This window comes from Tenacibaculum sp. 1B UA (assembly GCF_033978845.1).
Classification (GTDB): domain Bacteria; phylum Bacteroidota; class Bacteroidia; order Flavobacteriales; family Flavobacteriaceae; genus Polaribacter.
The window spans coordinates 115,343-230,685 of the sequence record NZ_JAKVUA010000001.1 but is presented as its reverse complement, the minus strand read 5'-3'; the positions used below and the strand labels follow the sequence as shown (position 1 = coordinate 230,685).

119 protein-coding genes and 5 tRNA genes (2 of these 124 running past the window's edge) are annotated in these 115,343 nt (G+C 32.2%); 67 read left to right on the top strand and 57 right to left on the bottom strand.

Annotation, left to right across the window (positions count from 1 at the left end):
* From MK851_RS01145 to MK851_RS01080, 14 genes are all read left to right on the top strand, one after another.
* Positions 1-948, top strand: partial view of a DUF4837 family protein gene (locus MK851_RS01145; RefSeq protein WP_303505981.1) — the 3' portion only. Its footprint begins 45 nt before the window's first position; 948 of the gene's 993 nt are visible here — the last part of the coding sequence; its start codon lies off the left edge, out of view; it ends in the stop codon at positions 946-948.
* A 114-nt stretch (positions 949-1,062) separates the two neighbouring features.
* A complete protein-coding gene (locus MK851_RS01140) occupies positions 1,063-2,535 on the top strand; it encodes a DUF5687 family protein (protein ID WP_320240752.1) in 1,473 nt (490 codons plus the stop codon).
* A gap of 21 nt (positions 2,536-2,556) precedes the next feature.
* Positions 2,557-3,252 carry an ABC transporter ATP-binding protein gene (locus tag MK851_RS01135; RefSeq protein WP_320240750.1) on the top strand — a complete coding sequence of 232 codons (696 nt, stop codon included), beginning with the start codon at positions 2,557-2,559 and terminating at the stop codon, positions 3,250-3,252.
* Between the two features lie 94 nt (positions 3,253-3,346).
* Positions 3,347-5,578 (top strand): tetratricopeptide repeat protein, encoded by a 2,232-nt coding sequence (locus MK851_RS01130; protein WP_320240748.1) that lies wholly within the window; start codon positions 3,347-3,349, stop codon positions 5,576-5,578.
* Between the two features lie 24 nt (positions 5,579-5,602).
* Positions 5,603-6,010 carry a bactofilin family protein gene (locus MK851_RS01125; protein WP_303505972.1) on the top strand — a complete coding sequence of 136 codons (408 nt, stop codon included), beginning with the start codon at positions 5,603-5,605 and terminating at the stop codon, positions 6,008-6,010.
* The gene (locus tag MK851_RS01120; RefSeq protein WP_303505970.1) at positions 5,979-6,209 is read left to right on the top strand and encodes an AtpZ/AtpI family protein; all 231 of its coding nucleotides are present in this window, start codon (positions 5,979-5,981) and stop codon (positions 6,207-6,209) included. Before MK851_RS01125 ends, MK851_RS01120 begins: the two co-directional genes overlap by 32 nt.
* Positions 6,202-6,582 (top strand): DUF6168 family protein, encoded by a 381-nt coding sequence (locus MK851_RS01115; protein WP_303505968.1) that lies wholly within the window; start codon positions 6,202-6,204, stop codon positions 6,580-6,582. Before MK851_RS01120 ends, MK851_RS01115 begins: the two co-directional genes overlap by 8 nt.
* A gap of 124 nt (positions 6,583-6,706) precedes the next feature.
* Positions 6,707-7,834, top strand: coding sequence for a F0F1 ATP synthase subunit A (atpB, locus tag MK851_RS01110; protein WP_303505966.1), 1,128 nt, complete (start codon positions 6,707-6,709; stop codon positions 7,832-7,834).
* Between the two features lie 48 nt (positions 7,835-7,882).
* Positions 7,883-8,071: an ATP synthase F0 subunit C gene (gene atpE / locus MK851_RS01105; protein WP_303505964.1), complete on the top strand. Its 189-nt coding sequence runs from the start codon at positions 7,883-7,885 to the stop codon at positions 8,069-8,071.
* A gap of 94 nt (positions 8,072-8,165) precedes the next feature.
* Positions 8,166-8,663 (top strand): F0F1 ATP synthase subunit B, encoded by a 498-nt coding sequence (locus tag MK851_RS01100; protein ID WP_303505962.1) that lies wholly within the window; start codon positions 8,166-8,168, stop codon positions 8,661-8,663.
* A gap of 7 nt (positions 8,664-8,670) precedes the next feature.
* Positions 8,671-9,228 (top strand): ATP synthase F1 subunit delta, encoded by a 558-nt coding sequence (gene atpH / locus MK851_RS01095; RefSeq protein WP_303505960.1) that lies wholly within the window; start codon positions 8,671-8,673, stop codon positions 9,226-9,228.
* Between the two features lie 21 nt (positions 9,229-9,249).
* Positions 9,250-10,830, top strand: a complete 1,581-nt coding sequence (atpA, locus tag MK851_RS01090; RefSeq protein WP_303505957.1) for a F0F1 ATP synthase subunit alpha — start codon at positions 9,250-9,252, stop codon at positions 10,828-10,830.
* Between the two features lie 73 nt (positions 10,831-10,903).
* Complete coding sequence (atpG, locus tag MK851_RS01085) at positions 10,904-11,764, top strand: ATP synthase F1 subunit gamma (protein WP_320240742.1); 861 nt, start codon at positions 10,904-10,906, stop codon at positions 11,762-11,764.
* 110 nt (positions 11,765-11,874) lie between these two features.
* Positions 11,875-12,633: a hypothetical protein gene (locus MK851_RS01080; protein WP_320240740.1), complete on the top strand. Its 759-nt coding sequence runs from the start codon at positions 11,875-11,877 to the stop codon at positions 12,631-12,633.
* A 45-nt stretch (positions 12,634-12,678) separates the two neighbouring features.
* On the opposite strand, the gene dxs is transcribed toward MK851_RS01080, so the two are convergent.
* On the bottom strand, positions 12,679-14,448 hold the full coding sequence (gene dxs, locus MK851_RS01075; RefSeq protein ID WP_320240738.1) for a 1-deoxy-D-xylulose-5-phosphate synthase: 1,770 nt from the start codon (positions 14,446-14,448) through the stop codon (positions 12,679-12,681).
* A 38-nt stretch (positions 14,449-14,486) separates the two neighbouring features.
* On the opposite strand from dxs, the gene rsmI reads away from it, so the two are divergent.
* Positions 14,487-15,158, top strand: coding sequence for a 16S rRNA (cytidine(1402)-2'-O)-methyltransferase (gene rsmI / locus MK851_RS01070; protein ID WP_320240736.1), 672 nt, complete (start codon positions 14,487-14,489; stop codon positions 15,156-15,158).
* A gap of 1 nt (position 15,159) precedes the next feature.
* Here the strand turns inward: rsmI and MK851_RS01065 are convergent, their stop codons facing one another.
* Genes MK851_RS01065 through MK851_RS01050 form a run of 4 tightly spaced genes read right to left on the bottom strand, consistent with a single transcriptional unit; the run spans position 15,160 to position 16,882 of the window.
* Positions 15,160-15,681 (bottom strand): hypothetical protein, encoded by a 522-nt coding sequence (locus tag MK851_RS01065; protein WP_320240734.1) that lies wholly within the window; start codon positions 15,679-15,681, stop codon positions 15,160-15,162.
* Positions 15,682-15,740: 59 nt separating this feature from the next.
* Positions 15,741-15,863 carry a hypothetical protein gene (locus MK851_RS01060; protein WP_320240732.1) on the bottom strand — a complete coding sequence of 41 codons (123 nt, stop codon included), beginning with the start codon at positions 15,861-15,863 and terminating at the stop codon, positions 15,741-15,743.
* Between the two features lie 2 nt (positions 15,864-15,865).
* On the bottom strand, positions 15,866-16,531 hold the full coding sequence (locus tag MK851_RS01055; protein WP_320240730.1) for a hypothetical protein: 666 nt from the start codon (positions 16,529-16,531) through the stop codon (positions 15,866-15,868).
* 12 nt (positions 16,532-16,543) lie between these two features.
* Positions 16,544-16,882: a PadR family transcriptional regulator gene (locus MK851_RS01050; RefSeq protein WP_115899529.1), complete on the bottom strand. Its 339-nt coding sequence runs from the start codon at positions 16,880-16,882 to the stop codon at positions 16,544-16,546.
* Positions 16,883-17,034: 152 nt separating this feature from the next.
* On the opposite strand from MK851_RS01050, the gene MK851_RS01045 reads away from it, so the two are divergent.
* Both MK851_RS01045 and MK851_RS01040 read left to right on the top strand, forming a co-directional pair.
* Entirely contained in the window at positions 17,035-18,084 is a 1,050-nt protein-coding gene (locus MK851_RS01045; RefSeq protein ID WP_320240726.1) for a ferredoxin--NADP reductase, read from the top strand.
* 21 nt (positions 18,085-18,105) lie between these two features.
* A complete protein-coding gene (locus MK851_RS01040; RefSeq protein ID WP_303505940.1) occupies positions 18,106-18,783 on the top strand; it encodes a LysE family translocator in 678 nt (225 codons plus the stop codon).
* Here the strand turns inward: MK851_RS01040 and mgtE are convergent.
* From mgtE to MK851_RS01015, 5 genes are all read right to left on the bottom strand, one after another.
* Positions 18,780-20,129, bottom strand: coding sequence for a magnesium transporter (mgtE, locus tag MK851_RS01035; RefSeq protein ID WP_320240722.1), 1,350 nt, complete (start codon positions 20,127-20,129; stop codon positions 18,780-18,782). The genes MK851_RS01040 and mgtE overlap by 4 nt on opposite strands.
* A gap of 89 nt (positions 20,130-20,218) precedes the next feature.
* Positions 20,219-21,019, bottom strand: a complete 801-nt coding sequence (gene rsmA / locus MK851_RS01030) for a 16S rRNA (adenine(1518)-N(6)/adenine(1519)-N(6))-dimethyltransferase RsmA (RefSeq protein WP_320240720.1) — start codon at positions 21,017-21,019, stop codon at positions 20,219-20,221.
* A gap of 10 nt (positions 21,020-21,029) precedes the next feature.
* Positions 21,030-21,218 carry a hypothetical protein gene (locus MK851_RS01025; RefSeq protein WP_303505934.1) on the bottom strand — a complete coding sequence of 63 codons (189 nt, stop codon included), beginning with the start codon at positions 21,216-21,218 and terminating at the stop codon, positions 21,030-21,032.
* 2 nt (positions 21,219-21,220) lie between these two features.
* On the bottom strand, positions 21,221-21,550 hold the full coding sequence (locus tag MK851_RS01020; RefSeq protein ID WP_303505932.1) for a DUF4286 family protein: 330 nt from the start codon (positions 21,548-21,550) through the stop codon (positions 21,221-21,223).
* A gap of 58 nt (positions 21,551-21,608) precedes the next feature.
* Positions 21,609-23,384, bottom strand: coding sequence for a tetratricopeptide repeat protein (locus tag MK851_RS01015; protein WP_320240717.1), 1,776 nt, complete (start codon positions 23,382-23,384; stop codon positions 21,609-21,611).
* A 178-nt stretch (positions 23,385-23,562) separates the two neighbouring features.
* Between MK851_RS01015 and MK851_RS01010 the strand changes: the two genes are divergently transcribed.
* A complete protein-coding gene (locus MK851_RS01010; protein WP_320240715.1) occupies positions 23,563-23,706 on the top strand; it encodes a hypothetical protein in 144 nt (47 codons plus the stop codon).
* A 92-nt stretch (positions 23,707-23,798) separates the two neighbouring features.
* Here the strand turns inward: MK851_RS01010 and serS are convergent, their stop codons facing one another.
* The 3 genes from serS to MK851_RS00995 form a co-directional block, all read right to left on the bottom strand.
* Positions 23,799-25,073, bottom strand: a complete 1,275-nt coding sequence (gene serS / locus MK851_RS01005; protein ID WP_303505928.1) for a serine--tRNA ligase — start codon at positions 25,071-25,073, stop codon at positions 23,799-23,801.
* Between the two features lie 66 nt (positions 25,074-25,139).
* Positions 25,140-25,367, bottom strand: a complete 228-nt coding sequence (locus MK851_RS01000; protein WP_303505926.1) for a helix-turn-helix domain-containing protein — start codon at positions 25,365-25,367, stop codon at positions 25,140-25,142.
* A 157-nt stretch (positions 25,368-25,524) separates the two neighbouring features.
* The gene (locus MK851_RS00995; protein WP_303505924.1) at positions 25,525-26,463 is read right to left on the bottom strand and encodes a bifunctional riboflavin kinase/FAD synthetase; all 939 of its coding nucleotides are present in this window, start codon (positions 26,461-26,463) and stop codon (positions 25,525-25,527) included.
* Between the two features lie 193 nt (positions 26,464-26,656).
* Here MK851_RS00995 and MK851_RS00990 point away from each other — a divergent pair, with 193 nt between their 5' ends.
* The gene (locus MK851_RS00990; RefSeq protein WP_303505922.1) at positions 26,657-29,347 is read left to right on the top strand and encodes a TonB-dependent receptor; all 2,691 of its coding nucleotides are present in this window, start codon (positions 26,657-26,659) and stop codon (positions 29,345-29,347) included.
* A gap of 10 nt (positions 29,348-29,357) precedes the next feature.
* Positions 29,358-31,016, top strand: a complete 1,659-nt coding sequence (locus MK851_RS00985) for an SGNH/GDSL hydrolase family protein (RefSeq protein ID WP_303505920.1) — start codon at positions 29,358-29,360, stop codon at positions 31,014-31,016.
* A gap of 29 nt (positions 31,017-31,045) precedes the next feature.
* On the opposite strand, the gene MK851_RS00980 is transcribed toward MK851_RS00985, so the two are convergent.
* The 5 genes from MK851_RS00980 to MK851_RS00960 all read right to left on the bottom strand — a co-directional run bounded on the left by MK851_RS00980 (position 31,046) and on the right by MK851_RS00960 (position 35,501).
* Positions 31,046-31,273 (bottom strand): hypothetical protein, encoded by a 228-nt coding sequence (locus MK851_RS00980; RefSeq protein WP_320240711.1) that lies wholly within the window; start codon positions 31,271-31,273, stop codon positions 31,046-31,048.
* A gap of 136 nt (positions 31,274-31,409) precedes the next feature.
* Positions 31,410-32,957, bottom strand: coding sequence for a glycine--tRNA ligase (locus MK851_RS00975; RefSeq protein WP_320240709.1), 1,548 nt, complete (start codon positions 32,955-32,957; stop codon positions 31,410-31,412).
* A gap of 109 nt (positions 32,958-33,066) precedes the next feature.
* Positions 33,067-33,945: a hypothetical protein gene (locus tag MK851_RS00970; protein ID WP_303505914.1), complete on the bottom strand. Its 879-nt coding sequence runs from the start codon at positions 33,943-33,945 to the stop codon at positions 33,067-33,069.
* A gap of 47 nt (positions 33,946-33,992) precedes the next feature.
* Positions 33,993-34,895, bottom strand: coding sequence for a hypothetical protein (locus MK851_RS00965; protein WP_320240705.1), 903 nt, complete (start codon positions 34,893-34,895; stop codon positions 33,993-33,995).
* Between the two features lie 45 nt (positions 34,896-34,940).
* A complete protein-coding gene (locus MK851_RS00960; protein ID WP_115899512.1) occupies positions 34,941-35,501 on the bottom strand; it encodes a class I SAM-dependent methyltransferase in 561 nt (186 codons plus the stop codon).
* A 205-nt stretch (positions 35,502-35,706) separates the two neighbouring features.
* Here MK851_RS00960 and MK851_RS00955 point away from each other — a divergent pair, with 205 nt between their 5' ends.
* Complete coding sequence (locus MK851_RS00955) at positions 35,707-36,246, top strand: ComF family protein (RefSeq protein WP_320240702.1); 540 nt, start codon at positions 35,707-35,709, stop codon at positions 36,244-36,246.
* Positions 36,247-36,300: 54 nt separating this feature from the next.
* Positions 36,301-37,896 (top strand): Ig-like domain-containing protein, encoded by a 1,596-nt coding sequence (locus tag MK851_RS00950; RefSeq protein ID WP_320240700.1) that lies wholly within the window; start codon positions 36,301-36,303, stop codon positions 37,894-37,896.
* Positions 37,897-38,006: 110 nt separating this feature from the next.
* Here the strand turns inward: MK851_RS00950 and MK851_RS00945 are convergent, their stop codons facing one another.
* Both MK851_RS00945 and MK851_RS00940 read right to left on the bottom strand, forming a co-directional pair.
* Positions 38,007-38,225 (bottom strand): hypothetical protein, encoded by a 219-nt coding sequence (locus MK851_RS00945; RefSeq protein WP_320240698.1) that lies wholly within the window; start codon positions 38,223-38,225, stop codon positions 38,007-38,009.
* Positions 38,226-38,241: 16 nt separating this feature from the next.
* Complete coding sequence (locus tag MK851_RS00940) at positions 38,242-38,733, bottom strand: DinB family protein (protein WP_320240696.1); 492 nt, start codon at positions 38,731-38,733, stop codon at positions 38,242-38,244.
* A gap of 212 nt (positions 38,734-38,945) precedes the next feature.
* On the opposite strand from MK851_RS00940, the gene MK851_RS00935 reads away from it, so the two are divergent.
* Complete coding sequence (locus MK851_RS00935; protein WP_320240694.1) at positions 38,946-39,902, top strand: YafY family protein; 957 nt, start codon at positions 38,946-38,948, stop codon at positions 39,900-39,902.
* Here MK851_RS00935 and polA read toward each other — a convergent pair.
* Entirely contained in the window at positions 39,899-42,721 is a 2,823-nt protein-coding gene (polA, locus tag MK851_RS00930) for a DNA polymerase I (protein WP_320240692.1), read from the bottom strand. The two genes, MK851_RS00935 and polA, sit on opposite strands and share 4 nt — an antisense overlap.
* Positions 42,722-42,893: 172 nt before the next feature.
* Between polA and MK851_RS00925 the strand changes: the two genes are divergently transcribed.
* Positions 42,894-44,117, top strand: a complete 1,224-nt coding sequence (locus MK851_RS00925; RefSeq protein WP_320240690.1) for a metallophosphoesterase — start codon at positions 42,894-42,896, stop codon at positions 44,115-44,117.
* Between the two features lie 87 nt (positions 44,118-44,204).
* Positions 44,205-44,498 (top strand): thioredoxin family protein, encoded by a 294-nt coding sequence (locus MK851_RS00920; protein WP_099215056.1) that lies wholly within the window; start codon positions 44,205-44,207, stop codon positions 44,496-44,498.
* On the opposite strand, the gene MK851_RS00915 is transcribed toward MK851_RS00920, so the two are convergent.
* Both MK851_RS00915 and MK851_RS00910 read right to left on the bottom strand, forming a co-directional pair.
* Positions 44,495-45,124, bottom strand: a complete 630-nt coding sequence (locus tag MK851_RS00915) for a polysaccharide deacetylase family protein (protein ID WP_320240684.1) — start codon at positions 45,122-45,124, stop codon at positions 44,495-44,497. The genes MK851_RS00920 and MK851_RS00915 overlap by 4 nt on opposite strands.
* 5 nt (positions 45,125-45,129) lie before the next feature.
* Positions 45,130-48,243, bottom strand: coding sequence for a DUF2723 domain-containing protein (locus tag MK851_RS00910; protein ID WP_320240682.1), 3,114 nt, complete (start codon positions 48,241-48,243; stop codon positions 45,130-45,132).
* Between the two features lie 216 nt (positions 48,244-48,459).
* Here MK851_RS00910 and MK851_RS00905 point away from each other — a divergent pair.
* The 5 genes from MK851_RS00905 to MK851_RS00885 all read left to right on the top strand — a co-directional run bounded on the left by MK851_RS00905 (position 48,460) and on the right by MK851_RS00885 (position 50,734).
* A tRNA-Gln gene (locus MK851_RS00905) sits at positions 48,460-48,530 on the top strand.
* Positions 48,531-48,625: 95 nt separating this feature from the next.
* Positions 48,626-48,696 (top strand) — tRNA-Gln (locus MK851_RS00900).
* A gap of 282 nt (positions 48,697-48,978) precedes the next feature.
* Entirely contained in the window at positions 48,979-49,533 is a 555-nt protein-coding gene (locus tag MK851_RS00895; protein WP_320240681.1) for a Panacea domain-containing protein, read from the top strand.
* Between the two features lie 3 nt (positions 49,534-49,536).
* Positions 49,537-50,001, top strand: coding sequence for a hypothetical protein (locus MK851_RS00890; RefSeq protein WP_320240679.1), 465 nt, complete (start codon positions 49,537-49,539; stop codon positions 49,999-50,001).
* 250 nt (positions 50,002-50,251) lie between these two features.
* Positions 50,252-50,734, top strand: coding sequence for a DUF4252 domain-containing protein (locus MK851_RS00885; RefSeq protein WP_320240677.1), 483 nt, complete (start codon positions 50,252-50,254; stop codon positions 50,732-50,734).
* Between the two features lie 90 nt (positions 50,735-50,824).
* Here the strand turns inward: MK851_RS00885 and MK851_RS00880 are convergent, their stop codons facing one another.
* Entirely contained in the window at positions 50,825-51,172 is a 348-nt protein-coding gene (locus tag MK851_RS00880; RefSeq protein WP_320240675.1) for an arsenate reductase family protein, read from the bottom strand.
* A gap of 142 nt (positions 51,173-51,314) precedes the next feature.
* Here MK851_RS00880 and MK851_RS00875 point away from each other — a divergent pair, with 142 nt between their 5' ends.
* Both MK851_RS00875 and MK851_RS00870 read left to right on the top strand, forming a co-directional pair.
* A complete protein-coding gene (locus MK851_RS00875; protein WP_320240673.1) occupies positions 51,315-51,770 on the top strand; it encodes a DinB family protein in 456 nt (151 codons plus the stop codon).
* Between the two features lie 50 nt (positions 51,771-51,820).
* Positions 51,821-52,969 carry a cystathionine gamma-synthase gene (locus tag MK851_RS00870; protein WP_320240671.1) on the top strand — a complete coding sequence of 383 codons (1,149 nt, stop codon included), beginning with the start codon at positions 51,821-51,823 and terminating at the stop codon, positions 52,967-52,969.
* A 55-nt stretch (positions 52,970-53,024) separates the two neighbouring features.
* Here MK851_RS00870 and MK851_RS00865 read toward each other — a convergent pair whose 3' ends face one another.
* Both MK851_RS00865 and fbp read right to left on the bottom strand, forming a co-directional pair.
* On the bottom strand, positions 53,025-53,633 hold the full coding sequence (locus tag MK851_RS00865; protein WP_115899490.1) for a superoxide dismutase: 609 nt from the start codon (positions 53,631-53,633) through the stop codon (positions 53,025-53,027).
* A 124-nt stretch (positions 53,634-53,757) separates the two neighbouring features.
* Complete coding sequence (gene fbp / locus MK851_RS00860) at positions 53,758-54,792, bottom strand: class 1 fructose-bisphosphatase (protein WP_320240668.1); 1,035 nt, start codon at positions 54,790-54,792, stop codon at positions 53,758-53,760.
* A gap of 145 nt (positions 54,793-54,937) precedes the next feature.
* Here fbp and MK851_RS00855 point away from each other — a divergent pair, with 145 nt between their 5' ends.
* From MK851_RS00855 to MK851_RS00845, 3 genes are read left to right on the top strand one after another with little or no spacing between them, the layout of a single operon-like run.
* Positions 54,938-55,420 carry a GNAT family N-acetyltransferase gene (locus tag MK851_RS00855; protein ID WP_320240667.1) on the top strand — a complete coding sequence of 161 codons (483 nt, stop codon included), beginning with the start codon at positions 54,938-54,940 and terminating at the stop codon, positions 55,418-55,420.
* On the top strand, positions 55,407-56,660 hold the full coding sequence (locus MK851_RS00850; RefSeq protein WP_320240666.1) for an aspartate kinase: 1,254 nt from the start codon (positions 55,407-55,409) through the stop codon (positions 56,658-56,660). Before MK851_RS00855 ends, MK851_RS00850 begins: the two co-directional genes overlap by 14 nt.
* 51 nt (positions 56,661-56,711) lie before the next feature.
* On the top strand, positions 56,712-58,520 hold the full coding sequence (locus MK851_RS00845; protein ID WP_303505866.1) for a lysophospholipid acyltransferase family protein: 1,809 nt from the start codon (positions 56,712-56,714) through the stop codon (positions 58,518-58,520).
* A gap of 89 nt (positions 58,521-58,609) precedes the next feature.
* Here MK851_RS00845 and rseP read toward each other — a convergent pair whose 3' ends face one another.
* Positions 58,610-59,968, bottom strand: a complete 1,359-nt coding sequence (rseP, locus tag MK851_RS00840; RefSeq protein ID WP_320241264.1) for an RIP metalloprotease RseP — start codon at positions 59,966-59,968, stop codon at positions 58,610-58,612.
* 159 nt (positions 59,969-60,127) lie between these two features.
* Here rseP and MK851_RS00835 point away from each other — a divergent pair, with 159 nt between their 5' ends.
* On the top strand, positions 60,128-60,805 hold the full coding sequence (locus MK851_RS00835) for an SCO family protein (RefSeq protein ID WP_303505861.1): 678 nt from the start codon (positions 60,128-60,130) through the stop codon (positions 60,803-60,805).
* A 104-nt stretch (positions 60,806-60,909) separates the two neighbouring features.
* Here the strand turns inward: MK851_RS00835 and MK851_RS00830 are convergent, their stop codons facing one another.
* The gene (locus tag MK851_RS00830; protein ID WP_303505859.1) at positions 60,910-61,251 is read right to left on the bottom strand and encodes an SdpI family protein; all 342 of its coding nucleotides are present in this window, start codon (positions 61,249-61,251) and stop codon (positions 60,910-60,912) included.
* Positions 61,252-61,254: 3 nt separating this feature from the next.
* Positions 61,255-62,580 carry a serine hydrolase gene (locus MK851_RS00825; protein WP_320240662.1) on the bottom strand — a complete coding sequence of 442 codons (1,326 nt, stop codon included), beginning with the start codon at positions 62,578-62,580 and terminating at the stop codon, positions 61,255-61,257.
* 92 nt (positions 62,581-62,672) lie between these two features.
* Between MK851_RS00825 and MK851_RS00820 the strand changes: the two genes are divergently transcribed.
* Positions 62,673-63,884 carry a cysteine desulfurase gene (locus tag MK851_RS00820; RefSeq protein WP_320240660.1) on the top strand — a complete coding sequence of 404 codons (1,212 nt, stop codon included), beginning with the start codon at positions 62,673-62,675 and terminating at the stop codon, positions 63,882-63,884.
* 69 nt (positions 63,885-63,953) lie between these two features.
* Here MK851_RS00820 and MK851_RS00815 read toward each other — a convergent pair whose 3' ends face one another.
* Positions 63,954-64,655, bottom strand: a complete 702-nt coding sequence (locus MK851_RS00815; protein ID WP_303505853.1) for a Bax inhibitor-1 family protein — start codon at positions 64,653-64,655, stop codon at positions 63,954-63,956.
* 112 nt (positions 64,656-64,767) lie between these two features.
* On the opposite strand from MK851_RS00815, the gene MK851_RS00810 reads away from it, so the two are divergent.
* The 6 genes from MK851_RS00810 (at position 64,768) to gwsS (ending at position 69,991) form a co-directional block, all read left to right on the top strand.
* The gene (locus MK851_RS00810; RefSeq protein WP_320240657.1) at positions 64,768-66,261 is read left to right on the top strand and encodes a YfcC family protein; all 1,494 of its coding nucleotides are present in this window, start codon (positions 64,768-64,770) and stop codon (positions 66,259-66,261) included.
* A 3-nt stretch (positions 66,262-66,264) separates the two neighbouring features.
* A complete protein-coding gene (gene glpQ / locus MK851_RS00805; protein WP_320240655.1) occupies positions 66,265-67,239 on the top strand; it encodes a glycerophosphodiester phosphodiesterase in 975 nt (324 codons plus the stop codon).
* A 358-nt stretch (positions 67,240-67,597) separates the two neighbouring features.
* On the top strand, positions 67,598-67,789 hold the full coding sequence (locus MK851_RS00800; protein WP_320240653.1) for a hypothetical protein: 192 nt from the start codon (positions 67,598-67,600) through the stop codon (positions 67,787-67,789).
* A 64-nt stretch (positions 67,790-67,853) separates the two neighbouring features.
* A complete protein-coding gene (gene gwsG / locus MK851_RS00795) occupies positions 67,854-68,831 on the top strand; it encodes a grasp-with-spasm system ATP-grasp peptide maturase (RefSeq protein ID WP_303505843.1) in 978 nt (325 codons plus the stop codon).
* Positions 68,794-69,015 carry a hypothetical protein gene (locus MK851_RS00790; RefSeq protein WP_320240651.1) on the top strand — a complete coding sequence of 74 codons (222 nt, stop codon included), beginning with the start codon at positions 68,794-68,796 and terminating at the stop codon, positions 69,013-69,015. Before gwsG ends, MK851_RS00790 begins: the two co-directional genes overlap by 38 nt.
* Entirely contained in the window at positions 69,008-69,991 is a 984-nt protein-coding gene (gwsS, locus tag MK851_RS00785) for a grasp-with-spasm system SPASM domain peptide maturase (RefSeq protein ID WP_320240649.1), read from the top strand. The genes MK851_RS00790 and gwsS overlap by 8 nt, the downstream gene beginning before the upstream one ends.
* A 12-nt stretch (positions 69,992-70,003) precedes the next feature.
* Here gwsS and MK851_RS00780 read toward each other — a convergent pair whose 3' ends face one another.
* The 3 genes from MK851_RS00780 to aspS form a co-directional block, all read right to left on the bottom strand.
* A complete protein-coding gene (locus MK851_RS00780; protein ID WP_320240647.1) occupies positions 70,004-71,776 on the bottom strand; it encodes a chloride channel protein in 1,773 nt (590 codons plus the stop codon).
* A 91-nt stretch (positions 71,777-71,867) separates the two neighbouring features.
* Positions 71,868-73,631: an APC family permease gene (locus MK851_RS00775; RefSeq protein WP_320240645.1), complete on the bottom strand. Its 1,764-nt coding sequence runs from the start codon at positions 73,629-73,631 to the stop codon at positions 71,868-71,870.
* Between the two features lie 96 nt (positions 73,632-73,727).
* On the bottom strand, positions 73,728-75,482 hold the full coding sequence (gene aspS, locus MK851_RS00770) for an aspartate--tRNA ligase (RefSeq protein ID WP_320240644.1): 1,755 nt from the start codon (positions 75,480-75,482) through the stop codon (positions 73,728-73,730).
* 115 nt (positions 75,483-75,597) lie between these two features.
* Here aspS and MK851_RS00765 point away from each other — a divergent pair, with 115 nt between their 5' ends.
* The 3 genes from MK851_RS00765 to MK851_RS00755 all read left to right on the top strand — a co-directional run bounded on the left by MK851_RS00765 (position 75,598) and on the right by MK851_RS00755 (position 78,115).
* Complete coding sequence (locus tag MK851_RS00765; protein WP_320240642.1) at positions 75,598-75,942, top strand: HopJ type III effector protein; 345 nt, start codon at positions 75,598-75,600, stop codon at positions 75,940-75,942.
* A gap of 146 nt (positions 75,943-76,088) precedes the next feature.
* Positions 76,089-76,310, top strand: a complete 222-nt coding sequence (locus tag MK851_RS00760) for a hypothetical protein (RefSeq protein ID WP_320240640.1) — start codon at positions 76,089-76,091, stop codon at positions 76,308-76,310.
* A 44-nt stretch (positions 76,311-76,354) separates the two neighbouring features.
* Positions 76,355-78,115, top strand: coding sequence for a M28 family peptidase (locus MK851_RS00755; RefSeq protein WP_320240638.1), 1,761 nt, complete (start codon positions 76,355-76,357; stop codon positions 78,113-78,115).
* Here the strand turns inward: MK851_RS00755 and MK851_RS00750 are convergent.
* The 3 genes from MK851_RS00750 to pheS form a co-directional block, all read right to left on the bottom strand.
* Positions 78,075-79,439, bottom strand: a complete 1,365-nt coding sequence (locus MK851_RS00750; RefSeq protein ID WP_320240637.1) for an alanine/glycine:cation symporter family protein — start codon at positions 79,437-79,439, stop codon at positions 78,075-78,077. The genes MK851_RS00755 and MK851_RS00750 overlap by 41 nt on opposite strands.
* Positions 79,440-79,543: 104 nt before the next feature.
* A complete protein-coding gene (locus MK851_RS00745; RefSeq protein ID WP_320240634.1) occupies positions 79,544-79,939 on the bottom strand; it encodes a hypothetical protein in 396 nt (131 codons plus the stop codon).
* A 73-nt stretch (positions 79,940-80,012) separates the two neighbouring features.
* A complete protein-coding gene (gene pheS / locus MK851_RS00740) occupies positions 80,013-81,032 on the bottom strand; it encodes a phenylalanine--tRNA ligase subunit alpha (RefSeq protein ID WP_303505822.1) in 1,020 nt (339 codons plus the stop codon).
* Positions 81,033-81,223: 191 nt separating this feature from the next.
* Between pheS and gdhA the strand changes: the two genes are divergently transcribed.
* The gene (gene gdhA, locus MK851_RS00735; RefSeq protein WP_320240632.1) at positions 81,224-82,567 is read left to right on the top strand and encodes an NADP-specific glutamate dehydrogenase; all 1,344 of its coding nucleotides are present in this window, start codon (positions 81,224-81,226) and stop codon (positions 82,565-82,567) included.
* Positions 82,568-82,644: 77 nt separating this feature from the next.
* On the opposite strand, the gene MK851_RS00730 is transcribed toward gdhA, so the two are convergent.
* Positions 82,645-82,977, bottom strand: coding sequence for a hypothetical protein (locus MK851_RS00730; protein WP_320240630.1), 333 nt, complete (start codon positions 82,975-82,977; stop codon positions 82,645-82,647).
* A gap of 335 nt (positions 82,978-83,312) precedes the next feature.
* Between MK851_RS00730 and MK851_RS00725 the strand changes: the two genes are divergently transcribed.
* Positions 83,313-84,272 (top strand): endonuclease/exonuclease/phosphatase family protein, encoded by a 960-nt coding sequence (locus tag MK851_RS00725; RefSeq protein WP_303505816.1) that lies wholly within the window; start codon positions 83,313-83,315, stop codon positions 84,270-84,272.
* A 50-nt stretch (positions 84,273-84,322) separates the two neighbouring features.
* Here MK851_RS00725 and glmS read toward each other — a convergent pair whose 3' ends face one another.
* The 3 genes from glmS to MK851_RS00710 are packed head-to-tail and all read right to left on the bottom strand — an operon-like array spanning position 84,323 to position 88,548.
* Positions 84,323-86,179 carry a glutamine--fructose-6-phosphate transaminase (isomerizing) gene (gene glmS, locus MK851_RS00720; protein ID WP_320240627.1) on the bottom strand — a complete coding sequence of 619 codons (1,857 nt, stop codon included), beginning with the start codon at positions 86,177-86,179 and terminating at the stop codon, positions 84,323-84,325.
* Between the two features lie 6 nt (positions 86,180-86,185).
* Positions 86,186-87,733 carry a DUF4270 family protein gene (locus MK851_RS00715; RefSeq protein ID WP_320240625.1) on the bottom strand — a complete coding sequence of 516 codons (1,548 nt, stop codon included), beginning with the start codon at positions 87,731-87,733 and terminating at the stop codon, positions 86,186-86,188.
* Positions 87,733-88,548 carry a glycogen/starch synthase gene (locus tag MK851_RS00710; protein ID WP_320240623.1) on the bottom strand — a complete coding sequence of 272 codons (816 nt, stop codon included), beginning with the start codon at positions 88,546-88,548 and terminating at the stop codon, positions 87,733-87,735. Before MK851_RS00710 ends, MK851_RS00715 begins: the two co-directional genes overlap by 1 nt.
* Positions 88,549-88,644: 96 nt before the next feature.
* On the opposite strand from MK851_RS00710, the gene panC reads away from it, so the two are divergent.
* The 5 genes from panC (at position 88,645) to MK851_RS00685 (ending at position 92,960) form a co-directional block, all read left to right on the top strand.
* Complete coding sequence (panC, locus tag MK851_RS00705) at positions 88,645-89,496, top strand: pantoate--beta-alanine ligase (protein ID WP_320240621.1); 852 nt, start codon at positions 88,645-88,647, stop codon at positions 89,494-89,496.
* Between the two features lie 92 nt (positions 89,497-89,588).
* Positions 89,589-89,939, top strand: a complete 351-nt coding sequence (panD, locus tag MK851_RS00700) for an aspartate 1-decarboxylase (RefSeq protein ID WP_115899453.1) — start codon at positions 89,589-89,591, stop codon at positions 89,937-89,939.
* A gap of 1 nt (position 89,940) precedes the next feature.
* Positions 89,941-90,894: a lysylphosphatidylglycerol synthase transmembrane domain-containing protein gene (locus MK851_RS00695; protein ID WP_303505797.1), complete on the top strand. Its 954-nt coding sequence runs from the start codon at positions 89,941-89,943 to the stop codon at positions 90,892-90,894.
* A 159-nt stretch (positions 90,895-91,053) separates the two neighbouring features.
* A complete protein-coding gene (gene radA / locus MK851_RS00690; protein ID WP_320240615.1) occupies positions 91,054-92,415 on the top strand; it encodes a DNA repair protein RadA in 1,362 nt (453 codons plus the stop codon).
* A gap of 32 nt (positions 92,416-92,447) precedes the next feature.
* Positions 92,448-92,960 carry a hypothetical protein gene (locus MK851_RS00685; protein ID WP_320240612.1) on the top strand — a complete coding sequence of 171 codons (513 nt, stop codon included), beginning with the start codon at positions 92,448-92,450 and terminating at the stop codon, positions 92,958-92,960.
* A gap of 83 nt (positions 92,961-93,043) precedes the next feature.
* Here the strand turns inward: MK851_RS00685 and MK851_RS00680 are convergent, their stop codons facing one another.
* The 12 genes from MK851_RS00680 to MK851_RS00625 all read right to left on the bottom strand — a co-directional run bounded on the left by MK851_RS00680 (position 93,044) and on the right by MK851_RS00625 (position 102,416).
* Positions 93,044-95,227 (bottom strand): transglycosylase domain-containing protein, encoded by a 2,184-nt coding sequence (locus MK851_RS00680; protein WP_320240610.1) that lies wholly within the window; start codon positions 95,225-95,227, stop codon positions 93,044-93,046.
* A gap of 70 nt (positions 95,228-95,297) precedes the next feature.
* Positions 95,298-96,314 (bottom strand): leucine-rich repeat domain-containing protein, encoded by a 1,017-nt coding sequence (locus MK851_RS00675; protein ID WP_320240608.1) that lies wholly within the window; start codon positions 96,312-96,314, stop codon positions 95,298-95,300.
* Positions 96,315-96,358: 44 nt separating this feature from the next.
* Complete coding sequence (gene arsM, locus MK851_RS00670; protein ID WP_320240606.1) at positions 96,359-97,327, bottom strand: arsenosugar biosynthesis arsenite methyltransferase ArsM; 969 nt, start codon at positions 97,325-97,327, stop codon at positions 96,359-96,361.
* Positions 97,328-97,413: 86 nt separating this feature from the next.
* On the bottom strand, positions 97,414-98,232 hold the full coding sequence (locus MK851_RS00665) for a purine-nucleoside phosphorylase (protein WP_320240604.1): 819 nt from the start codon (positions 98,230-98,232) through the stop codon (positions 97,414-97,416).
* Positions 98,233-98,351: 119 nt separating this feature from the next.
* Positions 98,352-98,987, bottom strand: coding sequence for a TIGR04282 family arsenosugar biosynthesis glycosyltransferase (locus MK851_RS00660; protein WP_320240602.1), 636 nt, complete (start codon positions 98,985-98,987; stop codon positions 98,352-98,354).
* A complete protein-coding gene (locus MK851_RS00655; RefSeq protein WP_320240600.1) occupies positions 98,980-99,495 on the bottom strand; it encodes a rhodanese-like domain-containing protein in 516 nt (171 codons plus the stop codon). Before MK851_RS00655 ends, MK851_RS00660 begins: the two co-directional genes overlap by 8 nt.
* Before the next feature lie 147 nt (positions 99,496-99,642).
* Entirely contained in the window at positions 99,643-100,698 is a 1,056-nt protein-coding gene (arsS, locus tag MK851_RS00650) for an arsenosugar biosynthesis radical SAM (seleno)protein ArsS (RefSeq protein ID WP_320241262.1), read from the bottom strand.
* Between the two features lie 162 nt (positions 100,699-100,860).
* Complete coding sequence (locus MK851_RS00645; protein WP_086029663.1) at positions 100,861-101,196, bottom strand: arsenosugar biosynthesis-associated peroxidase-like protein; 336 nt, start codon at positions 101,194-101,196, stop codon at positions 100,861-100,863.
* Between the two features lie 72 nt (positions 101,197-101,268).
* Complete coding sequence (locus MK851_RS00640; protein WP_320240595.1) at positions 101,269-101,976, bottom strand: DUF547 domain-containing protein; 708 nt, start codon at positions 101,974-101,976, stop codon at positions 101,269-101,271.
* Between the two features lie 109 nt (positions 101,977-102,085).
* Positions 102,086-102,171: transfer RNA gene (locus MK851_RS00635), tRNA-Leu, on the bottom strand.
* A gap of 61 nt (positions 102,172-102,232) precedes the next feature.
* Positions 102,233-102,321, bottom strand: a tRNA-Leu gene (locus tag MK851_RS00630).
* Between the two features lie 23 nt (positions 102,322-102,344).
* Positions 102,345-102,416 (bottom strand) — tRNA-Gly (locus MK851_RS00625).
* A gap of 172 nt (positions 102,417-102,588) precedes the next feature.
* Here MK851_RS00625 and cyoE point away from each other — a divergent pair.
* The 10 genes from cyoE (at position 102,589) to tsaB (ending at position 109,874) form a co-directional block, all read left to right on the top strand.
* Positions 102,589-103,491 (top strand): heme o synthase, encoded by a 903-nt coding sequence (gene cyoE, locus MK851_RS00620; protein ID WP_303506046.1) that lies wholly within the window; start codon positions 102,589-102,591, stop codon positions 103,489-103,491.
* Positions 103,491-104,075, top strand: coding sequence for a heme-copper oxidase subunit III (locus MK851_RS00615; protein WP_115899441.1), 585 nt, complete (start codon positions 103,491-103,493; stop codon positions 104,073-104,075). The genes cyoE and MK851_RS00615 overlap by 1 nt, the downstream gene beginning before the upstream one ends.
* Positions 104,076-104,131: 56 nt before the next feature.
* Positions 104,132-105,115 (top strand): cytochrome c oxidase subunit 3, encoded by a 984-nt coding sequence (locus tag MK851_RS00610; protein ID WP_303505773.1) that lies wholly within the window; start codon positions 104,132-104,134, stop codon positions 105,113-105,115.
* An 18-nt stretch (positions 105,116-105,133) separates the two neighbouring features.
* Positions 105,134-105,472 carry a cytochrome C oxidase subunit IV family protein gene (locus tag MK851_RS00605; protein ID WP_115899439.1) on the top strand — a complete coding sequence of 113 codons (339 nt, stop codon included), beginning with the start codon at positions 105,134-105,136 and terminating at the stop codon, positions 105,470-105,472.
* A gap of 63 nt (positions 105,473-105,535) precedes the next feature.
* On the top strand, positions 105,536-106,183 hold the full coding sequence (locus tag MK851_RS00600; protein WP_320240590.1) for a hypothetical protein: 648 nt from the start codon (positions 105,536-105,538) through the stop codon (positions 106,181-106,183).
* 11 nt (positions 106,184-106,194) lie between these two features.
* The gene (locus tag MK851_RS00595; protein WP_320240588.1) at positions 106,195-106,842 is read left to right on the top strand and encodes an SCO family protein; all 648 of its coding nucleotides are present in this window, start codon (positions 106,195-106,197) and stop codon (positions 106,840-106,842) included.
* Between the two features lies 1 nt (position 106,843).
* Positions 106,844-107,368, top strand: coding sequence for a DUF420 domain-containing protein (locus tag MK851_RS00590; protein WP_320240586.1), 525 nt, complete (start codon positions 106,844-106,846; stop codon positions 107,366-107,368).
* Between the two features lie 16 nt (positions 107,369-107,384).
* The gene (locus tag MK851_RS00585) at positions 107,385-107,573 is read left to right on the top strand and encodes a hypothetical protein (protein ID WP_303505767.1); all 189 of its coding nucleotides are present in this window, start codon (positions 107,385-107,387) and stop codon (positions 107,571-107,573) included.
* Positions 107,574-107,769: 196 nt separating this feature from the next.
* The gene (locus MK851_RS00580) at positions 107,770-109,101 is read left to right on the top strand and encodes a TolC family protein (protein WP_320240584.1); all 1,332 of its coding nucleotides are present in this window, start codon (positions 107,770-107,772) and stop codon (positions 109,099-109,101) included.
* Positions 109,102-109,199: 98 nt separating this feature from the next.
* Positions 109,200-109,874, top strand: a complete 675-nt coding sequence (gene tsaB, locus MK851_RS00575) for a tRNA (adenosine(37)-N6)-threonylcarbamoyltransferase complex dimerization subunit type 1 TsaB (protein WP_320240582.1) — start codon at positions 109,200-109,202, stop codon at positions 109,872-109,874.
* Here tsaB and MK851_RS00570 read toward each other — a convergent pair.
* From MK851_RS00570 to MK851_RS00560, 3 genes are all read right to left on the bottom strand, one after another.
* Positions 109,871-110,677, bottom strand: a complete 807-nt coding sequence (locus tag MK851_RS00570) for a mechanosensitive ion channel family protein (protein WP_320240580.1) — start codon at positions 110,675-110,677, stop codon at positions 109,871-109,873. The genes tsaB and MK851_RS00570 overlap by 4 nt on opposite strands.
* Before the next feature lie 56 nt (positions 110,678-110,733).
* Positions 110,734-111,087, bottom strand: coding sequence for a DUF1304 domain-containing protein (locus tag MK851_RS00565; RefSeq protein ID WP_320240578.1), 354 nt, complete (start codon positions 111,085-111,087; stop codon positions 110,734-110,736).
* 73 nt (positions 111,088-111,160) lie between these two features.
* The gene (locus MK851_RS00560) at positions 111,161-111,361 is read right to left on the bottom strand and encodes a dodecin family protein (RefSeq protein WP_303505762.1); all 201 of its coding nucleotides are present in this window, start codon (positions 111,359-111,361) and stop codon (positions 111,161-111,163) included.
* A gap of 173 nt (positions 111,362-111,534) precedes the next feature.
* Here MK851_RS00560 and MK851_RS00555 point away from each other — a divergent pair, with 173 nt between their 5' ends.
* Positions 111,535-111,882, top strand: coding sequence for a toxin-antitoxin system YwqK family antitoxin (locus MK851_RS00555; RefSeq protein WP_303505761.1), 348 nt, complete (start codon positions 111,535-111,537; stop codon positions 111,880-111,882).
* A gap of 55 nt (positions 111,883-111,937) precedes the next feature.
* On the opposite strand, the gene MK851_RS00550 is transcribed toward MK851_RS00555, so the two are convergent.
* Both MK851_RS00550 and MK851_RS00545 read right to left on the bottom strand, forming a co-directional pair.
* Positions 111,938-112,576 carry a ribonuclease H family protein gene (locus MK851_RS00550; protein ID WP_303505760.1) on the bottom strand — a complete coding sequence of 213 codons (639 nt, stop codon included), beginning with the start codon at positions 112,574-112,576 and terminating at the stop codon, positions 111,938-111,940.
* A complete protein-coding gene (locus tag MK851_RS00545; protein WP_320240574.1) occupies positions 112,569-113,138 on the bottom strand; it encodes a phosphoribosylglycinamide formyltransferase in 570 nt (189 codons plus the stop codon). The genes MK851_RS00550 and MK851_RS00545 overlap by 8 nt, the downstream gene beginning before the upstream one ends.
* Positions 113,139-113,318: 180 nt before the next feature.
* Between MK851_RS00545 and MK851_RS00540 the strand changes: the two genes are divergently transcribed.
* The 3 genes in view from MK851_RS00540 to rnc are tightly spaced (at most 6 nt apart) and all read left to right on the top strand, a layout consistent with a single transcriptional unit that may run on beyond the window.
* Positions 113,319-113,555 carry an acyl carrier protein gene (locus MK851_RS00540; protein ID WP_093871978.1) on the top strand — a complete coding sequence of 79 codons (237 nt, stop codon included), beginning with the start codon at positions 113,319-113,321 and terminating at the stop codon, positions 113,553-113,555.
* Between the two features lie 6 nt (positions 113,556-113,561).
* Positions 113,562-114,812 (top strand): beta-ketoacyl-ACP synthase II, encoded by a 1,251-nt coding sequence (gene fabF, locus MK851_RS00535; RefSeq protein WP_320240569.1) that lies wholly within the window; start codon positions 113,562-113,564, stop codon positions 114,810-114,812.
* A gap of 6 nt (positions 114,813-114,818) precedes the next feature.
* Positions 114,819-115,343, top strand: partial view of a ribonuclease III gene (rnc, locus tag MK851_RS00530; protein WP_115899425.1) — the 5' portion only. 213 nt of this gene lie beyond the right edge of the window; only the first 525 of its 738 coding nucleotides appear in the window; the start codon lies at positions 114,819-114,821; the stop codon falls past the right edge of the window.

Genomic DNA, 115,343 nt, shown 5'->3' with positions numbered 1-115,343 from the left:
TCGTGTAAAAATAAAGGAGAGAAAAGTGACTATGTCTTACCAACATCAAATGGAAATACTAATAAAATATTAGTAGTAATTAAAGGAAATGATTGGGAGGGTAAAATTGGTGATGAAATTCGCTCTGTTTTTGGAGAGCATCAGGTAGGATTACCACAGCCTGAAACATTACTTTCAGTAGGACAAATAGATCCTATAGGATTTAAAGGTTTTATAAGGAATGCAAGAGCTGTTTTAATTCTTAGAGAAGGAGAAAAAGAAAAAATAGCAGTAGAAAAAAACAAATATGCTGAACCTCAAATTTTAGTTTATGCAACAGCTAAAAGTAAAGGAGCTTTGGTTGACTTGATTCGCAACAGAGGAAAAGAGATTATTAAATTATTTAAAGATGAAGATGTAAAGTTTACTCAAAGAATCTTTAACAAAGAAAAACTTGACGAAACTCAATTTAAAACAATTAAAAACTTAGGAGTTACATTAACCATTCCTGAAAGGTTTAAACTTGTTGAAGATACAGGAGACTTTTTATGGTTACGTCAACACTTAAAAAGCGGAATAGCAAGAGGAGATGGAACCAACAATATTTTAGTGTATAGCTATCCTTTGGAAGATGAAAGTAAAGTGGCAGACAACATTACAAGAATGAGAGATACAATTGGTAAAAAATATATTCCTGGAACTAAAGAAGGGATGCACATGATTACCGAACAAGCATACACTCCATTTACTTTTGATGCAGAAATTGATGGTAAAAAAGCCTATGAAACTAGAGGTAAATGGGAAGTAAAAAATGATTTCATGGCAGGGCCATTTATTAACTATACAATAATTGATAAAGAAAACAAACGTGTCATTGTTTTTGAAGGATTTACTTATGCTCCATCAGTAAACAAACGAGATTTCATCTTTGAATTAGAAGCGATAGCAAAGTCTTTAAAAATAAAATAAAAGATAAATCATAATAACGGTAGAAAAGCATCAATTTTTAAATTGATGCTTTTTTTATGTAACAAAAAGTTGTAGAAAAAGACAAATAAGGTAATCAACCAAATACAAAACCAAATGATTGTACATTTTTTAAAGTTAGAATGGAAGCAGTTTTTTCGCTCTTCTTATTTCGGAAAAAGCATTGCATTAAAAATAATCATGAGCTTTTTTGCATTATGGATGCTAGTTTCATTTTTAATGATAGGAATAGGAGGGTATTTTTTCATTAAAAAAGAATACCCAAATACAGATCCACTTTTTTTTGTTAATGGATTTCTTGTTTTTTTATTAATTGGAGATTTAATTTTTCGCTATTTAATGCAAAAATTACCAGTATTAAACATCAAGCCGTTTCTAAACTTACCTGTAAAAAAAGAAAAACTTGTTCATTTTGTATTAGGAAAATCAGCTTTGTCATTCTTCAACATAATGCCGCTGTTTTTTTACGTGCCTTTTTCAATAGTATTAATAGGTCAAGGATACAATGTCATGGGAGTTTTAGGCTGGTTGTTTTTAATGATTATGCTAGTATTAAGTGCGAACTATGTAAACTTTCTAATCAATAAAAATAATTATGCATTAGGAATAATGGTAGCTGTATTGGCAGCATTATTTTTTACAAATAAATATCAGTTATTTAACGTAAATGATGTATTTGCGCCTATCTTTCAATCAGTATATAACTTTCCTGCTTTGTCAGTAATAGGAGTGGTCTTGTTAGTAGGACTATACTATGTAAATTTTAAATTATTAAGAGAAAAAGTATATTTAGATGATGCTATAAAAAGTAAAGAAGAAGTAGCCAATGAATCAGACTTATCTTTTGTTGATAGATTGGGAGATGTAGCGCCATTTATTAAAAATGATATTCGTCAAATTTGGAGGAATAAACGAACTAAAACAGTGTTTTTTATGTCGTTTTTATTTCTTTTCTACGGAGCTATTTTCTTTGGACAAGAAATGTATCGAGAACAAATGCCTGCCTTTTTAGTCTTTGCTGCAGTTTTTGTTACAGGAGGGTTTACGCTAAACTATGGGCAGTTCATCCCTGCATGGGATAGTGAGTATTACAAAATGCTTATGAGTCAAAATATTCGTTATCGAAAGTTTTTAGAAAGTAAATGGTATTTAATGGTTGTAGTATCAGGAGCATTGTACCTGTTAAGTATCCCTTATGTTTATTTCTACGGATTAGATATTTTTTTAATGATAACCGCTGGGGCAATTTTTAATATAGGGTTTAATTCTCTCTTTTTACTGTTTGCAGGTTCTTTTAACCGAAAGCGTATAGACTTAAATAAAAGTGGATTTTCAAACTACCAAGGTACTAGTGCAACACAATTTTTAATAATAATTCCAATAATGGGAATTCCTATGCTCCTCTTTTGGGTTTTCAACAAGTTTGTTAGCTTTAATGCAGGTGTTTTAGCAATTGCAATTGCTGGAACATTAGCTCTTGCATTTAAAAATTACTTTATGGGTTTTATAGAAAAAAGATACATTAAAAGTAAGTACGCAGTAATACATGCATTTAGCCAAAAATCATAACCAACCAAAAAACTAAACAAAATGATATCTATACATAATATTTCAAAAACATACGGAACCACACAAGTTTTAAACCTAGAAGAGTTGAAGATTCCTAGCGGACAATCTTTTGGGTTAGTAGGGAATAATGGAGCAGGAAAAACAACTTTGTTTAACCTGTTATTAGATTTAATTAGACCAACAACAGGAGAAATTATAAATAATGAAGTTACTGTAAACAAAAGTGAGAACTGGAAAACATTTACAGGGTCGTTTATAGATGAAACTTTTTTAATAGGATACCTAACGCCTGAAGAATATTTTGATTTTGTTGGAGATTTACGTGGAATGAATAAGGCAGATGTAAAAGGGTTCTTAGCTCAATTTGATGAGTTTTTTAATGATGAAATTTTAGGAAAGAAAAAGTATTTACGAAGTTTAAGTAAAGGAAATCAAAAGAAAGTTGGTGTTGTAGCAGCAATGATGGGAAATCCACAAGTAGTAATCTTAGACGAACCTTTTGCAAACTTAGACCCTACAACGCAAATTAGACTAAAAAAAATAATTAAAAAACTAACAGAGAATAATGATGTAACTGTGTTAGTTTCAAGCCATGATTTAAGCCATGTAACTGAGGTTTGCGAACGTATCGTAGTTTTAGATAAAGGGAACGTTGTAAAAGATATAAATACATCGCAAGAAACCCTGCAAGAATTAGAAAGCTATTTTTCTGCATAAAACAAGGTGAAAATCATCTTATAATTATTATTTTTACCTCTTTACGTACAAAAAACATAATTATTACGTTGTTGTACTGTAAAAGCAATAGTATATGAAAAAAGGGGTAAAGATAATAGTATTCAGTGTTTTAGCGGCTGTCGCGTATTCGTGTAGTGTTAAAAAGGATGCTTTTTTAAATAGAAGTTATCACGCTGTTACCACTAAATACAATGTGCTTTTTAATGGAGAGCAAGCGTATTTAAAAGGACTTGAAGAAATTCAAGAAAAACATGAAGATAATTTCTGGAAGCGTTTACAATTAGAGCCTATAACTTTTGATGAAAGTAAGCTAACAACAAAAGTACTTACTCCCGGTACAGGATTTAATACTGAAGAAGAGGAAGAAAACAAAAACCTAACCCCTTTTGAAAAAGCGGAAGAAAAAGCTATAAAAGCTGTTCAAACCCATTCGATGAATATTAATGGGTACGAAAAGAATAGCCAAATAGATGACGCTTATTTACTGTTAGGAAAGTCTAGATACTATACACAACGTTTCATTCCTGCATTAGAAGCCTTTAATTATGTGATAGTTAATTACCCTAAAGCCGATTTAAACTACGAAACAAAAATTTGGAGAGCTAAAACAAATATTCGTTTAGGTAACGAAAAAAGAGCTATAGAAACATTATCGTTATTATTAGACGTTTTAGATGAGAAAGAAAAAATAAATAAATCTGTAAAAGAGCAAGCTTATACAGCCATGGCAATGGCCTATGAACAAACAGATACTATTCAAAAAATGGTTGATTATCTAAAGTTAGCAACTACAACACATTACAACAAAGAACAATCAGCTCGAAACATGTTTGTTTTAGGACAAATTTATAGCGAACTAGATAGAAAAGATTCGGCAAGAATGGTGTTTCGAAAACTAGCAGACCATAAAAGAGCACCAGATAGGTTTCGCATTAGAGCAGATATTGAACTTGCTAAGAATACTCCGAATGACTCAACATCAATATTGATGCTAGCTAGGTTAAGAAAATTAATTAAAAATTCAGATAACCGAAAGTTCTTAAACGAATTATACTACCAGGCAGGAGTTATTCAAGAAGGAAGAAATAACCCAGAAGCAGCAGCAGAATATTACAAAAAATCTTTAGAAGCAAAACATAATAACAATTATCAAAAAACCTATGCGTATGAACGTTTAGCAAATATGGCCTTTGAAAAAGAGAATTACCTGCTAGCGGGTTTGTATTATGATAGTGTAATGCAAGTAGTTTCTAAAGAGTTTGATCAAGAAAAAAGAATCCGTAGAATTCGTAGAAAAAATAAAGGACTAACAACCTTAAGAAAATACGAAGAAACAGTAAAAAATAACGATAGTATTCTTGGTTTGGGGGCAATGACACTAGATGAAAGAACTTCTTTTTTTGAAGCATATATTGAAAAAATAAAAAAAGAAGATGAAGAAAAAAGACAACAATTACTAAATGCTCAAAACTTCGGAAACGGCTTTGGAGGTGGAGCTTCTATAAACAATAATGCAAATAAAGGAAAATGGTATTTTTACAACACGCAAGCATTAGGGTTTGGAAGGGCAGAATTTCAAAAAATATGGGGAACACGTCCTTTAGAAGATAACTGGCGATTATCAGACAAATCCATTAGCGTTGCAGATAATGTGTCAGAAGATGATAATGAAACAAAAATAAACAAGAGATATGAACTTTCAACATACCTTGATGCAGTACCTACAGATGAAAAAGTAATTAGTAGCCTTGTACAAGAGCGAAATGATGCATTATATCAATTAGGGCTAATTTATAAAGAGCAGTTTACAAATGCTAGACTAGCAATTAAAAACTTAGAACGCTTAAGAGAAGTTAGTACAGATGATAAGTTGGAGTTACCAATAAGTTACCATTTGTATCAAATATATAAAAAGGAAGGTGATGTAGCTAAAGAAAATGAGTATAAGGATGTTATCTTACAGAAATACCCAAAAACAAGTTTTGCTCAAATAATTTTAAACCCTGATAAAAAACTTGTAGAAGAAAAAAAAGAAGATGAGGTTTTAAATAAATACAAAGAAATATACTATTTATATAAAGAGAATAAGTTTGATGAAACTGTTAAAGAGATAGATAATTTTTTAACTACAATAAAAAAATCAAATTTAATCCCTAAATTCGCACTCCTAAAAGCCTTGGCTATAGGGAAATATCAAGACAAAGAGACCTATAAAAAAGCGTTAGAGTTTGTTGCGGTTAGTTATGCAACTACTCAAGAAGGTAAAAAAGCAAAAGAAATAATAGAACAATTAAATAAAGCATAAACCCACCCCTTAAATTCCCCGAATATGTTTGGTAAAGAGAGTAAAAAAACAACCGAAAACAAAGTTGCAGAAAGAAACATTATTGGAAAAAACACCAAAATAACCGGTGAAATTATCTCTGAAGGAGACTTTAGAATCGATGGTACTTTAGAAGGAACTATAGAAACTAATGGCAGAGTAATAATTGGTAGTACTGGTCTGATTAAAGGAAAAGTTGAGTGTACTAATGCAGATGTAGAAGGAGATTTTTCAGGAGAGTTATTTGTATCAAACACACTTACAGTGAAATCTTCAGCAAACATTACCGGAGATGTTATTATAGGGAAACTATCTGTGGAGCCAGGAGCCGAGTTCAATGCTACTTGTGCAATGAAAGGAGCGGTAAAAGAATTAAATAAAAATGAGCAAGGACTCAAAGAAAAAACCGCTTAATAAATACATACGATTCACAGGAATCGCACTTCAAATGGGGCTAACTATTTACTTAGGAAGTTTACTAGGTGAATGGTTAGACCAAAAATACCCGAACGATAACCAACTTTACGTAAAAATTTGTACACTTGTGGCAGTTTTCATATCAATGTATTCTGTAATTAGAGAGGTAACAAAACTAACGAACAAAGATGATTAAACGAATTATAATTTTCACCTTGGTTGTGCTAACTTTGAGTGCTTTAGGTTTTTTTTTAAATGATTTTTTTGTAGAAAAAAATGATATTAGTCTTACGTTTTCATTGTTGTCAATATACATATTCAATGCAATAGCTTCATTGGTGATTTATATATCAGTTGAAGTCGTGGTAAATTACTTGCCTAATGAAACAGGTTATTTATATCTTGGTTTAATGTTGGTAAAGTTTGGAGTATTTATATTACTATATCAGGACTCGATATTTTCTGAAACAGGTTTAACTAAGCCAGAAAAAATATCGATACTAGTTCCGATTCTTACTTTTTTATTCGTTGAAGCGGCTGGTGTTTCAAAGTTGTTGAATAATAGGTAGTTCACTGTTTTTGTAAGCCGTTAAAAGACTCAAGAAAACTAAATAAAAAAACCGTTTGTAGTTTTAATTTATTGTGTACCTTTGCACGGAAATTTAGAGACCATAATTCTATATTTAGCAAGGTATGATGATAGCAAAAAAACCTGTCTATTTTTTAACGGTACTAGCAATAGTATTTAGTTCATTTACAGCGTTCGCTGGAGGAGGGGATACAACTTCAAAATCAAAAGATGGAGGAAGAGTTAATACTAAAAGTGAAATTGATGGATACATTAAACATCACTTAGCAGATTCGCATGACTTTACACTGTTTTCGTATACAAACGATGCAGGTGAGCGTAAACATATTGGGTTTTCATTGCCAGTAATTGTTTGGACAAGTCAAGGGTTAAAAACTTTTATGTCTTCTGAATTTCACCACAACGATGACGGTCATGTTGTTGTAGAAAAAGGTGGAGTGAAGCTTGCTAAAATTCATAGTAAAATATATGAGTTAAATCGAGAGGAAACTGCGGTTGCTTTCGATGAAACTCATCACGCTACCAATGCACATAAAGTATTAGATTTTTCTATTACTAAAAGTGTGTTTGGAATGTTGTTAGTAGGTTTGTTAATGTTTTTTGGATTTAGAGGTTTGGCAAGCGGATATAAAAAGGGGCCTGTACCAACAGGTTTTGCACGTGTTCTTGAACCATTAGTGTTATACGTTAGAGACGAGATTGCACGTCCAAACATTGGAGAGAAACATTACCGAAAGTTTATGGGGTTTTTGTTAACAGTGTTTTTCTTTATCTGGGCTTTAAATTTATTAGGGTTAACCCCATTAGGGTTTAACGTAACAGGGCAAATAGCAGTTACTGTTTGTTTAGCAATGTTTACATTCTTTATCGTTCAGTTTTCAGGAAACAAAGATTATTGGAAACATATTTTTTGGATGCCAGGAGTTCCTGTTTTAATGAAAATAGTATTAGCACCTATTGAAGTATTAGGGATGTTAACAAAGCCATTCTCATTATTTGTGCGTTTATTTGCAAATATTACTGCAGGTCACTCTGTAGTAATGGGTATTGCGGCGTTAATGATATTGTTGAAAGCAAAGTTTGGAACTGCAGGAGCAACGAGTATTTCATTTTTATTAACCTTGTTTTTAACGTTGATAGAAGTTCTAGTAGCATTTTTACAAGCATATATTTTCACGATGTTATCATCGTTATTTATAGGGATGGCAGTTGAAGAACATGATCATCACTAAATAAATTAGAATTAAAATTTTGTTTAATTATATATAAATCAATTTATTATGACACTTAATTTAGTTGGAGCAGGTTTAATCGTAATCGGAGCAGGATTAGGATTAGGTAAAATCGGAGGAAGTGCAATGGAAGCTATCGCACGTCAACCAGAAGCAGCTGGTAAAATCCAAACTGCAATGATTATTATTGGAGCATTATTAGAAGGTTTAGCATTCGGTGCTTTACTTTTAGGATAGTACAAGAAAATCAAAAAAAATAATTCTTTAGCGGTTGGCTAAAGAATTATTTTTAAAAAAATTAAACAAAAACAAAAAGAATACAATAGAAACAATGGGTATATTTAATGATTTTTCAGTAGGGTTGTTTTTTATGCAGCTAGTCATTTTAGCAGTGTTAATATTTTTATTAGCAAAATTTGCTTGGAAGCCTATATTAAGCGCATTAAATGAGCGTGAAGAAGGAATCCAAAAAGCATTAGATCAAGCTGAAAATGCTCGTAAAGAAATGCAAAACTTACAAGCAGATAATGAGCGCTTATTAAAAGAAGCAAGAGCTGAGAGAGATACAATGATGAAAGAGGCTCGTGAGATTAAAGATAAAATTATTGCTGATGCAAAGCAAGAAGCTGAGGAGCAAACTTCTACTATGGTAGAGAATGCTAAGGCTACCATTAAGCAAGAGCAACAAGCAGCAATTGCTGAGTTAAAGAAAAAAGTAGGTGATTTATCTATCGAGATAGCTCAAAAGGTTGTAAGAAAAGAATTAGCTTCACAAGATGATCAATTAAAGCTTGTGGAAGGAATGTTAGAAGAGGTTATTTTAAACTAATCAGCAGATGAAAGAAGCAAGAGCAGCATTACGTTACGCAAAGGCAGTTTTAAACTTAGCTAAAGATTCAGGAAATGAAACTTTAGTAAACGATAACATGAAGTTAATCGTTGATACAATTGCTGAAAGCGCTGATTTAGATCTTATGCTTAAAAGTCCTGTAATTAAAGCTGCAGATAAACGTAAAGTTTTAAATGCACTTTTTGGTGATAAAGTAGATAATATAGTAAAAGGATTATTTAACTTATTAGAGGAAAATAAGCGTATGGTAATGTTAGAGCCTATTGCTAAGCAGTACGCTGTTATATACGATTACCACAAAAACATTAACGTTGCTAGAGTTACTACAGCAGTAGCTTTAACAAAAGCATTAGAAGATAAAATACAAGCTAAAATTGTAGCCCTTACAGGAAACAATGCGAGTATTGAAAATATAGTAAATCCTGATATTTTAGGAGGATTTATCTTACGTGTTGGAGATGTGCAGTACGATGCAAGTATTTCTAACCAATTTAATGAGTTAAGGAGAGAGTTTGACAACAGTCATTACATTCCAAAAATTTAATTATACATCAAAAGAAATAAGATGGCAGCAATTAAACCAGCTGAAGTATCAGCAATTTTAAAGGAACAATTAACAAATTTTGAGTCTAAGGCTTCATTAAACGAAGTAGGGACTGTATTACAAGTAGGTGATGGTATTGCACGTGTTTATGGGTTATCTAACGTACAATACGGAGAATTAGTAGAGTTCGATAACGGGTTAGAAGGTATCGTATTAAACTTAGAAGAAGATAATGCAGGTGTTGTATTATTAGGAGCTTCTACTTCAGTAAGAGAAGGATCTACTGTAAAGCGTACAGAAAGAATTGCTTCTTTAAAAGCTGGAGAAGGAATTGTAGGACGTGTTGTAAATACATTAGGACAACCAATTGATGGTAAAGGACCAATTCAAGGTGAAACTTTTGAAATGCCATTAGAGCGTAAAGCACCAGGAGTTATTTTCCGTGAGCCTGTAACAGAGCCAATGCAAACAGGTATCAAATCTATCGATGCAATGATTCCAGTAGGACGTGGTCAACGTGAGTTAATCATTGGAGACCGTCAAACAGGTAAATCAACTGTTGCTATTGATACTATCTTAAATCAAAAAGAATTTTATGATGCAGGACAACCAGTGTACTGTATCTACGTAGCTATCGGTCAAAAAGCTTCAACAGTAGCAGCAATTGCTAACATGTTAGAAGAAAAAGGAGCGTTAGCTTATACAACTATTGTTGCTGCAAATGCATCTGACCCTGCGCCAATGCAGGTATATGCACCATTTGCAGGAGCTGCAATTGGAGAATATTTCCGTGATACTGGTAGACCAGCTTTAATTGTTTATGATGATTTATCAAAACAAGCAGTAGCGTATCGTGAGGTATCATTATTATTAAGAAGACCACCAGGACGTGAGGCTTACCCAGGGGATGTATTCTACTTACACTCAAGATTATTAGAGCGTGCTGCAAAAGTTATTAATGATGATGCAATTGCTGCTGAAATGAACGATTTACCAGCTTCATTAAAAGGTAAAGTAAAAGGTGGAGGATCTTTAACAGCATTGCCAATTATTGAAACTCAAGCAGGAGACGTTTCAGCATATATTCCTACAAACGTAATTTCGATTACTGATGGACAGATCTTCTTAGAGTCTGATTTATTCAACTCGGGTGTTCGTCCAGCGATTAACGTAGGTATTTCGGTATCACGTGTAGGAGGAAATGCCCAGATTAAATCAATGAAGAAAGTATCAGGTACTTTAAAATTAGATCAAGCCCAATATCGTGAATTAGAAGCTTTCGCTAAGTTTGGTTCTGATTTAGATGCTGCTACCTTAAATGTAATTGAAAAAGGTAAGCGTAATGTTGAGATCTTAAAGCAAGCTCAAAACGATCCTTATACTGTAGAAGATCAGGTGGCTATCATCTATGCAGGTTCTAAAAACTTGTTAAAAGATGTACCTGTAAACAAGGTGAAAGAATTCGAAAAAGATTATTTAGAGTATTTAAATGCTAAGCACAGAGATACTTTAGATACTTTAAAAGCAGGAAAGTTAACTGATGAAGTAATTGATACTTTAAGAGACGCTGCTAAAGAAGTTTCAGCTAAATTTTCAGCTTAATAAAAGACTTTAGTATTGAGTATTGAGATGAAACTTCTCAATACTCAGTGCTCAATACTAAATACTACAAAGTATGGCAAACTTAAAAGAAATACGTAACAGAATTACTTCGATCAAATCAACAATGCAGATTACCTCTGCCATGAAAATGGTGTCGGCTGCAAAGTTGAAAAAAGCTCAAGATGCAATCACAGCAATGCGCCCATATTCATCTAAGCTTACCGAATTATTACAAAGCTTAAGTGCTACGTTAGATAGTGATGCAGGTGGAGTGTATTCAACAGAAAGAGAAGTAAACAAAGTATTGTTAGTTACTATAACCTCTAACAGAGGTTTATGTGGAGGTTTTAACTCATCTATTATTAAAGAAACAGTTAAAACTATTAATGAGAAATATAACGATGCTACTGTTGATTTATTAACGATTGGTAAAAAAGGAAATGATATTTTATCAAAAGAATATACAGTTATTGAAAATAGAAGTAATATTTTTGATGACTTAACTTTTGATAATGTTGCTGAAGTTGCTGAACAGTTAATGAATTTATTTGTTGATGGTTCTTATGATAAAATAGAAATCATATACAACAGATTTAAAAATGCAGCAACTCAAATACCACAAGTAGAGCAATTTTTGCCAATTCAACCTGTAGAAGGAGAAGCAAATGTTAATTTAGATTACATTTTTGAGCCTTCTAAAGAGGAGATTATTTTAGAATTAATTCCTAAGTCATTAAAAACACAATTATACAAAGCAATTCGTGATTCATTTGCTGCCGAACACGGTGCTCGTATGACTGCAATGCACAAAGCAACTGATAATGCAACGGAATTACGTGATGATTTATTATTAACGTATAACAAAGCACGTCAAGCTGCTATTACAAACGAAATTTTAGAGATCGTTGGAGGAGCAGAAGCTTTAAATAATTAAGAAAAGAGAATATCTCAAAATATTTTGAGAGCATAAAAAAGAAAAGCGAACCAAATTGGTTCGCTTTTTTTTATTTACTATTTTAGAGGCAGTTTAACCAAAAAAATATTATGAAAACGAATTTTAAAAACTTCGCATTTATTGTCTTATCTTCTATTTTTATTTTTTCATGTCAAACAGAAGATTCTATAGATGATATGTCACCAAAAATTGAAATAGAAAAATCAAAAGATGAAAGTAATTTAGCTTCTAGGAGTGGGGGATGCTCTTATATAGGTGTAGATAAAGAGAGTGAATTATACAGAGGGGAGTATAGAACTTATACAGTTGCCGAAAACTATTCTTCTTATCAATGGTCGATAGATAGCGGTAGTAATGTCCAAATAATTGGAGCTTCTAATCAAAAATCAGTTACATTATATTTTAGCCAAGGATTCAATCAAGCAGTGATTAAAGTGTTGTTTGGAAATTGTGATGAAAGACTTACTTTAACTGATTCACGTTTTGATTGTGATTGTAATGTTTATCCTACTCCACCTTTATCATACCCTGTTTATTCAACTTTTGGGACTCCAGTACCCAATAATTATGAGAAAGATAGATTAGGGAGTAATTATATTTGTACAACAACAATAGCTAATGAGTTATCAGTTCCTATTGAAAGGTGTGCAAGTTATAATTGGTCTATAGAACCAGCAGGCAATTTAGGAAAAATTTTCCCTTCACATAATTCAGCAATTGTGGCAGTTACCCAACCAGGTAGATATATAGTTACATTAACAACAACTAATGTCGTGGGCTCTAGAGTAGAAAAATTTATACTGTATGCAGAAGACTGCGATGGAGGTATAGGTCCAGGAGGTTTCTAAATTTACATAACAATAAAAGGCGAACCAATTTGGTTCGCTTTTCTTTTATAGAAGACTCTGAATTGTTTTTTTAATTGAATTAACACCAATTCCACATACTTCTTGTAATTGTTGAATCGTACCGTGATGAATAAACTCATCAGGAATTCCTAATAGTTTAACATTTCCTTGGTAATTTACTTCGGAAGCATATTCTAGTATTTCACTTCCAAATCCACCTTTGATAGCGCCGTCTTCAACAGTGATAATAGTATCAACTTTTTTGAAAATAGTGTCTAAAAGTTGTTTGTCTAAAGGTTTTACAAAGCGTAGGTCGTAATGTGCAACCGATTCGTTGTTTTCAAGCTGATTTATTGCTTCTGAGACATTTTCAGCTATTGTTCCGATAGATAACACTGCTATTTGACTTCCTTCTTTTAAACAAACTCCTTTCCCTATTTCCATGATTTCAAAAGGAAGTTGCCATTGTTCTAATTTTCCTTTCCCTCTTGGATAACGAATCGCAATTGGATGCTCTAATCCTTGTTGAGCGATAAACATTATGTTACGTAGCTCTATTTCGTTACGAGGGGCAAATACAATTAGGTTGGGTATGCAACGTAAATATGCTAAATCAAAAACTCCGTGATGTGTTGCTCCGTCTTCACCTACCAATCCTGCTCTATCTAAGCAGAAAATTACAGGTAAGCTCTGTAAAGCAACATCGTGAATTATTTGGTCGTAAGCTCGTTGTAAAAAGGTAGAATATATGTTACAAAAAGGAACTAGTCCTTGAGTTGCCATACCAGCAGCTAAGGTTACAGCATGTTGTTCAGCAATACCTACATCAAATGTTCTATCAGGAAACTCTTGCATCATAAATTTTAAGGAACTCCCAGTTAACATAGCGGGCGTAATTCCTACAATTTTTTCATTTTGCTTCGCTAGTTCAACAATTGTTTTTCCAAAAACATCTTGAAATTTAGTGTATTTACTTGCTTCTTTAGGTAGTACATCGCCAGAAATTTTATCAAATTTACCAGGAGCATGATATCTTACTTGGTCTTGTTCTGCTTGTCGTAGTCCTTTTCCTTTGGTAGTAATTACATGTAAAAACTTAGGGCCTTGAACGTTTTTTAATCGATCTAATTCACGTAATAATTCTTCAAAATTATGTCCATCAATTGGTCCCGAGTAATCAAAGTTAAGAGCTTCAAAAATATTATGTTGCTCAATTTCTAATCTAGGTGATTTAATCTTAGTTAAATAATCTTTTAATGCACCTACCGATGGGTCAATACCAATCGCATTATCATTCAGAATAACCAACAAATTAGCATTGGTGTCTCCTGCGTGATTTAAGGCTTCAAAAGCCATTCCACTTGCGATAGAGGCATCACCAATTACTGCGATATGGTGTTTTTCAATATCTTGTAATTTTGAGGCGATTGCCATTCCTAAAGCTGCTGAAATAGCAGTAGAGGAGTGCCCCACGCCAAAAGTGTCGTATTCACTTTCAGAACGTTTTGGAAAACCAGAAATCCCATCAAGCTGACGATTGGTGTGAAAAACGTCTTTTCTTCCTGTTAAAATTTTATGTCCGTAAGCTTGATGCCCAACGTCCCAAACCAATAAATCGTTAGGAGTATCAAACAAATAATGAAGTGCAATGGTAAGTTCAACCACTCCTAAACTTGCACCTAAATGTCCTTCTTTTGTGGAAACCACATCAATAATAAATTCACGCAATTCTTTCGCTAATTGCGGAAAATTTTCAGGATTAAGTTGTCTAATATCCGAAGGAAAATCAATATTTTTTAACAGCTTTTTTGGCATAGGACAAATGTAAGAAAACTTTGTTGTAGCTTTGTTGTATGAGTAAATTGTATTTGGTACCTACACCGATTGGGAATTTAGAAGATATTACGCTAAGAGCACTGAATATTTTAAAAGAAGTAGATTATATTTTAGCGGAAGATACGCGTACCAGTGGAAAACTGCTAAAGCATTTTGATATTGCTACACCTATGCAGTCACATCATATGCACAACGAACACAAAACAGTGGATACCATTGTAAAACGTATGCAAAGTGGTGAAACGTTTGCACTGATTTCTGACGCTGGAACCCCTGCTATTTCCGATCCTGGTTTTTTATTAACCAGAGCATGTGTACAACATGGTGTTGATGTAGAGTGTTTACCAGGAGCTACTGCGTTTGTTCCAGCTTTGGTGAATTCGGGGTTACCGAATGATAAATTTGTTTTTGAAGGTTTTTTACCTGTAAAAAAAGGACGTCAAACACGGTTAAAATCCTTAGCAGAAGAAACACGTACGATGATTTTTTATGAGAGTCCACACAAGTTATTGAAAACACTTACAAGTTTTGTGGAGTATTTTGGAGAGGACAGACAACTATCGGTCTCTAGAGAATTGACAAAACTGTTTGAAGAAACCAAACGAGGAAGTGTAAAAGAAGTGCTAGCATATTATACTGAAAAGCCACCTAAAGGCGAGATAGTAGTTGTAGTTGATGGGAAAAAGTAAATTAGATTGCTGTAGGGTTCACTAACCTGTATTCTGGGTAATGTTCTTCTAATAGTTTTTCTGCTTTTTTAGGGATAACTACAAGTGTAATGTAGGAATATATAATAGTTAAAGTTAATACTAAGGATATAAGTAAAGCTCCAACATGAGAAGGGTTTTTTTCGATATGATTAAATAATTGAGGTAGGTTAGAAGCTACCATTGCACCTCCAAAAGATGCCACATTAAAAATATAATCTTCAAGCATCCATTTTTTATTGTTTTTTCTAGTTCTTTTATTGAACTCTTTTTTCAATTTGGTTACAAAATAAAGGTCAAGGACAGCTAAAGTAAATAGAGAAAACCCGACTACATAAATTCCAACTGAAACTTGCATGAAATAATAAAAGAGTAGAAAAATACTTGTTGTGAATATTATTTTAGGAAGTTTAAACCATTCTTTTACATACTTCCAGAGTACTTTTCTATATTTTTTTCCAAGTTGTTTTTGCTTTTCCTCAACAACATCCATAAACCCGAACACACCAAATTTTTTAAAAGATTTGTCACGTGCTTGTTTAAAAGTAAGTGTTGGCTTTTTTTTTAAATTTGCTCTATATCGTTGGCTAGATGATCTACTAATTCGGTTTGCACGTCGTAATGTTCTACATAATGTTGACGTGTAAACTTGTAGAGTTGCTCTATATGTTGGTCGGTTAGTTTCATAGTTACTGAATTAAATACTTGTATTTATTTTCAATAAAATCTTTTTTATCTAGAAAACTTTGAGAGAGTAAGTAGTTAAAAATAAAAGCTACTAAATAAATATATATAGCACTTTTTTGATAATTACCATTATAAAAAATATTGAAAAAATTCGGAAGATTAAGAGGGACTATAATAAGCAATGAGCTAATAAAAGAATAGGTTTTTACAAATTTAAGAGTTTTATGTTTTTTTGTGAATTTATACGTTATAAATGAAGTGTATAAGAGATTTAGTATTAAAGAACTAAAAATTAAAATTGAAGTTCCTTTAACATATTTTGAGCCAAAAAAGAAGCAAAAAAATGAAAGCAAAATTATTGCTAGCATGTTTTTAGGTAGCATAGCTTTTTTAAGAATGTCTTTTAAAATTGTTTTAGTGTAGTACCAATGCAATCTTTTAGTTTGTTTCTTATACCGGTTTTTAAAAGCTTTTTTTCTACTCAACATATATTTTATAAAAGGGACTTGAAAACCTCTCCCTTTAAAAAAAGCATTAGTATCTTGAATATTATTTTCAATTTCAGTAGCAATATGATCTACCATTTCAAAACGAATATCTATATACTCAATTCCTATTCCTTCTAAAAAAAGGTCTATTTTTTTAATTTGTTCTTTTGTTAATTCCATAGCTAATTATTTTTACTCCAAACTAAATTTAGGGTTTACCAATTGTTGCATGGTGTTTAAAAACTCTTGCATTTCTGAGAGTCGGTTTGCAGTTTCTTTAGTACCATTTTCAGTAAGCTTGTAATATTTACGTAAGCGATTTCCAACTTTAGCAACTTCAACATCTAATAAGCCTTCAGCTTCTAGTTTATGTAGAGCTGGATACAAAGCACCTTCTGTGATCTTTAATTCCCCTTTCGTAAGTTCTTTTACTTTTTGAGTGATTTCATACCCGTACATTTTATCATTTTGTACTAGTAGTTTTAAAATGATGGTTTGTAAAGAACCTTTGTATAATTTTTGATTGCCCATAAAAACAAGTTTCTGCTGTATACCTAAAAATCTTAGGTATGCAAATATACTTAATTTTATTATACATAAGATTTTTAGGTATATATTTTATAATAACCCTAACTTTTGTTCGTGCTGAGTTTCTTATTTTTGTAGCTCTTTAAAAAGAATACATGTCTACATTTCATAAACTACGTATTGAAAAAATAATAAAAGAAACTGCTGATGCTGTTTCTATTTTATTTGCTATTCCAGCAGACTTGAAAGAAGCTTATAATTTTATTGCTGGGCAATATATTACCATAAAAGCTACTCTAGATGATAGAGAAATAAGAAGAGCGTATTCTATATGTGCTTCACCTAATAGCAATCAAATTAAAGTTGCAGTAAAAGCCGTTGACCACGGAACATTTTCAACCTATGCAACTATGAAGCTAAAAGAAGATACTTTTTTAGAGGTTTCTGAACCAGAAGGAAAGTTCATTTTAGAGCCGCAAGCAGGCAAAAATTATATTGCTTTTGCTGCTGGAAGTGGTATTACACCGGTTTTATCAATGGTGAAAACGGTGCTAGAAAACGAATTGACTTCAACAATTACATTAGTTTTTGGGAATAAAAAAGCAGAAAGCACGATTTTTTATGAAGAATTAAATGAGCTAGCAGAAAAGTATCCTACTCAACTTAACTTGCACTATGTGTTCAGTCAAGAGGTGAAAACCAACAGTAAGTTTGGTAGAATTGATAAAGGACATATAAATTATTTTGTAAAGAATATTCATAAAGATATTTCTTTTAATTCAGCATACCTGTGTGGACCTGAAGAAATGATTCAAACAGTTTCAGAAACACTTCAAGAAAACGGGTTTGACAAAGAAAATATTTATTTTGAACTATTTACTGCAAGTATCTCAGAAGAAGAAGCTCAGCTAAACATCCCAGATGGAAAATCAGAAGTTAAGGTATTGTTAGATGATGAAGAGCATGCTTTTATGATGGAAAAGACCGATACTATTTTGGCTGCGAGTTTGCGAAATAAATTAGATGCTCCATATTCTTGTCAAGGAGGAGTTTGTAGTAGCTGTATTGCAAAAGTTACCGAGGGTAAAGCTGTCATGACTAAAAATTCTATTTTAACTGATGATGAGTTAGAAGAAGGTTTGGTACTTACTTGTCAAGCACATCCTACAACACAGAAAGTTGTGGTAGATTTTGATGATGTTTAGTTAAAACCGTAACTTTATAAAATGGACTTCCACGATTTTAAAAACGCATTTTTTGTAGGTGTATTCATGGCATTTATGATAGGGCCAGTATTTTTTATGCTAATTAAAACTAGTATTTTAAAAGGTGCTCGAGCAGCTATTGCCTTTGATATAGGAGTGATTTTAGGGGATATTTCTTTTATGTTAATAGCCTATTTTGGAAGTAGAAGTCTATTAGAAAAAATAAAAGATGATCCGCGTTTGTTTCTTATTGGTGGATTGGTGCTTATAGTTTACGGTTTAATTACGTATTTAGATAAAAACAATAAAAAAGAAGCAAAAGCTCCTGATGTAATGTTGCCAGAAAGCAATAATTACTTAAAACTATTATTTAAAGGTTTTTTCTTGAACTTTATAAATATAGGAGTACTAGCCTTTTGGTTAGGTTTAATTGTCGTTATAGGGCCTACGTATGATATGAATCCAAAGTATTTAGTTTGGTATTTTGGAACTGTAATAGTTGGTTATGCTATTGCTGATTTAGGAAAAATACTACTTGCCAAACAGCTTAAAAGTAGATTAACTCCATTGGTAATTTATCGAATAAAACGAGGAATGGGTGTGTTATTAATCGTTTTTGGAGCTGTGTTAATGTTAAAAGGGTTTATCCCTGAAAGTAAGATTGATAATCTGATTGAGAAAGTAGAATCTATCGATTAGAAGCCAATAATCATTTTTGCTATCCAAAAGTAGATTAAAATTCCAAAAATATCATTACTAGTCGTAATAAAAGGTCCTGTTGCAATTGCAGGATCGATACCTCTCTTGTCTAAAAACAAAGGAATAAAAGTACCTACCAAACCAGCTACTATAATAACAGCAAATAATGAGATTGAGATAGCAGAAGCTATAATCATATCTGACTTCCAAGCCCAAATAAAGAAAAATAAGATAATAGCTAAAACAAGCCCGTTTACAGCAGCTAGAGACATTTCTTTTAATAACCTATTGGTAACACTTCCCTTTACATCATCATTCGCTAACCCTTGTACTATAATTGCTGATGATTGTACTCCAACATTACCAGCCATAGCGGCAATAAGAGGAGTAAACATAAAAAGAATAGCATTTTCTTCTAAAGCTCCTTCAAAAAAACCCATGATTCTTGCTGCTCCAATACCTCCAATTAAACCTAGGAACAACCAAGGTAATCGAGCTCGGGTTAATTGTAAAATGCTATCTTCAGAGTCAACATCTTGGGTAATACCTGCTGCTAATTGGTAATCTTTCTCAGCTTCTTCTTTGATTACATCAACAATATCATCAATAGTAATTCTACCTACTAAAACGCCTAATTCATCTACCACAGGAATGGCTTCTAAATCATATTTACGCATGATGTTAGCTACATCTTCCGCTTCATCATGTACATGTACAAAATCTACTTGCGGAATATAAACGTCTGAAATTTTAGCACGAGTAGACGCCATTAATAAATCTTTTAAAGACAAACGACCTTTCAATTTACCATCATCATCAACAACATAAATAGAGTGAACTCTAGTAACTTCTTCTGCCTGCTGACGCATTTTTTTTACACAGGTAAGTACATTCCAATTTTCATTTACTTTTACAAGTTCTTTTGCCATTAATCCACCTGCAGAATCTTCATCATAACGAAGTAATTCTACAATTTCCTTGGCATGTTCACGGTCTTCAATTCTCTGAATTACGTCTTGTTTTCGCTCTTCAGGAAGTTCTGCAATAACATCGGCAGCATCATCGGTATCAAGCTCATTAATCTCTTCGGCAATTTCTTTGGCAGATAGTTGTTCAAAAACTTTTTCACGAACTTCTTCATCAACTTCCATTAATACATCCGAAGTTGTTTCACTATCTAATAAACGTATAATGTAAACAGCTTCTTCAAAAGATAGTTCATCTAAAACTTCAGCAATATCAGCATGGTGAATATCTGAAAAAATATCAGAAAGAGCAGTGTCTTTTTGATTTTGAATCAGTTCTTGTACGTTTATTAATAAGTCTTTAGTGATTTCTAATGCCATTGCTTGCAATTTTGCTCGATAATCGAGATTTGAATATTCCGAAATCTAATTCAAAAAGAAGACTTGTTTTATTTAAAATAAACTCTTAACTATATGATTTGAGCTATTTTTTGTGTCAACTCAATAAATTTTTGTACCGATAATTGTTCGGGACGCATCGCAAATATAGGGTCTTCTTTTAAGGTATCCGAAAGATTAAAAGATTTTAAACTTGAGCGCAACATTTTTCTTCGTTGATTGAAAGCAGTTTTTACTACCCTAAAGAATAACTTTTCATCAACAGGAAGTGTGTAGTTCTCTTTTCTGGTAAGTCTAATAACCCCAGAATCTACTTTTGGAGGCGGATTAAAGACTGAAGGAGGGACAGTAAACAAGTATTCAGCATCGTAAAAAGCTTGTGTTAATACTGAGAGTATTCCGTAGGTTTTGCTGCCTTCTTTTTCGGCAATTCGTTGGGCAACTTCCTTTTGAAACATTCCTGAAAATTCAGGAACAAATTCACGATTTTCAATTGCCTTAAAAACAATTTGAGAAGATATATTGTAAGGGAAATTCCCTATGATAGCTACTTGTTGTTTGTCAAATATTTCAGTAAAGTTCTTTTTTAAAAAATCACCTTCAATAATGGTAAACTTTTCTTTTGAAGTATTAAGTTTTATGTGCTCAACAGGAAAGGTTTCTTGTAAATAGGTAACCGACTCAGAATCTAGTTCCATTACGGTAACCTTAGTTTTTTTTTCTAATAAATACTTTGTTAAAACCCCCATTCCAGGACCAATTTCTAATACGTTATTGTATCCGTTTTCAGTTAAAGTATCAGCTATTTTTTTTGCAATGTTTTCATCGTTTAAAAAATGCTGTCCTAAATGTTTTTTAGCTCTTACGGTCATTTTATTGTATCTATTTGGTTGGCGATTTTATTGTTAACGCTATAAATGTTAGTCCAAAACCTATCCCACTAATTACTCCACTAATGGTTTCCCAAGGATTATTTTCATAAGTGCAATACCCCATGACTCCACCTAAAGTTGCTATGAGTATGCCTACTATTATAAGTAGTTTTTTCTTTTGATAGATTTTTTCTTGCATCTTTAGTTACTATTCACTGTAGGATAAAATTCATTTACTATTTTTAATTCAGTTCGAAAAGCAAGCATTTTATCAGCAAACTTTTTTAATCCGTCATTACGTAGTTTGTCTGCGCTATATTTATAATAGTTATCTAAATTTTCACGTGTTTTCGCGGTATATTGAATAGAGTAGGTAATGCCTCCCATTTCTTCCTCAACCAACACTTGTGTCATTTTAGCGCTTAAAAAGTGCCCTGTTGCTAATACTTCTGGGATATGATTCTCAATCCAAGCTAACCATTCGGCATGTATACTTTCGTCTATATTTATTGTTACGTTGTATATGTACATAGTTTTTAATTTTAAAAATGAAGTAATAAAAGCATCTTCAAACTTTCAAATTGACTTATTAAATATCGTCTCCTCTTAATTTTCTAAACTTTTTTCGAGCGTCTACTAAATAGATACTCGATGGGTGGTCAAAAATAATCTTTTGATAGTATTCTTTAGCCTTTTCTAGGTTATTTAATTCACTGTTGTATAATTCAGCCATATTATAATATACATCGTCAATATAAATTCCTTTCTTATCTAAGGCTATTATTTTACTATAGTTTACAATAGCTTCGTCATATTGTTTCTTTTCAACAAATAATTGAGCTTGTTTAAATAACGCTTCATCTTCAATAGACTGTCCTCCATAATTAACAATTATAGTACTTAAAATAGCAATTGCTTCATCGTTTTTATTTTGATAAGCTAATAAATCAGCCTTGGCATATTCTTTTAAACCTGTACCAATACTATCTTTAGGCTCGTTATCCGAAATTGTTAAAAACAAATCAGCAGCATCATTAGCAATGAGTTGTGTCGCAGATCCTTTTAAAATTTTTAACTGAGCTTTTGCCCAAGTAAAATCATTTTTAAAATAAGATGCTTGTGCTACTTTAAAACGTGCTTCTTGACCTATATAATGATTTTTGAAGAGTGTTTGAACTTGAGAAAAGTAAATTAACCCCTTGTTAAACTTACCCATATAAACAAAAACATCACCAAGTTTAAGTTTTATAGTAGCTTTTATAAACTTTGAATTGGTAAAGTTTAATGCATTTTTTAAAATAGCAGATGCTTCTTTTGGATTGTTCTTTGTAAAAGTTAAGTAATTGGCATATTCTACCTGTGTGAAAAGAGTTTTAGAATTAATTCCATACTCTTTGAAGATGGAATTAAAACGTTCATCTACATCAGGTTGTTTTGTGTCAATCGCTATTTTTAAGTTGTTGTTTATTGCTTTAAACTTGTCTCTAGGATAATTAGTTTTTTCAATAATAAGATCAAAACACTCTTTAGCAGTTTCATAATCTTTGTTTTCAAGAGCTATTTTACCTAAATCATTAATTTTACCTAAATTATCAGGATCTCTAGCAAGCAGCGCTTTGTTTTGAATAAGTGCTTTGTTATATTGTTTTTGCCTGATAAATAACCAAGAAAGCAAGTCGTTCCAAATATCTTTGGGATTACTGATAGACTTTCGTAATAGTGCTTTTTTAAATAAAATATTGCTTTGATCTTCACTATCATCCGTTAAATAGTTACCTGCATAGCGTTTAACATTGTTGAGGTAGCCTTCGTTTTTATCAACCAAATCAATATACGATTTGAACATTTGTTCAAAATTTCCTTTTTCACCATAAATCTGTGCTAATTGAAATCCATAGTTAGCTTTTGGATTAACTTCCATTATTTTATTAAAAGCTTCAATGGCCAAATCCAATTTGCTATAGTTTTTAAACAATCCAGCTATTAAAGAACCGTAATTTGCTTTCTTGTTGATGGATTCAATTGCTTTTTGGTAGCAGTTATTAGCTTCTTCAATTTTTTCTTGGCGTTCAAAATTATGACCAAGAATTACATATAGATAAGATAAGTTAGGTTTTTCTTTTAGTTTTTGAGTGAGTAAATTTTCAGCAGCAGTAAATTGTTCTGTTTCTTGATAGCAGGTAATTAGTTTTTTTAAATAGGTTGTGTTATACGGGCTTTGATCGTATAACCTTTTGTATAATTGAATTGCTTTTTCATACTCATTATTTCTAAAATAATTTTCAGCAATAATAAACTCATTTTGTTGTGCGTGACAAAACAAGCTTAAAACCAGTAAATTAAATAGAATAATGATTTTCTTCATTTTTGGATAGGTTTAAGCGTTGTACTTTATGCTTAATTCCGCTAATAGCGGTTTCATCTACCAAAAATACAGAACAAAATTGTTAAAATACTATTAAAAGAGATGCTTTTTTAAATAGTAGTGTAACATTTTGGCACGAACTTTGTCTTATTACTAAAACAACTAAACAGTGTAAACTATGAGAAATTTTACGACACAATATAAAATAGCAAAGCAGAATGCAAATGAGTTTATGAGAAAAGGTCAAATACCTCAATATTTTGAAGCTTTGTTAGAAATGAATAAATACAAGAGATTAATGGTAGCAGTAGTTGCCAACTAAACATGTTTTTTTCAATGGGGATTGATTAATTAAAAATCCCAAGCGTCGTAATTGAGGCTTGGGGTTTTTTCATTTTTTATATTGAAGGTTGATTAATCAATCATATCAAAACCACAGTAAGGAACTAATACTTCAGGAATTTTAATTCCATTCTCAGTTTGGTAGTTTTCTAAAATACCAGCTAATACACGAGGTAAGGCTAATGAACTTCCATTTAGTGTATGTACTAATTGACTTTTACCTTCTTTATTCTTAAAACGTAACTTTAAACGATTTGCTTGAAACGTTTCAAAATTTGAAGCAGAACTAATTTCTAGCCAACGTTCTTGCGCTGTAGAATACAATTCAAAATCGAATGTTAAGGCAGAAGTAAAACCAGTGTCTCCACCACACAAACGTAAAATACGATACGGTAATTTTAATTCACGTAAAATTTCTTTAATGTGATCTACCATTCCGTTTAAAGCATTGTATGAATTATCAGGATGTTCAACACGAACAATTTCAACCTTATCAAATTGGTGTAAACGATTTAATCCACGAACATGTGCTCCGTAACTACCCGCTTCACGACGAAAGCAAGGTGTATACCCCGTTACAGTAATTGGTAAATCAGCTTCTTTTACCAAATTACCTCTAAACATATTGGTTATAGGGACTTCAGCTGTTGGAATTAAATATAAATCATCACCAGTTACATGGTACATTTGTCCTTCTTTGTCAGGTAATTGTCCAGTACCAAAACCAGAAGCTTCATTTACTAAATGAGGAACCTGTACTTCGTTATATCCAGCAGCGGTGTTTTTATCTAAAAAATAGTTGATTAAAGCACGTTGTAAACGAGCTCCTTTACCTTTGTATACAGGAAAACCAGCACCCGAAATTTTTGCCCCTAAATCAAAATCAATAATATCATACTTCTTCGCTAATTCCCAATGAGGTAATGCTTTTTCTCCTAAATCAGGAATAATACCTTCATTGAAAACCTCTTCGTTATCCTCTTCGTTTTTTCCTGCTTTAACTGAAGGATGAGGAACATTAGGTATTTGATACAATAACTCGTTCAATTTGTCTGAAGCAGAATTTAATTCTTCTGTTAATTGTTTAGATTGTTCTTTTAACTCACCTGTTTTTGCTTTAAGTTGGTTTGCTTCTTCAGCTTTTCCAGACTTAAAAAGACCTCCAATTTCTTTGGATATTTTGTTCGATTCAGCTAAAACAGTATCTAAAGAAACTTGTGTAGTTCTACGCGTTTCATCAGCAGTTAATACTTCTTCAATAATTGTTTCTGCATTAGCAAAATTACGTTTTGCCAATCCGTCTAAAACAGTTTGTTTGTTTTCTCTAATAAACTGAACCTGTAACATCTTTTTAATTTTTTAAGAAAAGCAAAGATAAAAGAAGCTATAGACTTAAGCAATGTGTTTTGTATACTAAATTTCTTCAAGCATCATAAAGAAGTCTGATAACGTAATGTTGAAATAATCACATATTTTCTGAAGAGTAGTAATAGTGACATTTGTTTTTCCTTGTTCTATTCTTGCTAAATGTATTCCAGTGTCAATATAAAACTCACTTGAAGTAATATGATACTCTTCTCTTAAAGTTTTTACACACAGGGCTACCTTTTTTAAGGTTACCTCCTTTTTTGACAGCATCATTCTTTTTTTGATACAAAGTCTTAAAAACATATGAATTATATAATGACATACTTGTCATTATATAGGTTTTAAAAAAATTAACTTTGTGTGCAGTTACGTCAATAATACTAATTCTAAAGATATTTGAAACCGGGGGGCTTTAAGTATAATTTTAAGGTTAGGGTTTGGCGTAACTTTTTAAAAAGAGCATTGAATTTTGCTGGTCTTTTTTTAATTGAGAAATTAAGCCAGAAACAGAATCGAATTTTTGTTCATCTCTTAAGTAGTAAATTAGTTCAATAGTTAACTCTTTACCATACAGGTTTTGGTTAAAGTTGAAATAATGTACTTCAATTGTTTGGTGTTTACCATCAACCGTTGGTCGATTACCAATATTCATCATTCCATAAGTAGCAGTATTATCAATAATAGATTTTACTATATAAACACCTGTTTTAGGAATTAATTTGTAATCTTCACGTATGTCAATGTTTGCTGTAGGAAACCCTATTTTTCCGCCTAACTGTTTTCCGTTTACAACTTTTCCAGTAAGAGAAAAGTTATATCCTAAATAATTATTAGCAGTTTTTAAATGTCCATTAGCAAGTGCTTTTCTAATTTTTGTAGAGCTAACGGATACTTCATCAATATCTTGAGCAGGAATTTCTTCAACTGTAAAATCATATAAGTGAGAATACTCTGTTAATTGCTCAATATTACCTTCTCTATTTTTTCCAAAATGATGATCGTAGCCAATAATAAGTTTAGAAATGTTTAGTTGATTTACTAAAATGTCACGGACAAAATCTAAAGCAGTAAGTCTTGAGAATTCTCTACTAAAAGGATGGATAATTAAATAATCTAATCCTAACTTTTCAAGGTGTTGTGCCCTTTCATCAATGGTATTAATTAATTTGATAGAAACATCTTTTTGTAGTACCATTCTTGGATGAGGAAAAAATGTTAGTAACACCGACTTTTTATTGTTAGCCTTTGTATCACTAACTAGTTTCTCAATAATTTTTTGATGCCCAATATGAACTCCATCAAAAGTACCAATGGTCACCATTGTTTTTTGAGAAGGAGTAAAGTCAAAAATAGAATGTATAATTTCCAAGGCTACTAATAAATTTAGGCAAAAATACAATTTGTAGAAGATGATAAATAATAAATTAATAAATAAAATCTAAAATTTGTTTTTGGTAACTTTTTCTCTCTTATTTTGGTATAAATATAAAAAAACAGGGTAAATATTTCGCAAATGAAAAAAAATTGTATTTTGCACTACAGTTAACAAATTATTTTATATTATGATGAAAAAGCTATTACTTGTTGCATTTGTGCTATTTGGTACAGCAATGATGGTTGCTCAAACTACCTTTACAGGTACGGTTAATGATGCTTCCCTTGGAGGGCCATTACCAGGAGCAAACATTAAAGTTTCGAGAAAAGCAGTAGGAACATCTACTGATTTTGATGGTAAGTTTACAATGACGGTAACAGATATCCCACCGTTTACCATTGAAATTTCTTCTTTAGGGTATCAAACAAAAAAAGTTGAAATAACAAAAAACAACCAAGTCGTTGAGGTTAGCTTAACGGAAAACGCAACATCTTTAGATGAAGTAGTTGTATCAGCTTCAAGAACCCCAGAACGTGTTATGGAATCACCAGTAACAATTGAACGTTTTGACTCTAGAGCGATTAAAAATACAGCTTCAGCTTCATATTATGATGGGTTAGAAAACTTAAAAGGAGTTGATGTAAACTCAGGAGGGTTAACTTTTAAAACAGTTAATACACGTGGTTTTGCGACTTTTGGGAATGAGCGTTTTGTTCAGTTAGTGGATGGGATGGATAATGCTTCACCTGCATTAAACTTCGCAATTGGAAACCTTTTAGGTATTTCTGAAGTAGATGTGAAAAGTGTTGAGATTTTACCAGGAGCAGCTTCTGCTTTATATGGAGCCAATGCATTTAATGGTATTATGTTAATGCGTAGTGAGAATCCTTTTAATGAGCAGGGTATTAGTGTTGGTTTAAAAGCGGGCTTAACAAGCCAAGAAGCAGCAGGAGATAATGGTTATTATGATACTACGATTAAAATGGCACATGCTTTTGATGATTATTTTGCTGTTAAAGCTAGTTTTTCATATTTAAAGGGTGAAGAGTGGCATGCAACTGATTATAGAAATACAACAGGTATTGGTGGAAGCTATATTCCAGGTATGAGTCATGCTGATGACCCAAATTATGATGGAGCTAATGTATATGGAGATGAAGTATCGGTTGATTTAGGTGGAGCTGTAGGAAAGGTAAGTAGAACAGGGTATAGAGAAGTAGACTTAATGTCTAACGAAGCTAAAAGTGTAAAATTTAATGGAGCTATACATTATCGCCCATTAGGAAATGATCGTGTTGAAATTATTTGGAACTCTAAATACGGTACTGGTAACACGATTTATCAAGGACAAAACCGTTATAATTTAGCTAACTTTTTTATGGAACAACATAAATTAGAGGTTAGAGGTAAAAATTTCTTTGTTAGAGGATATTATGCAGGCGAAGACGCAGGAGACTCTTACGATACTCGTTTTGCTGCAATAAATATGAATGGTAAATGGAAACCTAACAGTGTTTGGTTTCAGGAATATGCAGGAGCTTACCTAATGCATGGTTCTCATGCAATCGCTAGACAAGTAGCTGATACTGGAAGACCAGAGCCTGGTTCAGCAGAGTTTACAAGATTGTTTAATGAAGTAACTGCTGACCCAGATTTAATGACAGGATCTAAGTTTAGAGACAATACTAGTTACTACCATGCAGATGCAAACTTGAATTTACGTGATTATATTGATTGGGCAGAAGTTCAAGTAGGAGGTTCTTACAGACAGTACAAGCTTAATTCTTTTGGAACTATTTATACCGATAGTGATGGGCCTATTAAATATGGAGAGTATGGAATGTACACTCAGATTCAAAAGAAAATGATGGATGATCGTTTAAAGTTTACAGGATCTTTACGTTATGACAAATCAGATAATTTTGACGGAAACGTTACACCAAGAATTTCACTAGCCTATGCAGCAGGAGAGAACAAGAATCATAATTTTAGAGCTTCTTTTCAAACAGGTTTCCGTAATCCAACTACGCAAGATCAATACATTGGTTTAGCAACAGGGGCAGGATTTATCTTAGGAACAGCTCCAGATAATATTGGACGTTTTTCAGCTAATGCAGAGACAACAACAGGAAGCTTTGTTTTAACAGGTCAAGATGTGTTTGATAGAGGGTATTCTGCTAATTCTATAGCAAACGGGAACCCTACATTAGCAACAACAGACCTTGTAGAGCCAGAAAAAGTAAAGTCTTTTGAAGTTGGGTATCGTGCAGCTGTTCCATTAGGAGAAAATAAACTATCTATTGATTTTAGTACATACTATAACATGTACTCTGATTTTATTTCTAACAAAGATGTGGTTGTATTGGTAGATCCAAATACACCAGTAACTGTGAATAACTTAACCAATAGAGACTTAGTAAGAACATTTAGTGTAAAAACGAATTCAACAGTTGATGTAGATTCTTATGGGCTAGGTTTAGGGTTAAACACAAAGATATTTAATGGATTTGATGTTGGATTAAATTATACATGGTCTAAGTTTGATTTTGATCAAGCTGCTGATCCTGATTTTGAAGCTGGGTTTAATACACCTGAGCACAAAGTTAAAATGCAGTTTGGACACCCTAACTTGTTTGAAAACTTTGGGTTCAATATTAGTGCTCGTTGGCAAGATGAGTTTTACTGGCAGTCTACCTTCTTAGAAGGAACTGTAGAAGAAAGAACTGTTCTTGATGCTCAAGTTAATTATTCAGTACCTTCAATTAAATCAGTGTTTAAAGTAGGAGGGTCTAATTTAACAGGAAAAGAATATTTAAGTGCACCTGGAGTGGGAGCTGTAGGTTCTCAGTACTATATTTCTTGGACTATCAACAACTAAAAAAGAAACAATGAAAAATACAATTAAATATACTTTTTTGTCTGCATTATTTTTAGGCTTTACTGCCTGTGATGTAGACAATACACTAACAGAAATTAAAGGCGAAGCAGAAAATAGTGTAGCACTTCAGGCTGGAAGTGCAGACTTTTCTAATTATGTTTCAATAGGAGCATCTTTTACTGCCGGTTTTACTGACGGGGCTTTGTTTAAAGCAGGGCAACAGTATTCTTTTCCGAATACTTTAGCAAGTAAATTTGCTTTAGTTGGAGGAGGAGAATTTGTACAACCATTAATGAATGATAACATAGGAGGACTAGTATTAGGAGGAAATATAATACAAGAGCCAAGATTTTATTTTAATGGCTCAGGACCAGCACGTTTAGATGAAACACCAACAACAAATGCAGCTACATCTATTGCAACTGCAACTGGTTTTAATAATATAGGATTACCAGGAGCTAAAAGCTTTCACTTAACATTTGCAGGATACGGGATGCTAAATCCGTATTTTGGAAGAATGACAACAAATCCAGCAGCAGCAACTGTTATAGGAGATGCAGTTGCAAAAGCACCTACGTTTTTTACGTTGTCTGAAATTGGAGGGAATGATGTGTTAGGTTATGCTGTATCAGGAGGTACAGGTGTTAATCAATCTCCCACAGACACTAATCCTACAGGAAATTTAGATCCAAGTACTTATGGAGCAAATGATATAACAAATCCATTAGTTTTTAATAATGTTTTTAACGGTATAATTAGTGCTTTAGAAGCTACAGGAGCTAAAGGAGTAGTAGCAAACTTACCTTACATTACAAGCTTACCACATTTTACTACCGTACCATATGCACCATTAGATCCATCTAATGCAGAGTTTGGGGCTCAAATACCTTTGTTAAATACAGTGTATGGAGCAATTAACCAAATTTATGTAGGTGCTGGTGAACCGGAGAGAGCGATTGTTTTTTCTGAAACAGGAGCTAGTCCAGTAGTGGTAGAAGACGAAAAAGCAACTGATTTAACAAATGCAATAACAACCAATTTAAGTACGAGTCCAACTTTTGTTCCTTTTGTTGAATCTCTAGGGTTACCAGCAGCAGCAGCTCCATTGGTAGCTCAATTATTAGGAAAACAATATGGGAAAGCTAGATCGGCAACAGAAAATGACTTATTAGTATTGCCAAGTAGTGCTGTCATAGGAAAAGTTAACAATGCAGCGGCAGCAGATTTAATAGCTCAAAGTGGCGGGTTGTTACCAGCTACTTTAGCAGGTCAGTTTTCAGCTGAAGGAGTAACATTACCTTTAGAAGATAAGTGGGTATTAACTCCGGAAGAACAAGTAGAAATTAAAACAGCGACTGACGCGTATAATGAGACTATTAAAACAGTTGCTGAGGCGAAAGGATACGCTTTTGTAGATTTTAACGCGATTTTACAAGAAGCTTCTACTAGTGGTTTAGAGTTTGGAAGGTACAATATGAATACAAGCTTAATTACTGGTGGTTTAATTGGTTTAGATGGAATTCATTTAACAGCTAGAGGATATGCGTTAATGGCTAATAAAATGTTAGCTGCTATTGATGCAGCATATGGATCTAACTTTACAGAAGGTAAAGACGGTTTAGCAAAGCCAGATGACTATCCAACAAATTACTCACCTACTTTACAGTAGTGAGCAAAATAAAGTAAAAAAGCTGAAGATTAATCTTTAGCTTTTTTTTTGTTCTTATCAGAGTTGATAACATACTTTTTGTACTTACCATCTTTATACCTATAGTAAATAAATAAAGGCATTAATATAAATGACATGTATAAAACACCTAGGCCCATTACTACTTGTGATTTAGGGTGCTCTGTGTTTAAAAGATAAGCACCGGCTATCATCCAAAGTAAAAAGATGATGAATAATATTTTAAGTACAGTTTTCATCTGTTTTCTATTTTATCGGTTAGTTAAAACTCTTACTTGATATTAAGATTTGTATGTAAAGTTATTTACTATTGCAAAAATAAAAACCCTAAACAGTTACGTTTAGGATTCTTGCTTTATTTTGTCGTTTTAAGATTTATGCTTCCATTTTTTGTAACCAAGAGCGTACATCTACCTCTTGTTTAATAATGTTGCTTAAATCTTCTATTTTAACTCGTTTTTGCTCCATAGTATCTCTATGGCGAATGGTAACAGTGTTGTCTTCTAAAGTATCATGATCTACCGTAATACAGAAAGGTGTACCAACAGCATCTTGACGACGATATCTTCTTCCAACAGCATCTTTTTCATCATAAACAACATTAAAGTCCCATTTTAAATCGTTAACAATTTTACGAGCAACCTCTGGTAAACCATCTTTTTTAACCAACGGTAAAATAGCCGCTTTGGTAGGTGCTAAAACTGCAGGTAATTTTAAAACGGTTCTTGTTGAACCATTTTCTAGCTCTTCTTCTTGTAAAGAGTTAGAAAAAACGGCTAAGAACATTCTGTCTAAACCAATTGATGTTTCAACTACATAAGGTACATAGCTGGTGTTATCTTCGTGATCGAAGTATTGTAGTTTTTTGCCAGAAAACTTTTCATGCTGACTTAAATCGAAATCAGTACGAGAATGAATCCCTTCTAATTCTTTAAACCCAAAAGGAAACTTAAATTCAATATCAGCAGCTGCATCAGCATAGTGAGCTAATTTATCATGATCGTGGAAACGGTAGTTTTCTTCTCCTAGTCCTAAAGACATATGCCATTTTAAACGGGTTTCTTTCCACTTTTCATACCATTCCTTTTGAGTACCTGGTTTTACAAAAAATTGCATTTCCATTTGCTCAAACTCTCGTTGTCTAAATATAAATTGGCGCGCAACTATCTCATTACGAAAAGCTTTGCCAGTTTGTGCAATTCCAAAAGGAATTTTCATACGCCCAGTTTTTTGTACGTTTAAAAAGTTTACAAAAATACCTTGTGCTGTTTCAGGACGTAAATATACTTGTGTTGAACTGTCGGCTGAAGCTCCCAATTGGGTTCCAAACATTAAGTTAAATTGCTTAACTTCTGTCCAATTTTTAGAACCAGAAACAGGACATGTAATACCTAAGTCTATAATTAAATTTCTAAACCCTTCTAAATCGTTTTCTTCTTGAACTCTAGTTAGTTCAACTGTTATCTCGTCAATTTGTTTTTGACGTCTTAAAACATTTGGATTTGTACTTCTAAATTCATCTTCATTAAAAGCTTCACCAAAACGCTTTTTTGCTTTGGTTATATCTTTTTGAATTTTTTCATTGATTTTTTCTCTAAAATCTTCAACTAAAACATCAGCTCTATAACGCTTTTTAGAGTCTTTGTTATCAATTAAAGGATCGTTGAAAGCATCAACATGGCCTGAGGCTTTCCAAGTAGTTGGGTGCATGAGTATTGAAGCATCAATGCCCACAATGTTTTCGTGCATTTGCACCATTGCTTTCCACCAATAATCACGAATGTTTTTCTTTAATTCTACTCCGTTTTGAGCATAATCATACACAGCGCTTAAACCATCATAAATTTCAGATGATTGGAACACATAACCGTATTCTTTTGCGTGCGATAATACTTTTTTAAATTGATCTTCTTGTTTTGCCATGTTGCAAAAATAAAATAAGGATTTAAACTATGGCTATGGAAAAAGAAAAAAGTGAAGAATTAATTAAACTCTTCACTTTTTATTCACATTTAATATGTATTAGTGTTGTTTATCTCAGTTTTATAGTAGCATTTCCAGAGTAAACACCGTCAACAAAAGCACTAATTACATATTTTCCTTTTTTAATATTATCTCTATTTACCAAGACTAAAGATACAAGACTTAAACGGTTGTTACTATAGTTAACCTCTAGAGAGTCTGTATATTGAACTTTTTGCCCATTTTTTAAGTCAGTTTTTCCTTTAGGAGCAACTACATTTTTATTTTCATCAATAATTTGAATGTATACACGTTTTTCGCCAGCTGTAGTTATTGGGTTTTCTAACAAGTCGAAATTAATTCTAAACGCATCAGTTCTGCTAGATCTACTTGTAGATGTTAGCTTTCCACTACTACGTTCTTTCATCGCAACTGCTTTTACAGGACTTGTTTTAATAACTCCGCCAATAGCAACTTTAGCTTCTAACTCTTTGTTTTTTTCTGTCAAAGTCTCATTTACACTATCTTTTTGCTGCAAAATTTCGTTAGCTATAACATTTTCTTGTGTTAAAGCGTCATTAGCACTATTTAAAGAATCTATTTGTATGAAAAGCTTTTTGTTTTCACGCTCTAAACTTGCAATTCTACTTCGGTATTTTCTTATAAGTCCAAAGTTGTCAGATTTTAAGTCTTTTATTGAGTCTCTTAAACTTTTCATTTTTATTAACTCTACTTCTAATCTATCAGCTAAACGTTTTTTACCAACAACAACATCAGTATAGTCTTTAATCATTTCATCGAGATCTTGCTGTAATTCGGCTTTTTCTTCTAAGAAAATATTTTGAAGATTTTTATTTTCATTTGATTTTTGAAACGAGTAATAAAACAGGAAAAGAGATAAGATAATTAGTACTAAAATTAAAACATTTTTGGTTTTTTGTTGATTCATGGTTAAGGGGGATTGATTGTATTAAGTTATTAATTAATTTTAAGGGGTTACTTTAATGCTAGGGATTTATTACCAGCTTGAATACCGTTAACAAATGTATTTATATGGTATATTCCTGCGTTAATTTTACTATTTATATTCACAAAAGAAATCATAGATAGTTGTTCATTGTTATACTCAGCAATTAAAACATCACTACACCATATTTTTTTATTGTTTTGCAAACTTACTTTTTTATAAGGAGCAATAACCTTTTTGTTAGTGTCTATTACTTGAATATAAACTTCTTTAGGGCCAGAGGATACTACTTTGTTTTCTAGTAAATCAAATTCTATTTTAAAGGCATTTACTTTGTTAGACCTATTTGTTGAGGTGAATTTTCCATTTCTTTTCTTTTTCATGGCTTCTGCCTTTATAGTAGAGATTTCAATTATTTCAGCAGTAGCTATTTTTTTCTTTAGGTCATGTTTTTCCTTGCTTAAGAAACGATTTAAGTTAGCAAGTTTTGCATTTTGTTTTTCCTTTACTAATAAAGCTTCTTTAACACTATCATTTTTTGAAATTAATTCATTGTTAATTGTATTAAGACGATTTATTTGAGTGAAAAGTTTTTCGTTTTCTTCAATAAGTATTCCTGTTCTTTTTCTATAATATCTGATAAACTTATAGTCTATTTTTTTTAAGTTTTTAACAGAATCTCTAAGTTTAATTACTTTATGCAGCTCATCTTTTAACCTTAAAGAATACTTACTTTTCTTATAACTAGCTTCTTCATAATCTTCAATTATGTTTGTTAGCTCACTTTCTAGCTCTTTTTTTTCTAGCTCAAAAACAGCTTTAAGTTCAGAGTAGTCTTTGGCATTTTCATAAGATAAAAAACCAATAACAAGTATTAGTAAAATTAAAAATGCGATGAAACTGTTGTTCTTTATTTTTGAGACTAGCATCATTTTAAAGGTTGTAATGAAGGGGTGCGCTCTGCGCTAATATACTATTTATTTCTTAACACATTTATAAATAAAAGCAGGAGGGAAGTTTAATGGTTCGAAGCTCAAATAGATAGCATTACCAAAAACTTCTTTTAGTTTTTTGTAGTAAGTTAAGCTGTATTGATATTGAATAAACAGTCCAGCGGTAGTTAAAAAACTATGGCTTTTTGTTAAGATAGAATGTGATATTTCTTTTGGGATAATAGTTAAAGGTAAGCTAGAAACTATATAGTCTGCTTTTGAATATCCTAACTTTTCTATTTCAAATTTAATATCTTCGGCAGAAGCTTTTAGAACAATTAATTGTTGATGCTTTATTTTTTTCAATTCATTATAAAAAGCCTCATTTATTTCAAAACAGATTAACACGGTGTTGGGCTGAAGTTTTTTTAAAATATATTGTGTTATAGCTCCATTTCCAGGGCCTAGCTCAACAATAACTTCTGCTGTTTTAAAATCAATTTCTTTTAGCATCTTATTTGCCAAGTATCTAGAACTTGGCACAACTGTACCTGATGTTTTATAGTTTTTTACGGCTTCTTTGAAAAAATTAAACTTTTTACTCAAAATATGACTTCTGTTGTTTTTTGTATCTTTCTGTTAAAAAAGGCCTGTAAAGATGCGATTTTTAAAAGAGATATTCTATTTATTTTATCCCAATTTATGTGTAAATTGTGAAATAATGTTGTTACAAAATGAGAAATTCTTGTGCACTATTTGTAAAAACGACTTACCAATTATAGACGATAATAAGCACACAAATGTTACATTAATGTCAAATTTTTATGGAAAAGTGCCAGTACAAGCTGTACGTTCTTTTCTTTTTTATAGAAAGAAAGGAGTAACGCAAAAACTTATTCATCAGTTAAAATATAAAAACCAACCAGAAATAGGGCTATTTATGGCAGACTGGTTTGGGGAAAAATTAAAGAAATCAAATGTTTTTGTGGATGTAGATTACATTATTCCTGTGCCACTACATTCAAAAAAGTTTACAAAGAGGGGGTATAATCAAGTAACTATGTTTGGTGAACGATTGAGCGATATTTTGAATATTGAGTATAAATCAGATATTCTAATTAGAACTTCTAAAACTAAAACACAAACTCTAAAACAACGATTTGAACGATTTTCTAATAATAAAACAAAGTTTAAACTTGTTGATACGACTTTTTTTGAAAAAAAACACGTCTTGCTTATTGATGATGTTATTACTACAGGAGCAACCATAGAAGCTTGTGCAGACGAACTTTTAAAAACGCAAAACATAACTATAAGTGTAGCGACAATGGCGTATACACAAAAAGACTGATACCATTCCATCTTAATTTACTACTTTTGAAAATGGATTTTAAACCATTATTTTGTGAAAAATAAACACTTTATTTTAGTAACTCTTTTCGCTTTTTTAATAAGTAGCTGTGCACGTAAGGGACGACCAGAAGGAGGTCCAAAAGATGAAACTGCACCAATAATGGTTACTGCAAATCCCCCTTATGAAACTATTCATTTTGATGATGATAACATTCGTATTTATTTTGATGAATATATTGTTTTAAAAGACTTACAAAAACAGTTGGTAGTTTCCCCTCCAATGAAAAATCCTCCATTAATTACACCTCAAGGAACACCAAGCAAGTATATAAATATTAAAATATTAGATACACTACAACAAAATACCACCTATACTTTTAACTTTGGAAATGCAGTACAAGACAATAATGAAAACAACAAATTAGAGAGTTTTAAATACGTGTATTCAACAGGAGATTATATCGATTCTTTAAAAATTAAAGGAGCTGTAGCTGATGCTTTTGATAAAAAAGAGGTGAAAGAAGTAAGTGTTTTACTATATAAACTTGATAGTACATACAACGACACTATTATTTTTAAACAAAAACCAAATTATGTAACAAGTACGTTAGATTCCACAAATTTTGAGTTTAGTAATTTACGTGAAGGAAAATATTTAATGCTAGCTTTAAAAGAACCTTCTAACGATTATATTTTTAACAGTAGAACAGATAAAATAGGTTTTGTAGTAGATACAATTACGTTGCCTCAAGATACTATAATTAACAAACCTATTCGCTTTTTTAAAGAGGTTCAACCGTATGAATTTAAGAGGGGAAAAGAGGTAACAAAAGGAAGAATCCAATTTGGATTTGAAGGGAGGCAGGAAGATATGAATATTGAACTGTTATCTGAAGTTCCGGAAGACTTCAAATCATTTACTCAGTTTGAAAAAGGTAAAGACACACTTAATTATTGGCATACACCTATAGAAAGAGATTCGTTGAATTTTATAGTAAACAATCAGAATTTTAAAGACACTATAACGGTACGTTTACGAAAAAAGAAAATAGATTCTTTATCCGTGTCATCAAGTGTGAGTGGAGTTTTGAATTTAAAAGATACCATGTTTATTCAAACCAACAACCCAATTGTTTCTTTTGATAAATCAAAGTTTTCATTGATTGATAAAGATACTGTTGATGTACCTTTTGAGTTAAAAAAACAATCGATTAACAAATTAGCAGTGTTGTTTGAAAAGAAGCCTAAATACGGGTATATTTTTAAAGGGTTGCCACAAGGAATAACGGATGTTTTTGAAACTACAAACGATACGTTAGATTATAAATTTACAACACGAACAGTAGAAGATTATGGAAGTATTGTATTAGAGATTAAAAACGAAACAGAATCTCCAGTTATTATTGAACTATTAAGTCAAGACAAAGTTGTAGAAAAACGATACATCACTTCTTCTAAAAAAATAGAATTTACCCTATTAGAACCTAAAGAATATAGCATTAGAGCAATAGTTGATGAAAATAATAACCGTATGTGGGATACTGGAGATTTCTTATTAAGAAAACAGCCAGAGCAAATCATTTATTTAGATAAAGAGTTTAAGCTAAGAGCTAACTGGATACAAAACGAAACGTTTGTAATTGAATAAATAATATTATTTTAAAAAAGGGAGTAAACCTAATAAAGAAACCAGTTGTTCTTTATTAGGTTTTTATCATTATACAGACCTAGCTTTTTTGAAAAGACACTAGTGATTATTTATAAAAGTTCTTCACAATAAAAACCATGATGTTGTAATGCTTTTAAGACAGCATTTGCTTTAACCATTTGAGTCTCTACTCGAAGAATATTATCGCAATCCTCTAGGTCAAAATTCCAGCGATCGTTTTTAGCAATCAAACGGTTTAATGTGGGTTGAACAATTTTAATCTCCTTGTTTTTTGTGATTGATGTTTTAAATACCAAAACTGTTTTCATTTTAAATGAATTTTGATTAACGCTCATAAAAAAATGGGGGTTCAATACCTAAAGCGCGTAAATAAACATACCCTTGTCCTCGATGGTGGATTTCATTATCAATAAAATAGAATATTGAAGACCAAACTGTGCCCTCATATTGACCAAATATTTTAATGTTCTGCTGAAATTGTTCTGGTTTAATTTGTACCCAATAGGTGTTTATTTCATCAGTAGCTTTATCCCAAAGTTCAAGAATTTTTGCTTTTTTGTTACCGTGATCTACTTCTTCAATTAACTCTTGTATTTCTCCAGTAGCAATTTCTTTAATGCCAGGTCCAGCTATGCCTAAAAGTTCCATAACCATATCAGCAAAAGTGCGCATACCTCCTATAGAGTAATTAAAAAAAGCATCTTCAGGAAAAACTTCAATAGTTCTTCGGGTTAAAGCTCTGTGTCCTTGCCAATGTGCTAATAACTCAGATGGTGTAATTACTTGTTCTAATAATGTGCTTGTTGTGGTTTCCATAATTGTAAAATTTATTATTTGAAACCAAAAATACTATGGGGTAGTGACAGCTTTATGTCAGTAGGAAAAAATAAATTTTAAAAGTGTCTATTGACAAGCGGTTGTCACTTACTGTATGTTTATTTGTATAAAGTATAGTTATTATGTTGAAGCTAAAATTTAAAAAATACTTCAGCCTGAAATCCTATCTTTGGGAAATATGTTATAGCATTATGAGTTTAGATACGGTAAAACGTTTTGATAGAATTGTGGCAATACTTATTCAGTTACAATCTAAACGTATAGTAAAAGCACAAGAATTGGCTGATAGATTTGAGGTAAGCTTACGTACCATTTATCGTGATATACGAACGCTTGAAGCATCAGGTGTGCCTATTATAAGCGAAGCAGGTGTCGGTTATTCTATTATGGAAGGGTACCGTTTGCCTCCTGTTATGTTTACGAGAGAAGAGGTAGGAAGTTTTGTGGCTGCCGAAAAACTAATGCAGAAGTTTGTAGATAAATCATTAGGGAATTATTATGAGTCTGCTATGATGAAGTTAAAATCAGTGCTACGTGGTCGTGAAAAAGATTGGATTTCTGCCTTAGAATCACAAATATTGGTTGATCCTACAAATAAATTGTTCAACGATAGTTTACCAAATGCACTTGAAACTTTGTTTGAAAGTATTGCTGAAAAAAGGCAGGTGTTTTTAAAATATCAAGCAGTAAATAGAGAAACACCGTCTGAACGTTTCGTAGAACCTGTTGGTATTTATCACGAATCAGGGTTTTGGTATGTATTGGCTTTTTGTCATTTAAGAAGCGACTACAGGCAGTTTAGAACCGATAGAATGTTAGCTATAAAATCAACTGAACATAGTTTTACCAGAGAACACATTACGTTAGATGAATACCGAAGCCAGTATGAGAACACACCAAAAACAAAAGTTGTTATTTCTGTTGATAAAAGTGTGGTGCGATATATTAACAATAGTAAAATGCAACACGGTTTTATCTCTGAAAAAGTAAAAGGAAACCAAGTAGAAATGACATTCATGACATCTTATGTTGAACACGGCTTTTCAAGATGGTATATTGTGTTTTCAGATTATGCCAAAATAATTGAACCTGAAAGTTTAAAACTTCAGGTAAAAGCGATTTTAAAAAAAGCGATTACTAAACTTTAATGCGCTTCTAACCAATTAGCTCCTGTATCAATTTCAACATCTAACGGAACGCTCATTTTAAAAGCATTTTCCATTTCTTGCTTAATAATCGGTTTAATAATATCTACTTCATCTTTATGTGCATCAAAAACCAATTCATCATGTACTTGTAGTAACATTTTCGATTTAAAATTTTCTTGCTCAAATCGCTTGTAAATGTTAATCATGGCAAGCTTGATTATATCAGCAGCAGAACCTTGAATAGGTGCGTTTACGGCATTTCTTTCGGCAGCACCACGAACAATAGCATTACGAGAGTTGATGTCTTTTAAATAACGGCGACGATGTAAAACAGTTTCTACATATCCATGCTCACGAGCAAAATCTACCTGCTTAGACATATAATTTCTTAGTTTCGGATAGGTTTTATAGTAGGTGTCAATTAATTCTTTGGCTTCTTTTCGAGATAAATCGGTTTGGTTACTTAATCCGAAAGCAGAAACCCCATAAATAATTCCAAAGTTTACCGTTTTAGCATTGCCACGTTGCTCACGAGTTACCTCTTCAATGGGAACGTTGAATACTTTTGCAGCGGTAGAAGCATGAATATCTTCACCATCTTTAAAAGCTTTAATCATCGTTTCTTCTTCGCTTAATGCAGCAATAATTCGTAGTTCAATCTGACTGTAATCCGCTGCTAACAATACATAGTTTTCGTCCCTTGGAATAAATGCTTTACGTACTTCCTGTCCACGTTTTGTACGAATAGGAATGTTTTGTAAGTTTGGGTTGTTAGAACTCAAACGCCCTGTAGCAGCAACTGCTTGTGCATACACGGTATGCACTCTTCCTGTTTTTGGGTTAACTTCATTCGGAAGCGCATCAACGTAGGTGCTTTGTAGTTTTTTATACTGACGATATTCTAAAATATCTGCCACAATTTGATGGTCTTTTGCTAAATACGAAAGTACATCTTCTGCTGTAGAATATTGACCTGTTTTAGTCTTCTTAGGTTTGTCAACCAGTTTCAACTTGTCAAATAAAATAGGACCTAATTGTTTTGGTGATGCAATGTTAAACTCTTCACCAGCTTGCTCGTATATGTTTTGCTCAAGTTGTGAAATGTCTTTAGACAATGCTCCTGAAAGAGTTTTTAAGAAGTCGATATCTAAATTAATACCTTCAATTTCCATGGCTGTTAATACAGAAACTAGTGGCGTTTCGACTTCGTTGAATAGTTTGGTAACGTTACCATTTTCAAGCTCTTTAGAAAAGTGCTCTTTTAATTGATAAGTAATATCAGCATCCTCAACGGCATACTCGGTTTGTTTGGGTAACTCAACTTGTCGCATAGAAAGTTGATTTTTGCCTTTTTTACCTATGAGCTCTGTAATAGAAACAGGTTGATAGTTTAGATAGGTCTCAGCAAGTATATCCATGTTGTGACGCATATCTGGATTGATAAGGTAATGCGCAATCATGGTGTCAAACAATTTTCCTTTTACAGGCATATTATAGTTTGAAAGTACTTTAATATCGTATTTTAAATTATGCCCAATTTTTTCAATGGTTTCGGTTTCAAAAAATGGACGAAACTCTTCTAAAATAGTTGCGGTTTCCTCTTGATTTTCTGGAAATGAAACATAATATCCTTTACCTGCTTCCCAAGAAAAAGCAATTCCAATCAATTCAACCTCTAAAGCTTTTAATCCAGTAGTTTCCGTATCAAAACATACTGAATTTTGTTGCATTAGTTTTTCTAATAACAGTTTTCTTGAAAGAGGCGTATCTATTAATTGATAGAAATGATTAGTGTTTTCAATGGTTTTATATCCATTAATATTGTTTTCTTCTGAAGTATTTCCACCACCAGGAGCTGCAAATAAATCAAACTGACCAGCTGTACTAGCCTTTGTTGTTTTTGGTTTTTCAACAGAAGGGATACTTTCTTCCGAAGGAGCAAATGTTTTTAAGAAGTTTTCCGTTAAACGACGGAACTCTAACTCAGTAAAAATCTCCTTGGTAGCATCAATATTAGGTTGCTCAAAAATTAATTTATCTAGCTCTAATTCAACAGGAACATCTAGCATAATAGTTGCTAGTTTTTTAGAAAGCAACCCTAATTCTTGGTTAGCTTCTACCTTTTCTTTCATTTTTCCTTTTAGCTCATGAATGTTTTCAAACAAACCTTCCATACTTCCGTATGCAGCAAGAAATTTTTTAGCTGTTTTTTCACCAACACCTGGTAACCCAGGGATATTATCAACAGCATCTCCCATCATTCCTAAAAAGTCAATTACTTGTAAAGGATCTTCTACACCAAACTTAGCTTTTACTTCTTCAATACCCCATTTTTCATATCCATTTCCCATGCGAGGTGGGCGATACATAAAAATATGATCAGAAACTAGTTGGGCAAAATCTTTATCGGGCGTTACCATGTAGGTGTGTAATCCTTCTTTCTCGGCTTTTTTAGCTAGCGTACCAATAATATCATCGGCTTCGTATCCTTCTTTTACAATGGCAGGAATGTTCATGGCTCCTAATATTTTTTCAATATAAGGTACTGCTAAACGAATAGCTTCAGGAGTTTCTTGTCGGTTGGCTTTATAATCTTCAAAAGCTTCAACACGATCAACACTTCCGCCTTTGTCAAAACACACAGCTAAATAATCTGGCTTTTCACGTTTTATTACATCCAGTAAAGAGTTTGTAAAACCCATAATTGCTGAGGTGTCTAACCCTTTAGAATTGATACGTGGATTTTTAATAAAAGCGTAATATCCTCTAAAAATTAAAGCGTATGCGTCGAGTAAAAAAAGTCGTTTTTGATTTGCCATGTTGTCTCTTAAGCCTATTGAAATAAAATGTTGATACCGATTTGTTTACGGAAAAAAGTAGAAAACAAATGTTCCTATCAACTCTGGAGGTAAAGCTACAAAACTTTAACAAGATGTTAAAAATCAATTTTAAGAATCGCTGTATCTTTGTTTCTCCTTAAAAATGAAATAGATGTCTCGTTGGTTAGTAACAGTTATTATAATATCAGCAATAATTATTGTGTTTGAAGCATATGCTTTTCAAGCAATAAAAACACTTACTAAAATAAAAATTATTCGTTATGGGTGGTTGTTAATAGGGTTGTTGGCATATGTGAACTTTTTTTATGTGATGTTTACTTACGATAGAAGTCATGGTCAAACAAGAGAATTTCAATGGGCGGTGGGTATGCTTTTACTTGTTTTAGTTCCTAAAGTGGTAATTTTCATATTAATGTTTGGAGAAGATGTTGTAAGATGGATTCAAAAAGGAATCTCATTTTTATCTAAAGAAGAAACTAAAGAGTTAGTAGGTAGAAGGACTTTTCTGTCAAAACTTGCTCTTGGGTTGGCAGCATTACCGTTTGCAAGTTTACTATACGGTATTTTTAAAGGGAAATATAACTACAAGGTGTTGAAGTATCAGTTAAGTTTTAAAGACTTGCCTGAGGCTTTTGATGGTTTTACAATATCTCATATTACCGATATTCATTCAGGGAGTTTTGATAATAAAGAAAAGATTAAATATGGAGTAGATTTAATTAATGAACAGGAATCTGATATGATTTTATTTACAGGTGACATCGTTAATAATTTTGCTCATGAAATGAATGATTGGGTGTCAATGTTTTCGGAATTAAAAGCACCTATGGGGAAATACTCGATATTAGGAAACCATGATTATGGTGATTATTCTGATTGGAAAACACCAGAAGATAAAATAGCAAATTTTCAAGCAGTAAAAGAGATTCATCCAAAAATAGGATTTGAGTTATTGTTGAATGAAAATCGATATATAGAAAAAGACGGAGAAAGAATTGCTTTAGTAGGTGTAGAAAATTGGGGTAAAGGATTTAATAAAGCAGGAGATTTACAATTAGCTTCTAAAGGAGTACAACAAGAGGATTTTAAAATTTTATTATCTCATGACCCAAGTCATTGGGAATATAAAGTAAAGCAAGATGATTTTAATTATCAACTTACCTTAAGTGGGCATACACATGGTTTACAGTTTGGAATTGAAATTCCTGGCTGGATTAAATGGAGTCCTTCAAAATATGTCTATAAGCAATGGGCAGGATTATATAAAGAGTTTGATAGATACATTAATGTAAATAGAGGATTTGGCTACCATGCTTTTCCTGGTAGAGTAGGGATTTGGCCAGAAATAACTGTAATTGAGTTAAAAAAAGCTTGATTTTCAGTATTTTTAAGATTTTCATAATAATTACCTAACAAAAAATTAGTAATTTTAGGCTCTTTAGTGATTAAACGTATGCAAAAGATGACAAAGTTTGGTGAAATTATAAGCATTAACAAACCTGTGTTAATCGATTTTTATGCAGATTGGAGTGAACTAGAACCTAGTTTAGATACACTTCGTGATGTAGCTGCTGCATTAGGTGACAAAGCCAAAGTAATTAAAATAGACATTAAAAAGAATGAAATTCTTGCTGATGCCTTACGTGTTAAAGGGAATCCAACTTTTATGATTTATAAAAATGGTGAGATGAAATGGCGTCAAACAGGTGAGCAAGATGCTAATACTTTAATAGGATTGGTTCAGCAGTTTGTTTAAGTGATTGCTTTAAAGTTATAACCTCTTTGCGAAAATTCTTTTAAAACTTTTGGAAGCGCATAATACAAGTTGTCGCTAGCTTTTATACTATCGTGAAAAACGATGATACTTCCGTTTTGTGCATTTTCAAGTACGTTTTGCAAACATTTTTCCTTCGTGATGCTCGAATCAAAATCTGCTGATAATACATCCCACATAAAAATTTTATAGCCACTCGCAAGAAGTTGTTTGGCTTGTTTTCTTTTTATCTTTCCGTATGGAGGACGAAATAGTTTTGTTTTTTGATCAGGTAATAAGCTTTCACATTTATTGGTGTTTTTAATATAGATTTTATTGCTGCTTTTCCAGCCGTTTAAGTGATTAAAAGTATGGTTTCCTACCGAATGCCCTTCGTTAATAATTCTTGAAAAAACAGCGGAGTGTTTTCGGATATTATCACCAATACAAAAAAAAGTAGCTTTTGCATTGAATTGGTGAAGTTGGTCAAGTACAAATTCTGTTACCTCTGGAATAGGACCATCATCAAAAGTGAGGTAAATTTCCTTTTTATCGGTAAAAAAAGACCACGTATACTTAGCAAATAGTTGTTTAAGTATACGTGGTGTTTTTGTAAAATAGAACCTCATTAAAATTAAGGTTTTATAGTATCGAGTTCTAGAGGCAATCCAGGTTCGTCTTCAGGCATTAGACGCTCAAATAAACGTGCATGAGTTAGATAATCTTCAAAAAACTTTTTACCGAAGTCTTCATCTTTGTCGTATCGAGTAATTTGCTGAACTAAGTTTTGATACATGTATAAAGTTGTTTCTAAATTATCAATAATTAAACCAATATCCTCAGTTTTAAAGGTATCGTAATAGACGAGTTTTTGTTGAAAAATAGCAGCCAAAGTTTCAGCCGTTTCACGTGCTTTATCAATATCACCTATACGATAATACAATTCTGGATATCCTAAAGAGAAATTGTAGTGATCAAAATCTTTGATAGGCATTTTGTGTAACGATAAATCTAATACATCTTTCGCTTTTACAGAATCTCCTTTTTGTAAGAATTCTTCTGATAAACGAATTAAGTTATTGCGTAATGAAATTGCATTACGCTTACTTTGCTCATCCAAGTATATTTCACCATTATTAATGGTTTTCCAATCCCATTTTTTAACATTAGCATACATTTTTCCAGGGTCGATACGTCCCATGTCAAAAATTGTTCGTCCTTTATTAGGTGTTTTAATAGGTACTAGTTTATAAGCCATTCCATCTAACTGTAGGTAATCTTTTAACCATATGTATTCTTCATCTGCATTTGCACCGCCAGTGAAATAAATAGGTCGCTTCCAATCAAAATTATTTAAGATGTCTAACATTAAAAGCCTTGCTTTTGATAAACCTCTATCATCAACAGTAATGTCAATATAATCTACCATTTTATCAGCATCTTTTTGTGCTACTAATCCAGTTTTTAAAGCATTTTCTTTGTTAACAGGAATGCGAATTTTGTTAGTTGGGTAAAATTTTTCCTTAGCCCCATCACCAGCGTCTAAATAAGTAGCATCATTATCACTAGCTATCCAACGCATAAAATCTTTTATGTTAAGTAAAGAATCCTTTAACTGTGGAAGTGGATAGTAGTATGCCATATCCAAGGTTCCGTACTTATATTGATCGTGTGTTAACTGCGACGGAATTGGGTCTGCATCATAGGTTTTCTTTTTCATTTGATCGATGTACCAATCTGTTTGAAAAAGACTTGTGTTTACTATTTTAATATCTCTACGTATACCTTCTACTTGCTGCATGTACCAAAGAGGGAACGTATCGTTGTCTCCAATAGTAAATATAATAGCGTTCGGATCACAACTTTCTAAATACGTTTGTGCATTTAGTTGTGCCAAATAACGGTCAGATCTATCATGATCATCCCAGTTTTGGAAGCCCATTAAAGTAGGAACAGCTAGTAATGAAACTACTGAAACAGCAATGGCAACTACTTTTTTAGGAGCGTATTTTTTAAAGTAATCATAAAGGGCAAGTACTCCAAAGCCAATCCAAATAGCAAACACATAAAACGAACCAACTACCGCATAATCACGTTCACGAGGTTCAAAAGGTTTTGGGTTGGTGTAAAATATAATAGCTAACCCTGTGAATAAAAAGAACAGTGTTAACACATAAAAATTCTTCTTATCTCTATTCAATTGATATAACAAACCAATAAGCCCTAAAATAAAAGGTAAAAAGAAGTAAGTATTACGACCTTTGTTGTTTTTAACATCCTCAGGTAACTTTTGTTGAGAGCCTAAGCGGGCCTCATCAATAAAATCAATACCGCTTAACCAGTTTCCATTTTCAATATCTAAATGTCCTTGAATATCGTTTTGACGACCTACAAAGTTCCACATAAAATAACGCCCGTACATATATCCAAATTGAAAATCAACCATGAATTTTATGTTTTCTAAAAACGTTGGACGTCTTTTACTTCGAGCTGGAATTCCAGCAATACTTTTGTATTGTTGCTCAGAAGCTGGATTTACCATACGAGGAATAAATCCTTTATGTTTACTTGAGTAATTAGGAAGTACGTTTTTGTATTTATTTACAATTACGTATTTACCATCTATTTTTTCATACTTAGGTTTATCGTCTTTATATGGTTTATCAGCATCTTGTTCTCTGTCGTAAGCAATAGAATAGTAATTGTCATAAAAAACATTTGCATCACCGTATTGTTCACGGTTATAATATGCTAGTAGTTCACGCGCACTTGATGGGTTATTCTCATTAATAATGGTATCAGCATTTGCACGAATTGGTAACATTAACCAAGATGAGAATCCAATCATAATAAATAACACAGAAAGCACTAAGGTATTAGCTGTAACCAAGTTCTTTTTACGCGTGTACTTTAACCCGTAAACGAACAACCCGATTAAAACAATTCCAGCAATGATGGTTCCTGAGTTATAAGGCAATCCTACTTGGTTGATAAAAAATAGTTCAGCAACACTAAAGAATTTTAAAGTAAAAGGGAATAAAAATTTAAACACAAACGCTAAAACTAGTATGGCAACTAGGGTTGCAATTGCCGTTGTTTTTATGTTGATGTCTTTATACGTTTTAAAGAAATATACCAAAACGATAGAAGGAATTACTAATAAAGATAGTATGTGAACTCCAAAAGATAACCCAACTACAAAACTGATTAATACCAACCATTTATTTCCTCTAGGAGTATTTAATTCACTTTCCCATCGTAACCCTAACCAAAATAGTAGCGCCATTAAGAAAGAAGACATAGCATACACCTCCCCTTCAACAGCACTAAACCAAAAACTATCAGAAAAAGTATAAGCTAAAGCACCAACTAATCCGCTTCCTAAAACAGCAATAGCTTCATTATTACCTAACTTACCATTTTTAAATGCCATTTTTCTGGCTAAATTGGTAATCGTCCAAAACATGAAAAGGATAGTAAAAGCACTTGCTAACCCTGACATAAAGTTGACCATTTTTGCCAACTGACTAGGGTCACTAGTAAACATAGCGAAAAAAGCACCTAACATTTGAAATAAAGGAGCTCCTGGTGGGTGTCCAACTTCTAAATTTACAGCAGTAGCAATGTACTCTCCACAATCCCATGAACTTACTGTAGGCTCAAGAGTTAAGGTATAGGTAATTAACGCTACGGCAAACGAAACCCATCCTAAAATGATGTTCCACTTTTTATAGTTAAACTCAGTCATAGTTTTTTATCTAGATATAAAGTACGAATGTATTAATTACTTATGATTTTTTACTGAAAACAAAAATATAATTTTGATGAATTCTGTGGCATAACCACCTATTTAAAGTTCTGTTAAATGAAATTTTAAAAGGTTAAAAAAGGAGTAAATGAAAAAAAGCGCAAAAAATTTGCTAAAATAAAACTTTGTTTTATATTTGCACCCGCAATAAGCAATTGGCCTATGGTGTAATGGTAACACACCGGTTTTTGGTACCGATATTCAAGGTTCGAGTCCTTGTAGGCCAACAAAATCCTTACGAACTTCGTGAGGATTTTTTTATAAAAAGTGTTTAATGATTTCTAAATATAAAACTTTGTTTTTATATTTGCACTGTAAACATTGGCCCATGGTGTAATGGTAACACACCGGTTTTTGGTACCGATATTCAAGGTTCGAGTCCTTGTGGGCCAACTAAAAAGTCTTAACTGAATAAGTTAAGGCTTTTGTCTTTTTTAATAAAAATACGTGTCAGTATTTGAGTCAGTAATATAGTAGTTTTTCGTTTAATATTATTTAGTTGAAAGTTTTAATGTAAAAAGTAATTAGTAAGTTGATAGGTGCTTTCTCGACTAAAACTACCCTGATCAATAAGTGGTGTAGGTGTCGTTTGGCATAGAATTAGCTGTTTTTTAAATACTGTGTTTCGCGGCGCTATTTATAATTAATTTAAATAAAAAATCATACATTTGTAATATGCTAAAAGAGGATAAAACACTTATAACCTTACACTCTATTTTATATATTTTGAATAGATTGGGAGGTAAATCTGACTTTTTGAAAGTATTTAAGATATTATATTTTGCTGAAATGAAACATCTTTCAAAATACGGCAGAATGTTTACCGAAAATACTTATAATGCTCTACCTAATGGGCCTGTGCCAGATTATGCTTATGAAGCGTTAAGATTTTTAAGAGGAGATGAAGGGTTTTTAGATTTTGAAGATGCACAGATTTTTAAAGAAAATTTAAGGGTTTATAATAATTATCATATAACATCACTGTCGTCGGAGGATTTAGATGAGCTTTCAATAAGTGAGATTAAATGTTTAGATGAATCAATTAATGATAATAAAGATTTGTCTTTTGGTCAATTGTCTGAAAAATCTCATGGTCCAGCATGGTCTTCAGTGCCTGTGCTTTTTAATGAAATACCTTTTGAAGAAATTGCAAAAGAAGCAAATATGAATGAAGATATGATTAAGTATGCTTTAGAGCAAAAAGACTTAAAAAGAGCCTCTTTTTTGTAAAATATGAATAAAATTTCAGATTTTCTTCCTAAAGGTAGTGAACTCAATAAAAAAACTACATATACAAGTTTAGAAAAAGGTACGGTTTTAAGAATGTTTGTTGATGATACTGATCCTCCTAAGATTAAAAGGTTCATTGTTTTGGGTCTTCATGAAAACAAAATAGCTTTAGGCACATTGTTTATTAATTCAGATTTAAATAAAAACATAAATTATTCTACAGAGCTACAAAGTTTGCAATACGAATTAAAAAGTCAAGATAATACTTTTCTAACCCATGATTCATTTGTTGATTGTTCAACTATTCAACAAAGAGAAAATGAAGATGTTTTAAAAAAAGTAAATGAAGATAATAGTAAGATAATTGGGTATTTGAACCCTGATACTTTTGAAGATATTAGAAAAACTGTTATTAAATCTGAGACGATAAGGGGTAAACATAAAAAGAGATTTGGTCTTTACGATTAGGTTTTAAAGTTACGAAGCTCCTGAAAATAAAATATTTATCTTATTTTATCTACATAGTTTAATCATTCATTTAAGAACTTTATGAGTTGTAAAAGAAGTGGTTTTTAGTTTGAAAATGTGTTTTTTGCGCTTTTTTTAATTAAAGATATCTTTTTATTTGGGTTTGTTTAATCCATTATTTTACTGGTAATCATGATGCTATTTTTTGTAACAAATTCATAAAGCAATCGTCTTCAATTAAAACACTATTATGAAACGAATTGCAACCATCTTTTTCTGTTTCTTTGTGCTAAGTTCTTTTGCGCAAAAACAAAACTTTAAAACGTTTTATCAATCTAATAAAGACAAGGCTGAGGTGTCTTTAAACATACCAAGTTTTTTTGCTAATATGTTTATCTCTGATGAAGATACAGATGAATTTGGAATTTTCTTGAAGAAATCTAAAAACTATAAAATTATGGTATTCAATAACAACATGACTTCAGTACAACAAGATTTTAAAAAGTTTGTAAGAAGAAATAATTTGAAAACTTTAGTGAAAGTAAAGGATGGAAAGGAAAGAGTTACGGTGTATTTTAGAGAAACAAAAGACCGTATTAAAGAAATTATTGTAAATGTTCACGATAAAAGTGACGAAATGGTATTACTAGGAATTAAAACCAACCTTACCATGGATGAATTATCCGCTATGGTAGAAGCCTCTACAAACAACAAAAGCATAGCTTCAAATTAAAAGACTTCTATGTTCCCTGAGCGTAGTCGAAGGGAAGTATATAGATTAGCATTATAAAAAACTCCGACTTTTAAAGTCGGAGTTTTTAAATTAATTTAGTGATACTTTTAAGCTTTCTACTACTTTTTTACTATTTCCAATAAAAATTTGGTTGTTTCCAATAAAAACAGGACGTTTTAAAAACGTGTATTCATCTAAAATATATTGTTTATAATCAGCTTCCGTTAAATGTTGATTTTTCAAATCCATTTCTCTGTATAGTTTTGCGCGCTTGTTAAATAAGCTTTCGTAGCTGTCTGTTAACTCACGCATTGATTCTAGCTGAGCAACTGTAATCGGATTGGTTTTTATTTCTTGTTTTTCAAATCCGTCAAGATTTACTTCTTTTAAAATTCTTCGGCAAGTATCACAAGTTTGTAAAAAATAAACCTTTTTCATCTATGTAACGTTTTATAATGTTTGTTATTCAATACCTTAATTTTATATGTTTGTATTAACCACATAAATTAAATATAATATACCATTAATATATTTTCATGGCTAAATAGGTATCTTTGATGTAGCTAAAATAAGTAGAAAAATGAACAAACAGTTTGAAGTTTTAAAAAGATCAAGAGACTTAGTTTTAAAAAGAATAGAAGAGTTATCATTAGAACAATTGCACATAACCCCTGAAGGATTTAACAATAACATTGCATGGAATGTAGCACATTTAGTAGTTACACAACAATTATTACATTACAAGTTATCAGGATTAAATTGTTTAGCTCCTGATGAGTTAATTGAAGGGTATAAAAAAGGAACTTTTCCAACGAAAGATTTTACCGAAGAAGAATTTGAAGAGGTAAAAGAACTATTAATTGGTTTACCAGATACCTTACAAGAAGATTTTGAAGCAGGGATTTTTACAAAATATCAAGAATACGAAACAAGTACAGGTTTTGTGATAGATTCTTTTGAAAGTGCTGTAGCTTTTAATAATCTACATGAAGGAATGCACTTAGGAATTATCATGAACTTGAGTAAATTGGTTTAAATCTCTAAAAACTTGATGTTTATTCTGAAAAAGACAATAAATGTTAACAGATGAAATTTAATACAAAAACAATTCACGGAGGTCAACAACCTGAAGAAGCTACAGGAGCAGTAATGCCTCCGATTTTTCAAACGTCAACCTATGCGCAATCAAGCCCAGGTGTGAACAAGGGATATGCGTATTCACGTTCAGCGAATCCTACGCGTACTGCTTTAGAAAACGCGTTCGCAGCTCTTGAAAATGGAACACATGGATTTGCGTTCTCTTCTGGTTTATCAGCGATTGATTGTGTGTTACGTACATTAAATCCAGGTGATGAGGTTATTGCAGGGGATGATATTTATGGTGGAACCTACAGAATGTTTACCAACATGTTTGAAAAATATGGACTGAAATTTCGATATGTTGATATGAATGAAGTAGCGAATGTAACCAACGCTATTTCTGAAAACACCAAACTTATTTGGATAGAAACACCTACCAATCCGTTAATGAAGATTGCGGATATTGAGAAAATAACAAAAGCAGTTAAAACGAAAAACGCAGCTATTGTTATAGCGGTAGATAATACTTTTGCAACACCGTATTTACAACGCCCGTTAGATTTGGGCGTTGATATCGTAATGCATTCAGCAACCAAGTATTTAGGAGGGCATTCTGATTTGGTGATGGGAGCTTTAATGACTAAAAATGCTGAGTTAGCAGAACAACTGCACTTTATTCAGTTTGCTGCGGGGGCTATCGCAGGACCTATGGATTCGTTTTTAGCACTACGTGGAGTAAAAACCTTGCATTTACGTATGCAACGTCATTGTGAAAATGGAAAAGCAGTCGCTGAATATTTATCAGCACATCCAAAAGTAAGCGAAGTATTGTATCCAGGTTTAAAAAACCATCCAAATCACGAAATCGCCAAAAAGCAGATGGGTGCTTTTGGAGGCATGGTTTCTTTTCGATTGAAAGATGAAAGTAAGCAAGCTGCTTTAGCTTTTTTAGAAAATACTCAACTATTTACATTAGCAGAATCGCTAGGAGGAGTAGAAAGCTTGGTAAGTCATCCAGTAACCATGACACATGCATCTATTCCGGAAACTGAACGTATGAAAATAGGAATTACCGATTCCTTAATTCGTTTAAGTGTTGGGGTAGAAGATATAGAGGATTTATTAGCCGATTTAGAGCAAGCACTTTCTAAATAAAAAAAACCGAAATACATTGTACTTCGGTTTTTTTCTATTCTACAAAAAGCTAAAATTATTTAGCTGCTGCATATCTTCTTTCTACTTCGTTCCAGTTGATTACTTTGAAGAAAGCTTCGATGTAATCAGGACGACGGTTTTGGTAGTTTAAGTAATAAGCATGTTCCCAAACGTCTAATCCTAAAATAGGAGTTCCGCCACAAGTAACACCTGGCATTAACGGGTTGTCTTGGTTAGGAGTAGAGCAAACTTCTACTTTTCCTCCTTTGTGTACACACAACCAAGCCCATCCTGAACCAAACTGAGTAGCAGCAGCTTTAGAAAAAGCATCGATAAAAGCTTCTTTTGAACCAAACTCAGCTTCAATAGCATCTTTTAATTCTCCAGATAAATAACCTCTATCTTCTGGGTTCATTACTGTCCAAAATAAAGAGTGGTTGTAAAAACCACCACCGTTATTACGAACACCAGCGTTGTTCATATCTAAATTCGTTAAAATGTCTTCGATAGATTTTCCTTCTAAATCAGTACCTTCAATTGCAGCATTTAATTTAGTAGTATATCCGTTGTGGTGCTTGCCATGGTGAATTTCCATAGTTCTAGCGTCTATATTTGGTTCTAAAGCGTCGTAAGCGTATCCTAATTCTGGTAAGTTAAAAGCCATAATTATTTGTTTTTTAATAGATTAATTTTTTCGTTTTTCCGAATGTAAATTTAATTCAAAAAAATAAGGCAAACAACTGTTTGCCTTATGGATAATTTATTTGAGTATAAATAATAACTATTCTTTAATAGACTGGTTTTTCCTCAGCAGAAAACTCAGTCATAAATTCTTCGGCTTTTTCCACGAGCTGATTACTTCCGCAGTAAAAAGGTACACGTTGGTGTAATTCTGTTGGTTTAATATCTAAAATACGAGTAAACCCATCAGAAGCTTTACCTCCTGCTTGCTCACAAATAAACGCCATAGGGTTACATTCATATAGTAAACGTAACTTTCCTTTAGGAGTTATGGCAGTAGCAGGATAAATATAAACTCCACCTTTTATCATATTTCTATGAAAATCTGAAACTAACGACCCTATATAACGAGCTGTGTACGGGCGATTGTCTGCTTCGTTTAATTCTTTACAGTGAATTAAGAAACGCTTCATTCCCTCTTGGAAATGCGTAAAATATCCTTCACTTACTGAGTAAATCCTACCAATCTCAGGATATTGCATGTTTGGATGCGATAAGTAAAAAGTACCAATGGCTGGATTTAACGTAAATCCATTAACACCATTACCAGTAGTAAAAACTAACATAGTTGAAGTACCATAAGCAACATAACCTGCTGCTACTTGCTCGCTACCTTTTTGTAAGAAATCTTCTTTGGTAGCAGGAGTTCCTACAGGAGAAATTCTTCTGTAAATAGAAAAAATAGTTCCTACAGAAACGTTTACATCAATGTTAGACGATCCGTCTAAAGGATCCATTAACAACACATATTTGTTTTCGTTGGCTTTGTTTTGACCTTCAACAACTACAAAATCATCTTCTTCTTCACTAGCTATACCACAAACAATCTCACGATTAATTAATGTTTGCTTGAATAAATCGTTTGCTAAAACATCTAATTTTTGTTGCGCTTCACCTTGTACATTAATATCACCAGCAGCTCCAGTAATATCAACTAATCCAGCTTTTCTAATTTCGTGGTTTACTACTTTGGCAGCTAAACGGATAGAATTTATTAAACGAGATAATTCACCAGAAGAATATTTAAAGTCTTTTTGTTTGCTGATGATAAACTCACCCAGCGTCATATGCTTGTTACTCATGTCAAATTTTTGTGTTGTGCGTACAAAGATGCCAACTTTTATTTAGTATTTTAAATTTTCAACAAAAAAATATGATGTGTTTTAATTTTTTATTTGTTTTATCAGAAAGTTTTAAGAGAGGTATCTTTACCAAAAAAATGAAGAAATGAGTTTTATTATCAGACCAGGAGAGCAAGAAGATGCTCAAGCTATATTAGATTTAATCGTTGAATTGGCTGTTTTTGAAAAAGAACCCGATGCGGTTAAAATTACGGTTGAAGACATCGTTAAAGATGGTTTTTCTGAAAAGCCGAAATTTAAAACCTTTGTAGCTGAAGAAGATACTAAGATTATAGGAATGGCGTTGTTTTATGAACGTTACTCTACATGGAAAGGGAAAGCAATTCATTTAGAAGATTTAATGGTAACTCAATCTAAAAGAGGTATTGGTGCAGGAAAAGCTTTGTATAGTGCTGTTATGGACCACGCACATAAAAATAATTGTAAAAGAGTAGCTTGGGAAGTATTAGATTGGAATACAGGAGCTGTCGATTTTTACAAAAGTACAGGAGCAACGGTATATGATGAGTGGAGAGTATGCCATATGAATGAACAAAGCTTAGAACAATTTTGTAATGAGAATATTTAAGTTTGGGGGAGCATCAGTAAAAGATGCGAATGGAGTAAAAAATGTTGCAAAAGTATTGCAACATGAAGGTACAGAAAATACGTTGGTTGTAATTTCTGCTATGGGAAAAATGACCAATGCTTTTGAGCAAGTGGTAAACGATTATTTCTACAAAAAAGAAAACCTTAAAGATTCTTTGAAATTTGTAGAAGACTTTCATCAAAATATGTTGAATGATTTATTTAGCCCAAATCATGATATATATAATAAAGTAAATCATTTATTTGGTGAATTGAGTGGGTTTATGGCTCGAAACACTTCTAAAGATTATAACTATGTGTACGATCAAATGGTTGGTTTTGGAGAATTACTTTCTACCACTATTGTAAGTGCTTATTTAATTGAAATAGAAGTAGCAAATCAATGGTTAGATGTAAGAGAATACATTAAAACCGATGGTGATTATCGTGATGCAAAAATTGATTGGGAGTTAACCCAACAGCAAATTCAAGAAAAAGTAGATGTATCTAAGCTAAATATTACGCAAGGTTTTTTAGGAGGGTTTGGAACAGAAACAACAACCTTAGGAAGAGAAGGTTCTGATTATACGGCAGGTATTTTTGCGTATTGTTTGGATGCCGATAGTGTTACTATTTGGAAAGATGTGCAAGGAGTATTAAACGCTGACCCTAGAGTGTTTTCTGAAACAGCTTTGTTACAAGAAATCTCGTATACAGAAGCTATTGAAATGGCGTTTTATGGAGCTTCGGTAATTCACCCCAAAACAATTCAACCATTAGAACAAAAAAATATTCCGTTGTATGTACGTTCGTTTGAAGATGTTACAAAATCTGGAACATGTGTTGGAAGAGGAAAAAAAATAACTCCAGAAGTTCCGTGTTTTATCGTAAAGAAGAATCAAATTTTAGTAGCTATTTCAGCAAAGGATTTTTCTTTTATGGTTGAAAATAACATTAGCGATGTTTTTAAGAAGTTACACGATTATAACTTAAAAGTAAATCTAATTCAAAACTCAGCGATTAGCTTTTCTGTTTGTATAGAGGATAAGTACAATAAGTTTGAAGATTTTTACAACGATTTAAAAGGAGCTTATAAAATAAGAGCATACAAAGGAGCCACTTTATATACAATTCGTCACTTTAATGATGAAGCAATAAAAACGATAAGAAAACGAGGAAAATCAATCATTCGTCAAATAAATACTGAAACAGCACAGTTAGTGATTCAAGAAAACATGTAAAGCTTGCAAAAAATCGATTATATTTGCAGTTATGTCAATTGATAACTATGTATGGGATTAGTAACACCTAAAGAAGTTGCAAAAGCAATAGGAACCGACAAATTTGGAGTTTTCGGAACGTTTTCGGGTTGGTTGCTGATGAAAGTTTTGCGAATTTCTACCGCCAATGAAGTTTATAATAAGCATAAGCATAAAAAAGATTTACCTTTTTTAAATGGCTTGTTAGAGGAGTTTCAGATTGAGTTTGAAATTCCAGAAGAAGATTTAAAGCGTATTCCTAAAGAAGGACCGTTTATAACAATTTCTAACCATCCGCTAGGAGGGATAGATGGTATTTTATTATTAAAACTCTTATTAGAGCACAGAGCAGATTATAAGATTATAGCAAATTTTTTATTACATAGAATAGAGCCTTTAAAGCCCTATGTAATGCCAGTAAACCCTTTTGAAAACCATAAAGACGCACAGTCAAGTGTTGCAGGAATAAAAAATGCCTTATTACATTTACAAGAAGGAAGGCCTTTAGGACTTTTTCCTGCCGGAGAAGTATCTACGTATCGTGATGGGAAGTTAATGGTGGATAAAGAATGGGAGCAAGGAGCTGTACGTTTGATAAAAAAAGCAAAAGTACCTGTAATTCCTATTTATTTTCACGCAAAAAACAGTCAACTGTTTTACACACTATCTAAAATTAGTGATACGCTGAGAACAGCAAAACTTCCGTCTGAGTTATTATCTCAAAAAAATAGAATTATTAAAGTAAGAATTGGAAAGCCAATTTCAGTAAAAGACCAAGATACGTTTCCTGAAATACCAGATTTCTACCAGTTTTTACGTAGAAAAACATACATGTTGGCGAATCCGTATGAGAAAGCATCTCCAAAGATATTGTCAACACATAATTTAAAGATTCCTAAGAAAGCCAAAAAAATTATCTCTCAAAAGTCGCCAGATTTATTTGTAAAAGAAGTTGACGCTTTACGAGAAAAAGGAAGTAGATTACTACAAAGCAAGAACTATGAGGTGTTTTTTGCTAGCGCAAAAGAAATACCAAATATTTTACATGAAATAGGGAGATTACGTGAAATTACGTTTAGAGAAGTAGGAGAAGGAACGAATAAAACTATTGATTTAGACAGATTTGATAAATATTACCACCATTTATTTTTATGGGATGACCAACAAAACAGGTTGGTAGGTGCCTATAGAATGGGATTAGGAAAAGATATTTATAAGAAACACGGAGTCAATGGCTTTTATATTCAAACTTTATTTAGAATAGAACCAGAGTTGTACCCAATGATGGAACAAACCATTGAAATGGGACGTGCTTTTATTATTAAAGAATATCAACAAAAACCAATGCCTCTTTTCTTATTATGGAAAGGAATTGTACATGTTACATTGCGTCACCCAGAATATAAATACTTAATGGGTGGGGTAAGTATTAGTAATCAGTTTTCTGAATTTTCAAAATCGTTGATGATTGAGTTTATGAAGTCACATTATTACGATCCGTATGTGGCACAATATATTCGTCCGAAGAAAGAATTTAAGGTGAAATTAAAAGATGCCGATAAAGACTTTGTATTTGATGCTACTGAGGCTGATATGCAAAAGTTTGATAAGATTATAGACGAATTGGAGCCAGGAGAATTACGTATTCCGGTATTAATTAAAAAGTATGTGAAGCAAAACGCACGTTTGGTTGCGTTTAATGTAGATCCTAAGTTTAACAACGCAATTGATGGGTTAATGTATATAAAGGTAGCAGATATACCTGAAAGTACAGTAAAACCTGTCATGGAAGAGTTTCAAGCTGAGTTAGAACGTCGTGCAGCAGAGAACTTAAATAAGTAGAGGCCAAGTTAAAAATAGCATAAACTAAAAAAGCATCGTACTATTCAGTAGTACGATGCTTTTTTAGTTTATGTAAAAGATAATTACTGTTATTTCATAAATTTACTAACTTCTCTTACAATATCGTTTCCGTTAGCAAATAGTAATAAGGCAATTAATAAGATAAATCCTGTAATTTGAGCATACTCTAAGAACTTATCACCTGGTTTTTTACCTGTAATCATTTCCCATAAAGTAAACACCACGTGACCACCGTCTAGAGCAGGAATTGGTAGTAAATTCATAAATCCTAACATGATAGATAAGAATGCTGTAATGTTCCAAAATGCTTGCCAGTTAAACTCTGAAGGGAATATACTTCCAATAGAAATAAACCCACCTAAACCTTTATAAGCACCTGTACTAGGGTTTAAAATCTTTTTCATTTGCTTAACATAGTTGGTTAAGGTTGTCCATGCTTTTTTGGTACCAGCTGGAATAGCTTCTCCAAAAGAATAAGTTTTTTCAGCTAAATTGTAATACCCTAGTTTTTCTAAATCTGTTAAAGGTAAGTTTGTAGCATAAATTCCTAGTTTTCCTTCGTCAGAAACTTTAGCAGGAATAGTAATGTTTTGGCTATTTCGTTTAACAGTAACATTTATTTCTTGTCCTTTTTTACTTTCTAAAATTACTTGAACTTGATCAAAATAAGGAGTAGAAACACCATCAATAGCGGTTATAATATCTTTCTTTTGTAACTCACTTTTGCTATTTGGAGAGTCTTCAGGAACTTGTCCAATTACAAAAGGTTGCCTGTACATTATAAAAGCTCCAGCATCTTTGCCTCTATCAACTAATTTTGAGATAAAATCTGTTGGGATCTCTTTTTCAACAACAGCTCCGTTTCTTTCTATTGTGTAATTAGTACCATTGATGAACTCTAAAGGAAGCTCTCTAAACTTCTCTATTTTTTGTCCGTCAATAGTTAAGATTTTATCTCCTGTTTCTAAACCTAAATCTTTTCCTAATTGATCTTGCACCCAAACACCATCTTTTAAGCTTTCATTTGGTAAGTATTTTTCACCATAAGCCCACATTAAGCAGATGTAAATTAAAATACCAAGTATAAAGTTTACAATAACACCACCTAACATAATAATTAAACGTTGCCATGCTGGTTTAGAACGAAATTCCCACGGTTGCGCAGGTTTTTGCATTTGTTCAGTATCCATGCTTTCATCAATCATTCCCGCAATCTTCACATAACCTCCTAACGGAATCCAACCAATACCATAAACAGTTTCTCCAACTTTCTTTTTAAATAAAGAGAATTTATAATCGAAAAACAGGTAGAATTTTTCTACTCGGGTTTTGAATAATTTGGCGGGAATAAAGTGTCCTAATTCGTGCAAAACGATTAAGAGCGATAAGCTTAAAATAAACTGTGATGCTTTTATTAAAATCTCCATAAATGGTGTTCGTCTAAATTTAAAATCTGACAAATGTACGTTTTTAACAACAGTTGTAAAAGTTTGCACGTAAGTTAGCCTTTGGTTTTAACAAAGTTTTTAGGATAGTGGTTTATAAACGCTGTTTTTAGTCGTATTTTTGTAGAAAATTTTAGTACTGTGGATATTAAATTCTTTAAAAAATCAAAAAGCACCTTAATTTTTATTTTAGTTTTTTGTGCTATTGGAGTTCCTGTTTTTTATCATTTGGTAAAAGTTGATAACAAACTGCCTATTTATAACCCTGCTGATATTAATCCTAAATTGGTGGATAGTTCTGTAAGAAACAGAACAAAAAACCATAGAGTAGGTGAGTTTTCCTTAATTAACCAGAATGGAGATACCATTACGAATGCTGACTATAAAGGAAAGATTTATATAGCCGATTTCTTTTTTACCCGTTGTCAAACTATATGTATTGCCATGGCGTATAATATGAGTGAGTTACAAGAACATTATAAAAAAGATGATGATATTATGTTTTTGTCACATTCTGTAACTCCAGTAATGGATAGCGTACCACAATTACGAAAGTATGCAACTGAAAAAGGGGTGATTGATGGAAAATGGAATGTAACTACAGGAGAAAAGAAACATATTTACAATTTAGCACGTAAGCACTATTTTGCTGTATTGGATGAAGGAGATGGCGGAGAAAGCGATTGGGTTCACACAGAGAATTTTGTGTTAATTGATAAAGAAGGACGCATAAGAGGTTCGTATGATGGAACTAAAAAAGAAAATATGCAGAAAATTATTGATGATATTACACTCCTTAAAGAAGAGTATAAAAAATAATCAATTAAGACGGTCAATAAAAAAGACACGTATGAGTTGAAAAAAAGACCTTGATGTTTTTACAAAAACATCAAGGTCTTTTGGTTAAAACGTCTTGATGAGTTTTACCTCCTATTTCCATCCCCATCAAAGTTCTTGTTTATTTCTTGTTCGGTTTTAACAACCGATACGGCTAACGATAATAACATAATTGCCATAGGTTGCCATGTTAATTCTTTTGATATAAAGGCTAAAACCAACGCTGCAACCAAAGAAATTGCTGAATACTTCATAAACTCTTTTGTGAAAAAAGCATTAGCAAATTGCCAAATAGTATCATTTTTCATAGTTTTATTAGTACGATACCCATAAATAGCATTGATTTTTTTAGGTGGAAAAAAATGAAAAACAATACTGAATAAAAAAAGCAATCCGTTTATAGAAAGCACATAATAAAATGGATTCATGGTTTATTTTTTAATAGAATTTATAATTCCTTTTAACAAGGTGTTTACGTCTGCGTTTTTGGTAAGTCCTGTACGAACAACTACCAAATCTTGACTAGGCAAAATAAACACATTTTGACCTTTATATCCGTTAAAAGAAAACATATTTTTTGGAGCATCAGGATATCTACCACCAGCATTTAACCAAATTTGTGCCCCATACCAACCATTTGAAGTAGGAGTAGGCGTTGTAGCATAGTTTACCCAGTCTTTATCAAACAAATGTTCTCCGTTCCACTCTCCGTTATGTAAGTATAACAAACCAAGTTTAGCCCAATCTCTTGCCGTTGCCCAAGCGTATGAAGAGCCTACAAAGTGGTTGCTCATATCCGTTTCAACAATCATTGAGTTCATGCCTATTTTATCAATCAAACCACTATACCAAAAATCAAGATACTCTTGGTGTGTGTTGAATTTTGTTCGTAAAATACCCGATAATAAATTGGTAGTTCCAGAAGAGTAATTCCAGGTTTTGTTTGGTTTTCCTACCAATGGTTTGTTTACTTGTACCTTGGTCATGTCTTTTTCTAAAAACAACATTTTAGTAACGTCTGAAATAGTGTTATAGTCTTCATTCCATTCCAAACCAGAATTCATTTGTAGTAAATTATGAATCATAATGTTTTTACGATTGTCGTTTTCCCACTCAGGAAATAAGTTGTTTTCTTGAACATCAATTTTTCCTTGACATTTTAAAATTCCAAACAAAGTACCTGTAATGCTTTTGGTCATAGACCAACCTAACTGCTTCGATTCTTTGGTAAAACCAGTGTCATATTTTTCAAAAATAATTTTGTCTTTATATACCACTACTACCGAGCGTGTTTGATTTCTATCATTAAAAATAGTATCAATAGTTTCGTTTAGTTTTGTATAATCAATGTTAGCGAAAATAGTGTCTTTATGATCTGCATTTCCATAAGGGAAAGGAGTGATATTATCAGGTTTTGAACGTTTTGGAGTAAGCTGAGGTTTGGTAACATCAAAATCATCAGTAACCAACACAGCACCAATACCTTCTCTGTACACAGCTTTTCTTTTTAGTAATCCATATACTGAACCTGTAGCTGATTTTTCTTCTGTATTAATTTTATCAGAAGTAATATTTATAGGAGAAAAATTGTTGTCGTTTGCATCGGTAAAAGCTAAACTTCTTCCTGCCAAAAATACTGATGAAGCGGTGTTTTTAGCAGAGTACCCAGCCAAAATATTTAACTTAGGGTAGTTGTAAAAAATAGCGATTGTTAAGGCAATTAAAACAAGTAGAAGGATTCTTTTTAAAATTTTCATGTGACAGGTTTATAGCAAATGTAAGAATTTAATTGTTTGATGTTTGTATTTGAAACGCAAGCCCTACCTTTGTGCTAAATTTGATATTTTACATGTTTAGTATAGATAAAATTCGAGCTGATTTTCCTATTTTAAATAGAGAAGTACATGGGAAAAAATTAGTGTATTTAGATAACGGAGCAACTTCGCAAACACCACAAGTAGTAATTGATGCAATTGTAGATTACTACTCTAATTACAATGCAAATATTCATAGAGGTGTACATACATTAAGTCAGGAAGCGACTGATAAGTATGAAGAAGCAAGAATTAAGGTTCAAAAACATTTCAACGCGAAACATTCGTATGAAATCATTTTAACTTCAGGTACAACACATGGAGTTAATATTGTGGCATCTGGTTTTGCATCTATTTTAGAAGAAGGAGATGAAATAATTGTTTCTGCCTTAGAACACCATTCTAACATTGTGCCTTGGCAAATGTTATGCGAAAAAACAGGAGCTATTTTAAAGGTAATTCCGATGGATGAAGATGGTTCTTTACGCATGGATATATACCACGAATTATTGAATCCAAAAACAAAATTAGTTTTTTGTAACCACGTATCGAATGCATTGGGAACAATTAACCCTATAAAAGAAATTATTCATGCTGCACATAAGCTTGGTGCTTATGTGTTGATTGATGGCGCACAAGCAGTACCGCATATAAAACCAGATGTACAGGCGTTAGATGCTGATTTTTATGTGGCTTCTGCTCATAAAATGTGCGGACCAACAGGTGTTGGAATGTTGTATGGTAAAGAAGAATTACTGAAATTGTTGCCGCCATATCAAGGAGGAGGAGAAATGATTGAAACCGTAACTTTTGAAAAAACAACCTATGCTGGGTTGCCCCATAAATTTGAAGCAGGAACACCAAATATTTGTGGAGGTATTGCTTTTGGTGTTGCTGTAGATTATATGAACTCAGTTGGTTTTTCTAATATAGAAAAACAAGAAAACGAACTGTTATCGTATGCAACGCAAGAGTTAGAAAAAATAGAAGGGTTGAAAATCTACGGAACGTCAAATAAAACATCAGTAATATCTTTTAATTTAGAAGGAATCCATCCGTATGATGTTGGAGCAATTTTAGATAAACTAGGAGTAGCGGTTCGTACAGGTCACCATTGTGCACAACCTATTATGGATTTTTATTGTATTCCAGGAACAGTGAGAGCTTCTTTTTCTTTTTATAATACGAAAGAAGAAGTAGATGTATTGGTAAACGCAGTTAAGAAAGCGCAAATGATGTTAAGTTAAAAGAATTTAGCAAAAGAATATAAAAAAGCCTCCATTTGGAGGCTTTTTTAGTTTATAATAGTTTTTTTACTAATCTCTCGACATAAATATTTGTAATACATACCAGAATAATAACATTAAAGAAGCAAACAAACCTAATGCTGCAGGAATGTAATCATCTGTAGAGAATTTGTTAACTAAGTTAGATGTTTGATATAAAATAGAACCAGCTGCTAACACACACATTCCAACAGAAAACCATAAACCTAAATTAAATCCGAATAAAGCACCAGCTACTATTAATCCGATAGCGATAAAGAATCCAACAGATAGTCCAGCTCTAATAAAAGAAAAATCCTTTTTAGTAATAAAAACGATTGATGAAATTCCAACAAACAATGATAACGTAACAATTCCGGCTTGTTTTATAACATCAAAATTATTGGTATAAGAAATAGCAATGTAAATTAAAGGGATAAAAATAAATGCTTCAGCAAAGATATACCCTGAATATGCTAAGTATTGTAAGTTTTTGTCAGAAGTTTTTAAGGCAGTACTTTCTGCATAGTTTGTAATTAACATAAAACCACCCAGTAACAATAACCATTTATAACCTTGGGTCATTGATAAGGCAAATTCAACAATCGTAGCACTTTGTAAAAATAAATATTCAAAAAAAACAAACAATAATACACCACCAGCAACATGTGCATAGGTTTTCTTGTAAAAAGCAATTCTGTCAGTTTCTGAGACTTGTGCAACAAGCACTTTTGGTTCAAATGAGTTTTCCATAATTAATTTTTTAAATACGATGTAAAGATAATTTTTTTGAAGGAACTTTAAACTTCTTTAAATACTAAAACAGCAAGTTTTTGTTACTTTTAACAAAAAATAATTTTACATTTTGAAAAACATTAAATTTCCAACTCCGCATACTATTTTATTATTAATTGCAGGGTTGGTGGCTATTCTAACATGGTTTGTACCAGCAGGTAAGTTTGATACGCTACAGTATCAGAAAAACAATAATTCATTTACGTATTCACACTTAGAGGAAGAGAAAACAATAAAAGCAAGTCAAGAAACATTAGAAGGCTTAGGAATTAAAATTCCATTAGAAAAGTTTACCAATGGTGATATTGCAAAACCAATCAGTGTACCAGGAACGTATACTCAGCTAGACCCAAAACCACAGGGTTTTTTAGACTTTTTTAAATCGCCAATAAAAGGAATCATTCAATCGTCAGATATTATTTTATTTGTCCTTATTTTAGGAGGAATTATAGGAATAATGAATTTCACAGGTGCTTTTGATGCTGGAATAGCTTGGTTAGCAAAAACATTGAAAGGAAAAGAGTACTGGCTTATATTTGTGGTAACGACCTTAATAGCTGTGGGAGGTACAACTTTTGGGTTGGCAGAAGAAACCATCGCCTTTTATCCAATACTAATCCCCATATTTTTAGCAGCAAAATACGATGCTATAGTAGCTTTAGCTTGTGTGTATATTGGGTCATCTATAGGTACAATGTGTTCAACGGTGAATCCGTTTAGTGTTATTATTGCTTCAGATGCAGCAGGAATTAATTGGACTACTGGTTTTACAGGGAGGTTGTTAATGCTAATTGGAGGAGTTATTATTTGTGTAATTTATATTTTACGTTATGCAAACAAAGTTCAAAAAGACCCAACAAAATCCATTATTTACGATCAAAAAGAAATGATTGAAAGTCTTTTTGGCAGTTCAACATCAAGTACACATAGCTTAACAGGTAGACTACGAATTATACTAACCATTTTTACCATGTGTTTTGTAATTATGATTTATGGAGTATCTCGTTTAGGATGGTGGTTTGAAGAAATGACTGTGGTGTTTTTAATAGGTGCTATTTTAATAGGTTTTTTAGCTAAGATGAAAGAAGAAAACTTTGTAAACACGTTTATTAAAGGAGCAGGAGATTTATTAGGAGTTGCTTTTATTATCGGTATTGCACGAGGGGTTTCCGTATTAATGGAACAAGGATTGATAAGTGACACAATTTTGCAACACGCAAGCGAGTTTACTACAGGAATGCCTAAAGGAATTTTTGCCAATGTAATGTTATTCATTTATTCAGGACTATCATTTTTTATTCCAAGTTCATCAGGAATGGCAGTATTAACAATGCCCATCATGTCTCCGTTGGCAGATACTGTTGGAGTAGGTAGAGAAGTAATTGTAAATACGTATCAATATGGTATGGGGTTGTTTGCTTTTATCAATCCAACAGGCTTAATTTTAGCATCTTTAGCCATTGTGAAAGTAGGATATGATAAATGGTTAAAGTTTGTAATTCCGTTAGTAATTATCTTAACAATTTTTACAATGCTAGTTTTAACCGCTCAAGTATACCTGTAAAGAATGAAACAAATTTATGCGCTGTTTTTCTTGATTCTTTTCTTCGGATGCAAGCCACAAACTAAACTGACCAATATGAAAAAGAAAATTGTAATCGCTCACAGAGGAGCCTCAGGATACTTACCAGAACACACGATGGAAGCTAAAGCCATGGCGTATGCAATGAATCCTGATTATATAGAACAAGATCTAGTATTAAGTAAAGATGATGTTCCTGTAGTGATTCATGATATTTATTTGGAAGACGTTACTGATGTTGCTGAAAAATATCCAGAAAGAAAACGGAAAGACAAACGTTTTTATGTAATTGATTTTACGTTTGAAGAACTGCAAAAACTGAATGTAACAGAACGTTTTAATCCGAAAACAGGAGAACAAATATATCCGAATCGATTTCCGAAGGGAAGAGGCAACTTTAAATTACACTCTTTACAAGAGGAAATAGAGTTAATTCAAGGACTAAACGCTTCCACAGGAAAAAATATCGGAATTTATCCAGAAATTAAAAACCCAGCATTTCATCATAAATATGGAAAAGATATTGCTAAAATTTCGTTGGATATCCTTTCAAGCTATGGCTACAAAACAAAGAACGATAAATGTATGTTTCAATGTTTTGATGCGAAAGAATTGGAAAGAGTTCGAAAAGGATTAAAATCTGACTTGTTTTTAGTACAATTAATTGAGTTCCCTGAGGAAACCAAAGAATTAGCACATTTCGCATCATATGCAGACGGGTTGGGGCCTTGGTACACGCAAATTTTAGATAAAAAAGTAGGAGAGAAGTGGCAGTTTACAACACTAGTTAAAGATGCTCACAAACTAGGGTTACAAGTGCATCCATATACTTTTAGAGCAGATCAATTGGATGAATTCTCTTCTTTTGAAGAAATGATGCAAGTACTGTTTTTTGAAGCAAATGTTGATGGTGGTTTTACCGATTTTCCAGATAAAATGCTTGCTTTCTTATCTAAATAATTACCTTATATGTAACTTACTAATGAAAATTCAAATGACTTAATAAGCCAGTGTTTGAAAAAATACTAGGCTTTAGTAATATTACTAACAAAAATAATTTTGTGACTGTGAATCAGTCTCTTTAAGGAGGTATAATTTTTAAATTATACCTCCTTATTTTATAAATAGTTCCCTTGTACTTCAACTTTGCCTTACTAAAAACTTAATATTTGTATTCATCCTGTTTGAAAAAATTGATCTGAACACCCTTTTAAATTTACTAAAAAAAGGAGCAAAAAAACACATCTAATTGACATAGAAAGGAGTAAGCCGAAAATCCTATAGTAAACAGAGTAGGTAACCAAATAAATAGTTAATTATGAATTCAAAAATGAAATCATTAAAAGAGTTTGAATTGTCTCAAAATGAGATGGACACAACTAAAGGAGGTCTTTATTATGGACATGGGGTTTATTGGAGAGAAGAAAGAGAGGCAGACTACGTAGGAAGTTTTAATATCGGAACCTATGTAGATGGTATGAATATGGGAACTGATGGTTATAAAGATTAATTAGCCCTTAAATAACCCATTCTGCTAATTCTATTTTGACAGAATGGGTTAACATAGTTGAAGTATGATATTAATATTATCTATAGAACAAGATGAAAGTACCATTGATATAATAAGATGGCTTTACTACTTAAAAGAAGATTTTATATTACTTAACAATAATGAGTTTATAAATAGTATAACAGTAAATATAAACACCTCTGAGGTTTTTATTACTACTAAAGATGTAACTGTAAACTTTAATGAAGTTACCTCAGTTTGGTATCGAAGAGGAAACTTTACGCTGTATGATTGCATTGAGATGAAAGATTTTATTGGAGACAAAATAACGGAGTTTTACAATGAAGAAAAAAAAGATTTATTTGAGTATTTACATTTTTTACTGAGTCAAAAGCCTTCTATAAATAATTATAACTTTAAAAAAGTTAATAAACTTATTGTATTAACAATAGCAAAACAATTAGGATTGTGCATCCCTAAAACCACAATTACAAACCAAAAAAGTGTTTTAGAAGAAGATAAATTGTTAATTACAAAGCCTATTAATGACCCTATTAGTTTGTATGGAGATACTTATTGGTTTCCCACGTACACAACATCAATAACTGCAGAAAAAGCAAGTTTATTTGATGACTCTTTTGGAATTAGTTTGTTTCAAGAAAATATTAAAAAAACACTAGAAATACGTAGTTATTTTTTGGACGGTGAGTTTTATTCAATGGCAATTTTTTCTCAGTTAGATGAACAAACTAAAACAGATTTTAGATGTTATAACAATCAAAAACCAAATAGAACAATTCCGTTTAACCTACCTTTAGACATAGAAACAAAATTAAAAACGTTAGCAGAAAAGCTCAATTTAGCTAGTTGTTCTTTCGATTTAATTTATACACCCTGTAAGCAGTATGTTTTCTTGGAGGTAAACCCCATTGGGCAATTTGGTATGGTTTCTTATCCTTGTAATTATTATTTAGAAGAAAAAATAGCACACAAACTTAAAAATTATGATACCTCAAAAAGAAGCTCAGCAGTTATTAGATAAAACGAAAGAAGAGTATAAAAAGAAATTACCCGCAATAATCTATTTGTCAGAAATAAAACCTATCAGTAATAGTTCAATGTCGTTGATTCATAATAGAATACCAATAGATAAATACCATGATAGGTACGCTTTAAAAAGAAGTTTTTACAAGCCAATAACGATACAATATCCTATAAATGAATAACAGCGATAAATACGTAAGAATGTTTTCTAATTGTATTCCTGTTTCAGGGAGAGATAAATCAGCTATTTATGATTTACAAAGAAAACAAATGTTTAATATTCCAAACGATTTGTATAACTTCATTAAGTTGTTTGAAAAATATACTATTTCGGAAATATTTGAATTGTGTGGTAAAGATAATAAGCAAGTCGTAGAAGAGTACTTTCAGTTTTTGATAGCTAAAGAACTTACATTTTTAATAGATAAAGATGAACTAGCGTTATTTCCTAAATTGAATATGAATTGGGCGTCCCCAGCTAAAATATCAAATGCAATTATTGAAATAAGTGAAATAACATATCCTTTTTTTGATGAAATATTAAAATGCCTTACAGCATTAGGCTGTGAATATTTGTATATTAAAATATGTATTCCTAAATCTTATAATGTTATTAAAGATATTGTGGGAAAATTAACTACTTCTTCTATTTTTTCTGTTGTTTTTGAAGCAAAATATAATAAAGATGAAAGAATTGTTGATTATGAACAACTTGTAGCTGAAAACAAACGGATAGAAACTATTTTTCTGCTAAGTGAAGCACAGTTAAAAACAACGTCTTCAAAAATTATTATAACGTCACCTAACAAATTTGTAAATAGAAAGGAATGTTTTTTCACGGTAAATATTTCTTTGTTTACAGAGTCTCAAAAGTACAATGCTTATTTTAATAAAAAGATTTTTATAAATAAGGAGGGGAATTTGCTCAACGCTCCAGAAACAGAAGAGGTATTCGGAAATATAACAAGTGTAACTTTTGAAGACTTGGAAAAGATTACAGATTCAGAACAATTTCAAAAGTACTGGAGAGTTAATAAAGATGCAATAAATGAATGTAAAGATTGTGAGTTACGTTATATGTGTGTAGATAATAGAGTACCCCAAAAATCTGAAGAAGGAAGTTATTTCTTTACATCAAAATGTGAGTTGAGAGTATAGAATTGTTTTAAGCTAAACAGTAACCTCAATTAGTTTGTTTCTATACACTGACAGTAATTTAGATTTAGAAATAAAACCAACATACACTCCGTTTTTTACAACAGGTAAATTCCATGCGCCACTTTCTTTAAATTTTTGCATTACTTTTTCTGTACCATCATCATAAAAAATAATGGCAGGAGGTATTTTCATAATGTCTTTAACGGTAGTCGTTTCATATAATTCTTGATTGAACATCATAGGACGAATATCATCCAATAGAACAATTCCTCTAAATTTATTATCACTATCAACTACAGGAAAAATATTTCGTTTCGATTTAGAAACAGCTTGTTTTAGCATTTCCCCCAAAGTCATATCAGGGTGAATTTTAATAAAGTTCTTTTCGATAATTTTACTAACCTTCATCATCATCATTACATTTTTGTCTTTGTTGTGTGTAATAAGTTCCCCACGTTCAGCTAGTTCTATAGTGTAAATGGAATTAGATACAAAGTATTTAGTGATGGCATAAGAAACCGCAGAAACAAGCATCAGAGGAACAAACAGATCATATCCTCCAGTAATTTCGGCAATTAAGAAAATTGCGGTTAGCGGAGCGTGTAAAACACCAGCCATTAGGCCTGTCATACCAATCAACGTAAAATTAGTTTCTGAGACATCAAATCCGAATTGGTTGATAATTTTAGCCGTAACATTTCCTAAGGAACTTCCCATAACGAGTGTAGGAATAAAAATACCACCAACTCCACCAGCAGCAAAAGTAGTAGTCATGGCAATTACTTTAAAAACTCCAATGATTAACAGAAAAACAATAACCATCCAAACATTATCAAAATCAATGTTATAATGAATGCTTTTAAGAGCAGCACTAGCATTCTCAGATAATAAGTTATTGATAATTCCGTATCCTTCACCAAATAGCGGCGGAATTAGAAAGAGCATTATACCAATGGCAATTCCACCAAAAATTAGTCGCTTAAAAGGATTATATTTTTTGAAGAAATTAATGATTCTAAAATATATTTTAGAAAAATATACAGAAGAGAACCCTGTAAAAATAGCCAAAGCAATGTAAAAAATAAGGTCGTTAATTTCAAAGGCATCTTGTAGTCGTACACTAAATAATACATCTTTTCCTAAAAAAAAATACGAAGTAATTACCGCAGAAACGGATGCTAATAATAACGGAACTAAGGATGCAAAAGCAAGGTCTAAGCTAAAAATTTCCACTGCAAAAATAATAGCGGCAATGGGAGCTTTGAACATTGACGACATCGCGCCGGCGGTAGCACAACCAATTAATAACATACGAGTTCTCATATTCATATGAAATAATTGCGCAACCCCAGAACCTAAGGCGGCACCTGTACTAACAGCTGGACCTTGTAACCCTACTGAACCTCCAAAACCAACAGTTATGGGAGCTGTAATTAAAGAAGCATAAATCTTATAACGCTCTATAATTCCATTTTTTTTAGAAATAGATTGTAGGGTGGTAGAAACACCATGACCAATATCTTTTTTGATGAGGTATTTTTTAATGTAATAGACTAAGAATAATCCTAAAATAGGGAAGATGAAGTATAAAGAATGATGATAGTCTTTAATAAGTCCGTCTTCTAAAATACGATGAAAGTAAAAAGTAAGGTTTTTAAGAATTAAGGTACCAATACCTGCCAAAAAACCTACTAAAACGCTTAAAATATATACGAATTGTCGTTCAGAGATATGTTTGTACCTCCAAATTAATATTTTTTTATAAGCTTCCTTAGATGATGGCATTGTTTTCTAGATTCTTAGTTAATTTTTGAAAAGCTAGTTAAGAATATTTAAAGATACTATCCTCTTTTTGATTTATTAAATAAAAATTTAATTATACAATTAATCGAACTCCGCCTAACTCTTCAACCTTGTAAGGAAACTTATCGCTTGGAGCACCTATAAACATAAAATTAATAGGAATTCTCCACTTTTTAGATAACTCTTTAATTAGCTCGGGGCTAAACTTCCCCTGAATAACTTGAAAGTTTACTTTAATCTTGGGATATTCTCTATCTAGAAAAGTGATCTCATTAGGTAAGTTTTCAGGAATTGTATCCCCTTTGTCAAGAGCTAATACAATTCTTATCTTTTTTGTATGCTCATTTTTAATAATGTATAACATAACCTTATTGAGAGTAGCAATATTATCTCCTTTTGTGAAAAAGACAAATTCTTGATCGTTTATTTTATTAATGGTTTGGGTAATTTTTTTATCCGTACTTGAAACCAGTCGCCTTAGAGGATTAAAAATAGCATAAATTATTTGTAGCACTAATTTTAATAAAACAGTACGGTTTAGCATAATTATGATAAAAATTATAGTAGGGATAAAATAATTTAAAAATACAGACGTGTTGCTAGGTAAACCATCTTTAGGTTCCATTAAAATATTACCTATTAAAGCGCATAATACAGCAACTATGGCTAACAGAACAGAAGCCCAAGTTGCTTTTTCAGGCCTAGGCAATTGATTTCTCCTTATTTTTAATAAGATGTTTCCTATAGCAAATAATGCCATTACCGATAAAAAAGAAATAGTATACACACCAGCTAATAAGGCAACATTTCCATTCGTTATTAGTAATACAGAAACAGCTAGAATAAAAAATAAAATAATAATTCGGTAAGAACTCCCTCTTTTATTCTTTTTTAAAAAGAATTGCGGCATAATTCGGTCTAAAGTCATACGTTCTAACAAACCAGTAACACCTACAAAGCTTGTTAAAACAGCTCCGCTTAATACTAAAAAAGCATCTATAGCAATAATTGCAGCAACCCATTCACCACCAACAAAATCTCCCATCTGAACTAACAAAGTGTTTTGATAGTCTGAGCTCTGTAAAACAGGAATAGCGAAAAGAGACAACGCGAAAACAGCCATTAAAGGGTTAATGATGCTTACAATTACCCACATGTTTTTTAATGTTTTAGGAAACACTCCTTTTTGTTGTTCTTCAACAAAATTTGCAGAACTTTCGAAACCAGAAACTCCTAACATCGAAGCGGCAAAACCAAAAAAAATAGCATACCAAATACTGTTTTCGGATTGATGATTCCAGTTGTTAAAAAGTATATCAATTCCGTTTTGAGACAAATAAAAGAGAATAAAAAAAGCAAGTACAAGTAACGATAGTAAATGAAATAAAAAAATCCCAACAGCAACTTTAGCTGATTCTGTTATGCCACCAATAGTTAATAAAGCAAAAAATAATAAAAGCCCAATAGTGGTTATAATTATAGGCATTGAAGGAATTAGATGGTGTAAGTAATGAATTGCTTCATTGGCAGAAATTACTGCAGTTGCCATATAAGAAAGTATGGTAAGGGTTGCAGCAAAAGAAGCCATTAACTTACTTGTAGTATTAAGTAAAGCGTTGTAAGTGCCACCATTTAAAGGAATTGCACCAACTACTTCGCCATATATTTTCCTAAATAAAAATAGGACTACAGATACTATTAAAAGAGTTATCCATGCATACTGACCAGCAAAGGCAATAGCTAATGCCGATACATACAAAACAGAAGAGCTAATGTCGTTACCACAAATAGCAGTTGATTCTAATTCATTTAACTTTTTAGAAACAGATTGCTTCATGATATCTTATTGATTTGTTTTCGTGAAGTTTAACCTTTCTCATGACGTACATTAAAGGTAATAAAAAAACCTGCAAATTTTGCAGGGTTTCTATCTTTATTCTTTTACATCTAGTTTGATGCTTAGTTCTCGTAGTTGTTCATCATCTATAGTTGCAGGTGCATCAATCATTACATCGCGTCCTGAATTGTTTTTAGGGAAGGCAATAAAATCTCGAATGGTTTCTTGTCCTCCTAAAATAGCTACCAATCTATCCAATCCAAAAGCTAAACCTCCGTGTGGTGGCGCTCCGTATTCAAAAGCATCCATTAAGAACCCGAATTGCGCTTTTGCTTCTTCTTCGGTAAACCCTAAATGCTTAAACATGATTGCCTGAGTCTCTTTATCGTGAATTCTAATAGATCCTCCACCAATTTCGTTTCCGTTTAACACTAAATCATAAGCGTTTGCTTTTACAGCTCCTGGATCAGTATCTAATAATGCTAACTGACCTGGTTTTGGAGAAGTAAATGGGTGGTGCATTGCGTGGTAATGCCCTGTTTCTTCATCTAATTCTAGTAATGGGAAATCGATAACCCATAATGGTGCAAACTCATCAGGTTTACGTAAACCTAAACGCTCTGCCATTTCCATACGTAAAGCACTCAATTGTGCGCGAACTTTGTTAGTATTTCCTGAAAGCACACAAATTAAATCCCCAGCCTTCGCTCCAGTAGCTTCAGCCCATTTTGCTAAATCTTCTTGGTCGTAGAATTTATCTACTGAAGATTTAAAGCTTCCGTCTTCGTTACACTTTACATATACCATTCCTAAAGCTCCTACTTGCGGACGCTTTACCCAATCGATTAACTTATCTATTTCTTTACGAGTGTATGAAGCTCCTCCTGGAACAGCAATACCTACTACTAATTCTGCTGAATTGAATACTTTAAAGTCTTTGTGTTGTGCAACCTCATTTAACTCACCAAACTCCATTCCAAAACGGATATCTGGTTTGTCATTTCCGTATTTACGCATTGCTTCATCAAACGTAATTCTTGGGAATTTCTCTACGTCAACGTCGTTGATTTCTTTCAATAAATGACGTGTCATTCCTTCAAAAATCTCTAAAATATCTTCTTGTTCAACGAATGCAATTTCACAGTCTATCTGTGTGAATTCTGGTTGACGGTCGGCACGTAAATCTTCATCTCTAAAACACTTTACAATTTGGAAGTATTTATCCATACCACCTACCATTAATAACTGTTTAAAAGTTTGTGGCGATTGTGGTAAGGCATAAAACTGACCTGCATTCATACGAGAAGGCACTAAGAAATCACGTGCTCCTTCTGGAGTAGATTTAATTAAATATGGGGTTTCCACATCTATAAATCCTTTGTCAGATAAATATTTGCGAACTTCCATTGATACTTTATGACGGAAAACCAAGCTGTTTTTTACTGGGTTACGACGAATATCTAAATAACGATATTTCATACGTAAATCTTCACCACCATCAGTTTCATCTTCAATGGTAAAAGGTGGTAATTTAGCTTCGTTTAAAACCTCTAAGCTAGATACTAAAACTTCTACATCACCTGTTGGAATGTTAGCATTTTTAGATTGACGCTCAATAACTTTACCCGTTACTTGTACTACAAATTCACGTCCTAAGGTCTTTGCTTTATCCATTAACTCTTTAGAAGTACGTTCTTCGTCGAAAATTAATTGTGTAATTCCGTAACGATCACGTAAATCTACCCAAATCATAAAACCTTTATCACGTGATTTTTGTACCCAACCAGAAAGGGTTACTTCAGTATTGATGTGCGATGCTCTTAACTCGCCACAAGTATGCGTTCTGTACATTTCTTGAAATTTTAGCTGTGCAAATTTAACTATAAATGTTAGTCTGTAAAAAATTACTACGACTTAGTTTTTATGACTTTAAATCATTTGTTTTGCAGTGTAAAACCTTTTTCAAATGACATTAGACGTATTTAAACAAACCATACGAAATACACCAAAAAAAGTTGAGTTTTCTGACACTATTTCGGTGATTGAAAATTTATATAATTTTACACCTACTGCCTTTAAAAATGGAGGTTTATACAATGAAGCTAAAAAAAATCAAGGTTCATGTAAAGTGTTTTCTTTCGCGATACAGCAGAAGTTTAGTATAGAAGAAACCTTGGCTTGTTTTGGACAGTATTACTTTGAAGATGTTTTAAAAAAACCTGAAGGAACAGATCATCAAAACATTAGAAATTTTATAAAAACTGGTTTTGAAGGCCTATTTTTTGAAGGAGAGGTGCTAAAAAAACGTTAAGGATTTTCTAGAGAATTAGTCTACTTCTTCTATCTCAAATAAATGCTCCCCAGTAGTATTAAAAGCCTAAGGTTACTTTTTGTAAAGTAATTAGGGCTTTGTTTTTTATTGATTTTTTCGTAAATTATTGGGTAATTTGATGGGGTATGAGATGTTCTGTTATGTTTTTGGTATTGTTTGTCACTATTTTTTTATTAGTGCTAATAGCTTTGGGTTTTACTAATATAGGCTTTGGTTGGATGTTTGTGCTTACAGTTATCGGTCAATTACTAGTAGTGTTAATGGTTTACAAAGTACTACGAGATCAATATACTACGGATAAAACCTTTGAAGATTTTTATGAAGATTATCCGATAGGGAGAGAGTAAAATTATATTTAAAAAGTGTACTTTTAAAGCCACAAAATCCCGTTATGCTAAAAAAAATCTACCTATTACCTATCCTTTTATTACTTCTAAGTTGTAAGAATGAACCAACAGTACCTGTTTTAAACTCTTCTAACTATTTTGATGTTTTAAATGAAGAATTTACTGGCGATTTGGCTTATGAAACTACTTCTTTTGTAGAAAAATATTGGCGTGTTGTTGGTAATACAGGTTTTAATAAAAGTGTGTACAAAATTGCTGAAGAATTAGAAAAGTCAGGATTTGTTAAAGAAGATAGCGCTACGAGTAATGATGTGTTAACCTACAGAATAGAAAAAAGACCCTTAAAAAATCCTACTTGGGAATCTGTGAATGCTTCTGTAAATATAGTTGGGGAAAATATTCCTCTTTTACAGCATAGCACTAATAGAAATATGATTGCTTTAAATTCTTATAGTACGCCTAAAGAAGGAATAACTGGTGAAGTAGTATACGTTAAAGACTTAAAAAAGTTAAAAGACATCAACGTTAAAGGAAAGATTGTTTTTGTAGAAACATATCCTCACGTAATATTTAAGCAAGCTATTGTAAAAGGAGGTGCTTTGGGATTAATTACCTATAGTAATCCAAAATATTTACAGCCTCAAAAAAACACCACTTCTATTCAATTTAGAACTATCCCGTTAAATGAAAAAGTAAAATCTTGGGCAATTGCGATGTCTTACAAGGCTAAAGAAAAATTAAAAGCAGAACTCTCAAAAGGAAAAGTATCCTTAAAAGTAACTATTGAAACCAACATTTATCCATCAGAAGAATTGACAATTGTTGCTGATATAAAAGGGAATAAGGAACCTAAAGAACGTTTGGTTTTTAGTGCTCATATACAAGAACCTGGTGCAAATGACAATGCTACAGGTGTTGGTGTTGCTTTAGAAATGGCTACACTTACAGCTGAACTTATCAAAAACAAGATATTTGTACCCAATAGAACCTTAACTTTTTTATGGGGTGACGAAATTGTTTCAACAAACAGGTATGTGAAAGAAGATAGCATAAGGGCAAAAGATATTAAATGGGGGATCTCTTTAGATATGGTTGGAGAAGATACTGAAAAAACTGGCGGTACTTTTTTAATTGAAAAAATGCCTGATCCTAGTGCTATTTGGACAAGAGGTAATGATAAACATACCGAATGGGGTGGAATAAAAATGAAGTTAGAAGAAATGAAACCTCATTATTTAAATGATTTTTTAATCGATAAATTCAAGGAGCAAGGGAAAAGAACAAATTGGGTAGTGAATACAAATCCGTTTGAAGGTGGTAGCGATCATGTACCTTTTTTAAAGAAAAACATTCCTAGTGTTTTATTCTGGCATTTTACCGACCAATTTTATCATACCGATAACGATCGAATTGATAAAGTGTCTCAAAAAACGCTTAAAAACGTTGGGGTAGCTTCATTAGCTTCTGCTTATACTTTATTAAATGCAAATAATACTACAGCTAAATCAATATTGTTAAATATTGAGAAATCAGCCATATCAAGGCTTCAAGAAGAGCAAAGACAAAGTGAAATAGCATTAAAAAAAGGAGATTCTTTATCAACTCAATTATCAATTATTTCAGCATGGAAAGATTGGTATATCAATTCGACTAAAACAACGTTAGATATTGTAAAGGATTCAACAAAACATCAAGAATATATAAAAGAGACATCTAAAAAAATAGATTCTTTATCTTCTAAGATAATTGAAGAGCTTAAACGTGTTAAAAAGCATTCGCTTTTAACTTCTGAAAATACTTTTTAGCTTCTTTTTTAACTTTAGGAGCTAAGATTAGTGTTGAAATTACTGTTGGAATTGCCATCAAAGCATAGGCGCTATCAATTAAGTTAATTACAAAGTCTAATTTGATGATAGAGGCAACTGCAATTGTAAAAATATAAATGTAGTTGTAATTCTTTCCAATTTTAGTATTGGTTAAAAAGCTTAAACAGCTCAATCCGTAAAAAGAGTAGGTAAACAACGTTGAAAAAGCAAAAATCAATACGCAAATAGTTAAAATAACACTTCCTATACTGTGAGGAAGTACAGCATCAAAAGCAGCCAAGGTCATTGAAATTCCGTTACCTTCAAAACCTTTCCAAACACCTGAAGCTAAAATAGCTAATGCAGTTAAGGAACAAACTAACAAAGTGTCAATAGCAGGCCCTAACATGGCAACCAATCCTTCACGAATAGGTTCTTTTGTTTTAGCTGTTCCGTGCATCATAGGTGCAGTACCCAAACCAGCTTCATTAGAAAATGCAGCACGTTTTACTCCCGTAATTATCAATGCTCCTAAAGCACCACCCAAAACAGATTTTCCTGTAAAAGCATCTTCAAAAATTAAAGAAAAAATCGCAGGAACTTGTTCTAATCTTAAAAACAAAATGGTTAAGACTGTAAGAAGGTACACCACAACCATGACAGGAACTAATTTTCCAGCGACACTACCAATTCGTTTAATTCCTCCAAAAATTACCATCGATACAATAATTGCTGTGGTGATACCTAATAATAATTTAGCCGTAAAATGATTGGTTTCTTGTATTTGAAAAACATCTACCAGTGTTTGCGTGAGTTGGTTTGCTTGAAAAGCAGGTAGCGTTCCTATTAATCCTGCCGCAGAGAAGAATAGTGCCAAAGGTTTCCATTTTTTTCCTAATCCTTCTGTAATTACATACATCGGACCTCCTTTTACATTTCCATTTTCATCTGTTCCGCGGTACATTACTGATAAGCTACAGGTAAAAAATTTGGTAGCCATACCTACAAAAGCACTCACCCACATCCAAAAAATAGCACCAGGACCTCCAGTTGCAATAGCAATGGCAACTCCACTAATGTTTCCCATACCTACGGTAGCTGCAATAGCAGATGATAAAGCTTCATAGTGAGATAAATCTCCTGGAGAATCAGCTTTGTCATATTTTCCTCTTAAAATAGCAATAGCATGACCGATATATCTAAATGGAATTAATCCTGAATAAATAAAGAGGTATAAACCGCCACCAATAAGTAATATTAATAAAGGGATTCCCCATACCCAAGAAGAAAATTGAGCAACTAAGTCTTGAATGCTTGCAAACATAAAGTGATATTTTAATCGAAAGTACTAAAAGTGAATACAAAAGAAAGAACGATAGTTGTTAATTCACAACTATCGTTCTTTTGTGAATTTTATATGTGTCATATTTATTTACAAACAATACCTTTTTTTTCTAAGAATTCGATATCTCTTAAAAAGTCTTCTTGGATTGTTTCTGCCTGAAAAATAAAGGTTTTATCGTGTAGTCTGTTATTTTCAAAAAAAGTCACCTGAAAACGATTGTCTAAATCAAATAACTCAGGTTGCATTAGTTCAAAATTTTGATAACTGTTTGCAGGAAGTTTGTCTATTTTTCTTCTGAAAACTGAAGTGGTTTTAGTGTCTGAGAAGCCTTGTGAAACAATTACGACCATTTCTAAATCGACATCTTTTTTGTTTAGAATATATACATTCCAATCTTCTTTATTGTCAATTTCATTGGTTTCTAAAACTACTGCAATTTCTACACCTGTTACTTTAGGGATTTCAATATCTTTTTTCATCAAATACTTCTTTAAAAGGAAAGACGAAAGTTTAGTGCTTTCGTCTTTTATTTTGTTTGAGCTTATCTTAAAATTATATCACTGATTTAAATTGTTCTAAGAAACGTTTATCATTTTCGTAGAACATACGAATATCTGGAATTTGGTATAATAACATAGCAATACGCTCAATACCCATTCCAAATGCGTAACCGCTATATTTTGTAGGATCGATATTACAGTTTTTTAATACATTTGGGTCTACCATACCACATCCCATAATTTCTAACCAACCTGTTCCCTTAGTAATTCTGTAATCGGTTTCAGTTTCTAACCCCCAGTAAATATCTACTTCAGCACTTGGCTCAGTGAACGGGAAGTATGACGGACGTAAACGTATTTTAGATTTACCAAACATTTCTTTGGTAAAGTATAATAAGGTTTGTTTTAAATCGGCAAAAGAAACGTCAGTATCTATATATAACCCCTCTACTTGGTGGAAAATACAGTGTGCACGAGCAGAAATATCTTCGTTTCTAAACACACGACCTGGAGATATTGTACGAATTGGAGGTTCGTTGTTTTCCATATAACGTACCTGTACTGATGAGGTATGTGTTCTTAATAACGTGTCAGGATTTTTTTCAATAAAAAATGTATCCTGCATATCACGAGCTGGGTGATATTCTGGTAAATTTAAAGCAGTAAAGTTGTGCCAATCATCTTCAATCTCTGGTCCTTCAGAAACAGTAAAACCAATACGGTTAAAAACTTCGATGATTTGGTTTTTAACCAAAGAAATTGGGTGACGAGAACCTAAATTAATAGGCTCAGAAGGACGAGTTAAGTCTCCATAAACACCTTTTTCTTCAACAGCATTTTCAATAGCTTCTTTTAAAGTGCTTACTTTTTCTTCAGCAGAGTTTTTAAGTAAATTTATGGTTTGTCCAAACTCTTTCTTTTGGTCGTTAGGTACATTTTTAAACTCAGCAAATAAATCTTTTAAAATCCCCTTGCTTCCTAAGTATTTAATTCTAAATGTTTCAATTTCTTCTTTTGAAGTGGTATTAAAAGCATTTACCTCTCCAATCAATTCTTTTACCTTGTCTAACATAATCTTTCCAAAAGTTAAGGTGCAAATTTACGTTTTTTTGTGTAAAAAAAAGGACTTTTGATTGTGTTTGCAGAAACACCAATAAAATAAGGGAAATAAACAGAAAAATAGAAATTAACGAGTAGTAAAATAATTATATTTGCATAGTAAAATTGTTAATATTATAAAATAACAGAACAACAACTAAGTTTATGGAATCTAAGATACAAGAATTTATGGATTACGTAAAAGAGCGTAATACATATGAACCAGAGTTTTTGCAAGCTGTACATGAAGTAGCAGAAACAGTAATTCCGTTTATAGAAAATAATCCAAAATATCAAGGTAAGAAATTACTTGAGCGTATGGTTGAACCTGAACGTACTATTATGTTTAGAGTGCCTTGGGTTGATGATAACGGAGAAACTCAAGTAAACAGAGGGTATAGAGTTGAGTTTAACTCAGCAATTGGTCCTTATAAAGGAGGGTTACGTTTTCATCCTTCAGTAAACTTATCAATCTTAAAATTTTTAGGATTTGAGCAAGTTTTCAAAAACTCATTAACAACCTTACCAATGGGTGGTGGTAAAGGAGGATCAGACTTTAACCCTAAAGGAAAATCTGACCGTGAAGTAATGGCTTTTTGTCAATCATTTATGACAGAATTAGCACGTCATATTGGTCCTGATACTGATGTTCCTGCTGGAGATATTGGTGTTGGAGGTCGTGAAATTGGTTACATGTTTGGTCAATACAAGCGTTTACGTAATGAATTTACTGGAGTGTTAACTGGTAAAGGGGCTTCTTGGGGAGGTTCATTAATTCGTCCTGAAGCTACTGGTTATGGTGATGTTTACTTTGCGGAGAATATGTTAAAAACTAAAGGAGATTCTTTTGAAGGAAAAACCGTAGTTGTTTCTGGTTCTGGTAACGTAGCGCAATATGCTACTGAGAAAGCGACTCAATTAGGAGGTAAGGTTGTAACATTATCTGATTCTTCAGGATACATTTATGACGAAGCTGGTATAGATGCCGAAAAATTAGCTTTTATACAAGAGCTAAAGAACGTAAAACGTGGAAGAATTCACGAATATGTTGAGAAGTATCCATCAGCAAAATTCTTTAAAGGAGAAAGACCTTGGGGAACTAAGTGTGAAGTAGCTTTACCATGTGCAACTCAAAATGAGTTAAATGGAGATGAAGCAAAAGCATTAGTTGATAATGGATGTATTTGTGTTGCGGAAGGAGCAAACATGCCATCTACTCCAGAAGCTATTGAAGTATTCCAAAATGCAAAAATTTTATTTGCACCAGGTAAAGCTTCAAATGCAGGAGGTGTAGCAACATCTGGTTTAGAGATGTCTCAAAACTCTTTACGTTTGTCTTGGACTCGTGAAGAAGTAGATACTAAATTACATTCTATTATGAATAACATTCATGAAGCTTGTGTAAAATATGGTACAGAAGAAGATGGATATGTTGATTATGTAAAGGGAGCAAATATTGCTGGTTTTGTTAAGGTTGCTGATGCAATGTTGGATCAAGGAGCGGTATAATTTTATAAATAATAACATTAAAGCCTCATAGAAATATTTCTATGAGGCTTTTTTATTAGGGGATAATCGGTAAGTAATTACTTACTACTACTTTTCTGTATAGTTAAAGGCATATTATAAATATGGTTTTTTAACTTTAATTCATTATTTATAAATTTATAATTTAATCTGCTTTTTACATAGTGACATACTTGTTCAGTTTTGCAGTTAACATTCAAAATAACGATTTCTCCGTTTTTGTTTATTAAAAATTCTACGGTAGTTTTTACTTCTTTATCTAGAACAAAGTTAGGGTTGCCTAATAGTTGAACAATTTTTGTTCTAATTTGATGTTTTGCAGGATTTTCGTTTGTTGAAAATACTGAAGTACTCATTAGAGTGACGAACATTAATACAAATAACTTTTTCATTTTTTAGAGATTTAGGGTTTGTTTTAAGTTTATTTATTAGAATTTAACGATGTAAAAATATTGTAAATGAGTTTTTTAATTGGTTTTTATTGATTAATAAAGTATTGTTTTAAAGTAAACTATACTTAAGTTTTATTCTCTTTTACACTTTGTTAATATTGAAGATGTTCCTCTTTTTCACCTTTCTTTTTTGATGAGCTTTAAATAATTCAATAATTTTTATTAATATCAATAAACTTGTTTTTAGTTTTTATGTAATTCGTTAATTATTAAGGTTAGCTTTATGTTATTAGCTTCTTGCATTTTTGTATTTTCGGTACGCAAACAATTTTTAAATGACATCAAATAGGAGAAGAAATAGGTTCACAGTTGCTTTTTATAATGTTGAAAATTTATTTGACACTGTTGACAATCCCAATACTTATGATAATGATTTTACACCAAACGGTAAATTAAAATGGGGCAAGAAAAAGTATCATCATAAATTGAGAAAAATAACATCTGTTATTAGTCAATTAGGTAATAATCAATCTGCATATCCACCAGTTATTATTGGATTGGTTGAGGTTGAAAATGCTATGGTCGTAAACGATTTAGTGAAGCATAAAAACCTGTCAAAATTTAATTATGATTACGTTCATTACGATTCACCAGATGAAAGAGGTATTGATGTTGCTTTGATGTATAATAAAGACTTTTTTGAGGTAATATCTTCCGAAACACATCCACTTTTGTTAACAGATAATAGAGGAGAAGTAGATTATACTCGCGATTTATTAGTGGTTAAAGGTATGTTTAATGATGAATTAGTACACGTTTTAGTTAACCACTGGCCTTCACGTAGAGAAGGGGAGACTGAAAGTGAAAAGAATAGAATAAAAGCCGCTCAATTAACTCGAAGTGTTATGGATAAGATTAAAGAGGAAGAAAGTGCTCCTAAATTTATTGTTATGGGAGATTTTAATGATGATCCAACTAATAAAAGCATTAAAGAGTATTTAATATCAGATGATTTGTACAATCCTATGAAGCCGTTATATGAAAGAGGGATAGGAACAACAACTCATTATAAAAAATGGCATTTGTTTGATCAAATTATGTTTTCAAAAGCTTTTTTTAATGTGAATGAGAGCAAACATAGTTTTTTAAATGCGAAAATTTATAATAAAGATTGGCTAAAAATATACAAAGGAAAGTATAAAGGAAGTCCATTTAGAACTTTTATAGGACCTTTTTATAAAGGTGGTTTTTCAGATCATTTCCCTATATATGTAACTTTTGAAAAAGAGACATAAAAAAATCCTGAGAAAACTCTCAGGATTTGATTTTTGAATAAAATCAATTGTTACTCTACAGTAACTGACTTTGCTAAGTTTCTTGGTTGATCAACATTTTTATCTAACATTACTGCTATGTGGTATGATAGTAATTGAAATGGTATTGTTGTTAATAAAGGAGAAAAAGCTTCTTCTGTATCTGGAATTTCAATAACATGGTCAGCTATTTCCTTTACTGTTTCATCACCTTCTGTTACGATTGCTACTATTTTTCCACTACGAGATTTAATCTCTTGAATGTTACTTACTACCTTCTCATAATGACCTCTGCTTGTTGCAATAACAAAAACAGGCATATTTTCATCAATCAAGGCAATAGGCCCATGCTTCATTTCTGCAGCAGGATACCCTTCAGCATGAATGTAAGAGATTTCTTTTAGTTTTAAAGCTCCTTCTAAAGCGACAGGAAAATTAAACCCTCTACCTAAATATAAACAGTTTTTAGCGTCTTTGTAAACACTTGCTATTTCCTTAACCTGATCATCAATTTGTAATAGCTTTTCAACCTGATTAGGAATTTGCTGCATCGTTTGTAAATAAGTATTCACTGCCGATGTAGATAAGGTTCCTTTAGCTTGTGCTAATTTCAAAGCAATTAGAGAAAGTACAGTTATTTGTGTTGTAAATGCTTTGGTTGATGCTACTCCAATTTCTGGACCTGCATGCGTATAAGCACCAGCATGAGTTTCTCTTGCAATAGAAGACCCTACTACGTTACATATACCAAATACAAAAGCTCCTTTAGATTTAGCAAGTTTAATAGCTGCTAAAGTATCAGCTGTTTCTCCAGACTGAGAAATAGCAATCACTACATCTTTTGGAGTAATAATAGGGTTGCGATATCTAAATTCAGAGGCGTATTCAACTTCAACAGGAATACGAGCCATATCTTCAAAAAGATATTCTCCAACCAAACCTGCATGCCAAGAAGTGCCACAAGCTACAATAATAATTCTGTCTGCATTTAAGAATTTAGACATATTATCATCAACACCTGCCATCTTTATAATCCCTTCGTTGGCTAGCATTCTACCTCTATAAGTATCTATAATAGCTTTAGGTTGTTCGTATATTTCCTTTAACATAAAGTGATCGTAACCACCTTTCTCTATCTGTTCAAGGCTTAACTGTAGTTTCTGAATGTTCGCATCAATTTCTTTGTCGTTATCTATTTTACGAACTTTAATTCCTTTGTCCTTTTTTATAATAGCTAATTCACCATCTTCAAGGTAAATTGCATTTTTTGTATATTCAATAAAAGGAGAGGCATCAGAAGCAACAAAAAACTCTTTGTTGTTTTTTCCAACACCAATAGCAATAGGACTTCCTAATCTAGCAACAACTATTTCGTTAGGTTTTGTTTTGTCAAAAACAGCAATTGCGTAAGCGCCGATTACATTAGTTAAGGCTAATTGAACAGCTTTTCCTAATTTACAACCTTCACTTTTTTTTATTTCTTCAATAAGGTTTACTAAAACCTCAGTATCTGTATCGCTTTTAAATTCATAACCTCTAGAGGTTAATTCCTTCTTAATGGTGTCATAATTTTCTATAATTCCATTATGAACAATTACAAGGTTCCCAGATTGAGAAAAATGAGGATGGGAATTTACGTCATTAGGAACGCCATGGGTTGCCCAACGAGTATGTCCAATACCTATTTTACCATTTTTTCTTTTTTCTTCTTTGTTTGTAATTGTTTCTAAGTCAGAAACTTTCCCTTTGGTTTTTGATAAGTGCATTGTTTCACCATCATACATCATGATTCCAGCACTATCATAACCTCTGTACTCTAAACGCTTTAATCCATTAATTACAATTGGATAAGCTTCTCTATGTCCAATATATCCAGTAATTCCACACATAACAACTTACTTTTCTTTTGAATATGATATTTTTAAAATAGCTCTTTTAGTTCCGTTAGCGGTTTCATTTCCATCTAATAATGTTACAGCTCTAGGGTTCCAGTTATAGGGTTTAACGGTGGTTGTTATAGCATTATTGTTAACAGGAGTATCTGTGGGATTATAGACTTTTAAAACTAAAGGATCTGCAGTTGTATTTTCTTCGCCTGATAATAATTTAGAAATGTAATCGGTAATTCTAAAAGTATATTTTTCAGGATTTTTATCTTCAGTTTTCTCTAAAAGACCTCCAAAAGAAGTAGGGTCAACATAAGCATCTGTTAACTGTGTTGGTGAAATACCTCCTGTTTCATTTTCTTTATTTTGATATAAAAATAACTGTTGAGGAATGATATCAGCATCGTTATTAACCGTCTGATTTATATAAAAAGTAAGAGAAGCATCATTAATTAACCAATTGTTGCTTTTTAATTCTTGAACTTTTGTCTCATCTAAAATTTTAACTTCTGCAATGCTTCCAGCTGTTCCTTGAACAACAAAGTTATTGGCAGGAGCTGAATTTGTAACCGGAGTCATTTTATAATGACTATTCCTTACACCAGCTAGAGGAAAAGAGTACTTTTTTTGAAGAGTATCTTTTACTGTAGTACCATCTACTTCAGATATAGTATAGTGAAAATCTACAGATGGAGTAGGTGAAGAAGCTAGATTTAAAGGAACTAGTGATCCATCACTTCCTGTAGCGACTATTTTAATTCCTCTAAAATAATTGTCAAAAGCTTCTTTAGATGCAAATTCTCCACTGTGAAACTTATCCCAAAATAAAGCTTTCATTTTTGGCATATCCAAAGGAATTGCTAAAAATGGAACTTTAAGTTTCTGAGAGTTTATAGCTCTAATAGTATCTTTATATGTAGTTGTGCCTGTTAATGAAGAAGACCTGTCAACTCTATCAAAGATAAATGTAGTATCTGTAGCTTTAGGTTTTAATTCATAAATGCCACCTTCGCTTAATACATTACTTCCTAAGTATTCTTTATCAGAAAAGAAAGTATTCCTTTTAGATGGATCACTTGGGTTTAATGTGTTTAAATAAGTCTCATTTTCCAGTACTTGAATAGAGGTAGCGACATCAGGGTTTCCTAAAATTGAATCTAATTTAAAGCTTGTCACTCCATCAGTAGTACCCGTAGAAGTAGCTTGGTAAGGAATTTTTAAGATAACCTTATCGAGGTTAAATACAGTAGTATCTGTATCTTTATTGTTTAAGTTTGAAATGTATCCAAGTTGAGAAATTATAGAAGCCTCAATTTTTTCTGCATTAGGATTGTTATATACTCCTAACCAATAATCACTAATAGTAGCGTTAATATTGTCAGCTTGTACACTCTCAATATTTTTTGGGGTTATTTGAACATCTAATAAGATTTCTCCTGTTTCAAACTTATCGTTGTTAACAACGTTTGTTCCAACGTCACTAAAATCTTTTTCACACGATGTAATAGTTGCTAAACATAGCAAGCTAATACTAAGTACACCAATTTTTCTAATCATTATTCGCTTAATTCTAAAACGTTTCCTTTATAAAATTCTAAATATGCTTCAGTTAAAGTTTCCTCTGATTGAAAGTCTAATACTTTTACATTGCTTTCATCAATGAAAGTTTCAATTTCTTCAGGCAAAACCTCGCTACCTTTTATAATAGCATCTGAATTTTCAATAGCGCTTTTTAAAATATTAATATGACTTGGTGTTTCAATTGTAGTTACTTTAGAGTCTTCAATCTTATCAAAGCGAACTTTGTTAGCTAACTCCTTATTCAAATCTTCAATATCGCTATTGTAAAGCGAAGTTACAATCTTGCTTTCAGCAAACAATGGTTCTTCTTTATAAAATTCTCTTAAATATAATGGGAGTAATGAAGCCATCCATCCGTGAACATGAATAATGTCTGGAGCCCAGTTTAACTTTTTAACAGTTTCAATAACACCTTTGGCGAAGAAAATCATACGCTCATCGTTATCATCGAATAGTTTGTCATCTTCGTCAGAATACACAGCTTTACGTTTAAAGTATTCGTCATTATCAATAAAATATACTTGCATCCTTTCTTTAGGTATAGAAGCAACTTTAATTATTAAAGGCATATCCATGTCATTAATAATTAAGTTCATACCTGATAGGCGAATAACTTCATGCAATTGATGCCTTCGCTCGTTAATTACCCCAAATCGAGGCATGAATATACGGGTTTGAATTCCTTTAGAATGTGCATTTTTAGCAACGTTAAATGCGGTAGACGATAATTCTGTTTCTGGTAAATATGGTGTTACCTCTGATGAAACATATAAAACTCTCTTATCCTTCATTAAATCGGTCTCTTTTATTGAATGTGCAAAAATACGAAATTTAATGCAAAAATCGTGTTAAATTGCTAATTTTGCATGCATTTCAATAAAATAACAATGAAAATTTTCACAAGAAAATCCGAAATAAAAGAGTTTTTATCCACGTTAAAAAAGAATAAAAAATCTATCGGATTTGTCCCAACTATGGGAGCTCTACACCAAGGGCATTTATCACTCATTAAGAGAGCGAAAAAAAAGAATGATATTGCTGTAGTTAGCATTTTTGTAAACCCTACACAGTTTGATAATAAAGAAGATTTAGATAAATATCCCAAGACATACGAGAGTGATGTAGCGTTGTTAGAGTCTGTTAATTGTGACGTGTTATTTTTTCCTACAGTAGAAGAAATTTATGCTGAAAAGGTAGCTTCTGAAAACTTCAATTTTGATGGGTTAGAACACCAAATGGAAGGAAAGTTCAGAGATGGTCATTTTGATGGAGTTGGAACAATTGTAAAAGCTTTTTTTGAAATTATTGAGCCAGATACCGCTTATTTTGGAAAAAAAGATTTTCAGCAATTGCAAATCATTAAGAAGTTAGTTGAGAAATACAAACTCCCAGTAAAAATTAAAGGAAGACCTATTTTTAGAGAGGAAGATGGATTGGCAATGAGTTCTCGAAATACTCGCTTAAGCAAAAAGTATAGAGAAGTAGCTCCTTTTATTTATAAAACGTTAAAAAAAGCAAAAAAGAAATTTGGTGTAAAAAATCCAGAGGAGTTAACTAAATGGGTTGAAAAACAATTCAAAAAACATCCATTATTGGAGTTGGAGTATTTTACCATTGCAGAAGAAAAAACACTACAAACAGTAACAGAGGTTAAAGGAAATAAAAAACATCGTGCTTTTATTGCTGTTTTTGCTGGAGACATTCGCTTAATAGATAATATTCGTTTAAAGAATAATTAATTGCTTTTTAGTGTTAAGTGTAAGGTTTGTAGTAATGTTAAAATCATCTAAAAACAACTTAGTATTCATTAAAAAACAACTATTTTTGCAGCATGTTAGTACAAGTAGTAAAATCTAAAATACACCGTGTTAAGGTAACTAATGCGGATTTAAATTATATAGGAAGCATTACCATTGACGAAGATTTAATGGATGCTGCTGGGATTATTGAAGGAGAACGTGTTCAAATTGTGAATAACAATAACGGAGAACGTTTAGAAACGTATGCAATTCCAGGTCCAAGAAAAAGTGGTGAAATCACATTGAATGGGGCTGCAGCACGTAGAGTTCAAAAAGGAGATATACTTATTTTAATTGTGTATGCTTTTATGGAATTAGAAGAAGCCAAAAAGTTTAAACCACAATTAGTATTTCCTAACGAAGAAAACAACTTGCTAGAATAGTTTGAGTTTATCAGTCAAAAAAATCACAAAAATACTATTACCTCTCATCTTGGGAGGTTTTTTAGTTTGGTATTCATTGTCAAAAATTTCAATTGAAACCTTAGTCCAATATTTTAAAGATGCTAATTACGGATGGATAGCTCTAGGGCTGTTCTTTGGAATTTTAAGTCATCTATCTCGTGCTTATCGTTGGAAGTTTTTATTGGAGCCAATGGGCTATAAACCAGATTTTGGTAATAGTACTATGGCAGTTTTAGTAGCATATTTAGTAAATTATGCAGTACCAAGAGCAGGGGAGGTATCTCGAGCAGCAGTGATGACTAACTATGAAAACATTCCGTTTGAAAAAGGTTTTGGTACTATTGTTGCCGAACGAATGGCAGATTTAATTATGATGCTTAGCATTATAGTAATCACACTTTTTGTGCAATTTGACTTTATTTATGAATTACTGATTAAAAATTTTGATCCGATAAAAATTGGGATTCTTTTAGGAGGTTTAGTGTTGATATTTGTAATTTTCACACGTTTTGTAAAGAGAGCACAATCAGGGATCGGACTAAAAATCAAAAATTTTGTAGTCGGGTTAATCGAAGGTGTTACTAGTATTTTGAAAATGCAACATAAATGGGCGTTCATTTTTCATACGGTATTTATTTGGGTAATGTATGTACTGATGTTTTGGGCAACGATTCCAGCAATTAATGGATTACACGTTCCATTAGGAGGTGTTTTAATTGGGTTTATAGCTGGAGGATTTAGTATTGCAGCAACTAATGGAGGTGTCGGTTTGTATCCAATTGCAGTAGCTGGAGCTTTAGCACTATTTGGAATTGCAGAAGAACCTGCAACCGCTTTTGGATGGATTATGTGGACTGCTCAAACAGCTATGATTATTGTGTTTGGTGGATTGGCATTTTTACTGTTACCTATTTATAATAGAAATAAAAAGTAATAGGGCGTTTCCTTTTAGGTCTCGCTTTTTTTGTTTTAAGAACAAAAAGAGCTCAAACAATTACTGTAATTGCTAACGCTGTACATACTAAGTAAAAAGAAAAATTCAAAGTATTTTTAACTTTGAAACTTGTAACTTTGAAATTTTCAAACTCAAAAAATGGCTAAAACCAAAACAACTTTTTTCTGTCAAAACTGTGGAGCGCAACATGCACAATGGGTAGGACAATGTGGCTCGTGTAAACAATGGAATACTATTGTTGAAGAAGTAATTCAAAAAGAAGAAAAAAGAAGTTGGAAATCGCCTGAAAATAAGCAAAAAAGAGTAGCAAAACCTTTGCGAGTTGAAGATATTCAACTCAATCCAGAAGAACGTTTTGGAACTAAAAATCAAGAGTTAGACACTGTTTTGGGTGGCGGATTGGTGAAAGGAGCGGTAGTGTTATTAGGTGGAGAGCCAGGAATTGGTAAATCTACCTTATTGTTACAAATCGCCTTACAAATTTCGCAAAAAGTTTTGTATGTATCTGGGGAAGAAAGCCAATCGCAGATAAAAATGCGTGCTGAGCGTGTAGAAGGAAAAAACCCTAACTGTTTAATTCTTACCGAAACCAATACCCAACAGATATTTAAAGATATAGAAGAAGTTCAGCCCGATGTGTTGGTAATCGATTCTATCCAAACTCTGCATACCAATTCTATTGAAGCTTCACCAGGAAGTATATCACAAATACGAGAAACATCCGCAGAACTCATCAAATTTGCGAAAGAAACAGCAACTCCAGTGTTGTTAATAGGGCATATTAATAAAGAAGGGCATATTGCGGGGCCAAAGATTTTAGAACACATGGTAGATGTGGTGTTGCAATTTGAAGGAGACCGAAATCATACTTATCGAATTTTACGCTCGCAAAAAAACCGTTTTGGTTCTACGGCTGAATTAGGAATCTACGAAATGTTATCAGATGGATTGAGAGAAGTATCCAATCCTTCAGAAATTTTAATCTCTAAAAAAGATGCCGATTTAAGTGGAACTGCTATTGCGTCAACGTTGGAAGGAATTCGACCGTTGATGATCGAAATTCAAGCATTGGTTTCTACAGCTGTTTACGGAACGCCACAACGAACTACAACGGGTTACAACCTGAAGCGCTTGCACATGATTTTGGCAGTGTTAGAAAAACGTGCGGGGTTCAAATTAGGAGCTAAAGATGTGTTTTTAAATGTAACGGGAGGAATTCATGTAGACGATCCTGCGATAGATTTAGCGGTAGTAGCAGCGATTTTATCATCAAATCAAGATTTAGCCATTAATCCAGATGTGTGTTTTGCAGCTGAAGTTGGTTTAGCAGGAGAAATTCGTCCAGTTTCTAAAATAGATCAACGAATTACTGAAGCTGAAAAGTTAGGGTATAAAACCTTTGTAACTTCAAAATACAATAAGATTACGAGCAAAAATCATTCTATAAAACTGATTTTAGTAAGTAAGATTGAAGAGGCTTTTGCTACCTTGTTTGCTTAGAAAATTAATTATAAACCTAAATATTTTAAAAAATGAAAAAGAATTTATTTATCCCTCTTGTAATGTTAATGTTTTTTGGATTTGCTTCTTGTTCTTCTTCGGTAGAAGATGAAGATTTAAGTCTAGGAGATTACGCTATGAAAGTAACTATTAATGGAGAAGTCTATGAGATGAATAATGCTTTGGGGACAAAGAAGGCGTCTAACAGTATAAATACTAATTATCCAAATGATAAATTTATTTACTTGCAAGGAACTTTACTACCTAAAGAAGTAAATATGTGGATTAATAGAGAGCATTTGGTTGCGGGAAAAACAATAGAAATAAATAGAGAAAGTGTAGATAATGATACTTATATAAAGTATATAGATTTATTAGATGATGATTTACAAGTAACGGTATCAGGAAGTATAACAATAACATTGGTTGATAGTGATAAGAAAGTAGTGAAAGGTACTTTTGAGTTGGATGTTGAGAACTATGATTCTCCTGGAGTAATAGCTCATAGACTAAGAGATGGTAGCTTTGCTTATACTTTCGAATAAAAGAAAGAATTAAAGAGAATCTTTTTAGGTTCTCTTTTTTTGTTTAAAAGAACATGATGATTATTATCGATTAATAGAACAAACTATTCTTTTTTCTTTCCAAAAAGTCTGTTGAAAAATCCTTTAATTCCCTTTTCTCTGTATGGAGGACAGTCAATAGAGGAAGATATTTCTTCTGGTATCTCAAAAGAGGTTAAATATTTATTTCTTAATTCAGGGTTGTTTTCTATTTCCTTCAAAATATTGGCTACAATAGGTAATGCTAATGAAGAACCTGAACCACTTCCACTAGTAAAATGTATGTCGTTTTTAGAAGTCCCAACCCAAGTTCCGAGAACAATATTCGGTGTGTACGCCATAAACCAAGCATTGGTATAATTTTGTGCAGTACCTGTTTTACTGGCTAACGGACTTTTGATTTTATACGTACTTCTTATTTTAGCGCCAGTTCCTCGTTCAACAGCTTGTTGTAAAATAGTGGTTAAGGTTTGTGCGCTTTCTTTAGTGAATACTCTTTCGGATTTTTTCGCTTCGCTTTCATAAATAATATTTCCTTCCTTGTCGGTAATTTTATGAATCATGTATAAATCATTCATTTCACCTTTATTGGCAAAAGCACCGTAAGCTCTTGTGGTTTCAAAAAGTGATAAATCTAAAGTTCCTAAAGCAATAGAAGGAGTGTCGTCAGTAATTTTTGGGAATAGTAACTTTTCACAAGTGTCAATCAGCCACTCTTTTTCTAGTTTAAAATATAGATTAACACTAGGAATGTTCATCGATTTAATTAAGGCATACCACATGGCAACTTTTTTATCGGGAGTAGTGCTATGGTCAGCATTTTGTGGCTTCCAGTTATCGTATTCAGAATAGGTTTTTTCTTCATTTTCAAAATAATCACACGGAGAAATTCCATTTTCCAGTGCCGTAGCATACAAAAACGGTTTAAAAGCTGAGGCTATTTGGCGGTGCGATAGCACCATGTCAAAAGGAAGTGTGTTAAAGTTATTTCCACCCACCCAACTAATTACCGCACCATTATTCGGATTCGTAACCAAAACAGAAGCATTTAGCATTTTATCATAATACCAAAGGCTATCAATTTTATTACCAGTAATGGTTTTTGTACTGTCCCAATCAAATAGTTGAATAGTTCTCTTTTGTTTATCTTTTTCTGTGAATTGTTGCTTTTTTAACCATCTATTTTTTAGTCTGTTTGAAGCTAGTTCTTTATCTAATTGTTGTTGTTTGACGATGAGCTGCTCTTTAGCAGATTTTTCCGCAATTTTTTGAATATCATAATTCAGTGTTGTATGAATTTTTAATCCGTCGGTTTCTAAGTTATAGTTGCTGTTAGAAGCCTCATTGCTCTTTTTTATGAGTTCAGCAGCTTTTTTCTTTACCTGATAGGTAAAATAACCCGCAGTTGTATTTATATCAAGGTTATGATAGTTGAGTGTAATAGGTAGTTTTTGTAAGCTATCGGTAGCTTCATTGCTTAAATACGTTTCGTTATTCATTAATTGAAGAACCGTATTACGACGTTTTTTAGCATTTTCTGGATTTAATCTTGGGTTGTAATAGGTGTTGGCTTTTAACATCCCCACTAATACAGCTGATTCTTCGATGTTTAATTCGCTAACAGATTTATTAAAAAATCGATTAGCAGCTGATTCTACCCCAAAATTGTTTTCTCCAAAAGGAACCGAATTCAAATACAACAATAAGATTTCATCTTTGGAATATAAATTTTCCATTCGACTAGCAATGATAAGCTCTTTAATTTTATTGATTGGCATGCTTAAAAAACCATGGTATTGCCTACCGTATAGGTTTTTAATTAACTGTTGTGTAATGGTACTTCCGCCACCACCTGAGGCATCTTGTAGTAAAATACTTCTAAAGAAAACACGGGCATAACTTTGACCGTCGTATCCGTTGTGTGAATAGAATCGTTTATCCTCTGTAGCAATGAGTGCTTCTTTTAAGTGATTAGGAATTTGTTCTAATTGAACATTAGTTCTGTTCTCAGCAAATATTTTTCCGATAATTACCTCGTCTGATGAATAGATTAAAGAAGCTTCTTCGTTTATGACAGATGTTAATTCTTCTTTGTTGGGTAATTTCCCAAACACCTCAAAATACACTAAGGAAAATAAAAGCGCAACTGAAAGAACCCCAAATAGTATTAGTCCTATTATATACTTTAATACAAGGGCTAGTTTTTTGTTTTCTCTAAGTTGAAGGAGTATTTCTTTGAGTGTTTTCATTGTACTAAAACGAACGCTAGTTGGTAAAATTGTGGGAGGATTTATTATGTTTACCTGATAAATTTAAATTTTATATACATATTATTTTGAAGATCTCTTTTGGGTTATTGGGGTGACGACCTCCCCAAAAGGCTTTATTCCTGTTTTTAGCAAAATCTTTGTTATCTACTTGTATACAATTTAAAGATGGATTGTTAAAGAATTTGAAAATTTCCAGTTTAGTGTTATTACCATTTTTTAAATTAATCTTTTCTAAATTGTTTTTTGAACAAACCACAGTTTCTAATTTTTTGTTTTTCGACAAGTCTAATTGTTCCAGAAAGTTTTCGGTACAATAAAGAGTTTTTAGTAATAAATTTTTTGATAAATCCAAGCTAGTTAATTGATTTTTATCACAATAAAGATATTCTAAATTTAAATTATTTTTGATGTCTAAGTTGTATAAAGGGTTGTATCCACAACTTAAAGATTTTAAGGTTAGATTTTTACTTAAATTTATAGAATTTAGTTTGTTTTGGTGACATTCTAAAACTTCTAGTTTAGTATTGTTAAATATGTCTAGTTTTTCTATTTTATTCATAGAGCATGTGACAATCTTAAGTTTAAGATTAGAAGTAATATCTAAACTTTTTAGCAAATTTTCTGAACAATACAGTTTAGTTAAATTAGGTGTAGTAGATAAGTTTAATTCTGTTAATTTATTTTGAGAGCAGTTTAAATATGTTAAGTTATGATTTTTAGAAATACTTATTGAAGTAATTCTATTTCCAGAGCAATTAAAAGTTCTAAGAAAATTATTTTTAGATAAATTAATTTTTTCTAACTCATTAAAAGATATATCCAAATGTTTAAGGTTTGGAAAAAACTCAATTCCAGTTAAATCTTTTATTCCTTTATTACGGCAAACTATTTTACCGTTAAAATTTTCAGCTTCAGTTAGTTGTATTTCACTGTCTCCATTTAAGTTTATCTGAGTATTTGATAATAAAAAAGATTTAAGGTTTCTGTCAGGGATGTGTATAACTTCTTTGTTGTGAGTGTTTAGAATAATTGATGTAATAAAGAAAATAAAAATTAAGGATTTCATTTTATTTGTGGTTAAGGTAATTAATTAGGGTGTCAAATTTACTTTTAACAACATCCACCACCATCATAATGATAGGTAGATTCTGAGAAAAATATATCGTCTCTTCCTAACGCTTTTAAAGCTGCGGCTGTTTTATCACAAATCGCTAAGGGTTTATTTTTTAATAAGGTATGTCCTGCGCCATCATCAAAATAGTCTTCATCTCCAAAGTAAATGGCAGCTTTACCTGTAAATACACATGGACCATCAGCAGGCATTGGATCTTTAATAGCTGCTACTTCAATCGATTCGATATAAATCAATTCATCCGTAGGATAATTCTTAGGATCTAAAATTCTGTATGGTTTACGCGCTCTAATTTCAATAGTTCCAAAACCAGCATCGGTTAACATCTTTACATATTCCGCAATCGGTAAACTTCCGCTTAAACATAAGGCGCGTAAGCGTTCGTCATTGCGTAAGGTTTCATTCATCGGTTGCTCACAGGTAGGATCGCTCATTACCAAACGTCCGTGAGGCTTCAATATACGGTACACTTCAGCAATGGCTTTTTTTAGTTCTTCAGCTTTAAAAATGTTGAATAAACAGTTTTGAGCAGCCACATCAATCGAATTATCTTCTACAGGCAAATGTAACGCATCACCTTTGCGTAAATCTACAAACTCACTTTTAAACCAAGGGTTTAGAGCTTCTGCTTCCAAAAAATTCTTTTGAGAAGCTTCCAGCATTTCATCTACGACATCAATTCCAATCACTCCGTTTTTCTGACGTGAGAAATACGCAAATTGTAACAATTCCATTCCGCCACCAACACCTACATATAATATTTTAGGATTGTTGGTTAAATCACGAGCATGTACGGTAGAACCACATCCGTAGTTCATTTCTTGCATGATTTTCGGGATTTTTAATCCTGGTAACTCCCAAATAGGGTTTGTTGTACAGCATAAACCAACATCTGGAGTTAAGGCTGCTTCTTTGTATACATTTTTGGTGGTTTCTAAGTAACTCATATTTTCAGTATTCAGTATTCAGTATTCAGTATTCAGTATTCAGTTAGCAGTATGCTTTTTTAGTGCATACTGAGGACTGTTTACTGCTAAACTATTTTTATCAATTCTTTAAAAAGCGTAATCATTCTCGGTTCTGCTTTTCCAGCAACTTCAATGATTTCGGTAATATCTACAGGTTGTAAGTTTTTTGGGTCACACTCATCGGTTAATACCGAAACGGCTGCACATGGAATGTTGAGTTGTTTTGCTACGATTACTTCAGGTACGGTACTCATTCCTACCGCATCTACTTCTAAAATTTGTAACATTCTGTATTCAGCTCTGGTTTCTAATTGCGGACCTACAACACTTGCGTATACACCTTCTTTCAGGTCTATGTCGTAAGTTTTAGCAATAGCTTTCAGTTGAGTATTCAATTTTTTTGAATACGGTTCTAACATATCGGCAAAAATATTTCCAAACTCATTAGCTCCTTTAAAGGCTAGGGGAGAACCTCCTTGTAAATTCAAGTGATCTTCCAATAACATTAAATCCCCTTTTTTATAAGAAAGGTTGATAGCGCCTGCAGCATTAGAAACTAACAAAGTTCTAATGCCTAGTGCGTGCATAGTTCTAATACCGTAGGTAACTTCCCATAAATTATATCCTTCATACATATGAAAACGCCCAGACATAACCACTACTTTTTTACCCGATAAGGTTCCGTAAATTAATTTTCCTGAATGAAATTCTACAGTTGCTTGTGGAAAGTGTGGAATATCAGCATACGGTACTTCATGTTCAATGGTTATTTCATCGACTAATTTTCCTAATCCTGTTCCTAAAACTATTCCTATTTCTGGGTTGGTAATTCCTTTGTGTTGAAGAAATTCTTGTGTTTCTTGTAGTTGTTGTTTTTTTAGCATTTTGTATTGTGTTTGTCAGTCCAAGTGTTAATGGAATAGTCTTTGTTTTATGATTTAAAATAAACAAATTACATCGTCAATCATTTCGACTTCGCTCAATGAACACCTCGTAATGATGGTTAGTTTAAAAATTGATTGAATACTGGGTTGTTTTTGATGTCGTCAAAAACATCTACATCATTTAAGGTTTCTAACAAATGTACTGATTCGTTTTGTAAATCGTTTAAGGTGTCTTTTCTAACAGTTGAGGTTCCCCAGTCTTTATATTGAAAAATATTAGCATGGAGTTTTTTCATGCCAAATAGGTAATAACCACCATCTTCTGCAGGCCCCATAACTACATCATTAGAATTCAATTTTTCAAAAGCTTGATTGATGTGTTCGGAAGTTAAATCAGGTAAATCACTACCAATAATTACGACTTTTTCATATCCTGAAGAAAATGCTTGTTGAAAAGCGTTGTGCATTCGTATACCTAAATCGTTTCCATCTTGCAGGTGCTTTTGATATAGGGTAGCGTCCCAAATATCATTTTCACGAACTTTTACCGAGTAGTATACAGCTTTGTCACAAGATAAATTTTGGGTGACTTGTTTTGTGTGTTCTAATAAGAATTTATAAATATCTAACGCAGCTTCGTCTCCAATTGTTTTAGCTAAACGTGTTTTTACTTTACCTAATTCTGGGTTTCTAGTAAATATTAGAAGAAGATTTCTCGACTGCTCTCGAAATGACACTTCATTTTGATTATTCATATATTTTTTCTCCTTTGTGTAACCATTTGCTCCATTCTTTATTGAAAGCATGGACTTTTTCTGTAGGTTTGTTTTGTAGGTTAACGATTGTGTTTCCTTTATTTTTCCATTTAAAAATACCACCATAAAGATTAAAAACATTAGTGTAATTTTCTTTTCGTAGCTTTTCGGCAATGTCTTCTGAACGAATTCCTAAAGAACAATACACCACAATTTTGGTGTTTTTGTTTTTTGGGAGTTTTTTTAAGGTGTTTTCTAAGTTGAAAAAATTATAACCAACACACATAGCATTCTTGATATGACTTACCTCAAATTCTTTGGGCTCTCTAGCGTCTAGTATAATTATGCCGTTACCTTGAGCGGAGTCGAAAGGCATTTTTTTTTGTAGTTCACTAATAGAAATATACGGAACACTTTCGGTGTTGTGTTTTTTCAATAACTGTTCTAAGTTCTTTTGAGAAAAAGAATTTACGGACATTAAAAATATGAGAAAGATGAGATTTTTCATGTTTAAAGATATTCAATGGTCTTTGATAAAATCTATAGAGAATTAAAGTGATTGCATCTCGATACAATTTTTCTTCCAAAATGTCGAGAAAAACCACTCGATGTGACATTATTTCACATTACTACATTTTTTTATTAATTCATTGAACTATGCTACTGTACCTTGACAACTACTTCCTGCACCAGCAGTACAACCATAACAGTGTTGATTGATAATAATATTCCTGTTTTGTAACAATGCTTCGTTGTATTCAGAAATGTGTTGAGATTTACTTGCTACTTTCAGGTTTAGCATTTGATTGAAATCGCAATCATATAAATATCCATTCCAGCTTATTGATAAGGTATTGGTGCACATTACATTTTCTACTGCCATTGGGTTGTAGGCTTCTACTAATGAATACATATAATCTTCGTAGTTTTCAGAAGCAATTAGGTAATCTAAAAATCTACTGATAGGTAAATTGGTAATTGCAAATAAATTATTGAATGAGATTCCAAAATCTTCATCTAAGGCTTTTTTAAAGTCATTTTCTAAGGCTACCTGATCTCCTGGTAAAAAAGCTCCTGATGGGTTATAGACTAAATCTAGTTGTAAACCAGTTTCTTTAATTCCATATCCCACAGCATTTAGCATTTTTAAAGCTTCAATAGATTTATCGAAAACTCCATCACCACGTTGCTTGTCGGTTTTTCCACGAGTCCAATGTGGCATAGAAGAAACTACATGTACATTGTGCTTTTTAAAGAATTCGGGTAAATCGTAATACTTCTTATTTGCTCTAATAATCGTTAAGTTAGAGCGCACAATAAAATCTTTAATTCCTGCTTTTGAAGCTTCTTCTACAAACCATCGAAAGTTCGGATTCATTTCAGGTGCGCCACCTGTTAAATCTAAGGTATGTGCTCCAGTTGTTCGAATCACGTCTAGACATTGCTCCATGGTTTCTGTAGTCATGATTTCTTTTCGGTCAGGACCCGCATCTACATGGCAATGTGCGCAAACTTGATTACACATGTACCCTAAATTAATTTGAAGAATTTCTAATTTCTTAGGACGTAATGGAAATTGATTGATTTCTTTAAGTTTTTTTGCAAACGTAGGAAGTTTACCATCAGCAAAAATTCCGTTTGATAAAATTTCAAGCTGTCGTTGCGTGTTTGCTAAATCGTTGTTTCTAGATTTTAAAGATTTTTTCATTATCCTTTCTATTAAGCTGAAATAAGGTCAGCTTCTCATCATTTTTAGTATTTAATATCATTTGACTAGTTCCTAGTGTACTTTCAATCAAAATGTATTTTGATTTCAACCAATGCTCAGGATAAGCGATTCACATAATTTTGAAAATCAAAATATGTTCTCTGCTTACATTTCTAATTTATTGACTTTATTCATCATTTGAACCCCGTGTACTAAAGTTGCTCCACTTTTAATGGCAGCTCCTACATGAATGGCTTCCATCATTTCCTCTTTAGTAATACCTCGTTGTAATCCGTCTTTAGTATAAGCATCAATACAATAAGGGCATTGTTCTGTATGTGCAACAGCTAAAGCGATTAAGCTTTTTTCACGTGCGGTTAGAGCTCCTTCTTCAAAGACTTTTCCGTAATAATCAAAAAACTTGTTTCCAAGTTCTTCACTCCATTCTGTTATTTTACCAAACTTACGTAAGTCGGCAGGGTCGTAGTATGTTTTTGACATGTTATTTTGTTTCTAATAAAAAGTAAAAGTACCAAATTGTTTTCACTGCTATTTTACAAAAGGGTAGCGATATTATCTACCATTTAAGGACCAATCGTATTTTAAATAACTAATTTTAGCTTTTTGATTGATTTTTACATCTGAATATTGATTCAGAAAATTGATTAAGTGTCCTTTTTTTGTAAAATCTCCTTGAAACCATTCGAATATTTTAGATAGTTGAACTTTGTTTTCTGAAATTTTATTTCTTGAAGAATCATTGATAAACTTTTTCATTAAAAGAGTAGTTTTTGATTCATAATTTTTTTCTGTGAACGCATAATTTGGTAATTGAGGACAAGAGCCTGATGCGCAGTTTACAGCGACATGAATTTTTGGGTCGCTATATTTTTTACGTAAAATTTCATGTTCAATTTGATTTAAGGTATAGGTTTTACCGTCAACTTTAGCAAAAGGAATACTCCATGCGTCTTTACCTTTCTTTTTAATATTCATAATACTTTTAAGAGGGTAATTGTTTAAAATCAGTTGAATGGTGTACGCATTATATGCATTAGCCCAAAAAGCTTTAGCTTTTGCAGCTGACCAAGATTTTTGAGGTTTTAAGTTTGCTAACTCATTTAAATAAGCTTGAAGTTTAGCTTCGTCTTGTTTAAACCCTTTATAGTTAACGCTTCCTTTTGTGTTTACATGTTTTTTTAGTAACTCATCAAAAGTGTTGGTTTGAGCAGTAGAATTTAAGAAAAAAGCTAAACTTAATAGTAAAAATATCTTTTGCATGATTTTCTATTTTGAAGTTTAGACGTAGGTTTTGAGGGAACATTACAAAGAATATTTCTAAAAGTTTAGATACAAAAAAAGCCATAACAAATAAATGTTAAGGCTTTTGTACTGAAGGCGGGACTTGAACCCGCACGGGCATTACGGCCCATTGGATTTTAAGTCCAACGTGTCTACCAATTCCACCACTTCAGCGTATGTGCTTTGTTAATGACTACTTTTAAAATGAAACCTCACTCATACAAGTGAGGTTTCTTGGTACTGAAGGCGGGACTTGAACCCGCACGAGCATTACGGCTCATTGGATTTTAAGTCCAACGTGTCTACCAATTCCACCACTTCAGCATATTCTCTTTTAAAAAGGATTGAGCGAAAGACGGGATTTGAACCCGCGACCCTCACCTTGGCAAGGTGATGCTCTACCCCTGAGCTACTTTCGCGTAGTCAAAAATTATTTTAATGAACGTGCATTACTGCGAATGCGGGTGCAAATATAACATCATTTTTTTAATTACAAAACAGTTTTTGTTTTTTTTCAATTTTAATTCCAATAAAAATATATGGTGGTTCAATAAGAATGGAATATCTTTGCAGAAATTTTTAAAATTAGAAGTGGATTCTGTTTCAACTGTACATACTAAAACTTCCATAAAATCAATAGTTAAGGACTTTAAACAGTTAACGAAAGTTGGGTTGTCAATTAGTGTGGTTTTTACTTCTATTACAGGATATTTATTAGGAGCAGAATCGATTAACTATACTACAATTATTTTATTAGCTTTAGGAGGGTATTTAATGGTTGGAGCATCAAATGCGTTTAATCAAGTAATAGAAAAGGATATCGATGCAGTAATGCAACGTACCAAAAACCGTCCGTTACCTTCAGGAAGAATGTCAACAACGACAGCTTTGATTATAGCAACGTTATTTACAATTGCTGGTATTGCTATTTTATATGCTATCAATCCAAAATGTGCTTTGTTTGGAGCTATTTCTATATTCTTATATACGAGTGCATACACGCCGTTAAAAGCTATAACACCTTTGGCTGTTTTTGTAGGAGCGATTCCAGGAGCTATCCCTTTTATGTTAGGGTGGGTAGCTGCAACAGGTAAGTTTGGTATTGAAGCTGGATTTTTATTTATGATTCAGTTTTTTTGGCAGTTTCCACATTTTTGGGCAATTGGTTGGTTACAATTTGAAGAATATAATAAGGCAGGGTTGCATATGCTTCCTATGGATAAGAAAGATAAAGGGGCAGTTGTTCAGATTATCTTTTATACATGTATTATGATTTTAATGTCGATTGCACCTGTATTAAAAGTAACAGGTAACTTCTATATATACCCATTAACAGCGGTAGTTATTTTGTTATTAGGGTTACTAATGCTTTATTATGCAGTTCAATTATATAAAACAGAAAAAAACACCGATGCAAGAAAGTTAATGCTAGCAAGTGTTTTTTACATTACAATAGTACCCATTATATATGTGGTAGATAAATTTTTACACTAATGAGTGAACAAACGTTACAAGAAGAATTAAAAGTAGCCAAGCGTAAATCAGCAAAACCAATGTTGTGGATTTCCATGATTAGTATGGTGATGTTTTTTGCAGGATTAACAAGTGCTTATGTTGTTAGTATGAATCGTGAAGATTGGGTAACGTTCGATTTACCACAAGCGTTTTATATTAGTACTGTACTAATAGTATTAAGTAGTATTACGTTGTTTTTTTCTCAAAAACTATTAAAAAAAGATAACATACAAGCTTCATTTACTTTGTTGTTAGTTACGTTAGTACTTGGTTTAGGTTTTGTATGGTATCAATATGTAGGGTTTAATGAATTAAAGGCTGTAGGGCTTTATTTTACAGGGCCTGAGAGTACGGTGTCTACATCGTTTATTATAGGAATAACATTTATGCATATTTTACACTTGTTAGCAGGTGTAATAGTGCTTTTAGTTGTTATTTATAATCATTTTAAAAAGAAGTATTCTTCAACCGATATGCTTGGGTTTGAACTCGGTGCAATCTTTTGGCATTTCGTTGATGTACTATGGATTTATCTATTTTTCTTTTTCTATTTTATTAGATGATGAAAAATGCGTAATTTTGGCGCACTGATTTAACAAAAATTAACAATAAGAGATTTATGGGAGCAAATATTGCTGTAAATTCTGACAACAAAGAGACCTGGGGCGGAGGTGGTGTGAAACCATTTGGTGCTAGTTATGGTAAAATGATGATGTGGTTTTTCATCGTATCAGATGCATTAACTTTTTCGGGCTTTTTAGCAGCGTATGGTTTAACACGTTTTAAGTTTATCGACTCTTGGCCCATTGCTGATGAGGTATTTACACACTTTCCAGGATTACATGGTGTACACGCACCAATGTACTACGTAGCATTAATGACGTTTATTTTAATTGTATCGTCGGTAACTATGGTGTTAGCGGTAGATGCAGGTCATAAAATGCAAAAGAAAAAAGTAGCTTGGTATATGTTTGCTACTATCGTTTTTGGTATTATTTTCGTTGGGTCACAAGCTTGGGAATGGAAAAACTTTATTAATGGTTCATACGGAGCAGTTAAAACTACTGATAATCATATTTTACAATTTGTAAAAGACGGTCATCAAATTGCTTTAGCAGATTTTGTTCATAACGATAGAAAAGACGAAAGAGTTCAACATCAAAGAGAAAATGGATTGTGGTTTGAAAAAGAAGCAACAATTTCTCAGTATTCAGTAGCTCAGGTGCAGGAAGCTTTTAAAGCAGATCCATCTTTATTAATTAGAATTGAAAAAGTTAATCTTGAAACCAAACAAAAAATAATCTTATCTAGAGAAGAGAGTTTAGCTCATTTAGGAAAAGCTCAAATGGTAGTAGAAGGAGCCAACTTACAAGTAAACGAGTATGGTAACCCAATTTTTGCCAATTTCTTTTTCTTTATTACAGGTTTCCATGGTTTTCACGTATTTTCAGGTATAGTTCTTAACATCATTATCTTTTTTAATGTAGTGTTAGGTACGTATGAACGTAGAGGGCATTATGAGATGGTTGAAAAAGTAGGTTTATATTGGCACTTTGTAGATTTAGTTTGGGTATTTGTATTTACCTTCTTCTACTTAGTATAATCAAAAAACAATAGTAAAATGGGTCACGCACACGAATCAAATACAAAAAGAATTTGGATTGTTTTAGCAATCTTAACAATAGTAACAACAGTAGAGGTAGCTTTAGGTATTGTAAAACCAGCAGGATTACACTTACACGGATGGGGTACTAGTTGGTTAAATTGGATATTTATTATCTTAACAATTGTAAAAGCATATTATATTGCTTGGGCTTTTATGCACTTAGAAGGTGAAAAACCATGGCTTAGAAGAGCAATTGTTTGGACAGCTGTTTTCTTAATATGTTATTTAGTAACGTTAGTATTAATAGAAGGTGGTTACTTATACGATACACTAGCACCATTAGTAAAATGGTAATCATATAAAACAAAATAAAAGGTGGTGTTAACCACCTTTTTTTATACTTAAATTTATAGTAAGATGGATAAAACAAAAAGAAACATAGTATTGTTTGCACTATTTATTGTGCCGTTATTGTTTTATATATTTTTATCATTAGGAATTAATAACTTTGCTAAGTTACCTGTACTTACAGAAAATGTAATTGATATTTCTTCAATTAGTAAAAAGCATCAATTTGATAAAAGAATATCAATAGTTACCTTTTTAGGAAGTAATATAGATGAAGCTAAAGGAGAATTATTTAACCTTAATGAAAAAATATACAAACCATTTTATGGTTTTAAAGACTTTCAGTTAATTGTTATTGTTTCAGAAAAATCTAAAGAAGATGTAGAAAAACTTCAAAAAGAAATAGGAGCTTTCACAAATATGATAAAATGGAACTTTATTTTTGCTAATGATGCAGAAATAGAGGTATTATATGATAGTTTTAAAACAAATCAATCACTAGATGGAGAATTACATTCATCAAAAGCTTTTATAATTGATAAAAATGGAGGTTTAAGAGGAAGAACAGATGATGAGGATAGTGCAGGAGGTAAGTTGTTTGGTTACAATATGAAATCTGTAGCAGAACTTAATAATAAAATGAAAGACGACGTTAAAGTGGTGTTAGCAGAATATCGTTTAGCATTAAAAAAGAATAACGCAGATAGAGAAATTTAAGAAGGACTCACATGAAAAAACAAAATTATTCATACATAGGTATTTCATTGATAGTATTACTTTTTGGTATTTATGCAGTTCCAAAAATTGTAGCACACTTCCAAACAGCTAATTTGCATAAGTTTAATAAAGTACCGGATTTTGAGTTTATCAATCAAGACGGTGAAACAATTACTAATGAGGACTATGAAGGAAAAGTATATGTGGTTGAGTTCTTTTTTGCTACTTGCCCAACGATTTGTCCTTTAATGAATGCACAAATGGTTGAAATTCAAAATGAATTTATGGGAAACCCGAATTTCGGTATAGCATCATTTTCAATCACTCCAGAGATTGATACCCCACACCAATTAAAAGAATACGCTAAGAATAATGGAATAAACCATAAAAACTGGCATTTACTAACAGGCAAACCAGAGGACGTTGTATATGATTTATCAAATGAAGGTTTTAAGCTGTATGCTGGAAAAGGAGAAGCAAGCCATGGAGGATTTGAACATTCTGGGTTATTTGCATTAGTAGATAAAGACGGATATATTCGTTCACGTTATGATGAACATGGGAATCCAGTGATGTACTACCGTGCTTTAGATGAGCATAATTTTGGAAACCAAATTAGTGAGTTAAAAGAAGACATTAAGTTATTACTTAAAGAGTAAGATGAGTACAGCAGAAGAGAAAAAATATAAAAAACTTATTACTATAGTTTCTATTGTAATACCTATTGCAGTGGCGGCTTTATTTGGTGTAAAAATACCTAACGTAGAACCCTTATCTTTTTTACCACCTATTTATGCGAGTATAAATGGTTTTACGGCAGTATTGTTGGTGGCGTCGGTAGTAGCAATTAAAAAGAGAAAAAGAAAGCTGCATGAGCAGCTAAATACTACAGCAATAATCTGTTCTGCATTATTCTTAGTGATGTACGTAGCATATCATATGACTTCGGACTCTACTAAATTTGGTGGAGAAGGGATAATTAAATATGTGTATTTTTTCATTTTAATAACTCATATATTGTTATCAATAGTAATTATACCGTTTGTGTTAATTACATTTATGAGAGCTCGTTTAGGGAATTTTCCTGAACATAAAAAGATTGCAAAAATTACATTTCCACTGTGGTTATATGTAGCGGTTACAGGAGTAGTTGTTTATTTAATGATATCACCTTATTATGTTTAAAAAGATTATATTTTTAATGTTTGTTGCATTTTCGATTGATGCTTCTGCACAATGTGCAATGTGTAAGGCAGTGATTGAAGGTGGTAATGAAACTATTGCTGAAGGAGTAAATAATGGAATTACGTATTTAATGGTGTTTCCGTATATATTAGTAGGGCTATTATTTTACTTTATTTATCGTCATAAAAAGAAAGCAAAAAACTAGTATTCTTAAATCAGGAATATTTTTTGTAACATTTCTCAGTTTTAATCGTCATATAGACGCAGTAAAAATAATTTATCGTTTTTATACGTTAGAGTGTAAAATTGTTTGCTAGTTTTTCTATAATTAACAGAAAAGCAATATATTTCTACTTTTAGAAATATAAACTAACTGAGTTTAAATAAAAAATATTGATCTTTTGAAAACTAAAATTGCATTATTTGCAGCTATTTTTACTTCTATAGCTGTTTTTTCACAAAAACAATGGACACTTAAAGAGTGTGTAGATTACGCCTTAAAAAATAATATAACAGTTAAGCAAAATCGCTTAAACGTTCAATTGGCTGAAAAAGATGTTGAAATATCTAAAGGAAACTTTTTGCCTGATTTAAACGCTTCATCTAGCGCTGGTTTTAGTTCTGGTTTATCACCAGACCAAACTGGGGTTTTAAAGAATACTCAGAATTTCAATTCTTCATTTGGACTATCAACTAGAGGAACTATTTTTAATGGATTTAGAAACTTAAATCAAAAAAAGCAGGCACAATTAAATGTAAAAGGAAGTGAGCTGGACTTGGCTAAAATAGAAAATGATATTTCTTTAAATGTAGTAAATGAATACTTAAATGTGTTGTTTGCAAAAGAAAACTTATCGGTTGCAACAGTTCAAGCAGAGATTAGTAAAAAACAAATAGAAAGAGCAAGAGCTCAGTTTGAAGGAGGAGTAATTCCAAAAGGAGATTTATTAAATGTTGAGTCAACAGCTGCAAGTGATGTTCAGAATGTTGTAGTGCAGGAAAATACATTAAGTATAGCACTATTAAGATTAAGCCAACTATTACAGATTTCATCAGAAGACTTTGATGTAGCAGATATTGAAGTGGGAACTCCTTCGGCAGCATTGCTATATGAAAATTCTAACGTAGTATATGAAAAAGCTTTATCTGCTTGGCCAGATATAGAAAGAGCTAAGTTAGATGTAAGTAATGCCGACTTAAATATTAAGTTAGAAAAAGGAGCTTACTTACCCAACTTGTCTTATTCAATAGGAGCAAGTAGTTCTTACTTTCATCAGTTTAATAACCTATTCCCAGGTCAAACTAATGCCTACTTTTTTAAACAAACAAAAGATAGAATTAGATATAATTTAGGCTTGTCACTTAATATCCCAATCTTTAATCGTTTTCAAACAAAAAACAGAGTAAAAAAATCTGTTATAAATAAAGAAGTTTCTCAACTTGCTCTTGAAAATCAAAAACTACAACTACAACAAGAAATAGAAAGCGCTTTTTTAGATGCAAAAGCAGCAGCTAAGACATATGAAGTGGCACAGATATCATTAGAGGCTCAAAAAGAAGCATTTAAAAATGCTCAGGTAAGTTATGATTACGGATCAATGACTCAATTCGATTTTGATCAAGTACGTAATCGATTAGTAAATGCAGAAGGAGCAATGATTAGAGCTAAATACGATTTTGTATTTAAAACGAAAGTATTGAAATTTTACTACGGAGAGTCAATCGTTGACTAACTAAGAAAGATATATTTATTGTTGGAAGAGCCTTGTTAGAATTTTACTAATGAGGTTTTTCTTTATAATGTATCTTTGTCAAAAAATAAATTTCAGATTTGGCAACAATCTTACATATAGAAACGGCAACTAAAAACTGCTCGGTTAGCGTAGCAGAAAAAGGAGAGCTCTTAGCAATACAAGAATTAAATGATGGTAACTATTCACATGCCGAAAAGTTACATCCGTTTATTCAGCAGGTAATGCAAGAAGCAAAACTTTCTTTTAGTAATATTGATGCTGTAGCAGTTAGTAAAGGTCCAGGTTCTTACACAGGATTACGTATTGGGGTTTCGGCAGCAAAAGGATTGTGTTTTGCATTTGATAAACCTTTAATATCTATTGAAACGTTGCAATCTTTGGCGTATAAAGTAAATATTGAAGAAGGAGTTATTATACCAATGCTTGATGCACGTCGTATGGAAGTATATGCAGCTGTGTATAATTTTAAATACGAACAGGTAAGAGATATAAAAGCTGAAATTATAGATGAAAACTCTTTTGAAGAATATTTGTCTAAGGGGAAAGTATATTTTTTAGGTGATGGAGCAGAAAAATGTAAAGAAGTTATTACGCACGAAAATGCAGTTTTTATTGACGGAGAGTTTCCTTCAGGAAAAGAAATGGTAAAGTTAAGTTTTGATAAATACAAAAAAAACGACATCGAAGATGTCGCTTATTTTGAACCTTTCTATCTAAAAGATTTTGTAGTCACGCCTGAAAAAAAACGTTAACCCTCTTTGTGAATTTCAACAGAGTGTGGGTAAGGAATTTCAATTCCAGCGTTATCTAAGGCAATTTTAGTGTTTTCAGTTGTGTCGAAGTAAACAGACCAGTAATCTTCTGTTTTAGACCAAGGTCTAACAGCAAAATTCACAGAACTATCTGCCAATTCAGATACACTTACTGTAGGGGCAGGATCTTTTAATACTTTTGGGTGTGAGGTAATAACATCCATTAATATTTCTTTAGTTTGTTTAATATCTGCATCGTAAGAAACACCAAAAGTTAAATCTACCCTACGTGTACCTTCGGCAGAGTAATTAACAATGTTCCCATTAGATAAAGAACCATTAGGTATAATTATTTCTTTATTAGATAAGCCTGTAAGTTTAGTAGTGAAAATTTCTATTTCTTTTACAACACCAATTTCTCCTTGAGCCTCTATCAAATCGCCAATTTTAAAAGGTTTAAAAAGCATAATTAAAACACCTCCGGCAAAATTACCCAAAGAACCTTGTAAAGCTAAACCAACAGCTAAACCAGCAGAGGCTAAGATAGCAGCAAATGACGTGGTTTCAACCCCTAGTTTTGCTATTACTGTGATTATTAAAAGGATTTTTAATGTCCAATGCAGTAAATTAATTAGGAATTTTTGTAGTGTAACATCTACTTCTCTTTTAACCATTATTTTTTTGGTAGCTCTAAGTAGTAGGCTAATAATATAAGAACCTACGATGTAAATAATAATAGCCATAATCGCTTTTGGAGCGTAGGTGATTATTAAATCTTGAAAATTTTCTAAATACTTTTCCATTTCTTATGGTAAATTTTAGTTGTTAATAAATGATTTTAGTTAGTAGTAGTTGGTTTTTATAGTATAAGACAAACTAATCCTAATAAGGCAGGTATAGATTGGATGACAAAAATACGAGGTTTTTTTGTAGAAAAAGAACCATAAGCACCAGCAATAAAAACACAAATTAGAAAAAATATAGCAACATCAGTTTTTTCGGATAAAATAGACCAAATTAAGCCAGCAGCGAGGAAACCATTATATAGACCTTGGTTGGCAGCTAATACTTTTGTTTCTTCAGCAAAACTCTCAGATTTTAAACCGAAAGTTTTTATTCCTTTTGGGGTAGTCCATAATAGCATTTCTAATATTAGAATGTATAAGTGGATGAAAGCAACTATTGATAAAAGGATATATTGTAAGATGTTCATATATAAAATAAAGGTAAAATATGCGGTTTAGATAGTTATCAAAACCGCATGTAATAGTTAGTATGTATTAAGGTTACTTTACTTCAAAAGTTACTTTTAGGTTTACTCTAAATTCGGTTACTTCATCATTATTTACAACTACACTTTGTGATTGTACAAAAGCAGATTTAATTCCTTTTACTGATTTAGAAGCTTGTTTAATGGCCTTTTTAGTGGCGTCTTCCCAATTTTTTTCAGAATTAGCTAAAATTTCAATTACTTTCATTACTGCCATAATAATTTTTTTAAAGGTTAATACATGTAAATATAAGGTTTTAAAAATGTTTTTTAGCTAATGAAGAATTGTTGAAAGTATCCAATGTTAATTTAATGTTATGTAAATGTTTCAAATATGTAAATTTTTTGTATATTTGTGTTAACAGGTATTAACTTTAAAAGATTTAGATTATGAAAAAATTAATAATAGCAGCTTGTGTATTGTCCGTATCTTTTTTACAAGCTCAGGACATAGAACCAAAATATGAAGTTGAGGGTGATTTAGTAAAAGCCACTTATTTTTATAAGGACGGTACTATTAAAGAGCAAGGTTTTTTCAAAGATAAAAAGTTAACAGGTACTTGGACTTCTTTTGATAAGAAGGGGAATAAAGTAGCTATTGGTCATTATGAAGTAGGAAAAAAAGTAGGTAAATGGTTTATGTGGAAAGAAGATGGATTGAAAGAAATTGATTTTAAAGATAATGCCATAGCAAGCGTGCAAACTTGGAAGGAAGAGACCAAAATGGCAGTGAAATAAGTTAATATTTTGCAGAATAAGAGAATTAGACCGAGTATTTTATATACTCGGTTTTTTATTTTCTACCAAAATCAGCAGGAATTTCGCCCCAAGCTTTAGTTTCCCACTTTAACAATGGGTTTTTAAATGAGTTTTGTTGTAACCAGGTTTCAGCACGTCTAATTAAGTCTAAAATATCTTTATTAGAGCTATCAAATGTAATATTGGTTCTGCATTGCTTCTTTTTAACCCAGCTCATAGCTATTTTAGAATCCGAATAAATTGGGAGAGAATCCATGTTTTTACTTTTTAACAAAGCAATTCCATGCACAAGAGCTAAGAACTCACCAATATTATTAGTACCGTTCTTAAATGGTCCCATTTTAAATATTTCTTTCTTATTATGAGTTAAAACACCTCTGTATTCCATCAAACCAGGGTTTCCTGCACAAGCAGCATCAACAGATATACTTTCTAAAATAGGAGAACCATATTTGGCTTTTTCCTCCAGAGAAAGCGTTGTTTTTTTAGTGTCTTTTCCTCTATACTCGTTATAACTCTTCTTTAATGCTAATTCAGCTTCTTTTTTATCAGTAAAGGCCTTGTATTGTGCACCAGTAAATCCGTCAATTTGTTTTTTACAAGCACTCCATGATGAAAAAACACCAGTTTTTTTTCCTTTCCAGACTACATAATACTTTTTTTTCTTACCCATTCTGTAGTATTACCTCTTCAATAATCTTAGGAAAATGTTCATACTCTAATTCATGAACTTTTTGAGCAATGGTTTCAGGAGTATCTTCAGAAGAAACAGCCGTTTTGGCTTGGTAGACAATAGCTCCTTCATCATAATTTTCATTCACATAATGAATGGTAATGCCTGTTTCAGTTTCATTATTTTCTTTTACAGCTTTGTGTACATTCATGCCGTACATTCCTTTTCCTCCATATTTTGGCAACAATGCTGGGTGTATATTGATTATTTTATTAGGAAAAGCTTCTACAATTTTAGAAGGAATACGCCATAAAAACCCCGCTAACACTATAATATCAGCTTCAGCGAGTAAAAAGTTTAAAACAGTGTCATCTTTGCTAAAGCTCTCTTTGTCAAATAAAGAAGCGTCAATATTTAATCGTTCACAACGATCAAAAACTTTGGCACGTTGGTTGTTAGAAAGCACATGAGTAACAGTCGCAGTTTTAGTTGAATTAAAGTATTTTATGATGTTTTCGGCATTAGAACCCGAACCAGAAGCAAAAATTACGATGCGTTTCATGTTAAAATTTAGTTGTTTTGTTACTACAAAAAAAAGAATAATTATTAACAATGGTGGTGTTTGTAGCAAAATATTCAGGTATTTTTTTTATTTTAGACATCACATTTTTGAGCAAAAGTTAGAATTAATAACTAAGATTTGTATTTTTGCCACGATTTTAAATTTTAAAACAAACAAATTATGTCAGACATTGCATCAAGAGTAAAAGCAATTATCGTAGACAAATTAGGAGTAGACGATAACGAAGTAACTAACGAAGCAAGCTTCACAAACGATTTAGGAGCAGATTCTTTAGATACGGTTGAGTTAATCATGGAATTCGAAAAAGAATTTGATATTCAAATTCCAGATGATCAAGCAGAAAACATTGGTACTGTAGGTCAAGCGGTTAGCTATATTGAAGACGCAAAAAAATAAGATTATATGCAATTAAAACGAGTTGTAGTAACTGGACTTGGCGCATTAACGCCAATAGGAAACAATAAAGAAGAGTATTGGAATAGCTTGGTTAACGGAGTTAGCGGAGCAGCACCTATAACGTATTTTGATGCTGCCAAGTTCAAAACTCGTTTCGCATGTGAGCTTAAAGATTTTAACGCGACCGATTTTATAAACAGAAAAGAGGCGCGTAAAATGGATAAATTTACGCAGTATGCGATGGTTGCTTCTGATGAAGCAATTGCCGATGCTAAATTAAACCTTGATGATGTTGATAAATTAAGAGTTGGCGTTATTTGGGGAGCTGGTATTGGAGGATTAGAAACATTTCAAAATGAAGTATTGAATTATGCTGAAGGAGATGGTTCACCTCGTTTCAATCCATTCTTTATTCCAAAAATGATTGCAGATATTGCTCCTGGGAATATTTCTATTAAAAATGGATTTATGGGGCCAAATTATACTACGGTATCTGCCTGTGCATCATCGGCTAATGCTATGATTGATGCTTTAAATTATATTCGACTAGGTCATTGTGATGTAGTTGTAACTGGTGGTAGTGAAGCTGCTGTTACAATTGCAGGGATGGGTGGTTTTAATGCTATGCATGCCTTATCTACTAGAAATGAAAGTCCAGAAACAGCTTCAAGGCCTTTTGATGCTGAACGTGATGGGTTTGTTTTAGGAGAAGGAGCAGGTGCAATAGTCTTAGAAGAATATGAACATGCTAAAGCTCGTGGAGCTAAAATTTACGCAGAAGTTATAGGTGGAGGAATGTCTTCTGATGCTTACCATATGACAGCACCTCACCCTGACGGAATTGGTGTAATTGCAGTAATGAAAAACTGTCTTGAAAATGCTGGGATAAAACCAGAAGACGTAGACCACATCAACACCCACGGTACTTCAACCCCTTTAGGAGATGTTGCAGAATTAAAAGCAATCTCTGAAGTTTTTGGAGATCATGCTAAAAGTATTAATATCAACTCGACAAAGTCTATGACAGGGCATTTGTTAGGTGCTGCTGGTGCTATTGAAGCAATTGCTTCTTTATTAGCAATGGAACACGGTGTTGTTCCTCCAACGATTAATCATACTAATGTTGATGAAAACATCAACCCAGAGTTAAACTTAACGTTAAACAAAGCTCAGAAAAGAGAGATTAAAGTTGCAATGAGCAATACATTTGGTTTTGGTGGTCATAATGCTTGTGTAGCCTTTAGAAAACTAGATTAATCTTTTATGAACTTCCTTCGTAGAATTGTTAAACCCCAAAATAAAGAGGATGAAAACTTCTACTACGAATTAAAAGAACTGCTTAATTTTAAACCAATTAAGTTATCGTATTATAAAAAAGCATTTACGCACAGATCTTTAAAATTAGTAGATAGTAAAGGACACCCTGTTAACTACGAACGTTTAGAGTTTTTAGGAGATGCTATTTTAGGTACAGTTATAGCTTCTTACCTGTTTAAAAAAGTACCTGAAGGAGATGAAGGGTATTTAACGCAAATGCGTTCTAAGATTGTAAGTAGAGAACACTTAAATAGTTTAGGTAAAGACCTTGAGCTAATTAGGTTTATAAAAAGTAATATTTCTAAAGAACATGTTAGTAATAACATTCATGGAAATATTTTTGAAGCTCTAGTAGGTGCAATATATTTAGATAGAGGGTACAATTATTGTCATCAGTTTATTTATGAACAAGTAATAATGCCCTACGTAGATATTGAACGCTTGGAAGGAAAAATATCTAGTTATAAAGGT

What these genes read in the sequence shown, in the direction of transcription:
- MK851_RS01140 (WP_320240752.1), top strand. Translation starts at nt 1,063, where the DNA reads ATGATTGTACATTTTTTAAAGTTAGAATGGAAGCAGTTTTTTCGCTCT.
- MK851_RS01135 (WP_320240750.1), top strand. Translation starts at nt 2,557, where the DNA reads ATGATATCTATACATAATATTTCAAAAACATACGGAACCACACAAGTT.
- MK851_RS01130 (WP_320240748.1), top strand. Translation starts at nt 3,347, where the DNA reads ATGAAAAAAGGGGTAAAGATAATAGTATTCAGTGTTTTAGCGGCTGTC.
- MK851_RS01125 (WP_303505972.1), top strand. Translation starts at nt 5,603, where the DNA reads ATGTTTGGTAAAGAGAGTAAAAAAACAACCGAAAACAAAGTTGCAGAA.
- MK851_RS01120 (WP_303505970.1), top strand. Translation starts at nt 5,979, where the DNA reads ATGAGCAAGGACTCAAAGAAAAAACCGCTTAATAAATACATACGATTC.
- MK851_RS01115 (WP_303505968.1), top strand. Translation starts at nt 6,202, where the DNA reads ATGATTAAACGAATTATAATTTTCACCTTGGTTGTGCTAACTTTGAGT.
- atpB (WP_303505966.1), top strand. Translation starts at nt 6,707, where the DNA reads ATGATGATAGCAAAAAAACCTGTCTATTTTTTAACGGTACTAGCAATA.
- atpE (WP_303505964.1), top strand. Translation starts at nt 7,883, where the DNA reads ATGACACTTAATTTAGTTGGAGCAGGTTTAATCGTAATCGGAGCAGGA.
- MK851_RS01100 (WP_303505962.1), top strand. Translation starts at nt 8,166, where the DNA reads ATGGGTATATTTAATGATTTTTCAGTAGGGTTGTTTTTTATGCAGCTA.
- atpH (WP_303505960.1), top strand. Translation starts at nt 8,671, where the DNA reads ATGAAAGAAGCAAGAGCAGCATTACGTTACGCAAAGGCAGTTTTAAAC.
- atpA (WP_303505957.1), top strand. Translation starts at nt 9,250, where the DNA reads ATGGCAGCAATTAAACCAGCTGAAGTATCAGCAATTTTAAAGGAACAA.
- atpG (WP_320240742.1), top strand. Translation starts at nt 10,904, where the DNA reads ATGGCAAACTTAAAAGAAATACGTAACAGAATTACTTCGATCAAATCA.
- MK851_RS01080 (WP_320240740.1), top strand. Translation starts at nt 11,875, where the DNA reads ATGAAAACGAATTTTAAAAACTTCGCATTTATTGTCTTATCTTCTATT.
- dxs (WP_320240738.1), bottom strand. Translation starts at nt 14,448, where the DNA reads ATGCCAAAAAAGCTGTTAAAAAATATTGATTTTCCTTCGGATATTAGA.
- rsmI (WP_320240736.1), top strand. Translation starts at nt 14,487, where the DNA reads ATGAGTAAATTGTATTTGGTACCTACACCGATTGGGAATTTAGAAGAT.
- MK851_RS01060 (WP_320240732.1), bottom strand. Translation starts at nt 15,863, where the DNA reads ATGAAACTAACCGACCAACATATAGAGCAACTCTACAAGTTTACACGT.
- MK851_RS01055 (WP_320240730.1), bottom strand. Translation starts at nt 16,531, where the DNA reads ATGGAATTAACAAAAGAACAAATTAAAAAAATAGACCTTTTTTTAGAA.
- MK851_RS01050 (WP_115899529.1), bottom strand. Translation starts at nt 16,882, where the DNA reads ATGGGCAATCAAAAATTATACAAAGGTTCTTTACAAACCATCATTTTA.
- MK851_RS01045 (WP_320240726.1), top strand. Translation starts at nt 17,035, where the DNA reads ATGTCTACATTTCATAAACTACGTATTGAAAAAATAATAAAAGAAACT.
- MK851_RS01040 (WP_303505940.1), top strand. Translation starts at nt 18,106, where the DNA reads ATGGACTTCCACGATTTTAAAAACGCATTTTTTGTAGGTGTATTCATG.
- mgtE (WP_320240722.1), bottom strand. Translation starts at nt 20,129, where the DNA reads ATGGCATTAGAAATCACTAAAGACTTATTAATAAACGTACAAGAACTG.
- rsmA (WP_320240720.1), bottom strand. Translation starts at nt 21,019, where the DNA reads ATGACCGTAAGAGCTAAAAAACATTTAGGACAGCATTTTTTAAACGAT.
- MK851_RS01025 (WP_303505934.1), bottom strand. Translation starts at nt 21,218, where the DNA reads ATGCAAGAAAAAATCTATCAAAAGAAAAAACTACTTATAATAGTAGGC.
- MK851_RS01020 (WP_303505932.1), bottom strand. Translation starts at nt 21,550, where the DNA reads ATGTACATATACAACGTAACAATAAATATAGACGAAAGTATACATGCC.
- MK851_RS01015 (WP_320240717.1), bottom strand. Translation starts at nt 23,384, where the DNA reads ATGAAGAAAATCATTATTCTATTTAATTTACTGGTTTTAAGCTTGTTT.
- MK851_RS01010 (WP_320240715.1), top strand. Translation starts at nt 23,563, where the DNA reads ATGAGAAATTTTACGACACAATATAAAATAGCAAAGCAGAATGCAAAT.
- serS (WP_303505928.1), bottom strand. Translation starts at nt 25,073, where the DNA reads ATGTTACAGGTTCAGTTTATTAGAGAAAACAAACAAACTGTTTTAGAC.
- MK851_RS01000 (WP_303505926.1), bottom strand. Translation starts at nt 25,367, where the DNA reads ATGATGCTGTCAAAAAAGGAGGTAACCTTAAAAAAGGTAGCCCTGTGT.
- MK851_RS00990 (WP_303505922.1), top strand. Translation starts at nt 26,657, where the DNA reads ATGATGAAAAAGCTATTACTTGTTGCATTTGTGCTATTTGGTACAGCA.
- MK851_RS00985 (WP_303505920.1), top strand. Translation starts at nt 29,358, where the DNA reads ATGAAAAATACAATTAAATATACTTTTTTGTCTGCATTATTTTTAGGC.
- MK851_RS00980 (WP_320240711.1), bottom strand. Translation starts at nt 31,273, where the DNA reads ATGAAAACTGTACTTAAAATATTATTCATCATCTTTTTACTTTGGATG.
- MK851_RS00975 (WP_320240709.1), bottom strand. Translation starts at nt 32,957, where the DNA reads ATGGCAAAACAAGAAGATCAATTTAAAAAAGTATTATCGCACGCAAAA.
- MK851_RS00970 (WP_303505914.1), bottom strand. Translation starts at nt 33,945, where the DNA reads ATGAATCAACAAAAAACCAAAAATGTTTTAATTTTAGTACTAATTATC.
- MK851_RS00965 (WP_320240705.1), bottom strand. Translation starts at nt 34,895, where the DNA reads ATGATGCTAGTCTCAAAAATAAAGAACAACAGTTTCATCGCATTTTTA.
- MK851_RS00955 (WP_320240702.1), top strand. Translation starts at nt 35,707, where the DNA reads ATGTCAAATTTTTATGGAAAAGTGCCAGTACAAGCTGTACGTTCTTTT.
- MK851_RS00945 (WP_320240698.1), bottom strand. Translation starts at nt 38,225, where the DNA reads ATGAAAACAGTTTTGGTATTTAAAACATCAATCACAAAAAACAAGGAG.
- MK851_RS00940 (WP_320240696.1), bottom strand. Translation starts at nt 38,733, where the DNA reads ATGGAAACCACAACAAGCACATTATTAGAACAAGTAATTACACCATCT.
- MK851_RS00935 (WP_320240694.1), top strand. Translation starts at nt 38,946, where the DNA reads ATGAGTTTAGATACGGTAAAACGTTTTGATAGAATTGTGGCAATACTT.
- polA (WP_320240692.1), bottom strand. Translation starts at nt 42,721, where the DNA reads ATGGCAAATCAAAAACGACTTTTTTTACTCGACGCATACGCTTTAATT.
- MK851_RS00925 (WP_320240690.1), top strand. Translation starts at nt 42,894, where the DNA reads ATGTCTCGTTGGTTAGTAACAGTTATTATAATATCAGCAATAATTATT.
- MK851_RS00920 (WP_099215056.1), top strand. Translation starts at nt 44,205, where the DNA reads ATGACAAAGTTTGGTGAAATTATAAGCATTAACAAACCTGTGTTAATC.
- MK851_RS00915 (WP_320240684.1), bottom strand. Translation starts at nt 45,124, where the DNA reads ATGAGGTTCTATTTTACAAAAACACCACGTATACTTAAACAACTATTT.
- MK851_RS00910 (WP_320240682.1), bottom strand. Translation starts at nt 48,243, where the DNA reads ATGACTGAGTTTAACTATAAAAAGTGGAACATCATTTTAGGATGGGTT.
- MK851_RS00895 (WP_320240681.1), top strand. Translation starts at nt 48,979, where the DNA reads ATGCTAAAAGAGGATAAAACACTTATAACCTTACACTCTATTTTATAT.
- MK851_RS00890 (WP_320240679.1), top strand. Translation starts at nt 49,537, where the DNA reads ATGAATAAAATTTCAGATTTTCTTCCTAAAGGTAGTGAACTCAATAAA.
- MK851_RS00885 (WP_320240677.1), top strand. Translation starts at nt 50,252, where the DNA reads ATGAAACGAATTGCAACCATCTTTTTCTGTTTCTTTGTGCTAAGTTCT.
- MK851_RS00880 (WP_320240675.1), bottom strand. Translation starts at nt 51,172, where the DNA reads ATGAAAAAGGTTTATTTTTTACAAACTTGTGATACTTGCCGAAGAATT.
- MK851_RS00875 (WP_320240673.1), top strand. Translation starts at nt 51,315, where the DNA reads ATGAACAAACAGTTTGAAGTTTTAAAAAGATCAAGAGACTTAGTTTTA.
- MK851_RS00870 (WP_320240671.1), top strand. Translation starts at nt 51,821, where the DNA reads ATGAAATTTAATACAAAAACAATTCACGGAGGTCAACAACCTGAAGAA.
- MK851_RS00865 (WP_115899490.1), bottom strand. Translation starts at nt 53,633, where the DNA reads ATGGCTTTTAACTTACCAGAATTAGGATACGCTTACGACGCTTTAGAA.
- fbp (WP_320240668.1), bottom strand. Translation starts at nt 54,792, where the DNA reads ATGAGTAACAAGCATATGACGCTGGGTGAGTTTATCATCAGCAAACAA.
- MK851_RS00855 (WP_320240667.1), top strand. Translation starts at nt 54,938, where the DNA reads ATGAGTTTTATTATCAGACCAGGAGAGCAAGAAGATGCTCAAGCTATA.
- MK851_RS00850 (WP_320240666.1), top strand. Translation starts at nt 55,407, where the DNA reads ATGAGAATATTTAAGTTTGGGGGAGCATCAGTAAAAGATGCGAATGGA.
- MK851_RS00845 (WP_303505866.1), top strand. Translation starts at nt 56,712, where the DNA reads ATGGGATTAGTAACACCTAAAGAAGTTGCAAAAGCAATAGGAACCGAC.
- rseP (WP_320241264.1), bottom strand. Translation starts at nt 59,968, where the DNA reads ATGGAGATTTTAATAAAAGCATCACAGTTTATTTTAAGCTTATCGCTC.
- MK851_RS00830 (WP_303505859.1), bottom strand. Translation starts at nt 61,251, where the DNA reads ATGAATCCATTTTATTATGTGCTTTCTATAAACGGATTGCTTTTTTTA.
- MK851_RS00825 (WP_320240662.1), bottom strand. Translation starts at nt 62,580, where the DNA reads ATGAAAATTTTAAAAAGAATCCTTCTACTTGTTTTAATTGCCTTAACA.
- MK851_RS00820 (WP_320240660.1), top strand. Translation starts at nt 62,673, where the DNA reads ATGTTTAGTATAGATAAAATTCGAGCTGATTTTCCTATTTTAAATAGA.
- MK851_RS00815 (WP_303505853.1), bottom strand. Translation starts at nt 64,655, where the DNA reads ATGGAAAACTCATTTGAACCAAAAGTGCTTGTTGCACAAGTCTCAGAA.
- glpQ (WP_320240655.1), top strand. Translation starts at nt 66,265, where the DNA reads ATGAAACAAATTTATGCGCTGTTTTTCTTGATTCTTTTCTTCGGATGC.
- MK851_RS00800 (WP_320240653.1), top strand. Translation starts at nt 67,598, where the DNA reads ATGAATTCAAAAATGAAATCATTAAAAGAGTTTGAATTGTCTCAAAAT.
- gwsG (WP_303505843.1), top strand. Translation starts at nt 67,854, where the DNA reads ATGATATTAATATTATCTATAGAACAAGATGAAAGTACCATTGATATA.
- MK851_RS00790 (WP_320240651.1), top strand. Translation starts at nt 68,794, where the DNA reads ATGATACCTCAAAAAGAAGCTCAGCAGTTATTAGATAAAACGAAAGAA.
- gwsS (WP_320240649.1), top strand. Translation starts at nt 69,008, where the DNA reads ATGAATAACAGCGATAAATACGTAAGAATGTTTTCTAATTGTATTCCT.
- MK851_RS00780 (WP_320240647.1), bottom strand. Translation starts at nt 71,776, where the DNA reads ATGCCATCATCTAAGGAAGCTTATAAAAAAATATTAATTTGGAGGTAC.
- MK851_RS00775 (WP_320240645.1), bottom strand. Translation starts at nt 73,631, where the DNA reads ATGAAGCAATCTGTTTCTAAAAAGTTAAATGAATTAGAATCAACTGCT.
- aspS (WP_320240644.1), bottom strand. Translation starts at nt 75,482, where the DNA reads ATGTACAGAACGCATACTTGTGGCGAGTTAAGAGCATCGCACATCAAT.
- MK851_RS00765 (WP_320240642.1), top strand. Translation starts at nt 75,598, where the DNA reads ATGACATTAGACGTATTTAAACAAACCATACGAAATACACCAAAAAAA.
- MK851_RS00760 (WP_320240640.1), top strand. Translation starts at nt 76,089, where the DNA reads ATGAGATGTTCTGTTATGTTTTTGGTATTGTTTGTCACTATTTTTTTA.
- MK851_RS00755 (WP_320240638.1), top strand. Translation starts at nt 76,355, where the DNA reads ATGCTAAAAAAAATCTACCTATTACCTATCCTTTTATTACTTCTAAGT.
- MK851_RS00750 (WP_320240637.1), bottom strand. Translation starts at nt 79,439, where the DNA reads ATGTTTGCAAGCATTCAAGACTTAGTTGCTCAATTTTCTTCTTGGGTA.
- MK851_RS00745 (WP_320240634.1), bottom strand. Translation starts at nt 79,939, where the DNA reads ATGAAAAAAGATATTGAAATCCCTAAAGTAACAGGTGTAGAAATTGCA.
- pheS (WP_303505822.1), bottom strand. Translation starts at nt 81,032, where the DNA reads ATGTTAGACAAGGTAAAAGAATTGATTGGAGAGGTAAATGCTTTTAAT.
- gdhA (WP_320240632.1), top strand. Translation starts at nt 81,224, where the DNA reads ATGGAATCTAAGATACAAGAATTTATGGATTACGTAAAAGAGCGTAAT.
- MK851_RS00730 (WP_320240630.1), bottom strand. Translation starts at nt 82,977, where the DNA reads ATGAAAAAGTTATTTGTATTAATGTTCGTCACTCTAATGAGTACTTCA.
- MK851_RS00725 (WP_303505816.1), top strand. Translation starts at nt 83,313, where the DNA reads ATGACATCAAATAGGAGAAGAAATAGGTTCACAGTTGCTTTTTATAAT.
- glmS (WP_320240627.1), bottom strand. Translation starts at nt 86,179, where the DNA reads ATGTGTGGAATTACTGGATATATTGGACATAGAGAAGCTTATCCAATT.
- MK851_RS00715 (WP_320240625.1), bottom strand. Translation starts at nt 87,733, where the DNA reads ATGATTAGAAAAATTGGTGTACTTAGTATTAGCTTGCTATGTTTAGCA.
- MK851_RS00710 (WP_320240623.1), bottom strand. Translation starts at nt 88,548, where the DNA reads ATGAAGGATAAGAGAGTTTTATATGTTTCATCAGAGGTAACACCATAT.
- panC (WP_320240621.1), top strand. Translation starts at nt 88,645, where the DNA reads ATGAAAATTTTCACAAGAAAATCCGAAATAAAAGAGTTTTTATCCACG.
- panD (WP_115899453.1), top strand. Translation starts at nt 89,589, where the DNA reads ATGTTAGTACAAGTAGTAAAATCTAAAATACACCGTGTTAAGGTAACT.
- radA (WP_320240615.1), top strand. Translation starts at nt 91,054, where the DNA reads ATGGCTAAAACCAAAACAACTTTTTTCTGTCAAAACTGTGGAGCGCAA.
- MK851_RS00685 (WP_320240612.1), top strand. Translation starts at nt 92,448, where the DNA reads ATGAAAAAGAATTTATTTATCCCTCTTGTAATGTTAATGTTTTTTGGA.
- MK851_RS00680 (WP_320240610.1), bottom strand. Translation starts at nt 95,227, where the DNA reads ATGAAAACACTCAAAGAAATACTCCTTCAACTTAGAGAAAACAAAAAA.
- MK851_RS00675 (WP_320240608.1), bottom strand. Translation starts at nt 96,314, where the DNA reads ATGAAATCCTTAATTTTTATTTTCTTTATTACATCAATTATTCTAAAC.
- arsM (WP_320240606.1), bottom strand. Translation starts at nt 97,327, where the DNA reads ATGAGTTACTTAGAAACCACCAAAAATGTATACAAAGAAGCAGCCTTA.
- MK851_RS00665 (WP_320240604.1), bottom strand. Translation starts at nt 98,232, where the DNA reads ATGCTAAAAAAACAACAACTACAAGAAACACAAGAATTTCTTCAACAC.
- MK851_RS00660 (WP_320240602.1), bottom strand. Translation starts at nt 98,987, where the DNA reads ATGAATAATCAAAATGAAGTGTCATTTCGAGAGCAGTCGAGAAATCTT.
- MK851_RS00655 (WP_320240600.1), bottom strand. Translation starts at nt 99,495, where the DNA reads ATGAAAAATCTCATCTTTCTCATATTTTTAATGTCCGTAAATTCTTTT.
- MK851_RS00645 (WP_086029663.1), bottom strand. Translation starts at nt 101,196, where the DNA reads ATGTCAAAAACATACTACGACCCTGCCGACTTACGTAAGTTTGGTAAA.
- MK851_RS00640 (WP_320240595.1), bottom strand. Translation starts at nt 101,976, where the DNA reads ATGCAAAAGATATTTTTACTATTAAGTTTAGCTTTTTTCTTAAATTCT.
- MK851_RS00615 (WP_115899441.1), top strand. Translation starts at nt 103,491, where the DNA reads ATGAGTGAACAAACGTTACAAGAAGAATTAAAAGTAGCCAAGCGTAAA.
- MK851_RS00610 (WP_303505773.1), top strand. Translation starts at nt 104,132, where the DNA reads ATGGGAGCAAATATTGCTGTAAATTCTGACAACAAAGAGACCTGGGGC.
- MK851_RS00605 (WP_115899439.1), top strand. Translation starts at nt 105,134, where the DNA reads ATGGGTCACGCACACGAATCAAATACAAAAAGAATTTGGATTGTTTTA.
- MK851_RS00600 (WP_320240590.1), top strand. Translation starts at nt 105,536, where the DNA reads ATGGATAAAACAAAAAGAAACATAGTATTGTTTGCACTATTTATTGTG.
- MK851_RS00595 (WP_320240588.1), top strand. Translation starts at nt 106,195, where the DNA reads ATGAAAAAACAAAATTATTCATACATAGGTATTTCATTGATAGTATTA.
- MK851_RS00590 (WP_320240586.1), top strand. Translation starts at nt 106,844, where the DNA reads ATGAGTACAGCAGAAGAGAAAAAATATAAAAAACTTATTACTATAGTT.
- MK851_RS00585 (WP_303505767.1), top strand. Translation starts at nt 107,385, where the DNA reads ATGTTTGTTGCATTTTCGATTGATGCTTCTGCACAATGTGCAATGTGT.
- MK851_RS00570 (WP_320240580.1), bottom strand. Translation starts at nt 110,677, where the DNA reads ATGGAAAAGTATTTAGAAAATTTTCAAGATTTAATAATCACCTACGCT.
- MK851_RS00565 (WP_320240578.1), bottom strand. Translation starts at nt 111,087, where the DNA reads ATGAACATCTTACAATATATCCTTTTATCAATAGTTGCTTTCATCCAC.
- MK851_RS00560 (WP_303505762.1), bottom strand. Translation starts at nt 111,361, where the DNA reads ATGGCAGTAATGAAAGTAATTGAAATTTTAGCTAATTCTGAAAAAAAT.
- MK851_RS00555 (WP_303505761.1), top strand. Translation starts at nt 111,535, where the DNA reads ATGAAAAAATTAATAATAGCAGCTTGTGTATTGTCCGTATCTTTTTTA.
- MK851_RS00550 (WP_303505760.1), bottom strand. Translation starts at nt 112,576, where the DNA reads ATGGGTAAGAAAAAAAAGTATTATGTAGTCTGGAAAGGAAAAAAAACT.
- MK851_RS00545 (WP_320240574.1), bottom strand. Translation starts at nt 113,138, where the DNA reads ATGAAACGCATCGTAATTTTTGCTTCTGGTTCGGGTTCTAATGCCGAA.
- MK851_RS00540 (WP_093871978.1), top strand. Translation starts at nt 113,319, where the DNA reads ATGTCAGACATTGCATCAAGAGTAAAAGCAATTATCGTAGACAAATTA.
- fabF (WP_320240569.1), top strand. Translation starts at nt 113,562, where the DNA reads ATGCAATTAAAACGAGTTGTAGTAACTGGACTTGGCGCATTAACGCCA.